104 protein-coding genes, 1 tRNA gene and 3 pseudogenes (2 of these 108 cut by a window edge) are annotated in these 115343 nt (G+C 72.3%); 46 read left to right on the top strand and 62 right to left on the bottom strand.

All coding sequences use genetic code 11. The features are described from left to right. Positions 1–282, bottom strand: partial view of a proteasome ATPase gene (gene arc, locus OG702_RS29345; RefSeq protein ID WP_327291954.1) — the 5' end (the start) only. 1485 nt of this gene lie to the left of the window's left edge; only the first 282 of its 1767 coding nucleotides appear in the window; its start codon is at positions 280–282; its stop codon lies beyond the left edge, outside the window. Positions 283–523: 241 nt separating this feature from the next. Between arc and OG702_RS29340 the strand changes: the two genes are divergently transcribed. Next, positions 524–814 carry a ferredoxin gene (locus tag OG702_RS29340; RefSeq protein WP_327291953.1) on the top strand — a complete coding sequence of 97 codons (291 nt, stop codon included), beginning with the start codon at positions 524–526 and terminating at the stop codon, positions 812–814. Positions 815–829: 15 nt separating this feature from the next. Here the strand turns inward: OG702_RS29340 and OG702_RS29335 are convergent, their stop codons facing one another. From OG702_RS29335 to OG702_RS29325, 3 genes are all read right to left on the bottom strand, one after another. After that, complete coding sequence (locus OG702_RS29335) at positions 830–1411, bottom strand: hypothetical protein (RefSeq protein WP_327291952.1); 582 nt, start codon at positions 1409–1411, stop codon at positions 830–832. Positions 1412–1635: 224 nt separating this feature from the next. Next, on the bottom strand, positions 1636–2547 hold the full coding sequence (locus tag OG702_RS29330) for a tRNA (adenine-N1)-methyltransferase (protein ID WP_327291951.1): 912 nt from the start codon (positions 2545–2547) through the stop codon (positions 1636–1638). A gap of 233 nt (positions 2548–2780) precedes the next feature. Then, positions 2781–4004 (bottom strand): site-2 protease family protein, encoded by a 1224-nt coding sequence (locus tag OG702_RS29325; protein ID WP_327291950.1) that lies wholly within the window; start codon positions 4002–4004, stop codon positions 2781–2783. Positions 4005–4130: 126 nt separating this feature from the next. Here OG702_RS29325 and OG702_RS29320 point away from each other — a divergent pair, with 126 nt between their 5' ends. Continuing rightward, a complete protein-coding gene (locus tag OG702_RS29320) occupies positions 4131–5003 on the top strand; it encodes a RecB family exonuclease (RefSeq protein WP_327291949.1) in 873 nt (290 codons plus the stop codon). A 19-nt stretch (positions 5004–5022) separates the two neighbouring features. After that, positions 5023–5694 (top strand): response regulator transcription factor, encoded by a 672-nt coding sequence (locus tag OG702_RS29315; protein ID WP_327291948.1) that lies wholly within the window; start codon positions 5023–5025, stop codon positions 5692–5694. 41 nt (positions 5695–5735) lie between these two features. On the opposite strand, the gene OG702_RS29310 is transcribed toward OG702_RS29315, so the two are convergent. From OG702_RS29310 to metH, 9 genes are all read right to left on the bottom strand, one after another. After that, positions 5736–7334, bottom strand: coding sequence for an ABC transporter substrate-binding protein (locus OG702_RS29310; protein WP_327291947.1), 1599 nt, complete (start codon positions 7332–7334; stop codon positions 5736–5738). A 58-nt stretch (positions 7335–7392) separates the two neighbouring features. Beyond that, positions 7393–8985: an ABC transporter substrate-binding protein gene (locus OG702_RS29305; protein ID WP_327291946.1), complete on the bottom strand. Its 1593-nt coding sequence runs from the start codon at positions 8983–8985 to the stop codon at positions 7393–7395. Between the two features lie 26 nt (positions 8986–9011). Beyond that, positions 9012–10367 (bottom strand): ABC transporter ATP-binding protein, encoded by a 1356-nt coding sequence (locus OG702_RS29300; protein WP_327291945.1) that lies wholly within the window; start codon positions 10365–10367, stop codon positions 9012–9014. Next, the gene (locus OG702_RS29295) at positions 10351–11412 is read right to left on the bottom strand and encodes an ABC transporter ATP-binding protein (RefSeq protein WP_327291944.1); all 1062 of its coding nucleotides are present in this window, start codon (positions 11410–11412) and stop codon (positions 10351–10353) included. Before OG702_RS29295 ends, OG702_RS29300 begins: the two co-directional genes overlap by 17 nt. Continuing rightward, a complete protein-coding gene (locus OG702_RS29290) occupies positions 11409–12452 on the bottom strand; it encodes an ABC transporter permease (RefSeq protein ID WP_327291943.1) in 1044 nt (347 codons plus the stop codon). The genes OG702_RS29295 and OG702_RS29290 overlap by 4 nt, the downstream gene beginning before the upstream one ends. After that, a complete protein-coding gene (locus OG702_RS29285; protein ID WP_327291942.1) occupies positions 12452–13471 on the bottom strand; it encodes an ABC transporter permease in 1020 nt (339 codons plus the stop codon). The genes OG702_RS29290 and OG702_RS29285 overlap by 1 nt, the downstream gene beginning before the upstream one ends. A 119-nt stretch (positions 13472–13590) precedes the next feature. Next, complete coding sequence (locus OG702_RS29280; RefSeq protein ID WP_327291941.1) at positions 13591–15174, bottom strand: ABC transporter substrate-binding protein; 1584 nt, start codon at positions 15172–15174, stop codon at positions 13591–13593. A 315-nt stretch (positions 15175–15489) separates the two neighbouring features. Continuing rightward, a complete protein-coding gene (locus OG702_RS29275) occupies positions 15490–16206 on the bottom strand; it encodes an HAD family hydrolase (RefSeq protein WP_327291940.1) in 717 nt (238 codons plus the stop codon). Positions 16207–16441: 235 nt separating this feature from the next. Next, on the bottom strand, positions 16442–19960 hold the full coding sequence (metH, locus tag OG702_RS29270; protein WP_327291939.1) for a methionine synthase: 3519 nt from the start codon (positions 19958–19960) through the stop codon (positions 16442–16444). A gap of 224 nt (positions 19961–20184) precedes the next feature. On the opposite strand from metH, the gene OG702_RS29265 reads away from it, so the two are divergent. The 4 genes from OG702_RS29265 to OG702_RS29250 all read left to right on the top strand — a co-directional run bounded on the left by OG702_RS29265 (position 20185) and on the right by OG702_RS29250 (position 25151). Next, a complete protein-coding gene (locus tag OG702_RS29265; RefSeq protein ID WP_327291938.1) occupies positions 20185–20949 on the top strand; it encodes an IclR family transcriptional regulator in 765 nt (254 codons plus the stop codon). A 180-nt stretch (positions 20950–21129) separates the two neighbouring features. Then, entirely contained in the window at positions 21130–21918 is a 789-nt protein-coding gene (locus OG702_RS29260) for an MIP/aquaporin family protein (protein ID WP_327291937.1), read from the top strand. Between the two features lie 62 nt (positions 21919–21980). After that, positions 21981–23534, top strand: coding sequence for a glycerol kinase GlpK (glpK, locus tag OG702_RS29255; protein WP_327291936.1), 1554 nt, complete (start codon positions 21981–21983; stop codon positions 23532–23534). 6 nt (positions 23535–23540) lie between these two features. Further along, positions 23541–25151, top strand: coding sequence for a glycerol-3-phosphate dehydrogenase/oxidase (locus OG702_RS29250; protein ID WP_327291935.1), 1611 nt, complete (start codon positions 23541–23543; stop codon positions 25149–25151). 18 nt (positions 25152–25169) lie between these two features. On the opposite strand, the gene OG702_RS29245 is transcribed toward OG702_RS29250, so the two are convergent. Both OG702_RS29245 and OG702_RS29240 read right to left on the bottom strand, forming a co-directional pair. Next, on the bottom strand, positions 25170–25937 hold the full coding sequence (locus OG702_RS29245) for a nucleotidyltransferase domain-containing protein (RefSeq protein WP_327291934.1): 768 nt from the start codon (positions 25935–25937) through the stop codon (positions 25170–25172). Beyond that, complete coding sequence (locus OG702_RS29240) at positions 25934–26497, bottom strand: TIGR03086 family metal-binding protein (RefSeq protein WP_327291933.1); 564 nt, start codon at positions 26495–26497, stop codon at positions 25934–25936. The genes OG702_RS29245 and OG702_RS29240 overlap by 4 nt, the downstream gene beginning before the upstream one ends. A gap of 64 nt (positions 26498–26561) precedes the next feature. Here OG702_RS29240 and OG702_RS29235 point away from each other — a divergent pair, with 64 nt between their 5' ends. Together OG702_RS29235 and OG702_RS29230 are read left to right on the top strand one after the other, a co-directional pair. Beyond that, complete coding sequence (locus OG702_RS29235; RefSeq protein WP_327291932.1) at positions 26562–27359, top strand: AraC family transcriptional regulator; 798 nt, start codon at positions 26562–26564, stop codon at positions 27357–27359. A gap of 100 nt (positions 27360–27459) precedes the next feature. Then, the gene (locus OG702_RS29230) at positions 27460–28131 is read left to right on the top strand and encodes a FadR/GntR family transcriptional regulator (protein ID WP_327291931.1); all 672 of its coding nucleotides are present in this window, start codon (positions 27460–27462) and stop codon (positions 28129–28131) included. Between the two features lie 190 nt (positions 28132–28321). Here OG702_RS29230 and OG702_RS29225 read toward each other — a convergent pair whose 3' ends face one another. From OG702_RS29225 to OG702_RS29195, 7 genes are all read right to left on the bottom strand, one after another. Then, positions 28322–29152, bottom strand: a complete 831-nt coding sequence (locus tag OG702_RS29225; RefSeq protein WP_327291930.1) for an amidohydrolase family protein — start codon at positions 29150–29152, stop codon at positions 28322–28324. Between the two features lie 2 nt (positions 29153–29154). Beyond that, positions 29155–30156, bottom strand: coding sequence for an aldo/keto reductase (locus OG702_RS29220; RefSeq protein ID WP_327291929.1), 1002 nt, complete (start codon positions 30154–30156; stop codon positions 29155–29157). Between the two features lie 91 nt (positions 30157–30247). Then, positions 30248–31285 (bottom strand): ABC transporter permease, encoded by a 1038-nt coding sequence (locus OG702_RS29215; protein ID WP_327291928.1) that lies wholly within the window; start codon positions 31283–31285, stop codon positions 30248–30250. Next, entirely contained in the window at positions 31282–32892 is a 1611-nt protein-coding gene (locus OG702_RS29210; protein WP_327291927.1) for a sugar ABC transporter ATP-binding protein, read from the bottom strand. The genes OG702_RS29215 and OG702_RS29210 overlap by 4 nt, the downstream gene beginning before the upstream one ends. Positions 32893–32898: 6 nt before the next feature. Further along, positions 32899–33936 (bottom strand): sugar ABC transporter substrate-binding protein, encoded by a 1038-nt coding sequence (locus OG702_RS29205; protein ID WP_327291926.1) that lies wholly within the window; start codon positions 33934–33936, stop codon positions 32899–32901. Positions 33937–34015: 79 nt separating this feature from the next. Beyond that, positions 34016–34822 (bottom strand): SDR family NAD(P)-dependent oxidoreductase, encoded by an 807-nt coding sequence (locus OG702_RS29200; protein WP_327291925.1) that lies wholly within the window; start codon positions 34820–34822, stop codon positions 34016–34018. Beyond that, complete coding sequence (locus OG702_RS29195) at positions 34819–36135, bottom strand: L-fuconate dehydratase (protein ID WP_327291924.1); 1317 nt, start codon at positions 36133–36135, stop codon at positions 34819–34821. Before OG702_RS29195 ends, OG702_RS29200 begins: the two co-directional genes overlap by 4 nt. Positions 36136–36445: 310 nt before the next feature. Between OG702_RS29195 and OG702_RS29190 the strand changes: the two genes are divergently transcribed. Next, positions 36446–37441: a PAC2 family protein gene (locus tag OG702_RS29190; RefSeq protein ID WP_327291923.1), complete on the top strand. Its 996-nt coding sequence runs from the start codon at positions 36446–36448 to the stop codon at positions 37439–37441. Positions 37442–37540: 99 nt separating this feature from the next. Here the strand turns inward: OG702_RS29190 and mshC are convergent, their stop codons facing one another. The 4 genes from mshC to OG702_RS29170 all read right to left on the bottom strand — a co-directional run bounded on the left by mshC (position 37541) and on the right by OG702_RS29170 (position 41115). Next, positions 37541–38770, bottom strand: coding sequence for a cysteine--1-D-myo-inosityl 2-amino-2-deoxy-alpha-D-glucopyranoside ligase (mshC, locus tag OG702_RS29185; RefSeq protein WP_327291922.1), 1230 nt, complete (start codon positions 38768–38770; stop codon positions 37541–37543). Positions 38771–38868: 98 nt separating this feature from the next. Next, complete coding sequence (locus OG702_RS29180; protein WP_327291921.1) at positions 38869–39696, bottom strand: SCO1664 family protein; 828 nt, start codon at positions 39694–39696, stop codon at positions 38869–38871. Further along, complete coding sequence (locus OG702_RS29175) at positions 39660–40250, bottom strand: DUF3090 domain-containing protein (RefSeq protein WP_327291920.1); 591 nt, start codon at positions 40248–40250, stop codon at positions 39660–39662. Before OG702_RS29175 ends, OG702_RS29180 begins: the two co-directional genes overlap by 37 nt. A gap of 163 nt (positions 40251–40413) precedes the next feature. Next, positions 40414–41115 (bottom strand): histidine phosphatase family protein, encoded by a 702-nt coding sequence (locus tag OG702_RS29170; protein ID WP_327291919.1) that lies wholly within the window; start codon positions 41113–41115, stop codon positions 40414–40416. A gap of 224 nt (positions 41116–41339) precedes the next feature. Here OG702_RS29170 and OG702_RS29165 point away from each other — a divergent pair, with 224 nt between their 5' ends. Further along, positions 41340–41951 (top strand): hypothetical protein, encoded by a 612-nt coding sequence (locus OG702_RS29165; protein WP_327293422.1) that lies wholly within the window; start codon positions 41340–41342, stop codon positions 41949–41951. Between the two features lie 65 nt (positions 41952–42016). Here the strand turns inward: OG702_RS29165 and OG702_RS29160 are convergent, their stop codons facing one another. Then, on the bottom strand, positions 42017–43066 hold the full coding sequence (locus tag OG702_RS29160; protein WP_327291918.1) for an LLM class F420-dependent oxidoreductase: 1050 nt from the start codon (positions 43064–43066) through the stop codon (positions 42017–42019). 130 nt (positions 43067–43196) lie between these two features. On the opposite strand from OG702_RS29160, the gene OG702_RS29155 reads away from it, so the two are divergent. Together OG702_RS29155 and OG702_RS29150 are read left to right on the top strand one after the other, a co-directional pair. Beyond that, positions 43197–44177: an aldo/keto reductase gene (locus OG702_RS29155; protein WP_327291917.1), complete on the top strand. Its 981-nt coding sequence runs from the start codon at positions 43197–43199 to the stop codon at positions 44175–44177. Between the two features lie 32 nt (positions 44178–44209). Next, on the top strand, positions 44210–46498 hold the full coding sequence (locus OG702_RS29150; protein WP_327291916.1) for a helix-hairpin-helix domain-containing protein: 2289 nt from the start codon (positions 44210–44212) through the stop codon (positions 46496–46498). Positions 46499–46558: 60 nt separating this feature from the next. Here the strand turns inward: OG702_RS29150 and OG702_RS29145 are convergent, their stop codons facing one another. After that, complete coding sequence (locus OG702_RS29145; RefSeq protein ID WP_327291915.1) at positions 46559–47167, bottom strand: hypothetical protein; 609 nt, start codon at positions 47165–47167, stop codon at positions 46559–46561. Positions 47168–47214: 47 nt separating this feature from the next. On the opposite strand from OG702_RS29145, the gene OG702_RS29140 reads away from it, so the two are divergent. Then, positions 47215–47403, top strand: coding sequence for a DUF5703 family protein (locus tag OG702_RS29140; protein WP_327291914.1), 189 nt, complete (start codon positions 47215–47217; stop codon positions 47401–47403). Positions 47404–47455: 52 nt separating this feature from the next. Here OG702_RS29140 and OG702_RS29135 read toward each other — a convergent pair whose 3' ends face one another. From OG702_RS29135 to OG702_RS29125, 3 genes are all read right to left on the bottom strand, one after another. Continuing rightward, on the bottom strand, positions 47456–48328 hold the full coding sequence (locus tag OG702_RS29135) for a chaplin (protein ID WP_327291913.1): 873 nt from the start codon (positions 48326–48328) through the stop codon (positions 47456–47458). A gap of 124 nt (positions 48329–48452) precedes the next feature. Further along, positions 48453–48686: a chaplin ChpH gene (chpH, locus tag OG702_RS29130; RefSeq protein ID WP_327291912.1), complete on the bottom strand. Its 234-nt coding sequence runs from the start codon at positions 48684–48686 to the stop codon at positions 48453–48455. A gap of 150 nt (positions 48687–48836) precedes the next feature. Further along, positions 48837–50174, bottom strand: coding sequence for a M20/M25/M40 family metallo-hydrolase (locus OG702_RS29125; protein ID WP_327291911.1), 1338 nt, complete (start codon positions 50172–50174; stop codon positions 48837–48839). Positions 50175–50362: 188 nt separating this feature from the next. Between OG702_RS29125 and OG702_RS29120 the strand changes: the two genes are divergently transcribed. The 3 genes from OG702_RS29120 to OG702_RS29110 all read left to right on the top strand — a co-directional run bounded on the left by OG702_RS29120 (position 50363) and on the right by OG702_RS29110 (position 52382). Next, positions 50363–50447, top strand: a tRNA-Leu gene (locus OG702_RS29120). A 304-nt stretch (positions 50448–50751) separates the two neighbouring features. After that, on the top strand, positions 50752–51978 hold the full coding sequence (locus tag OG702_RS29115) for a hypothetical protein (RefSeq protein ID WP_327293421.1): 1227 nt from the start codon (positions 50752–50754) through the stop codon (positions 51976–51978). Beyond that, positions 51975–52382, top strand: coding sequence for a hypothetical protein (locus OG702_RS29110; protein ID WP_327291910.1), 408 nt, complete (start codon positions 51975–51977; stop codon positions 52380–52382). The genes OG702_RS29115 and OG702_RS29110 overlap by 4 nt, the downstream gene beginning before the upstream one ends. Here the strand turns inward: OG702_RS29110 and OG702_RS29105 are convergent. Beyond that, on the bottom strand, positions 52324–54519 hold the full coding sequence (locus OG702_RS29105; RefSeq protein WP_327291909.1) for an ATP-binding protein: 2196 nt from the start codon (positions 54517–54519) through the stop codon (positions 52324–52326). The genes OG702_RS29110 and OG702_RS29105 overlap by 59 nt on opposite strands. A gap of 231 nt (positions 54520–54750) precedes the next feature. Between OG702_RS29105 and OG702_RS29100 the strand changes: the two genes are divergently transcribed. After that, complete coding sequence (locus tag OG702_RS29100; RefSeq protein WP_327291908.1) at positions 54751–57858, top strand: AfsR/SARP family transcriptional regulator; 3108 nt, start codon at positions 54751–54753, stop codon at positions 57856–57858. A gap of 375 nt (positions 57859–58233) precedes the next feature. Here the strand turns inward: OG702_RS29100 and OG702_RS29095 are convergent, their stop codons facing one another. Then, a complete protein-coding gene (locus OG702_RS29095; protein WP_327293420.1) occupies positions 58234–59232 on the bottom strand; it encodes a zinc-dependent alcohol dehydrogenase family protein in 999 nt (332 codons plus the stop codon). 64 nt (positions 59233–59296) lie between these two features. After that, positions 59297–61027 (bottom strand): multicopper oxidase family protein, encoded by a 1731-nt coding sequence (locus OG702_RS29090; protein ID WP_327291907.1) that lies wholly within the window; start codon positions 61025–61027, stop codon positions 59297–59299. A gap of 438 nt (positions 61028–61465) precedes the next feature. Here OG702_RS29090 and OG702_RS29085 point away from each other — a divergent pair, with 438 nt between their 5' ends. Then, positions 61466–62506 (top strand): LacI family DNA-binding transcriptional regulator, encoded by a 1041-nt coding sequence (locus tag OG702_RS29085; RefSeq protein WP_327291906.1) that lies wholly within the window; start codon positions 61466–61468, stop codon positions 62504–62506. Between the two features lies 1 nt (position 62507). Here OG702_RS29085 and OG702_RS29080 read toward each other — a convergent pair whose 3' ends face one another. The 4 genes from OG702_RS29080 to OG702_RS29065 form a co-directional block, all read right to left on the bottom strand. Beyond that, positions 62508–62906, bottom strand: coding sequence for a VOC family protein (locus OG702_RS29080; RefSeq protein WP_327291905.1), 399 nt, complete (start codon positions 62904–62906; stop codon positions 62508–62510). Positions 62907–62995: 89 nt separating this feature from the next. Beyond that, positions 62996–63433 carry an SRPBCC family protein gene (locus OG702_RS29075; RefSeq protein WP_327291904.1) on the bottom strand — a complete coding sequence of 146 codons (438 nt, stop codon included), beginning with the start codon at positions 63431–63433 and terminating at the stop codon, positions 62996–62998. A 62-nt stretch (positions 63434–63495) separates the two neighbouring features. Then, positions 63496–64479 (bottom strand): phosphotransferase family protein, encoded by a 984-nt coding sequence (locus OG702_RS29070; protein ID WP_327291903.1) that lies wholly within the window; start codon positions 64477–64479, stop codon positions 63496–63498. A 404-nt stretch (positions 64480–64883) separates the two neighbouring features. Next, entirely contained in the window at positions 64884–66362 is a 1479-nt protein-coding gene (locus OG702_RS29065; protein WP_327291902.1) for an SDR family NAD(P)-dependent oxidoreductase, read from the bottom strand. Between the two features lie 174 nt (positions 66363–66536). Here OG702_RS29065 and fahA point away from each other — a divergent pair, with 174 nt between their 5' ends. Beyond that, on the top strand, positions 66537–67772 hold the full coding sequence (gene fahA / locus OG702_RS29060; RefSeq protein WP_327291901.1) for a fumarylacetoacetase: 1236 nt from the start codon (positions 66537–66539) through the stop codon (positions 67770–67772). A 52-nt stretch (positions 67773–67824) separates the two neighbouring features. On the opposite strand, the gene OG702_RS29055 is transcribed toward fahA, so the two are convergent. Next, the gene (locus OG702_RS29055; RefSeq protein WP_327291900.1) at positions 67825–68985 is read right to left on the bottom strand and encodes an ROK family transcriptional regulator; all 1161 of its coding nucleotides are present in this window, start codon (positions 68983–68985) and stop codon (positions 67825–67827) included. A 124-nt stretch (positions 68986–69109) separates the two neighbouring features. Here OG702_RS29055 and OG702_RS29050 point away from each other — a divergent pair, with 124 nt between their 5' ends. The 5 genes from OG702_RS29050 (at position 69110) to OG702_RS29030 (ending at position 75268) form a co-directional block, all read left to right on the top strand. Beyond that, complete coding sequence (locus OG702_RS29050) at positions 69110–70447, top strand: glycoside hydrolase family 36 protein (protein ID WP_327291899.1); 1338 nt, start codon at positions 69110–69112, stop codon at positions 70445–70447. Continuing rightward, on the top strand, positions 70444–71319 hold the full coding sequence (locus OG702_RS29045) for a carbohydrate ABC transporter permease (RefSeq protein WP_327291898.1): 876 nt from the start codon (positions 70444–70446) through the stop codon (positions 71317–71319). Before OG702_RS29050 ends, OG702_RS29045 begins: the two co-directional genes overlap by 4 nt. Before the next feature lie 9 nt (positions 71320–71328). Next, positions 71329–72135: a carbohydrate ABC transporter permease gene (locus tag OG702_RS29040; protein WP_327291897.1), complete on the top strand. Its 807-nt coding sequence runs from the start codon at positions 71329–71331 to the stop codon at positions 72133–72135. A gap of 8 nt (positions 72136–72143) precedes the next feature. Next, entirely contained in the window at positions 72144–73472 is a 1329-nt protein-coding gene (locus OG702_RS29035; protein ID WP_327291896.1) for an ABC transporter substrate-binding protein, read from the top strand. Between the two features lie 188 nt (positions 73473–73660). Further along, positions 73661–75268: a beta-N-acetylhexosaminidase gene (locus OG702_RS29030; protein WP_327291895.1), complete on the top strand. Its 1608-nt coding sequence runs from the start codon at positions 73661–73663 to the stop codon at positions 75266–75268. Positions 75269–75330: 62 nt separating this feature from the next. On the opposite strand, the gene OG702_RS29025 is transcribed toward OG702_RS29030, so the two are convergent. Then, positions 75331–75948, bottom strand: coding sequence for a DUF642 domain-containing protein (locus OG702_RS29025; protein WP_327291894.1), 618 nt, complete (start codon positions 75946–75948; stop codon positions 75331–75333). Between the two features lie 118 nt (positions 75949–76066). Beyond that, complete coding sequence (locus tag OG702_RS29020; RefSeq protein WP_327291893.1) at positions 76067–76318, bottom strand: helix-turn-helix domain-containing protein; 252 nt, start codon at positions 76316–76318, stop codon at positions 76067–76069. Between the two features lie 545 nt (positions 76319–76863). On the opposite strand from OG702_RS29020, the gene OG702_RS29015 reads away from it, so the two are divergent. Both OG702_RS29015 and OG702_RS29010 read left to right on the top strand, forming a co-directional pair. Beyond that, positions 76864–77124 carry a DUF397 domain-containing protein gene (locus OG702_RS29015; RefSeq protein ID WP_327291892.1) on the top strand — a complete coding sequence of 87 codons (261 nt, stop codon included), beginning with the start codon at positions 76864–76866 and terminating at the stop codon, positions 77122–77124. Positions 77125–77219: 95 nt separating this feature from the next. Then, on the top strand, positions 77220–78131 hold the full coding sequence (locus OG702_RS29010; protein ID WP_327291891.1) for a helix-turn-helix domain-containing protein: 912 nt from the start codon (positions 77220–77222) through the stop codon (positions 78129–78131). 10 nt (positions 78132–78141) lie between these two features. Here the strand turns inward: OG702_RS29010 and OG702_RS29005 are convergent, their stop codons facing one another. Together OG702_RS29005 and OG702_RS29000 are read right to left on the bottom strand one after the other, a co-directional pair. Further along, positions 78142–78939 (bottom strand): SAM-dependent methyltransferase, encoded by a 798-nt coding sequence (locus OG702_RS29005; RefSeq protein WP_327293419.1) that lies wholly within the window; start codon positions 78937–78939, stop codon positions 78142–78144. Positions 78940–79130: 191 nt separating this feature from the next. Then, positions 79131–82055, bottom strand: a complete 2925-nt coding sequence (locus tag OG702_RS29000) for an ATP-binding protein (protein ID WP_327291890.1) — start codon at positions 82053–82055, stop codon at positions 79131–79133. Positions 82056–82391: 336 nt separating this feature from the next. Here OG702_RS29000 and OG702_RS28995 point away from each other — a divergent pair, with 336 nt between their 5' ends. The 3 genes from OG702_RS28995 to OG702_RS28985 all read left to right on the top strand — a co-directional run bounded on the left by OG702_RS28995 (position 82392) and on the right by OG702_RS28985 (position 86126). Next, positions 82392–83555, top strand: a complete 1164-nt coding sequence (locus OG702_RS28995) for an isoafricanol synthase (protein ID WP_327291889.1) — start codon at positions 82392–82394, stop codon at positions 83553–83555. A gap of 2 nt (positions 83556–83557) precedes the next feature. Beyond that, complete coding sequence (locus tag OG702_RS28990) at positions 83558–83698, top strand: hypothetical protein (RefSeq protein ID WP_327291888.1); 141 nt, start codon at positions 83558–83560, stop codon at positions 83696–83698. A gap of 139 nt (positions 83699–83837) precedes the next feature. Beyond that, positions 83838–86126: an ATP-binding SpoIIE family protein phosphatase gene (locus tag OG702_RS28985; protein WP_327291887.1), complete on the top strand. Its 2289-nt coding sequence runs from the start codon at positions 83838–83840 to the stop codon at positions 86124–86126. A gap of 26 nt (positions 86127–86152) precedes the next feature. Here the strand turns inward: OG702_RS28985 and OG702_RS28980 are convergent, their stop codons facing one another. From OG702_RS28980 to OG702_RS28950, 7 genes are all read right to left on the bottom strand, one after another. Beyond that, positions 86153–86977 (bottom strand): enoyl-CoA hydratase/isomerase family protein, encoded by an 825-nt coding sequence (locus OG702_RS28980; RefSeq protein WP_327291886.1) that lies wholly within the window; start codon positions 86975–86977, stop codon positions 86153–86155. Between the two features lie 125 nt (positions 86978–87102). Further along, positions 87103–87756 carry a cysteine hydrolase family protein gene (locus OG702_RS28975; protein ID WP_327291885.1) on the bottom strand — a complete coding sequence of 218 codons (654 nt, stop codon included), beginning with the start codon at positions 87754–87756 and terminating at the stop codon, positions 87103–87105. A 136-nt stretch (positions 87757–87892) separates the two neighbouring features. Next, the gene (locus tag OG702_RS28970; RefSeq protein ID WP_327291884.1) at positions 87893–89536 is read right to left on the bottom strand and encodes a Na+/H+ antiporter; all 1644 of its coding nucleotides are present in this window, start codon (positions 89534–89536) and stop codon (positions 87893–87895) included. Positions 89537–89642: 106 nt separating this feature from the next. Further along, positions 89643–90122 carry an NUDIX hydrolase gene (locus tag OG702_RS28965; RefSeq protein WP_327291883.1) on the bottom strand — a complete coding sequence of 160 codons (480 nt, stop codon included), beginning with the start codon at positions 90120–90122 and terminating at the stop codon, positions 89643–89645. A gap of 5 nt (positions 90123–90127) precedes the next feature. Next, a complete protein-coding gene (locus OG702_RS35570; protein ID WP_442814574.1) occupies positions 90128–90454 on the bottom strand; it encodes a hypothetical protein in 327 nt (108 codons plus the stop codon). Between the two features lie 107 nt (positions 90455–90561). Then, a complete protein-coding gene (locus OG702_RS28955) occupies positions 90562–91968 on the bottom strand; it encodes an amidase (protein ID WP_327291882.1) in 1407 nt (468 codons plus the stop codon). 102 nt (positions 91969–92070) lie between these two features. Next, complete coding sequence (locus tag OG702_RS28950) at positions 92071–92523, bottom strand: hypothetical protein (protein WP_327291881.1); 453 nt, start codon at positions 92521–92523, stop codon at positions 92071–92073. Between the two features lie 84 nt (positions 92524–92607). On the opposite strand from OG702_RS28950, the gene OG702_RS28945 reads away from it, so the two are divergent. From OG702_RS28945 to OG702_RS28930, 4 genes are all read left to right on the top strand, one after another. Beyond that, positions 92608–92967 carry a hypothetical protein gene (locus OG702_RS28945; protein WP_327291880.1) on the top strand — a complete coding sequence of 120 codons (360 nt, stop codon included), beginning with the start codon at positions 92608–92610 and terminating at the stop codon, positions 92965–92967. A 231-nt stretch (positions 92968–93198) separates the two neighbouring features. Then, on the top strand, positions 93199–93867 hold the full coding sequence (locus OG702_RS28940; protein ID WP_327291879.1) for an alpha/beta fold hydrolase: 669 nt from the start codon (positions 93199–93201) through the stop codon (positions 93865–93867). Between the two features lie 260 nt (positions 93868–94127). Further along, complete coding sequence (locus OG702_RS28935) at positions 94128–94997, top strand: MBL fold metallo-hydrolase (RefSeq protein WP_327291878.1); 870 nt, start codon at positions 94128–94130, stop codon at positions 94995–94997. A gap of 58 nt (positions 94998–95055) precedes the next feature. After that, positions 95056–95748: a hypothetical protein gene (locus OG702_RS28930; protein ID WP_327291877.1), complete on the top strand. Its 693-nt coding sequence runs from the start codon at positions 95056–95058 to the stop codon at positions 95746–95748. Positions 95749–95799: 51 nt separating this feature from the next. Here OG702_RS28930 and OG702_RS28925 read toward each other — a convergent pair whose 3' ends face one another. From OG702_RS28925 to OG702_RS28905, 5 genes and pseudogenes are all read right to left on the bottom strand, one after another. Next, positions 95800–96522: a hypothetical protein gene (locus tag OG702_RS28925; RefSeq protein WP_327291876.1), complete on the bottom strand. Its 723-nt coding sequence runs from the start codon at positions 96520–96522 to the stop codon at positions 95800–95802. A 29-nt stretch (positions 96523–96551) separates the two neighbouring features. Beyond that, on the bottom strand, positions 96552–96803 hold the full coding sequence (locus tag OG702_RS28920) for a hypothetical protein (RefSeq protein WP_327293498.1): 252 nt from the start codon (positions 96801–96803) through the stop codon (positions 96552–96554). Further along, positions 96707–97063: a hypothetical protein gene (locus OG702_RS28915; protein WP_442814744.1), complete on the bottom strand. Its 357-nt coding sequence runs from the start codon at positions 97061–97063 to the stop codon at positions 96707–96709. The genes OG702_RS28920 and OG702_RS28915 overlap by 97 nt, the downstream gene beginning before the upstream one ends. 125 nt (positions 97064–97188) lie before the next feature. Further along, on the bottom strand, positions 97189–97836 hold the full coding sequence (locus OG702_RS28910; RefSeq protein WP_327291875.1) for a Type 1 glutamine amidotransferase-like domain-containing protein: 648 nt from the start codon (positions 97834–97836) through the stop codon (positions 97189–97191). Positions 97837–98071: 235 nt separating this feature from the next. Continuing rightward, positions 98072–98269, bottom strand: a pseudogene (locus OG702_RS28905) (glycoside hydrolase family 11 protein); the annotation flags it as partial. Between OG702_RS28905 and OG702_RS28900 the strand changes: the two are divergent. Further along, positions 98174–98767: an SGNH/GDSL hydrolase family protein gene (locus OG702_RS28900; protein ID WP_327293417.1), complete on the top strand. Its 594-nt coding sequence runs from the start codon at positions 98174–98176 to the stop codon at positions 98765–98767. The pseudogene OG702_RS28905 and the gene OG702_RS28900 sit on opposite strands and share 96 nt — an antisense overlap. Next, a pseudogene (locus OG702_RS28895) lies at positions 98734–99006 on the top strand (glycoside hydrolase family 11 protein); the annotation flags it as partial. The gene OG702_RS28900 and the pseudogene OG702_RS28895, both read left to right, overlap by 34 nt. A 52-nt stretch (positions 99007–99058) precedes the next feature. On the opposite strand, the gene OG702_RS28890 reads toward OG702_RS28895, so the two are convergent. After that, positions 99059–99622, bottom strand: coding sequence for a dihydrofolate reductase family protein (locus OG702_RS28890; protein WP_327291874.1), 564 nt, complete (start codon positions 99620–99622; stop codon positions 99059–99061). 222 nt (positions 99623–99844) lie between these two features. Next, positions 99845–100423, bottom strand: coding sequence for a TetR/AcrR family transcriptional regulator (locus OG702_RS28885; protein ID WP_327291873.1), 579 nt, complete (start codon positions 100421–100423; stop codon positions 99845–99847). A gap of 114 nt (positions 100424–100537) precedes the next feature. On the opposite strand from OG702_RS28885, the gene OG702_RS28880 reads away from it, so the two are divergent. The 6 genes from OG702_RS28880 (at position 100538) to OG702_RS28855 (ending at position 106617) form a co-directional block, all read left to right on the top strand. Further along, a complete protein-coding gene (locus OG702_RS28880; protein WP_327291872.1) occupies positions 100538–101617 on the top strand; it encodes a Gfo/Idh/MocA family protein in 1080 nt (359 codons plus the stop codon). A 201-nt stretch (positions 101618–101818) separates the two neighbouring features. Beyond that, positions 101819–102208, top strand: coding sequence for an SDR family NAD(P)-dependent oxidoreductase (locus OG702_RS28875; protein WP_327291871.1), 390 nt, complete (start codon positions 101819–101821; stop codon positions 102206–102208). Between the two features lie 536 nt (positions 102209–102744). Continuing rightward, positions 102745–103680, top strand: a complete 936-nt coding sequence (locus tag OG702_RS28870; RefSeq protein WP_327291870.1) for an ATP-binding cassette domain-containing protein — start codon at positions 102745–102747, stop codon at positions 103678–103680. Continuing rightward, complete coding sequence (locus OG702_RS28865) at positions 103680–104528, top strand: ABC transporter permease (protein ID WP_327291869.1); 849 nt, start codon at positions 103680–103682, stop codon at positions 104526–104528. Before OG702_RS28870 ends, OG702_RS28865 begins: the two co-directional genes overlap by 1 nt. 83 nt (positions 104529–104611) lie before the next feature. After that, positions 104612–105943 carry a sensor histidine kinase gene (locus tag OG702_RS28860; protein WP_327291868.1) on the top strand — a complete coding sequence of 444 codons (1332 nt, stop codon included), beginning with the start codon at positions 104612–104614 and terminating at the stop codon, positions 105941–105943. Next, positions 105940–106617: a response regulator transcription factor gene (locus tag OG702_RS28855; RefSeq protein WP_327291867.1), complete on the top strand. Its 678-nt coding sequence runs from the start codon at positions 105940–105942 to the stop codon at positions 106615–106617. Before OG702_RS28860 ends, OG702_RS28855 begins: the two co-directional genes overlap by 4 nt. A gap of 263 nt (positions 106618–106880) precedes the next feature. Here the strand turns inward: OG702_RS28855 and OG702_RS28850 are convergent, their stop codons facing one another. Next, positions 106881–107723 (bottom strand): COG4705 family protein, encoded by an 843-nt coding sequence (locus OG702_RS28850; protein WP_442814743.1) that lies wholly within the window; start codon positions 107721–107723, stop codon positions 106881–106883. A gap of 338 nt (positions 107724–108061) precedes the next feature. Here OG702_RS28850 and OG702_RS28845 point away from each other — a divergent pair, with 338 nt between their 5' ends. The 4 genes from OG702_RS28845 (at position 108062) to OG702_RS28830 (ending at position 111583) form a co-directional block, all read left to right on the top strand. Further along, positions 108062–108832, top strand: coding sequence for a hypothetical protein (locus OG702_RS28845; RefSeq protein ID WP_327291865.1), 771 nt, complete (start codon positions 108062–108064; stop codon positions 108830–108832). After that, positions 108829–109038, top strand: a complete 210-nt coding sequence (locus OG702_RS28840) for a hypothetical protein (RefSeq protein WP_327291864.1) — start codon at positions 108829–108831, stop codon at positions 109036–109038. Before OG702_RS28845 ends, OG702_RS28840 begins: the two co-directional genes overlap by 4 nt. Positions 109039–109621: 583 nt before the next feature. Next, positions 109622–110797, top strand: coding sequence for a glutathione-independent formaldehyde dehydrogenase (locus tag OG702_RS28835; RefSeq protein ID WP_327291863.1), 1176 nt, complete (start codon positions 109622–109624; stop codon positions 110795–110797). Between the two features lie 417 nt (positions 110798–111214). Beyond that, entirely contained in the window at positions 111215–111583 is a 369-nt protein-coding gene (locus OG702_RS28830; RefSeq protein ID WP_327293497.1) for a hypothetical protein, read from the top strand. A 6-nt stretch (positions 111584–111589) separates the two neighbouring features. On the opposite strand, the pseudogene OG702_RS28825 reads toward OG702_RS28830, so the two are convergent. From OG702_RS28825 to OG702_RS28810, 4 genes and pseudogenes are all read right to left on the bottom strand, one after another. Beyond that, positions 111590–111733, bottom strand: a pseudogene (locus OG702_RS28825) (FGGY-family carbohydrate kinase); the annotation flags it as partial. Positions 111734–112623: 890 nt separating this feature from the next. Continuing rightward, complete coding sequence (locus OG702_RS28820) at positions 112624–113613, bottom strand: sugar kinase (protein WP_327291862.1); 990 nt, start codon at positions 113611–113613, stop codon at positions 112624–112626. A 163-nt stretch (positions 113614–113776) separates the two neighbouring features. Next, positions 113777–114424, bottom strand: a complete 648-nt coding sequence (locus tag OG702_RS28815; protein WP_327291861.1) for a bifunctional 4-hydroxy-2-oxoglutarate aldolase/2-dehydro-3-deoxy-phosphogluconate aldolase — start codon at positions 114422–114424, stop codon at positions 113777–113779. Positions 114425–114529: 105 nt separating this feature from the next. After that, positions 114530–115343, bottom strand: partial view of a hypothetical protein gene (locus OG702_RS28810; RefSeq protein ID WP_327291860.1) — the 3' portion only. It continues 44 nt past the right edge of the window; the window shows 814 of its 858 coding nt (coding positions 45–858); the start codon falls outside the window, past its right edge; it ends in the stop codon at positions 114530–114532.

Genomic DNA, 115343 nt, shown 5'->3' with positions numbered 1-115343 from the left:
TGGCTGCGCGAGCCGGTCGACCTCCTCCTTGAGGGCCACGATCTGGTCGCGGGCCTCGCGAAGGGTGCTCGCCAGCCGTTCGTTCTGCGCGGACACGCCGGACAGATTGGTCTGCAGCTCGACGATCCGCTCTTCGAGAATCCTCGTGTGACGCGGAGAGTCGGCGAGCTTGCGTCGCAGGACGGCGATCTCCTGCTCAAGAAAGGCGACCTGGCTCATGGGGTCTTCCGAACCACGAGCGGGTCGGCCGCCACGGTTGATGTCGTCGTCGTGGGCCGCCACGGTCCTCACCTCCTCCAAGGGGAGCTGGACGTTTCCAGACCCTACCTGGGCTGGTGGGGGTTGAAACCCCTAGATCACAAAGACGATCGCGGTGTGTCCGATCTTCACCCTTGCGTACGTCCCTCCGCCACTGAGATACCCACCGAGCACGCCCGGAAAGCCGCCGGTTGTATCGTCGATTCGGTCAACAGCCGGACAGGGCGGTTGCTTCCCGAACGACCAACGGCAGGGATGAGTTTCCGTGAGCAACGAGACGGCCGAAGCGCTTGAGGTCTGGATCGATCAGGACCTGTGCACCGGTGACGGGATCTGCGTGCAGTACGCGCCCGAGGTGTTCGAGCTGGACATCGACGGCCTCGCCTATGTCAAGGGTGAGGACGACGAGCTGCGGCAGGCCCCTGGGGCCACCGTACCCGTACCGGTGGCTTTGCTGCGGGATGTCGTGGATTCGGCCAAGGAGTGCCCCGGCGACTGCATCCACGTACGCCGGGCCGCCGACCGTACCGAGGTCTACGGCCCCGACGCGGAGTGAGCGCCGGGCCCCGGGTCAGACCGTGTTGCCGGCCGGCCCGGGCAGGGCCACGTAACGGCCGTCGCGCCACTCCCAGGAGTAGCCGCGGCTCATGTCTGGGCAGCACTGCGGGACGCTGTCCGAGGAGAAGCCAAGCACCGTCGCCTTGACGCTGCGGCCCTCCAGCCGGAAGTCGCTGATCTGCCGGTTGTCGCCGGGCTTGACCAGGGTCACGGCGATCCGCGGGGCGCCGCCGGCGGTCCTGGGCGCGGACAGCACGTAGACGCCGCTGGGCGGGGTGCCGGTGTCGCTGTGGCAGCGCACCACCACGGCGGTCTCCGGGCGGCCGTCGCCGTCCAGGTCGCCGGAGACCTTGCTGACCACGTCGGTGGCCACACCACTGCCGCAGTCCAGCGGGTAGGTTGCGGCTGCCGGGTCGGGCGGCGCGACCGGCGCGGCGGGGGTCCTGCCGGCGGCGGCCGGCTTGCCCGGCGAGGCGTCGGCGGGCTGGACGAGGGCGATCGCGGCCACCACGGCGCCGAGGGCGGCGGCCGTGCTGATCCAGTGGACGCCGCGGGTACGGGTGTGCGGAAGGTGCTGGCCTGCGGAGGGCTGCACTCGCCTGTCTCCTGGGGTCGGTCGGCGGGGCTGGCCAGCATGGTGCCACACGTCACACCCGGCGGGAACAGCGGGGGCGGCGGTGACCCGCGTGAAACGCCGTCCCGGTGTTTTTACGGCATATGAGGTACGCGTCCGGGCCGCGGAAAGCCGCCGCCGCTCTGCCAGGAAGGGACAAACCGGCGACGGCGTGCCGAAGTTGGCCGAAACTGCCCGGTAGGGACCTAGCGCTCGGCGGCGGACCCGCCGCTGCCGCTGCCCGGGCCGGTGTAGTCCTCGCCGTAGGCGCCCTTCGCCGGACGGCGGCGGCGCAGCGGCGGCTCCACCCCGTCGGCGAGCCGGCGGGCGGTCAGCAGGAAGCCGGTGTGGCCGATCATCCGGTGATCGGGCCGGACCGCCAGGCCCTCGACGTGCCAGGTGCGGACCATGGTCTCCCAGGCGGCCGGCTCGTTGAACGAGCCGTGCTCCCTGATCGCCTCGACGGTACGGGCCAGCTGCGTGGTGGTGGCCACGTAGGCGCACAGGATGCCGCCGGGCACCAGGGCCTTGGAGACCGGCTCCAGGCACTCCCAGGGGGCCAGCATGTCCAGGATCACCCGGTCCACGTCGGTGTCGGACAGGTGGTCCTGGAGGTCGCCGACGGTGAGCTGCCAGGCCGGGTGCGGGCCGCCGAAGTAGCGCTCCACGTTCTGGGTGGCGATCTCGGCGAAGTCCGCCCGGCGCTCGTAGCTGTGCAGCATCCCGTGGTCGCCGATCGCCCGCAGCAGGAAGCTGCTCAGCGACCCGGAGCCGACGCCGGCCTCCACCACGCGGGCGCCGGCGAAGATGTCGGCCATCGCCAGGATCTGCCCCGCGTCCTTGGGGTAGACCACGGCGGCCCCGCGGGGCATGGACAGGACGTAGTCGGGGAGCAGCGGGCGCAGCGCGAGATAGGCGACGTTTCCCGTGGTACGGACCACGCTGCCCTCGGGAGCACCGATCAGCTCGTCGTGCGGGAAGGCACCCTTGTGGGTGTGGAACTGCTTCCCGGCTTCGAGCGTGAAGGTGTAGTGGCGTCCCTTGGGGTCGGTGAGCTGGACCTGGTCCCCGACTCTGAAGGGCCCGCGTCGGCGGGCGGCACCGGTCGGTTCGGACATGAGCATCACCTTATCGGCCTTTCCCCCCACCCCCTGACCGCCCCGACCTGCCCCCGCTCGGCCCGTACCCGAGGACGCCGCGGAGGGTGAGCGTTTTCGGCGAGTGAGCCGAAGGGGCGCGGGTGGTGTCGAAAGGGAGAACGCGCGGAGGTTCCGAGGAACGAGGAACCGAGCACGATCGACCGTCGACGCCGCCTTGAGCGCCCCGGAGGCGAACCGAGCCGCAAAAAGAATCAAGCAGGCACCCGGGACATCGCCGCCAGGAAGGCCTTCTCGACGTCGGCGGTCGCCAGGACGCCGAAGATCTCGCCGCTCGGCTCCACCACCAGGTACTCCGTGGACGGGGTGGCCCTCAGGGTGTCGAGCAGGGCCTCGCCGGCGAGTTCCGCGGAGACCCGCATGCCCGGCGTGAGGTCCTGGGCGAGGCCGCTGACCGCGACCCAGGGGCGGCGGTGCTCGGGGATCGTGACGATCGCGGACTCGCGTACCAGCGCCGTCGGGTCGCCGCGGCCGTCGACCACCACCAGGGCCCTGGCGCCGGCCTCGTTGGCCCGGCGCAGCGCCTCGGACAGGGGGGTGTCGGAGGCGACCGGGACCGCTCTGCGGGTCAGGGTGCGGGCCCGCAGATCGGGCAGCCGCTCGCGCAGCCTGGCCATCCGCAGGCTGTTGCCGGCGCCGGTCCAGATGATGGCGGCCAGGATCGCGGCGAGCAGCGCGTCGGTGAGCGAGTCGAAGCCGCTGCTGCCGTCCTCGCCGCTGCGGGCGTAGGACAGCATCGGCAGCCCGACGAGCACCGCGAGCGCCAGCCCGCGGCCCACCCAGGCCGCGGCCACCGTGCCGGTCATCGGCTTGCCGCTGATCTTCCAGACCACCGCCCGCAGCATCCGGCCGCCGTCCAGCGGCAGGCCGGGCAGGAAATTGAAGATCGCAACGATCAAGTTGCTGACCATCAGCCCGGCGAGCAGCACGCCGGGCACCGTGCCGGAGTCGACCAGCTGCATCCCGCCGAAGAAGATCCCGGCCAGCACCAGCGACAGCAGCGGCCCGACGAAGGCCAGCACGAACTCCCTGCCGGGGGTCTCGGACTCCTTCTCGATCTCCGAGACGCCGCCGAAGAACTGCAGCTGGATCCGCCGCACGGGCAGCTTGAACCGCAGCGCGGCCACCGTGTGCGCCAGCTCGTGGATCAGCACGGAGCCGTAGAAGGCCACCGCGAAGAACAGCGAGACCAGGTAGCGGACGCCGCCGAGCCCCGGCAGCACGGTGTCGAGCTGGTCGCCGAAGACCCAGGTGATCAGGGCCGCGACCAGGAACCAGCTGGGCGCGACGTAGATGGGCACGCCGAAGAAACGGCCCATCAGGATTCCGCCGCCGGGCCCCCGCGGGGACTTGCCGGTGTCGCCGTCCTGGCCAGGGGCGTCGCTCTTCCGGGACGGCGGCCCACCGCTCTCGCTCAATGCTTCCCCTCGCTCGGATCCGGACCTCGTACCGATCGCGCGCAGCGAGGCCTCGCAGCCATGCTATTGCGCCGTTACGCCCGGCGGGCACCGGCTTGTCGGTGGCAGGCCGTAGGGTCGTCCCCCATGGGGACCAGCACCGAGAGCATTCCGCCGCGACCGCCGACGTCGCTGTCGCCGTCGCGCGCGGCCGACTTCATGCGCTGCCCGCTGCTGTACCGGCTGCGGGTGATCGACCGGCTGCCGGAGAAGCCGACGCAGGCGGCCACCCGGGGCACCGTGGTGCACGCGGTGCTCGAACGGCTCTTCGACGCCCCCGCGGCCGACCGCACCGCGGACCGGGCCAGGGAGCTGGTGCCCGCCGAGTGGGAGCGGCTGCTGGCCGCCAGGCCCGAGCTGTCGTCGCTGTTCGACGTGGCGGACCCGGCGGCCCTTGCGGCGTGGCTGGACAGCGCCCGCGCCCTGGTGGACCGCTGGTTCACCCTGGAGGACCCGACCCGGCTCGAACCCGCCGAGCGCGAGCTGTACGTCGAGACGGTGCTGGACTCGGGGCTGACGCTGCGCGGCTACGTCGACCGGCTGGACGTCGCGCCGGCCACTGGCGATCTGCGGGTGGTGGACTACAAGACGGGCAAGGCCCCCCGCCCGGAGTACGCCGACGAGCCGATGTTCCAGATGTCGTTCTACGCCCTGGTGCTGTGGCGGCTGCGCGGGGTGGTCCCGCGGCGGCTGCAGCTGGTGTATCTGGGCAGCGGGGACGTGCTGACCTACGACCCGGCGCCGGCGGACCTGCTGCGTACCGAGCGCAAGCTGCTGGCCCTGTGGGAGGCGATCAGGGCGGCGACCGAGAGCGGTGACTGGCGGCCGCGCCGCACCCCGCTGTGCGGCTGGTGCGATCATCAGGCGTTCTGCCCGGAGTTCGGCGGGACTCCGCCGCCCTATCCGCTGGCGGCTGTGACCGTGGGTCCGCCCCGGGTGGGCGAGAATGACCCGGTCTAGCGAAGACGGAGGAGTTCCCGTGGCGATCCGCGTCCTGCTGGTGGACGATCAGCCCCTGCTGCGTACCGGTTTCCGGATGATCCTGGAGGCCGAGACCGACCTGGCGGTGGTCGGTGAGGCCGGGGACGGCCAGCAGGCGCTGGACCAGGTGCGGGCGCTGCAGCCCGACGTGGTGCTGATGGACATCAGGATGCCCCGGATGGACGGAGTGGAGGCGACCCGGCAGATCACCGGCCCCGACCGTTCCGGGCCGGCGAAGGTGCTGGTGCTGACCACCTTCGACCTCGACGAGTATGTGATCGAGGCGCTGCGGGCCGGCGCGAGCGGCTTCCTGCTCAAGGACGCCCCGGCGGCCGAGCTGGTGCAGGCGATCCGGGTGGTGGCCGCGGGCGAGGCGATGCTGGCGCCCAGCATCACCCGCCGGCTGCTCGACAAGTACGCGGGCCGGCTGCCGTCCGGCGACGAGTCGGTGCCGCAGCCGCTGCACACCCTGACCGAGCGGGAGGTCGAGGTGCTCAGGCTGGTGGCCCGCGGCCTGTCGAACGCGGAGATCGCCGCTGAGCTGTTCGTGTCGGAGACCACCGTCAAGACGCACGTCGGGCATGTGCTGACCAAGCTGGGCCTGCGCGACCGGGTGCAGGCGGCGGTCTACGCGTACGAGAGCGGTCTGGTGCGCCCCGGCGCGAACTGACAGGCCCGGCGGCCGCCCGGGACCGCGTGCGCCGCGGGCGGTCAGTCGCTCTGGCCGCGGCCCAGCTCCCAGAACTGCGTGACGGACGAGGCGTTCATCGCCCATTCGGTGCCGCCGATGGCGTCCCGGGCAGCCAGGTACTGCTTGCCCTGCCACAGCGGCAGCACCGTGGCGCCGTCGGCGACGAGCCGCTGCGCCTGCTCCAGGTCGGCGGCCGCGTCCGCCCGCTTGGGCTGCTGCCTGCTGCCGGCGATGAGCTGCTGCAGCGCCGGGGTGGTGGCGGCCGGGCCGAGCGAGCCGCCGGGGCCGAAGAGGGGCGCCAGGTAGTTGTCGGGGTCGGGGAAGTCCGGGTACCAGCCGAGGCCGTAGACCTGGTAGCGGTGCGCCTGGTAGCCGGCCCGGTAGGTGTTCCAGTCGGGTACGCCCTGGAGGGCGACGCGGAAGAGCCCGCCGTTCTCCAGCTGCCGCTTGAGCGCGGCGAACTCCGCCGCGGTGGCCTCGCCGTAGTGGGTGGTGCTGTAGCTGAGGGTCAGCGCTACCGGAGTGGTCAGCCGGGCCGAGGTGAGCAGTTGCCTGGCCCGCTGGAGGTCGGGCAGGGCGGGGTCGTAGAAGGCGTTGGTATGGCCGGTGATGCCCTGCGGCACGATCGAGTACAGCGGGTCCGTGGTGCGCCGGTAGACGTCCCTGGTGAGCGCCTGCCGGTCGACCAGCGCGGCGGCGGCCCGGCGTACGGCCTGCTGTCCCGCGACCGGGTCCGCGGGGTCGAAGACCAGGAAGTTGGTCTGGGTCCCGGCGGCCTCGGTCAGCTTCACCTGCGGGTCGGCGCCCTGGGTGTAGCGGCTGATCTGGTCCGGCGTCATGGTGCGGGACATCACATCGATGGTGCCGGCCTTCAGCGCCTTCTCCATGGCCGCCGACGAGCTGAAGAAGCGCAGTTCCACCCGGCTGTTGTGGAGCGTGGCCGAGCCCTTGTAGCGGGGGTTGCGCACCAGCACCGCCCGGTCGCCGGGCACCAGCGACTTCAGGGTGTACGGCCCCGAGCCGGTCACCCGGTAGCCCGGGTGCAGCTTGCCGGAGGCGTACTCCCTGCTGTCGACGATGGCGGCGGCCGGGGTGGTGAGTTTGAGCGGGAAGGTCGCGTCGGGGTCCTTGAGGTGGAAGACCACCGTGCTGTCGTCGGGGGTCTCGACCTTGTCGATGTCGGAGAGCAGCGCCGCGGGCCCGCCCGGGTCGTGGATCGCCAGCATCCGGTCGACCGAGAACTTCACGTCGTGCGCGGTCAGCGGCCTGCCGTCGGAGAAGGTCAGGCCGCCGCGCAGGGTGCAGCGGTACTGCTCGCCGAGGGTGTCGGTGAAGCCGCACGTGCGGGCCGCGTCGGGCTGCGGCTCGGTGCCGGTGCGGGGCAGCCTGACCAGGGTCTGGTAGGTGTTGCCGATCAGGGTCCAGCTGCCGGTGTCGTAGCCGGCCGCCGGATCCAGCGGCGCCGGGTTGCCCGCCGAGGCCGTGACGGTGTCCGTGGTGCCGACCACCAGGGCCCCGCCGCCGTCCCCGCCGCTGCCGCTGCCGGAGTCGCATCCGGCCAGCAGCAGCGGGGCGGCGAGGCCGATGACGGCCGGTACCGCGAACAGCTTGCGCAACATCCTCGACGTGTTCCCCTCGTCCACCCGCCGGGCCCCGCCGGCCCGGCCGCCGCCGCCGTCAGCCCTTGCCGCGGCCGAGCTCCCAGAACTGCGTGGTGGTGGAGGCGTTCAGCGCCCACTCCACGCCGGTGATGTCGGCGCGGGCGGCGATGTACTGCTTGTGCTGCCACAGCGGGAGCATCGGCACGTCGTTGGCGATCAGGTTCTGTGCCTTGGTGAAGTCCGTGGTGGTGGAGCTGCGGTCGGCCTGCTTGCGGGTGGCCGGCAGCAGCTGGTTCTGGATCGCCTTGTTGTTGTAGGCCAGGTTGAGGAAGTTGGCCTTGTCGAAGAACGGTGCGATGTAGTTGTCCGGGTCCGGGAAGTCGGGCAGCCAGCTCAGCGCGAAGACGTCGTACTCACGCTGGGACGCCTTCTTGAGGAAGGTGTTCCACTGCTCGTCCTTGGTCTTGACGTCGAACAGCCCGCTCGCGTTGAGCTGCCGGGCGATCTCCTGGGCCTCGGCCTGGTTCATCGTGCCGCCGGTGTCGCGGCGGAAGTTGATGGTCAGCGGGACCTTGCCGGTGATGCCGGCCTGCTCCAGGAGCACCTTGGCCGCCGGGAGCGAGGGATCCTTGTACTTGTTGTAGAACGAGTTGGTGTGGGTCGTGATGCCCTGCGGGATCACCGAGTACAGCGGGTCGGCGGTGCGCTTGTAGACGTCGCGGGTGATGGCCTGCCGGTCGATGATCTGGGCCATCGCCTGGCGCACCGCGACGTTCTTGAGCGCCGGCGCGTCGGTGTTGAGGAACAGGAAGCGCGCCTCGCCGCCGGGGGACTCGGTGAGCTTGACGTTGGGGTCGGTGCTGCTGAGCAGGGTGCCGATCTGGTCCGGGCTCAGGGTGCGCGCCATGACGTCGATGGCGCCGGAGCGCAGCGCGGACTCCATCTTGTGGGGGTCCGAGAACAGCTTCAGCTCGATGCCGTTGTTGTTGATCTTCAGAGTGCCGGTGTAGTGCGCGTTCTTGGAGAACTGGCCCTGCTTGGCCTGCGTGAAGGAGTCCAGCGTGTACGGGCCGGAACCCACCAGCCGCCAGCCGGTGTAGGGCTTGTCGGCGTCGTAGACCTTGTGGTCGACGATCGCCGCTGCCGGGGTGGCGAGCTTGGCGGGGAACGTCGCGTCGGGCGCCTTGAGGTGGAAGACCACCGTGCTGTCGTCCGGCGCGTCCACCGACTTGACGCCGGATATCAGCGAGGCGGGACCGGCCGCCCAGTTGATCTTCTGCATCCGGTCGATGGAGAACTTCACGTCCTGGGCGGTCAGCGGGTCGCCGTTGGAGAACTGCTGGTCGGCCCGCATCGTGCACTGGTACGTCAGCACGCTGGTGTCGGTGTAGTGGCAGTCCTTGGCCGCGTCGGGGGTCGGCGTGGTGCTGCCGCGCTGGTAGGTCAGCAGCATCTGGAAGGTGTTGAAGAAGATGTTCCAGGTGGCGCTGTCGTACGAGGTCGCGGGGTCGAGCGGCGCCGGGTTGTCCTTGGTCAGCTCGATACTGTCGGTGGTGCCGACGACGATGGCTTTGCCGCCACCGCTCCCCCCGCCGGAACCGCCGCACCCGGTGAGCAGGGGTGTCATCACGCCCAGGAGGGCGGGCAGCACCAGAAGCTTGCGGTTCATCGTCGTCGTTCTCCTCTTGTTCCTGCTCATGTACCAGTGGTGCTCGTGACAGGCTCACGCAGATGGCAGGCCACCTGCACGCCGGTGGCCGGGATCAGGCTGAGGCGCGGATCGCGTGGCGGCGCGAACTCCACCACGGCCCGGCCGCTTTCGGCGTGCATCGTGACCACGCCGCGCCAGAACGGTTCACGCGGTTCGGCTTCGGATGCCTCCTCGCGCAGATGCCGGAGGTATTCCAACACATCTTCGGGAGAGCGGCCTCGGCCGGGTGCGATTGCGACCGTGCTCTGGCTGTCCGCGCCCAGCGACTCGACGTCCGCGAAGAGCGATTTCTCCCGCGCTGAGGCCTCTGGGGCCAGCGCGAGCCAGCGGTTCTCCAGCAGCGTGCGCAGATCGCGGGCCTCCCAGCCGCACTCGGCGACGGCGACCGGGCAGCGCGGGTGGAAGGCGCAGCCCATCGGCGGCCTTGCGGCGTCCGGGATCTCGCCGCGCGGCAGCTCGCGGGGCAGTGCCCGCTCCGGGTCCGGCTCCGGGATCGCGGCCAGCAGCGCCTCGGTGTACGGGTGTTGCGGGTCGGCGAAGACCTGGGCGGTGGGGCCGTACTCCACGATCCGGCCCAGGTACATGATCGCGATGGTGTCGCAGAAGAACTTCGCGCTCGCCAGGTCGTGGGTGACGTAGACGTAGGTGAGATCGAGATCACGCTTCAGATCCAGCATCAGCTGGAGGATCTTGGCCCGGACGCTCATGTCCAGCATCGAGATCGGCTCGTCGGCGACCAGCAGTTCGGGTTCCGCGATGATCGCCCTGGCCAGCACGGCACGCTGCTTCTGGCCGCCGGACAGGTCCCCGGGGAACTTGCCCAGGTAGCGCTCCGGCGGGGTCAGGCCGACCCGCTCCAGCGCGTCGACGACCTTGGCCTCGTACTCCTGCTCGTCCGCGACCAGGTTGTGGATGCGCAGCGGGTGGCCGACGGCGGTGCGGATGTCCATCGCCGGGTTGAGCGAGGCGTGCGGGTCCTGGAAGACCATCTGGAGCTTGCGGCGCAGCGGCCGCAGCCGGCGCTCGCCGAGTTCGGTGATGTCCTCGCCGTGGAAGCGGACGGTGCCGGCGGTGGCCCGGGTCAGGCCGATCAGGGTGCGGCCCAGCGTGGTCTTGCCGGAGCCGGACTCGCCGACCAGGCCGAGGACTTCGCCCTTGCGCAGGGTCAGGTCGATACCGTCGACGGCACGGACCGCGCCGCCCGCCCGGCCGGAGAAGCGGCCGAGCAGGCCGCCGCGCAGGCCGAAGTGCACTTCGAGGCCGGTGGCCTCGACCAGTGGCTCGCCGACCTGGGCGTCGGCTCCTTCGCCGGACGGTTCGATGTCAGGCTTCGTCAGCAACGCTGATCTCCTTCACAGCGGCGAGCGGTTCGCGCCCGTCGGGTCCCAGCTCGTCCACCAGGGCGGGGTCCGCCTCGATCGCCTGCTGCCAGCAGGCGCTGACCACCCCGCTCGGCAGGGTCACCTCGGGCGGCTCCACCGTGGCGCAGCCGCGCATGGCGACCGGGCACCGCGGGTGGAAGCGGCAGCCCTGCGGGGGTTCCACCAGGTCCGGCGGGCTGCCCGGGATGAAGTGCAGCCCGGTGGTGGCCAGCGAGATGGTCGAGCGGAGCAGCTCCTTGGTGTACGGGTGCTGCGGGTTGGCGAACACCTCGCGGGCGTCGCCCTGTTCCACGATATGACCGGCGTACATCACCGCGACCCGGTCGCACGCCTCGGCGACGATACCGAGGTTGTGGGTGATCAGCACCAGCGAGGTGTCGAAGTTCTTCCGCAGGTCGGCGAGGATCTTGATGATCTGCGCCTCGACCAGCACGTCGAGGGCGGTGGTGGGCTCGTCGGCGACGATGAACGCCGGCCGCAGCACCAGTGCGAGCGCGATCATGATGCGCTGCCGCATACCGCCGGAGAACTCGTGCGGGTAGCTGTCGTAGCGGCTCTCCGGGATGCCCATGCCGCGCAGCGCGGCCAGCGCGCGGGACTTGACCTCCCGCTTGGGCAGGCCCTTGTGGTGGGCGCGCAGCGCCTCCTCGAAGTGCTGTGAAATCCGCATCAGCGGGTTGAGCCGGGTCATCGGCTCCTGGAAGATCAGCCCGAGGTCGGGGCCGCGCAGCCGCTGGATCTCCCGGGGCGGCAGCCCCACCAGGTTGCGCCCGGCGCCGCGGGGGCTGCGCAGCACGACCTCGCCGTCGACGGCCGCCGCCGGCGGGGTCAGGCCGAGCACTCCGCGGCCGAGGGTGGACTTGCCGCAGCCGGACTCGCCGACCAGGCCGAGGGTCTCGCCGGGCCGTACGTCGAAGCTGACGCCGTCCACGGCTCGTACCGGGCCGCGGTCGGTGCCGTACCAGACGCGCAGGTCGCGGACGGACAGGACGGGTTCGGTCACTTGACGGCCTCGCCTTCGGGAACCGCGGGAGCGGTGACGGTACGGCGCCGGGTGTACTCGGGAAGCAGCACCTTGCGGATCCGGCGGCGCCGCATGGTCGGGTTGAGCACGTCGTTGAGTCCCTCGCCGAGCAGCGTGAAGCCGAGGATGGCGATGACCATGGCGACGCCGGGGTAGAGGCAGGTCCACCACATGCCGGCGTTGACGTCGTCGATCGCGCGGTCCAGGTCGTAGCCCCATTCGGCGGCCTGGGTGGGCTGGATGCCCAGGCCGAGGAAGCCCAGGCCGGCCAGGGTGCCGATGGCGTCGGCGGCGTTCATCGTGGTGATCACCGGCACGGACTGGATGACGTTGCCGAAGAGGTACTTGCGGATCACCACCGACGGTTTGGCGCCCATCGCGCGGGCGGCCTCCACGAAGGTGGCCTCCCTGGCGGACAGCGCGGAGGCCCGGACCACCCGGAAGTACTGCGGGATGTAGACCACCGTGATGGACAGCGCCGCGGTGACCACGCCGCCGCCGGAGATGCCGGAGAAGACGAACCCGGCCACGATGGCCAGCAGCAGGTAGGGGAACGCGAACAGCGCGTCCATCACCAGCACCAGGATGCGGTCGAGCCAGCCGCCGAAGTAGCCGGACACCAGGCCGAGCAGCACTCCGAGGATCAGCGAGAAGATCACCGCGAGCACCATCACCTCAAGCGCCGTACGGGCGCCGTAGATGGTGCGGGAGAGCACGTCCAGGCTCTGCACGGTGGTGCCGAACCAGTGGTCGCCGTCCGGCGAGCCCTGCTTGGGGAAGGACTTGCCGCCGGACTTGTAGGTGTCGAAGCTGTAGGGCGCGATGAGCGGTGCGAAGACCGCGGTGATCACGAACAGCAGCGAGATGACGGCGCCGGTCCACAGCATGAACCTCGGTACGCCGCGGGCCTCGCGGATCGCGGCGGTGATCCTGCGCAGGCCGCCGAAGCGGGTGCCCGCGCCGGACGGGGCGGCGTCGGTGGGCTCGATCGGGCCGGTGGGGAGAGTCGTCGTGGCCATCAGTAGCGCACCCTCGGGTCGATCAGCGCGTTGACGAAGTCGATCAGCAGGCTGATCACGACGACGACCAGGGCGAAGACGGTGACGATGCCCTGGACGGCGACGTAGTCGCGCTGGTTGATGTAGTCGATCAACTGGCGTCCGATGCCAGGCCAGTTGAAGATCTTCTCGGTGAGCACCGCGCCGCCGAGCAGCATGGCGACCTGCAGGCCGAGCACCGTGATCACCGGCACCAGGGCGTTGCGGAAGCCGTGCCGGGCGACGACATGGCGTTCCTTGACGCCGCGGGCGCGGGCCGCCTCGATGTAGTCGCCCTGCAGCGACTGGATGAGGTTGATCCGGATCATCCGGATGAAGACCCCGACCACCAGCAGGCCGAGCGCGGTGGACGGCAGCAGCAGGTGCTGGAGGATGTCGGTGACCGCGTCCCAGTCGCCGTCGAGCATCGCGTCCACGATCAGGATGTGGGTCTGGGTCGGCACGTTCAGCTGGATCAGCGGTGAGGCCTGGCCCGAGGTGGAGCCGAAGGCGAGCATGAGCAGCGGTGCGGTGACGAAGACCGGGGCGGCGTAACTGATGGTGCTGGCCAGCCTGCTGACCACGTCGACCGGGCGGTCACGGTAGCGGCCGGCCAGCAGGCCGACCGGGATGCCGATGACCGCGGCGAAGACCAGGGCGCCCGCGGTGAGGGTCAAGGTGGCGCCGCCGTTCTCGATGATGATCTCGCGCACGCTGCGGCGATCCGAGAAGGTGGTGCCGAAGTTCAGCGTGACCACTGACTTCAGGTAGTCCCAGAACTGCTGGTAGAGCGGTGCGTCGAAGCCCGCCGCATGCCGTCTCGCGGCGAGTTCCGTCGCGTTCAGCTTCCCGCCCTGCGACGCCGAGATCGGGTCTCCCGGTGCCACCCGCATCATGACGAAGACCAGGATCAGCAGGATCAGGACCATGGGCACGGCGAGCGCGATCCGGGTGAGGATGTAGCGCCGCAGCGAGCCCGACTGCTTGCTCGTGTTGCTCATGCGGTGACTTTCCGATGGCTGTCCGGTACGGCCCGGACCGTGGACGACGGGATGCGCGGGGAGGTGCCGCGTGCCGCGGCCGGCCCGCGGGGGTCACTCCCCCGCGGGCCGGCCGACGGTCACTTGCTGCCGAGCTCGTAGAACCGGAACATCGTCGGGTCGAGCGCCTTGTCGGCGCCGGTCACACCGTCGCGGATGACGACGGTCTGCTTGCCCTGCCACAGCGGGATGATCGGGACGTCCTCGGCCACGATCTTCTGGATGTCGGCGAAGGCCTGGTCGCGCACGGTCTTGTCATCCGTGCCCTGCTCCTTGCTGAGCAGGGTAAGGATCTGCGGGTTGACGTAGCCGGTGCCCAGGAAGGGCTCCTTGGTCAGGAACGGCGCCACGTCGTTGTCGGGGTCCGGCAGGTCCGGGTACCAGCCGATCATGTACGAGGCGTACGTGTCGGACTTCTCGTCCTTCTGGTACTGCTGCCACTCGGTCGAGCTGAGGGTGACCTTGAACAGGCCGGTGGCCTCCAGCTGCCGCTTGATCGTGGTCGCCTCGTCGGCGGACGCGGCACCGTAGTGGCTCGGCGTCCAGGCGTATGCGATTTGCACCGGGGTGGTGATGCCGGCGGCGGTGAGCAGCGCCTTGGCCTTGGCGGTGTCGGGGGCGCCGTACTTGTCCTTGAAGGCGTCGGTGTGGCCCTCGATGCCGTTGCCGACCATCGAGTAGAGCGGGGCCACGGTGTCGTCGTAGGCCTCCTTGGCGATGCCGGCCCGGTCGATCACCTGGGCGACGGCCTGCCTGACGGCCTTCTGGTCGGACGGCTTCACCTTGGCGTCGAAGACCATGTAGCGCTTCTCGGTGCCGGTGCCTTCGAGAACCTGGATGCCGGAGGTCTTCTTCAGGTCCTGGGTGTCGGTGGGCGACAGGCTGCGGAACGCCGCGGTGACGGTGCCGTCCTTGACGGCCTGCTTCAGGGCGGACGCCTCGGAGAAGTACTGCAGCACGACCTGGCTGTTGTTCAGCTTGTTGGTGCCCTTGTACGACTTGCTCGCCTTGAGCGAGGCCTGCTGCTTGGCCGTGTACTTGTCCAGCGTGTACGGGCCGGAGCCGACGATCTTCGAGCCGTCGAGCAGCTTGTCGGCCGGGAAGACCTTCTCGTCGACGATCGCGCCGGCGTCGGTGGCGAGCACCGAGGGGAAGGTCGAGTCGGGGTTCTTGAGGTGGAAGACCACCTTGTCGGCACCGGTGATCGTGGTGCTGTCCAGGTTGGCCAGCAGGCTCGAAGGGCCGTTGGGGGCGGCGATCTTGAGCATCCGGTCGAAGGTGAACTTCACCGACGTCGCCGTCAGCGCGTCGCCGTTGGAGAACGTCAGACCCGGCTGCAGCTCGCAGGAGTAGGTCTTGGGGTCGGTGAAGTCGCAGCTCTTGGCCGCGTCCGGGACCGCCGTGGTGGCGCCGGTCGGGAAGTGCATCACCTTCTGGTAGACGCTGTCGATGATCTCCCAGGAGCCGTAGTCGTACGCTCCCGCGGGGTCCAGCGAGGACACCGAGTCGGTGGTCCCGACGATCACGGCGCCCTTGCTGCTGCTGCCGCCACCGCTGCTGTCGCCACTGCCGGACGAATTATCCTTTTTGCCACCGCACGCGGAGGCGCCGATGGCCAGGAAGGCCACGGCGGCTGCGGCGACGACACGCTTGTTTCGTGACATCCAGTGAATCCCCTTGCTCACATGCCGGTCGGTTGAGTCGGCATCGACCGTCGAGGACATTAGCGGGGGCGCCTCGACCCACGGGGACACGGAGTGATTGAGGGGACATTACATACCGGTAACAGGACGTTCACCTCCGATATGCGGACGTGTGGGCTATCGACCCTCGGTACGTCAAACCGGACACTTCACCCGGGTAAAGATGCGGTAAGTGAAATCTCATCCAGTTACCGGACCCGCTGTCGATGGGGTGTCGTGTGACAATCATCACACCCAGCGGATTCCACTTGGTGAGAATTTATTCAGAGATCACCCTCAGTGCAGATCCACGTTCACGGAGCGCTGGACCAGGGACCGCAGAAATGGGACATTCACCTGGTCGAGCGATGTGACGACGGTACGCCCCGGGGCCGGCGCGATCGGCACCACCGACGGCACCGCCACCACCTGGCAGCCGGCCGCCTCCGCCGAGGCGACCCCGGTGAGTGTGTCCTCCACCACCACGCAGGCCGCCGGGTCGGCGCCCAGCCGGGCCGCGGCGGTCAGGTACGGGTCCGGGTACGGCTTGGTGCGGGCGATCTCGTCACCCGCGAGGGTGAAGGCGAAGTTCTCGGCGCCCAGCGAGCGCAGCATCACATCGATCGTGCGCCGGTGCGAGGCCGACACCAGCGCCGTGGGCACCCCGTGCGCCGCCAGCTCGGCCAGCAGCCGCTTGGCCCCCGGCATCAGCGGGGCACCGAGGGCGATCAGCTCCTCGAAGCGGGTGTCGATCGCGACCATCAGCTCCGCCAGCGTCGCCGTGGTGCCGGTCACCTCCATGAGGTGGCCGACGCTGCGGGCCATCGGCCCGCCCACCACGACCTCCCGGTGCACCTCGTCCAGCGCGTGCCCGAGGTCGGCGAAGACGCCGGTCTCCGCCGCCCACCAGATGCCCTCGGTGTCCACCAGGGTGCCGTCCATGTCCAGCAGGACCGCCTGCAGGCCGCGGCCCTGCGCCGGACGGGTGTCGACGACGGGGGTGCTGCTGGTCATAGGCTCACTCCTCGGCCGAGGTGCTGACCGGGCGCCGGAGGGGTGCCGACGCGCCCTTTCCTGGGGGACACAAAGGCCGGTCGCCGCGTCCCGCGAACGGGAAGGCGACCGGCCCCTGCCGGACCGACCATTCTACGTGGCCCCGCCGAGGCGCGCCTGACGGGCATGCCACGGGCGCACGAAGCCCCGGTGACGTCCCGGCACCGGACGGGGTGCCGCCGCCTCCCGCGGGCGCTCAGCGGGCGTTGAAGTACTTCGCCTCCGGGTGGTGGATGACGATCGCGTCGGTGGACTGCTCCGGGTGCAGCTGGAACTCCTCGGACAGCTTCACCCCGATCCGCTCGGGTTCGAGCAGCGCCGCGATCTTGGCCCGGTCCTCCAGGTCGGGGCAGGCGCCGTAGCCCAGCGAGAAGCGCGCCCCGCGGTACTTCAGCGCGAACATGTCCTCGACGTCACCGGGGTCCTCGCCGCCGTAGCCCAGCTCGGCGCGCACCCTGGCGTGCCAGTATTCGGCCAGCGCCTCGGCCAGCTGCACCGACAGGCCGTGCAGCTCCAGGTAGTCCCGGTAGGAGTCGGCGGCGAAGAGCTCGGCCGCCGCGTCCGAGACGCGGTTGCCGACGGTGACCACCTGGAAGCCGACCACATCGGTCTCGCCGGACTCCTCGGGCCGGAAGAAGTCGGCCAGGCACAGCCGCCGCCCCCTGCGCTGCCGGGGGAAGGTGAAGCGGGTGCGCTCGGTGCCGTCCTCGTGCAGCACGATCAGGTCGTCGCCCTTGGACACGCACGGGAAGTAGCCGTAGCTGACCGCGGCCTCCAGCAGGCTCTCTGACTGCAGCCGGGTCAGCAGCCCGCGCAGCCGCGGCCGGCCCTCGCTCTCCACCATCTCCTCGTACGTCGGCCCCGAGGCGCGCGACTGCTTCAGGCCCCACTGGCCCTTGAACAGCGCGCCCTCGTCCAGCCACGAGGCGTAGTCGGCGAGCTGGATGCCCTTGACCACCCGGCTGCCCCAGAACGGCGGGGTCGGCACCGGGTTGTCGACCGCGACGTCGGAGCGGATCTGGCCGAGGTTGACCTCGGGCTCCACCGGCTCCTGCGGGCGGGCCGCCACCCGGCGCGCCTTGAGCTCGGGCAGCTTGGCGCCGGGGACCCCGCGCTTGACGCCGATCAGCGCGTCCATCAGCCGCAGGCCCTCGAAGGCGTCGCGGGCGTAGCGCACCTCGCCGAGGTAGATCTCGTGCAGGTCCTGCTCGACGTAGGCCCGGGTCAGCGCGGCGCCGCCGAGGATGACCGGATACTCGGCGGACAGCCCGCGCTGGTTCAGCTCCTCCAGGTTCTCCTTCATGATCACCGTGGACTTCACCAGCAGCCCGGACATCCCGATCACGTCGGCCCGGTGCTCCTCGGCCGCGTCCAGGATCACCGACACCGGCTGCTTGATGCCGAGGTTGACCACGTTGTAGCCGTTGTTGGACAGGATGATGTCGACCAGGTTCTTGCCGATGTCGTGGACGTCGCCGCGGACGGTGGCCAGCACGATGGTGCCCTTGCCGCCGCCGTCCTCGCTCTTCTCCATGTGCGGTTCGAGGTAGGCGACGGCGGCCTTCATGACCTCCGCCGACTGCAGCACGAAGGGCAGCTGCATCTGGCCGGACCCGAACAGCTCGCCGACCACCTTCATCCCGGACAGCAGCGTGTCGTTGACGATGTCCAGTGCGGGCCGCTCGGCCAGCGCCGCGTCCAGGTCGTCGGTGAGGCCGTTCTTCTCGCCGTCGATGATCCGCCGCTGCAGCCGCTCGTCCAGCGGCAGCGCCGCCAGCTCCTCGGCCTTGCCGGCCTTGACCGACGTGGAGTCGACGCCGTCGAAGAGCTCCATCAGCCGCTGCAGCGGGTCGTAGCCCTCCCGCCGGTTGTCGTAGACCAGGTCGTACGCCGTCTGCCGCTGGTCCTCGGGGATGCGGGCGATCGGCACGATCTTGGAGGCGTGCACGATCGCCGAGTCCAGGCCCGCCTTGACGCACTCGTCGAGGAAGACCGAGTTGAGCACCACCCGGGCGGCCGGGTTGAGGCCGAAGGAGATGTTCGACAGGCCGAGGGTGGTCTGCACGTCGGGGTGCAGGCGCTTGAGTTCGCGGATCGCCTCGATGGTGGCGGCGCCGTCGCCGCGGGACTCCTCCTGGCCGGTGCAGATGGTGAAGGTCAGGCAGTCGATGAGGATGTCGGACTCGTGGATGCCCCAGTTCCCGGTCAGGTCCTCGATCAGCCGCTCGGCGATCGCGACCTTCTTCTCGACGGTCCTGGCCTGGCCCTCCTCGTCGATGGTCAGCGCGATCAGGGCCGCGCCGTGCTCGACGGCCAGCGCGGTGACGCGGGCGAAGCGCGACTCGGGGCCGTCGCCGTCCTCGTAGTTCACCGAGTTGAGCACCGCGCGGCCGCCGAGCTTCTCCAGGCCGGCCCGCAGCACGTCGACCTCGGTGGAGTCCAGCACGATCGGCAGCGTGGAGGCGGTCGCGAAGCGGCCGGCGACCTCGGCCATGTCGGCGACGCCGTCCCGGCCGACGTAGTCCACGCACAGGTCGAGCAGGTGGGCGCCCTCCCTGATCTGGTCGCGGGCCATCTCGACGCAGTCCTCCCAGCGGCCCTCCAGCATCGCGTCGCGGAACTTCTTCGAGCCGTTGGCGTTGGTGCGCTCGCCGATCGCCAGATACGAGGTGTCCTGGCGGAACGGGACGGTCTGGTAGAGCGAGGCGGCGCCCGGCTCGGGCCGCGGGTCACGCGGGGTCAGCTCGTGGCCGCCGACCCGCTCGACCAGCTGCCGCAGGTGCTCGGGCGTGGTGCCGCAGCAGCCGCCGACCAGCGACAGGCCGTACTCCCTGGCGAAGGTCTCGTGCGCGTCGGCCAGCTCGGCGGGGCTCAGCGGGTAGTGCGCGCCGTCCTTGGTGAGCACCGGCAGGCCCGCGTTGGGCATACAGGTCAGCGGGATGCGGGAGTGCCGGGCCAGGTAGCGCAGGTGCTCGCTCATCTCGGCGGGGCCGGTCGAGCAGTTCAGGCCGATCAGGTCGATGCCGAGCGGTTCGAGGGCGGTGAGGGCGGCGCCGATCTCGGAGCCGAGCAGCATGGTGCCGGTGGTCTCGACCGCGACCTGGCAGATCAGCGGCAGGTCCACGCCCGCCTCGGCCATCGCCCGCCGCGAGCCGACCAGCGCGGCCTTGACCTGGAGCAGGTCCTGCATCGTCTCGACCACCAGCGCGTCCGCGCCGCCGGCGATCAGCCCGGCGGCGTTGGCGTGGTAGCCGTCCCGCAGGTGCTGGTAACTCGTATGGCCCAACGTGGGCAGTTTCGTTCCGGGGCCGATGGAGCCGAACACCCAGCGCTGGCGGCCGTCGGCGGCGAAGTCGTCGGCGACCTCGCGGGCCAGCCGGGCGCCGGCCTCGGCCAGCTCGTGGATCCGGTCCTCGATGCCGTACTCGCCCAGGGCGGAGGCGTTCGCGCCGAAGGTGTTGGTCTCGACGCTGTCCACCCCGGCCGCGAAGTAGGCCTCGTGCACCGAACGGACGACGTCAGGACGGGTGACGTTCAGGATCTCGTTGCAGCCTTCGAGCTGCTGGAAGTCGTCGAGGGTGGGTTCCTGCGCCTGGAGCATGGTGCCCATGGCGCCGTCGGCGACCACGATGCGGGTGGCGAGTGCCTGGCGCAGCGCGGCGGCGCGGGCGTTACTCGCGGCGGGGGCGGCGGACGAACGGGACGGCGAGGCCATGGAACTGCTCCCTGGGATGCGACGGCTGTCGGCTATGCGCCGCCCGCCCACAGAGGGTGGAACGCGCACCACGTCAGAGTAACCGGCGAGGGTGCCACGACTCGAAGGCATTCCGAGGGGCGGACGGGTGGTGCGACACTCATCTCTGCGATGATGAGGGTCGACAATGCCGACCGACCGTCGTTTCCCCGATTTCCACCGATTTCCGCCCTGGAGTGCACGCGATGCCCGGTTCGATCCAGTCACTGGAGCGCGCGGCCGCAGTTCTCCGACTGCTGGCCGGGGGCGAGCGGCGGCTGGGCCTGTCGGACGTGGCCTCCTCGCTGGGGCTGGCCAAGGGCACCACGCACGGCATCCTGCGCACCCTGCAGCAGGAGGGCTTCGTGGAGCAGGAGCCGGTGTCGGGCAAGTACCAGCTGGGCGCGGAGCTGCTGCGGCTGGGCAACAGCTACCTGGACGTCCACGAGCTGCGGGCCCGGGCGCTGGTGTGGACCGACGACCTGGCCAGGTCCAGCGGCGAGGCGGCGTATCTGGGGGTGCTGCACCAGCACGGGGTGCTAATCGTTCACCACGTCTTCCGGCCCGACGACGGCCGGCAGGTGCTTGAGGTCGGGGCCATGCAGCCGCTGCACAGCACCGCGCTCGGCAAGGTGCTCTCCGCCTTCGACCCGGTGGCGCACAACGAGGTCGCCGAGGGCGAGCTGGCGGCGCTCACCGCCCGTACGGTGACCGGCACCGAGGAGTTCGAGTCGGTGCTCGACCTGACCCGGGCGCGCGGCTGGGGCTCGGACCTGGAGGAGACCTGGGACGGCGTGGCCTCGGTGGCCGCGCCCGTCTACGACCGGCGGCGGATGCCGGTGGGCGCGGTGGGCGTCACCGGCGCGGTGGAGCGGGTCTGCGACGCCGACGGCATCCGGGCCCGCCTGGTGGCGGCGGTACGCGACTGCGCCCGCGCGGTCTCCCGCGATCTGGGCGCCGGGCGCTTCTAGCGGCTGCCGGACCCATCCGGCCGGTCGTCCGGTCCTGCTCGGGCGGGCCGGCCCCGCGTCCGCGCGTGTTCATCGAGTTCTCCGTCACATCCCTCTTGACCTGCACAACCAAGGGGAGAAAACTCTCGTCCTGCGATCGACAATGTCGAACACCGGACGGATTGTGACAAGGGAGTCGCTGTGTCCAACGGTCATATCCTCATCGGCGAGATCTTCGGAACCGCCGTCCTCATCCTGCTGGGCGGCGGCGTCTGCGCCGCCGTGACACTCAGACGGTCCAAGGCCAGGGGCGCCGGTTGGCTGGCGATCACCTTCGGCTGGGGATTCGGCGTCCTGGGCGGCGCCTACATAGCAAACGGCTACTCCGGCGGGCACCTGAACCCCGCGGTCACCCTGGGCATCGCGATCAAGACCGGGGAGTGGTCGAAGGTGCCCTACTACCTGCTCGGTCAGCTGATCGGCGCACTGATCGGCGCTTTTCTGGTCTGGGTGGCCTACCTGGGCCAGTTCCAGGCCCATCTGACCGACCCCGAGGTCACCGAGGGCCTGGAGGGCGATCCCGCGGGGCCCACCACCGGGAACCGGGCCCAGCCCGGCGGCCCGGTGCTCGGCGTCTTCGCCACCGGCCCGGAAATCCGCAACCCACTGCAGAACCTGCTCACCGAGGCGATCGCCACCGCGGTGCTGGTGCTGTTCATCCTTACGCAGGGCATGACCGACGGTCTGGCGGAGAATGGAATGGGCATCCTGCTCACCGCGCTGATCGTGGTCGGACTGGGTCTGTCACTCGGAGGGCCCACCGGCTACGCGATCAATCCGTTCCGGGATCTCGGACCGCGGATCGTGCACAGCCTCCTGCCGCTGCCGAACAAGGGCGGCTCCGACTGGGGCTACGCCTGGATCCCGGTGGTCGGCCCGCTGGCGGGCGCCGCTATAGCGGGCGGACTGTACCGGCTCGCGTTCACATAGAGCCGTACGGGACCACTGTCGTCACCCGGACCACCGAGCGCAGACCCGACGAGGAGCACACCATGACCGACACGCCCACCAGCAGCCACGGCACCGGACCGTTCATCGCGGCGATCGACCAGGGCACCACATCGAGCCGCTGCATCATCTTCGACCGCGACGGCCGGATCGTGGCCGTCGACCAGAAGGAGCACGAGCAGATCTTCCCCAAGCCCGGCTGGGTGGAGCACGACGCGGCCGAGATCTGGACGAACGTCCAGGAGGTGGTCGCCGGCGCCATCAGCAAGGCCGGCCAGGACATCGCCGGCTTCACCCCCGCCGACGTCAAGGCCATCGGCATCACCAACCAGCGCGAGACCACGATGCTGTGGGACAAGAACACCGGCGAGCCGGTGTACCACGCGCTGGTCTGGCAGGACACCCGCACCGACGCGCTGTGCCGGGAGCTGGGCCGCAACGTCGGCCAGGACCGCTTCCGGCGGCAGACCGGCCTGCCGCTCGCGTCGTACTTCGCCGGCCCGAAGATCCGCTGGCTGCTCGACAACGTCGACGGGCTGCAGGCGCGCGCGGAAGCCGGCGACATCCTGTTCGGCACCATGGACTCCTGGGTGATCTGGAACCTCACCGGCGGGGTCAACGGCGGCAAGCACGTCACCGACGTCACCAACGCCTCCCGGACCCTCCTGATGGACCTCAAGAAGCTCCAGTGGGACGCGAAGATCTGCGAGTCGATCGGCGTCCCGATGGCCGTGCTGCCGGAGATCAGGTCGTCCTCCGAGGTCTACGGCACCACCGACGTCGGCGGCCTCAGCGGCGTGCCCGTCGCCTCCGCGCTCGGCGACCAGCAGGCCGCGCTGTTCGGCCAGTGCTGCTTCTCGGTGGGCGAGGCGAAGTCCACGTACGGCACCGGCACGTTCATGCTGATGAACACCGGTGAGACCCCGGTGAACTCCTACGCCGGCCTGATCACCACCGTCGGCTACCGGATCGGCGACGCCAAGCCGGTCTACGCCCTCGAAGGCTCCATCGCCGTCACCGGCTCGCTCGTCCAGTGGATGCGCGACCAGATGGGCCTGATCGGCACCGCGCCGGAGATCGAGACGCTGGCCTCCTCGGTGGAGGACAACGGCGGCGCCTACTTCGTACCGGCCTTCTCCGGCCTGTTCGCACCCCACTGGCGCTCCGACGCGCGCGGGGTGATCGCCGGCCTGACCCGGTACGTGACCAAGGCGCACATCGCCAGGGCCGTGCTGGAGGCGACCGCCTGGCAGACCAGGGAGATCGCCGACGCGATGTTCAAGGACTCCAACACCGAGGTCACCACCCTCAAGGTCGACGGCGGCATGACCTCCAACAACCTGCTCATGCAGACCCTCTCGGACTTCCTGGACGTGCCGGTGGTGCGCCCGATGGTCGCCGAGACCACAGCGCTGGGCGCGGCCTACGCGGCCGGCCTCGCGATCGGCTTCTGGCCGGACACCGAGACGCTGCGGGCGAACTGGAAGCGGGCCGCCGAGTGGACCCCGCAGATGGACGCGGGCGAGCGCGACAAGGAATACAAGCAGTGGCTCAAGGCCGTTCAGGCGTCCATGGGCTGGATCGAAGAGGAGCACTGAGGAACGATGACCACCCCGCAGAGCGCCCCCGCACCGGGGACGCGACCGACTGCCGGCGCGAACCCCGGGCGGGCCGAGGCCCGCGAGCTGCTCGGCCGGACCACATACGACCTGCTGGTCATCGGCGGCGGCATCCTGGGCATCACGACCGCCTGGCACGCCGCGCAGTCGGGTCTGCGGGTCGCGATGGTGGACGCCGGCGACTTCGCCGGCGCCACCTCCTCGGCGTCCTCCAAGCTGCTGCACGGCGGCCTGCGCTACCTGCAGACCGGCGCGGTGCGGCTGGTCGCCGAGAACCACCTGGAACGGCGCGCCGTCTCGCGGGACGTCGCGCCGCACCTGTCCAACCCGCTGACCTTCTACCTGCCGGTCTACAAGGGCGGCCCGCACGGTGCCGCCAAGCTCGGCGCGGGCGTCTTCGCCTACTCGGCGCTGTCCGCCTTCAAGGACGGCGTCGGGCATGTGATCAGCCCGGCCAGGGCCGCACGTGACGTGCCCGAGCTGCGTACCGACAACCTCCGCGCGGTCGCGGTCTACGAGGACGGGCAGATGAACGACGCCCGGATGGCCCTGATGACCGTCAGGGCCGCGGCGGACGCCGGCGCGACCGTGCTCAACCACGCCGAGGTCACCGGGCTGCGGTTCACCCGCGGCCGGGTCACCGGCGCCGACCTGCGCGACCGGATCGACGGCACCGCCTTCGGGGTGGACGCGCGGCTGGTGCTCAACGCCACCGGGCCGTGGGTGGACACCCTGCGGCGGATGGAGGACCCGGCGGCCGACCCGTCGATCCGGCTGTCCAAGGGCGCCCACCTGGTGCTGCGGCGGACGGCGCCCTGGGGGGCGGCACTGGCCACCCCGATCGACAAGTACCGCATCACCTTCGCCCTGCCGTGGGAGGACATGCTGCTGCTCGGCACCACCGACGAGGTCTACGAGGGCGACCCGGCCGACCTGCGGGTCACCGAGGCGGACACCGACCAGATCCTGCACGAGGCCGCCCTGTCGGTCCGCGACCAGCAGCTGTCCCGGGACCTGATCACCTACGCCTTCGCCGGGCTGCGGGTGCTGCCCGGCGGCCCGGGCGACACCGCCAAGGCCAAGCGGGAGACGGTGGTCACCGAGGGCCGCGGCGGGATGCTGTCGGTCGCGGGCGGCAAGTGGACGACCTTCCGGCACATCGGCCGGATGGTGATGGACAAGCTGGCCACCCTGCCGGGGCGGCCGCTGGCCGACGACATGGAGCCGATGTCCTCGCTGCCGCGCCGGGCGCCGCTGCCCGGTTTCGCCAGCCAGGACGCGGTCGCGCACCGCCTCCAGGCCGACGGCGGCGTCCCGGGGCCGCAGATGTCGCCCGACACCGCCAGGCACCTGGCCGGCCACTACGGCTCGCTGTCCTTCGACATCGTCCGGCTCGCCGCGGAGAACCCGGCGCTGGCCCGGCGTATCCACCCGGACGCGCCGGAGATATGGGCCCAGGTCGTCTACGCCAGGGACCACGAGTGGGCGCAGAACGCCGACGACGTGCTGCGGCGGCGTACGACGCTGACGATCCGCGGCCTGGACACCCCCGAGATACGCGCGGAGGTCGAGCGGCTGCTCGCCGAACGCGACTGACGGCGTACGTCCCGGGGGCTAGCTCTCTGGCGCCGCCAGCCGGTCCAGCTCGGCGAACAGGGCGGCCGGCGGCTCGCCGCCGGCCGCCGCCAGCAGGGTCAGCCAGCGGTCCCGCCCCTCACGCCACAGCGCCGCCGGCGTCAGTTCGGCGACCGCCGCGACCGTACGGGCGGGCAGTTCGGCCTCGGCCGCGCGAGACGGCGTGAGCCAGTGGCCGGTGCTGTGCTCGGCGAGTCTGGCCATCCACAGCAGGTGGCGGGCGGCGTGCCCCAGCGCGTCCTGCGCCCGCAGCAGCTCGCCGCGGGCCGACACGTGCAAGGCGAGCACCAGCCAGTTGGCGAACCGGCCGCACAGGTCGGCGACCTCCGCCGGGGTGCCGGGGATCACCGGCCGCTCGGGCAGCGCGGCGAGCACCGGGGTGAGCCGGCCGTCCCGGTCGACGACCACCATCGCGTCCACCGCCGCGCCGCGGGCCGGCCATTCGCCGACCGAGCCGATGTCGTCGGTGGTGGCGAAGTGGAACTCGCCGCGCACCGGGCCGGGGAAGAACGCGACATGGGTGCCGAACTCGTTGCGCACCACCAGGTGCACCGGGGCGACCCGCGCGCACCAGGCGGCCGGGTCGAGCGCGGCACGGGCCGCCGGGTCGAGGAACAGCCAGAACTCGACGTCGCTGTGCTCGTCGCCCTCCCCGGCCGCGAACGAGCCGTACATCGCGGCCGCCCGCACGCCCGGGTCCGCCCGGCACAGCTCCCGTACCCGGGAGATCAGCTCGTGTTGGATCATCCGGCCCAGTATGGGTCGCGGCCCGACAGCGCGACAGCGGTTTCCAGGTCACCGGCGCCCCCGGGCACCTCGACCGGCTCGGCGAAGCCCTTGTACTCGCGGTACATCTCACCGTATTCGCGCACCGCTGCCAGCAGCCGCTCCGCGGTGGCCGCGGCGACCCGGTAGTCCTGCCCGGTGGCCCTGGCCAGGTCCCAGCCGTGCAGGCACAGTTCGAGGAAGAGCATCGCGGCCGTGCCCTCGGCCGGCATCGAGGCGATCTCGCCCTCCCAGACGGCCGGGTCCGCCCAGGCGGCCACCGAGCGGTCCAGCTGCTCCGCGTAGTGCCGCGCCCACTGCGGGTCGGCGGTGAAGTCCCGGGTGGCGAGGTCGTCGGGGTGCGGTTCCCGCCTGGCCCGCAGCTCCATGCCGATGCCGGTGTAGGCGACCAGATGGTTGACCAGGGTGCGGGTGTCGTAGTCGGCGCAGGGGGTGGGGCCGTCGAGCCGGTCCTGCCCGGTTCCGGCGGCGATACGGGCCGCCTCCCGCGCGCTGTCGGCGATCTGTGCGTGGAAGTTCATGCCCGCGACGCTATGCGGGCCCGCACGGGCCCGTCTTGAACAAACGCGACAGTAGGCTGCCGCCATGAGCATGCACGACTTGGGCCGCGGAGTCCTGCGGCCTGACGAGTCGGCCGGCTTCCTCGACGTGCGGCGGCAGGCGGCGGCGCCCGGCCTCGCCGCCCTGGTGGACGGCTACTGGAACCCCCGCTGGGACCTGCGCGGGCGCGACCCGTACGAGCAGAAGGTGCTCGCGCACCCGAACGTGCACCTGGTCTTCGAGCCGCGGGGCGCGCTGGTCTACGGGGTCCAGCGCGGGCTGTTCGTGCGGCGGCTGGCGGGTGCGGGGCAGGTCTTCGGGGTGAAGTTCCGGCCGGGGGCCTTCCGGCCCTTCGCCCTGGGCCCGGTGGCCGACCTCGCCGACCGCGCAGTCCCGGCCGCCGACATCTTCGGAGCCGGGGTGGCCGAGGTGGGCCGGCAGGTGCTGGCGCTGGACGGCCTGGCGGCGATGGCCGCGCACGCCGACGGCTTCCTACTCGGCCTGCTGCCGGCGCTTGACCCCGACCCGCAGGTCGCCGAGGTCGCCGGGCTGGTCGAGGCGATCACCGCCCGCCCGCAGCTCTTCCGGGTGGACGAGCTGGCCCGCGAGCTGGACATGCCGGTACGCCGGCTGCAACGGCTCTTCGCCGAATACGTCGGCGCCTCGCCGAAGTGGGTGCTGCGCAGGGCGCGGCTGCACGAGGCCGCCGCGCGCGCCGACGCGGGGGCCGGCATCGACTGGGCGGCGCTCGCCGCGGATCTCGGCTACGCCGACCAGGCGCATCTGACCCGGGACTTCACCGCCGCGGTCGGCGCGCCGCCCAGCAGATACGCAGGTCGCTGAATTCCCGTTTCGTTAGGTGATCGGGCCTCCCGGGCACATAATGAGGGTATACATCGGAGGTCTGGCGGCGCTGCGGGACCGGAACAAGGGGAGGGCGCAGATGGCGGTCACCGACGAGGCGATCGAGAAGATCAAGGAGATGATCGTCTCCGGGGCGCTGCGGCCCGGTGACCGGCTCCCCAAGGAGAGCGAGCTGGCGGCCGAGCTGGGTCTGTCCCGCAACTCGCTGCGCGAGGCGGTACGGGCGCTGTCGCTGATCCGCATCCTCGACGTCCGGCAGGGCGACGGCACGTACGTCACCAGCCTCGACCCGCAACTGCTGCTCGAAGCGCTGAGCTTCGTGGTGGACTTCCACCGCGACGACACGGTGCTCGAGTTCCTGGCCGTGCGCCGCATCCTGGAGCCGGCCGCCACCGCGATGGCGGCGATCCGCATCCCGGAGGACGAGCTCGACGTCCTGGAGGGCAAGCTCGACGCGCTCGGGCCGGAGCCGTCGGTGGAGGAACTGGTCGCCTCCGACCTGGAGTTCCACCGCGGCATCGTGCAGGGCTCGGGCAATTCGGTGCTGTGCTCCCTGCTGGACGGCCTGTCGGGCCCCACGACCCGCGCGCGCGTCTGGCGCGGCCTCACGCAGGAGGACGCGGTGTCGCGGACGCTGCACGAGCACCGGGCGATCCTGAGCGCGCTCAGGGATCGCGACGCCGAGGCCGCGCGGGCCTGGGCGACGGTCCACGTCGCCAGCGTCGAACAATGGCTCCGCTCCACCCTGTAGCCCGCACCCACCGCCCTGCGGCCGGCTCGGGCTCCTGGGGTGCCACTTGCCGTGGCCTCGCCTGTCTCCCGCCGTCCGCGCTGGGCGCGCAGTTCCCCGCGCCCCTGGGTGGGTGCCACTTGCCGTGGGCTCGCCTGCTTCCCGCCATCCGCGCTGGGCGCGCAGTTCGTCGCGGCCCTGACGGGGTGGGTTAGGGGAGGGCGTAGACGTGGGATGCGGTCGTGCCGAAGACGGATGCGGACTCGGTCGGGGAGAGGCCGGCGGTGGCGGACTCCGCCAGTGCGACCACGTCGGCGTAGGTGGCGGCGAGTGTGCAGACCGGCCAGTCGGAGCCGAACAGCACGCGCTCTGGGCCGAACACGTCGAGGACGTGGTGCGCGTAGGGAAGGATGTCGGCCGGCTTCCAGCCGGACCAACTGGCCTCGGTCACCAGCCCGGACAGCTTGCACGTCACGTTCGGCAGCGTGGCCAGCTCCCTGAGGTCCGCGGCCCACGGCTCCCAACCGCCGGAGGCGATGCGCGGCTTGGCCGCGTGGTCGAGGACGAAGCGCAGTTCGGGCAGCGCCGCCGCCGTCTCCAGCGCCGCGGGCAGCTCGCGCGGGGTGACCAGCAGGTCGTACGCCAGGCCCGCCGCGGCGACCGTGGCCAGGCCGCGGCGGACGCCGGCGCGGGCCAGCCACCACGGGTCGGACTCGTCCTGGACCTGGTGGCGAATCCCGACCAGCGGGCCGGTCAGCGAGACCAGGACGTCGGCGAGCGCGGGGTCGGTGAGGTCGGCCCAGCCGACGACGCCGGCGATCCGCCCCCCGGAGGCGGCGGCGAGCGCCAGCAGTTCGCGGGTCTCGTCCAGCGACGAGCTGGACTGCACGACGACGGTCGCGTCGATGCCGTTCGCCAGCAGCAGCGGTTCGAGGTCCCCCCGTTCGAAGGTGCGGGCGATGGGGCCCAGGGCGGCCCCGTGCAGCCAGGGCTGCGGACGCCTGGTGAGGTCCCACAGGTGGTGGTGCGCGTCGATCCGCATCGCTACTCCCCCGCCGCGGGAGTCGCCGGGAGGCCGGCCGCGAGCGGCAGCGGCACGTCCTTGTCGAGCAGCCCGCGCTCGACCAGCGCGTGCCACATCGCGTCCGGGATGTCGTGCTCGAACAGCGCGGCGTTGTCCCGCACTTCTTCGGGGCTCGCGGCGCCGACGACCGCGGAGACCACGCTGGGGTGCGCGAAGGGGTAGCGCAGCGCGGCGGCCCGCAGCGGGACGCCGAACTCGCCGCAGACCGCGGCGATGTCCAGCGCCCGGTCGATCAACTCCTGCGGTGCGGGCGCGTAGTCGTAGTGCGCACCGGGCCCGGGGTCGGCCAGCAGGCCGGAGTTGTAGACGCCGCCGACGACGACCTTGGTGCCGCGGCGCTCGCACACCGGCAGCAGGTCGTCGTAGGCGGTGCGTTCCAGCAGGGTCCAGCGGCCCGCGCACAGCACCACGTCGACGTCGAGGTCGGCGACCAGCCGGGCCAGGATGTCGCTGTGGTTCATGCCGAACCCGATCGCCTTGACCAGGCCCTGGTCGCGCAGTTCGGCGAGCGCAGGGAAGCCGGTGGCGTAGACCTCGGGCAGGTGGTCCTCGACGTCGTGCAGGTAGACGATGTCGACGGCGTCCACGCCGAGCCGCTCCAGGGAGCCCTCCAGCGTGGCCCGGATGCCGTCGGCGGTGAAGTCCCAGACCCTGACCCGGCCGGGGACGTCGGTGAAGCCCTGGCCGTCGGGCTGCTCCCCCGCCGGGAGGTCGCGCAGCCGGCGCCCCACCTTGGTGGACAGCGAGTAGGACGAGCGGTCCCGGCCGGCCAGCGCCCGGCCGAGCCGCTCCTCGGAGCGGCCCAGCCCGTAGTGCGGGGCGGTGTCGAGGTAGGTGACGGGACGCCCCGCGTCGAAAGCGGCGGCCACGGTGGCCTCCGCCTCCTCGTCGGTGATGGCGCGGTAGAGATTGGCCAGCGGCGCGCAGCCGAGGCCGAGCCGGGGCAGTGCCGGTACGGGCATACGGGATGTCTTTCTGCTGGGCTGGGCCGGCTGCGGTCGGACCGGGTCGGGTCGGGTCGATGACGGGTCGGGGGTCGGGTCAGTCCTGCGGTCAGTCCTGCTTCTCGCCGCTCGCGAAGCGGGAGATGATCAGGGCGACGATGATGATGGCACCGTAGAGGAACTTGTCCCACAGCGGCGGCACGCCGCCAAGGGTCGTGACGTTCACCACCAGTTGCAGGCTGACCACGCCGGTGAGAGCGCCGAAGAGCGTGCCCCGGCCGCCGTTGAGGCTGACCCCGCCGATGACGGTGGCGGCGAAGACCTGGAAGATCCAGCCGTCGCCCTGGGTGGCGGAGATCGCGCCGTAGTGGCCGGCGTAGAGCACACCGGCGAAGGCGGCGATCAGGCCGCCGAGCGCCAGCACGATCCAGGTGATCCGGTCCACCCGGATACCGGCCGCCCTGGCCGCCTCGGTGTTGCCGCCGATCGCGTACAGCGCCCTGCCGTGCCGCAGGTAGCCCAGTGCCAGGCCGCCGATCACGAAGAGGATCAGGCAGATCCACACCGCGGCCGGCGCCCCGAACCAGGACGCCTTGCCCAGGTAGGAGAAGGACGACGGCACCGCCACGATCGACTTGCCCTGCGCGACGCCGTCCTGCAGGCCGCGCAGCATGGTCAGCATGCCGAGGGTGGCGATGAAGCCGTTGACCCGCAGCTTGAGGATCAGGAAGCCGTTGACGGCGCCGATGACCAGGCCCACCACCAGGCAGACCGGGATCGAGGACCAGGTCGGGAAGAGCCCGATGCCGTGGAAGGTGGCGGGGCCGCTGCTGGGCAGCACCAGCCACATCGCGATGACCGGCGCGACACCGATGGTGGACTCCAGCGAGAGGTCCATCCGGCCGCATATCAGGATCAGCGCCTCGGCGAGCACCAGCAGGCTCAGCTCGCTGCTCTGCTGGAGCACGCCGATCAGGTTGTCCGAGGTCAGGAACACCGGCGACACGATGAAGCCGATGACGCCCAGGACCAGGATCACCGGGATCAGCGACAGGTCGCGGTAGCGGCTGAGCTGGAAGCGCGGCGCCGCTGGGCGGGGTTTGCCGGATACGGCCAGGTCGGCGCTCAACTCGGTGGTCTCACTCATTCCTCGGCTCCCTTGTCGCCGCCCGCGCCCGCGGGCAGCCCTTCCATCGCCGAGACCAGGTCCCGGTCGGTCCATCCGCTGCCGAACTCGGCGATCACCCGTCCGTGGAAGAGCGCGATCACCCGGTCGCAGACCCGCAGGTCGTCGAGCTCGTCGGAGACGATGACGGCCGCGTCGCCCCGGTCGGCCACCCCGCGGACCACGCCGAGCAGCGCGTCCTTGGACTTCACGTCGACGCCCGCGGTCGGCCGGATGGCCACCAGCACCCGCGGGTCGCGGGCCAGCGCCCGCGCGATGACGACCTTCTGCTGGTTCCCGCCCGACAGGTCGGAGACCGACTGGGCGGGCCCCGAGGTCTTGATGTCCAGCGAGTCGATCATCCGCTGGGCGAACGTACGGGTCCGCGACGGCAACACGGTGCCGTACGGGCCCAGCTGGTCGGTCACGGTGAGCGTGGCGTTCTCCGCCACGCTGCGGCCCAGCACCAGGCCCTGCCGGTGCCGGTCCTCGGGGACGTAGCCGATGCCGGCGTTCAGCGCGTGCGGCACGCTGCCCGGGCGTACGCCCCTGCCGTCCACCGACGCCCGGCCGCCGGTGGCCTTGCGCAGGCCCACCAGCGTCTCGCCGAGCGCGGTGTTGCCGCTGGCGGTGGCGCCGGCCAGGCCGAGGACCTCGCCGGCGGCCACCGCGAAGTCGATCGGCTGGAAGGCGCCCTCCAGAGCGAGCGCCTCGGCCCGCAGCACCGCGCCGTCCGACGGCTCCGCGGGCCTGTCGGGGGACTCCCCCGCCGCCCCGGACCCGCCGGTGGCCGCGGCGGAACTCGCGGCGGCCGCCGCGGACTTGGCGTGCCAGGTGGAGGCGGCCTGCGCCGCCTCGCCCGTCATGGCCGCCACGAGGTCCGCCTTGTCCAGCTCCGCGACGGGCGCGGTGAGGATGTGGCGGGCGTCGCGGTAGACCGTGACGGTGCTGCAGAGGTCGTAGACCTCCTGGAGGTGGTGCGAGATGAACAGGAACGCCACGCCCTGCTGCTGCAGTTCGCGCAGCTTGCTGAACAGCCGCTCGATACCGGCCGCGTCGAGCTGCGCGGTCGGCTCGTCCAGGATGATGAACCGGGCGCCGAAGGAGAGCGCCCGTGCGATCTCCACGAACTGGCCCTGCTCCACGGTGAGATCGCCGGCCCGGGTGCTGGGGTCGACGTCGACGCCGTACTCGGCGAGCAGGTCGCGGGCGTCGGCCCGCAGTTTGGACCAGCGGATCCGGCCGCGTTCGAACCTGTTGAGGTACAGGTTCTCGGCGACCGTCAGCTCGGGGACCACCATGGACTTCTGGTAGACGCAGGCGACCCTGGCCTGCCAGGCGGCGGTGTCACCCGGAGCGGGCGCGGGTTCGCCGAGGAAGGCGACCCGGCCCGCGTCGGGTGCGTGCAGCCCGGTCAGCACCGACACCAGGGTGGACTTGCCCGCACCGTTGCGGCCGACCAGCGCGTGCGAGTCGCCGACCGCCACGGTGATGCCCACCTGGTCCAGCGCGACGGTGGGCCCGAAGCGCTTGACGACACCCTCGGCGTGCACCGCGGGAGGAGGGGTTGAGGCCTGACCGTTGCTCATGTGCGCTCAGCTCTTTCCGAGCTGGTTGGCCCACAGGCTGGGGTCGTCCACGTTGTCCTTGGTCACCAGCGGCGCGGGCAGCTGGTCCTCAAGGCCGTTGGGGATGCTCACGATGGTGGACTTGTGGTCGGTCGGGCCCGGCTTGAAGGTCTGCCCGGCGAGCGCGGCCTTGGCGTAGTACAGCGCGTACTTGGCGTAGAGGTCGGCCGGCTGGGAGACCGTGGCGTCGATCTGGCCCGCCTTGATCGCCTTGAACTCGTCCGGGATGCCGTCGTTGGAGATGATGGTGATGTGCCCGGGGGTGCCCGGCGGCTTCAGCAGGTGCTTCTGCTCGAGCAGGGCCAGGGTCGGCTGCAGGAAGACACCGCCGGCCTGCATGTAGATGCCGTTGACGTCCGGGTCGGAGGCCAGCGTCGTCTGCAGCTTCGCGGACGCCACGTCGCCCTTCCAGTCGGTGGCCAGCGCGATCACCTTGATGCCGGGGTACTTGTCCTTCATGCAGGACGCGAACGCCTCCGAGCGGTCACGGCCGTTGATCGAGTCGAGGGCGCCCTCGAACTCCACGACCTTGCCCTTGCCGCCGAGCTGCTTGCCCAGGTACTCGCAGGCTTTGATGCCGTACGCCTTGTTGTCGGCGCGCACCACCATGTAGACCTTGCCCTTGTCGGGGCGGGTGTCGACGCTGATCACCGGGATCTTCTTGCCGGCCAGCTTGTCCAGGGTGGACGCGATGGCACCGGTGTCCTGCGGTGCCATCACGATCGCCTTGGCGCCCTGGTCGGTGAAGGTCTGCACGTTGGCGACCAGCTTGCCGATGTCGTTCTGCGAGTTGGTGCGGGGCAGCGCGGAGACGTCGCCGGCCTTGACACCCTTCTCTATGTAGCTGTTGTAGGAGTTCCAGAAGTCGCTGTCGGAACGCGGCAGGTCGATGCCGACCTTGCCCGAGGTGCCGGCCTTGTCGTCGCTGCCTCTGTTGCAGCCCGCGAGCGCGGTGACCGCGAGGAGGGCCGCGATGGCGGCAACGGTCGTCTTACGCAGTCTCATCGTCGAGTTCTGCCCTTCGAGAGTGTGTCGGCTCTGAGTGGTGCGGGTGGAGCGGTGCTGAAGCGGTGGTGCGTGTCGTTCAGTTGGCGGGGCGCAGGCGCAGGCCCTGCATTCCGCCGTCCACGGCGAGCGCGGTGCCGGTGACGCTCGCCGCCGCCGGGCCGGCCAGGTAGACGATGGCCGCGGCGACCTCGTCGGCGGTCACCAGCCGGCCGAGCGGCTGGCGGGCGTTCAGTGCGGCGCGCTCGGCGGCCGGGTCCTCGGCCTGGTCGAGCAGCCGGCCGATCCACGGGGTGTCGGCGGTCCCGGGATTGACGCAGTTGACCCGCACGCCCTCGCGTACGTGGTCGGCGGCCATCGCCAGGGTGAGCGAGAGGACCGCGCCCTTGCTCGCGCTGTACAGGGCACGTTGTGGCAGCCCCGCCGTGGCGGCGATGGAGCAGGTGTGGGTGATCGACGCGCTGCCCGGCCGGTCGGCGGCCGCCTCGCGCAGATGGGGCAGTGCCGCCCGGGCGGTGCGGACCATGCCGAGGACGTTGACGTCGAGCACCCGGGACCACTCCTCGTCGGAGTTGTCCTCGACGGTGCCGATGGAGCCGATACCGGCGTTGCTCACCAGGATGTGCAGGCCGCCGAGTTCGCGCACCGCCGCACCCACCGCGTCGCGCACCTGCGGGTCGGAGGTGACGTCCGCGGCGACCGGGAAGGTGCCCTCGGGGGCGCCCGAGGGGTCCCGGTCCAGGACGGCGACCCGGGCGCCGCGGGCGGCGAGCAGGGCCGCTGTGGCGGCGCCGATCCCGGAGGCGCCGCCGGTGACCAGGGCGGTCAGCCCGGCGAAGTCCTGCGGGAGCGCGGCGGTGTCGGCGGGAGTGGTCGTTCCGGTCATCGGGTCAGCTCCTGTCGTGCCTGCCACACCGGGCCTTCTGGGTAGCAGTAGTCGGCCAATGTCTCCGGCACCATACGGGCGGAGAAGCCGGGCGCGGAGGGTGCCTGGTAGCGCCCGTTCTCCACCACGACGGGGTCGGTGAAGTGCTCGTGCAGGTGCGGCACGTACTCGATGACCCGGTCGTCGAGGCTGCCGGAGACCGCGACGTAGTCGAACATGGCCAGGTGCTGGACCATCTCGCACAGGCCCACGCCGCCGGCGTGCGGGCAGACCGGGACGCCGAACTTCGCGGCCAGCAGCAGGATCGCGATGTTCTCGTTGACCCCGGCGACCCGGGCGGCGTCGATCTGGACGAAGTCCACCGCGTCGGCCTGCAGCAGCTGCTTGAAGACCACCCGGTTGGCGACGTGCTCGCCGGTGGCGACCCTGATCGGCTGCCCGGCGCGGACCGCGGCGTGCGCGAGGACGTCGTCGGGGCTGGTGGGCTCCTCTATCCAGTACGGCTCGTGCGGTGCGAGTGCCCGCATCCATTCCAGGGCCTCGGCGACGTCCCAGCGCTGGTTGGCGTCCACCGCGATCCGGATGTCGGGGCCGACCGCGGCGCGGGCCAGCCGCATCCGGCGCAGGTCGTCCTGGAGGTCGGCGCCGACCTTGAGCTTGATCTGGGTGAAGCCGGCCGCGACCGCCTCCTTGGCCAGCCGGGTCAGCTTCTCGTCGGAGTAGCCGAGCCAGCCGGGCTCGGTGGTGTAGGCGGGGTAGCCGTCCCTGCGCAGCGTCGCGGCGCGGGCGGCCCGGCCCGGTTCGGCGCGGCGCAGGATGTCCAGCGCCTCGTCGCGGGTCAGGGCGTCGCTGAGGTAGCGGAAGTCGACCAGGTCGACGAGCTGGTCCGGGCTCATCGACGCCAGCAGGTCCCAGACGGGCCGGCCGGCCTCCCGGGCGGCGAGGTCCCAGGCGGCGTTGATCACCGCCCCGGCCGCCATGTGCATCACGCCCTTCTCCGGGCCGAGCCAGCGGAGTTGGGAGTCATGGGTGAGCAGCCGGTAGAAGGCGCCGAGGTCGCCGGTGACACTGTCCACCGAGCGTCCGACGACGTAAGGTCGCAGGGTGCTGATCGCCGCTGCGACGACGTCGTTGCCGCGGCCGATCGTGAAGCACAGACCGTGCCCTGCGAGGCCGCCGGGGGAATCCGTACGGAGCACGACATAGGCGGCGGAGTAGTCGGGGTCGGGGTTCATGGCGTCCGAGCCGTCGAGCTGCTCCGAGGTCGGAAAGCGGATGTCGTACACGTCGACCTCGGTAATGGTCGGACTCATGCACACTCCCGTCGCGAGACATCGGATCTTTTCTTGATGATCCGATGTATAGCGGCGGGCGAGGGTGCTCGTCCAGGGGGATGCCGGAAGTTGTTGATAACAGATCGGATGTCTCGATATATCGCTTCGGCGTCGGGCCTGACCTGGCCTGCACGGCTGCGACGTGCCGTGACGAGCGACGCCACCGAGAGCGACCGGACAGCGGTCCGTGACTGTCGGGACACGTAGGCTGGTGACGCACGAAGAAAGAGCAGCACAGCAGAGCCGGTCAGGGGACGGCACGCCCCCGCCGGCCGGAAGGAGGCGCCGGGTGATCGAGCTTGAGGGGGTACCCGAGCTGATCGATCCGGTCATGGTCGCCGCGTTCGAGGGCTGGAACGACGCCGGGGACGCAGCCTCCACCGCGGTCGGGCACATGGACCGGGAGTTCAAGGGCGAGGTCTTCGCCGCGCTGGACGCGGAGGACTACTACGACTTCCAGGTCAACCGGCCCACCGTCTGGATGGAGGACGGCGTCCGCAAGATCACCTGGCCGACGACCCGGCTGTCGGTGGTCAGGATCCAGACGCCCAAACCCCGCGACCTGGTGCTGGTCCGCGGCATCGAGCCCAGCATGCGCTGGCGGTCGTTCTGCAACGAGATCCTGGGCTTCGCGCACGAGCTGGGGGTCGAGATGGTGGTGGTGCTCGGCGCGCTGCTCGGCGACACCCCGCACACCCGCCCGGTCCCGGTCACCGGGGTCACCTCCGACGCGGACCTGGCCACCGCGCTCAACCTGGAGGAGTCCCGCTACGAGGGGCCCACCGGCATCGTCGGCATCCTCCAGGAGGCCTGCACCCACGCCGGCATCCCGGCGGTCAGCCTGTGGGCCGCGGTGCCGCACTACGTGTCGCAGCCGCCCAATCCGAAGGCCACCCTGGCACTGCTCAACCGGCTGGAGGACCTGCTCGACCTGCGCATCCCGCAGGGCGAGCTGCCCGAGGACGCCAGGGCGTGGCAGGTCGGCGTCGACCAGCTGGCCGCCGAGGACAGCGAGGTCGCCGAGTACGTCCAGACGCTGGAGGAGGCCCGGGACACCGCGGAGCTGCCGGAGGCGTCGGGCGAGGCGATCGCCAAGGAGTTCGAACGCTATCTGCGGCGCCGCGACCCGCACCAGGGCGAGTACGCCAGCGAGGGCGGCGACGGCGTGCCGCAGTTCCGCGACCTCGGCAGGCAGCAGCGGCCGGAGGACAAGGACCCCGGCGACGGCGGCGAGAACGGCGAGGACGGCACGGAGCACGGCGGGACCGACGACGGGCCTTCGTGAGCCGGAGGGGCGGCGGCCCCGGCAAGGCCCTGGCGGGCCGGAGGGGCGGTCACCGCGTGTCGGCGGTGACCGCCCCTCCGGCGTGCCGTCGAGCGCCGCTCAGAGCGCCACGCCGAGCAGGGCGTCCACCGCGCGGGAGGCCAGACCGGGCGCCCCGGTGTCGGTGCCGCCGTCCGCCTGCTGGGCCGCCGCCCAGCGGTCCACCGCGGCCAGTGCGCGCGGCGCGTCCAGGTCGTCGGCCAGCGCGGCGCGGATCTCCTCGACCAGCTCCTCGGCCGGCGGTCCGTCCGGCCGGGACACCGCGGCCTGCCAGCGGTCCAGCCGGGCCAGCGCCTCGTCGAGCACCGCGTCGGTCCACTCCCAGTCCGCCCGGTAGTGGTGGGCGAGCAGCCCCAGCCTGATGGCCGCGGGAGGCACGCCGTCGCGGCGCAGCGTGGAGACGAAGACGAGGTTGCCCTTGGACTTCGACATCTTCTCGCCGTGCAGCGCCACCATGCCGGCGTGCACGTACGCCTTGGCGTACGGGAACTCGCCGGTGAGCACCTGGGCGTGCGAGGCGCCCATCTCGTGGTGCGGGAAGACCAGGTCGGAGCCGCCGCCCTGGACGTCGAAGCCCATGCCGAGGTGGTCGAGCGCGATGGCCACGCACTCGATGTGCCAGCCGGGCCGCCCGGCGCCCAGCGAGGCGCCGTCCCATCTCGGCTCGCCGGGCCGGGCGGCCATCCACAGCATCGGGTCGAGCGGGTTCTTCTTGCCCGGGCGGTCCGGGTCGCCGCCGCGCTCGGCGGACAGCGCCCGCATGGCGGCGGTGTCGTAGCGGGAGACGCCGCCGAAGTGCGGGTCGGCCTCGACGGAGAAGTACGTGTCGCCGTCCAGCTCGTAGGCGGCGCCCGCGTCCTTGAGCCGCTCGATGAGCGGCACGATGCCGGGGACGGCCTCGACGGCGCCGATGTAGTGGGTGGGCGGCAGCATCCGCAGCGCGGTCATGTCCTCGCGGAAGAGCGCGGTCTCCCGCTCGGCGAGCGCGGTCCATTCCACGCCGGTGGCGGCGGCCCGCTCCAGCAGCGGATCGTCGACGTCCGTGACGTTCTGCACGTAGTGGACCTGGTGCTTCGTGTCGAGCCACACGCGCTGGACGAGGTCGAACGCGTTGTAGGTGGCCGCGTGCCCCAGATGGGTCGCGTCGTACGGGGTGATCCCGCAGACGTAGAGGCGGGCGACCGGTCCGGGCTCGACGGCCACCAGGCCACCGGTCGCGGAGTCGTGGAGACGGAGTGCGCGTCCAGTGCCCGGGAGGGCAGGGACGTCGGAAGCGGGCCAGGCATGCATGTCATGAGATTAACCGGGCGGCCGCGGGTCAAACGACCGGGAGCAGCACGTTTGCCCCGGGACGTGCCTGACCGGTCACACCGGGTGCCGCGGCGGGGTCAGACCGGCGGCCATGGTATGGAAGGCCAGCCCCCGCCGGGCGCGGGGTGCACACCGGTCTCCAGCAGCCGCCCGACCCGGTCCCTGACCGCGTCGGTCTCGGCCGCGGTGATCAGCGTCCCCAGCTGCTCGCCCAGCTCGCCGTCCAGCGCCGAGCCGAGCGCGGTCAGCACGGTGACGGCCTCGGCGGGCAGCGCTTCGCCGGCCCAGCCCCACAGCAGGGTGCGCAGCTTGTCCTCGGTGTGGAAGGTCACTCCGTGGTCGATGCCGTAGAGCCGCCCGTCCGGCGCCGGCAGCAGATGGCCGCCCTTGCGGTCGGCGTTGTTGATGACCGCGTCAAGCACCGCCAGGCGCCGCAGCCGCTGGTCGTCGGCATGCACGAGCAGGGCGGTACGCCCGTCGGCGACCTCCGCCTCCACCACGGCCTTCCAGCCTTCCGCCGGCTCGTCGTCCTCGGTGAGGGCGAGCAGCGCGGCGTCCTCCGGCGCGGACTCGATCCACAGCTGGACCATGCCCTCGCCGTACGGCCCGTCGCGCAGCACGGTGGGCGGCACCAGGCCCCAGCCGGTGGCCTCGGAGACCAGGTAGGCGGCGACCTCGCGCTGGGCCAGGGTGCCGTCGGGGAAGTCCCACAGCGGGCGCTCCCCCGCGACGGGCTTGTACACGCAGGCCAGGGTCCGGCCCTCGTGCGCGGTCTCGCAGTACAGCACGGCGTTCGACGCGTCGCGCACCTGGCCGCGTACGGTCAGCGTGCCCGCCGACAGCACGTCAAGCGCCGCCGTGGCGGCGCTCAGGCCGACCTCCGGTACCCGTTCTGACGCGGGCATACGTGTCCTTCCGGATCCAGGGGGAGGCTGCACAGCGGGCACGGCGGCCGGCCGGCCGACACCACGTCGAGGGCGCGCTTGGCGAAGGAGCGGGCCTGGGCGCCGGTCAGCAGCACCCGCAGCAGCGGCGGGCCGTTCTCGTCGTCCTGGAGCATCTCCTCCTCGGCCGCCTCCAGGCCCTCCTCGTCCTCACCGGCCAGCTCGACCAGTGCCTGCGCCTCGATGACCATCCGGTCGTGGGCGCCGTCCCAGGCCAGGGCCATGGTGCCGACCCGGAACTCCTCCTCGACGGGCACGTCGAGGGGCGCGGTGTCGTGCAGCTCGGTGGGGGCGACGGCGGGCACCGGGGCGTTGCCGCCGCTGCGCCGCACCACCTCGTCCAGCAGCTCGTCGATCCGCTCGGCCAGTGCGGCCACCTGGGTCTTCTCCAGGGCCACGCTGGTGGTCCGGCCGGAGGCGGTGGCCTGCAGGAAGAACGTACGCTGGCCCGGCTGGCCGACCGTCCCGGCCACGAAACGGTCCGGGTGCTCGTAGAAGAAGACCTGGCGGGGCACGTCCTGCTCCGTTTGCTCGGCTGTGTGTCTGTCGTGCGCGTCTGTCGTGCGCGTACCCGTACTGCGCTGCGAAAGGCTGTGCTGCGCGGCGGTGCGGTGTCGCCTGTGCGGTGTCGCCGTCACCGTCGAAGCGGTGTGGCCACCACCCTACTGCGGAAGCTGATCACGGGGCGCCGGTGGAACCGCCGACGACCGCGTCGTCGGCCGCGCCCTCGGACGGCGCGGGCGGCGGGACGAGGGCGCCCAGGTCACCGGTGTCGCCGAGGCGCAGCAGGAACGGGCGGTGCGGGGTGTAGCGGATGACGGTCACCGAGCACGGATCGGTGCTGATCCGCTGGAAGAGATCCAGGTGCAGGCCGAGCGCGTCGGCGGCCAGCGACTTGATCACGTCGCCGTGCGAGCACAGCACGTACAGCGCGTCGGGGCCGTGCTCGGCCTCGATCCGCGCGTTCCAGTCGCGGACCGCGTCGACCGCGCGGGCCTGCATGGCGCGCAGCGACTCGCCGCCCTCGCCGGGGAAGACCGCCGCCGAGGGGTGCCGCTGCACGGTGGTCCACAGCGGCTCGTCGGCCAGTTCCGCCAGCTTGCGGCCGGTCCAGTCGCCGTAGTGGCACTCGCCGATCCGGTCGTCGGTGTGCAGGGTCAGGCCGGTGCGCGTGTCGAGCAGCGGGCGCACGGTCTCCTGGCAGCGTTGCAGCGGGCTGCTGACGACGGCGGCGAGCGGCAGCGCGGCCAGCCGGGCGGCGAGCGCGGTGGCCTGCGCCCGGCCTGCGTCGTCCAGGGCGACGCCGGGGCTCCAGCCGGCCAGCACTCCCTCGACGTTGGCAGTGGACCGTCCGTGCCGGACAAGGATCGCGGTGGGCATGTCCGCCACCGTAACCCTTCCGCCCCCGCTCCGTTGTGCTGGGTGACGGCCGTGGCGGGGATGATCCCCCCGAGCCCCCACCACGGCCGCTGAATTCCCGTGGCGCCGCCGCGATATTGCTTTGATCCGCTGTCCCCGGCATAGGTCCCGCTGTACCGCCCCCTGGGTAAGGTGCAGCAGAGGTCGAGGGGGCCTCGGGATCCGGTATCGCGAAGCGGGTGGAGATGTTCAGCAAGGCGACGAGGAGCCGCCCGGCTGCGAGCGGGGCGCGCCCCGCCGGCACCGACTGGTCTCCGTACGGTCGGCTGGAGGACGCCGCGGAGGTGTACTTCCTGCACGCGGACGTCGCGCTGGACGCCATCGAAGGAGTGCTGGGCAAGCGCCGGGTGCGCGGCTTCACCCTGGAGCGGGTGGTGGACCTGACGGAGGCGGGCGCCTCGGTCTGGCAGGAGGCCGCGGTGTGCGACGGACGGCGGCTGATCCTGTGGCACAGCGAGGAGCTGGCCGACGCCAAGGCGCCGGGCGGTACGGTCCTGGACTCGTCGGTGCAGGTGCTGCCGCTGGACTCGATCGGCCATGTCGGGATGCGCACCCTGGTCGGCCACGACGAGCTGGGGCAGCGGATCGACCGCGGGGTCTACGTGGTGCTGGCCACCGCGATGCCGCACGAGCTGAGCGCGGTGCAGGCCGACCCCGACTCGCCGCTGCCGGTGGCCTCGGCGAAGTTCCGGCCCGAGGCCTTCCGGTTCAGCAAGTCACTGGACGACGGGGGCGCCGGGCAGATAGCCCGGCTGATCGACTTCGGCCGGCTGCTCGGCCGGCTCGTGCCCAGCTGACAGCCGGCCGCGCTGCCCCGTCCCCGTGATCCCCCCGGCTCTCCAGGGCCGGTCAGGCAAGCGGCTCAGGCCACTCCCGCCAGCTCCAGGGCCTCGACTCCGGCCCGCAGGCCCGCCACCCGCTCCTCCAGCGTGAAACCGGCAGGGGCGAGGGTGAGGGTGGTGACGCCCGCCGCGGCGTAGGCGCGCATCCCGTCGGCGATCCGGGCGACCGGGCCCAGCAGGCAGGTGGAGTCGATGAGTTCCTGCGGTACGGCCGCGGCGGCGCCGTCCTTGTCGCCCGCCAGGTACTTGTCCTGGATCTCGGCGGCCTGCTTCTCGTAGCCCATGCGCTGGGCGAGCTGGTTGTAGAAGTTCTGCTTGCGGCTGCCCATACCGCCGACGTACAGCGCGGTGTACGGGCGGAACAGGTCGGCGAGCGCCGCGACGTCGTCGCCCACGGCGAGCGGCAGCGTCGGGCAGACGTCGAAGCCGTCCAGCGTCAGGCCGGCCTTCTCACGGCCCGCGCGGATGTGCCGCAGCGCGGTGTCCTCCAGGTGGGCGGCGGAGGGGAAGATCAGCAGGGCGCCGTCGGCGATCTCGCCGGTCTGCTCCAGGTTCTTCGGGCCGATCGCGGCGATGTAGAGCGGGATGTGCTCGCGCTGCGGGTGCACGGTCAGCTTGATCGGCTTGCCGGGGCCGCCGGGCAGCGGCAGCGTCCAGTGCTCGCCCTGGTGGCTCAGCCGCTCGCGGGCCATCGCCTTGCGGACGATCTCGACGTACTCGCGGGTGCGGGACAGCGGCTTGTCGAACTTCACGCCGTACCAGCCCTCGGAGACCTGCGGCCCCGACACGCCAAGGCCCAGCCGGAAGCGGCCGCCGGACAGCGAGTCCAGGGTCGCGGCGGTCATCGCGGTCATCGCCGGGGTGCGGGCCGGGATCTGGAAGATGGCGGAGCCGACGTCGATCCGCTCGGTCTGCGCGGCCACCCAGGACAGCACGGTGGCGGCGTCGGAACCGTAGGCCTCGGCGGCCCAGCAGACGGAGTAGCCGAGCCGGTCGGCCTCCTGGGCGACGGCGAGGTTGTCCGCATCCATCCCGGCACCCCAGTAGCCGAGGTTGATCCCGAGCCTCATAGCGCTCCCCTTGTACTGGTGAGTAACGTCGTTGTCCCCCCCGGACTGTAGCGCGCGGCGCCGCCACGGGAACCTGTCGGGTACGTCACTGCGGCCCATTCGGACGGTGCGGGCAGTAATCTCAGCGCCCATGGAGCATAGGCACCTCGGCCGTACCGGGTTGCGCGTGTCCCGGCTCGGGCTCGGCACGCTCACCTGGGGGCGCGACACCGGCGAACGGGACGCCGCCGACCAGCTCAAGACCTTCTGGAACGCCGGGGGTTCGCTGGTCGACACCGCCGACGTCTATGCGGACGGCGGCGCCGAGTACCTGCTCGGGCGGCTGATCGAGGACCTGGTGCCGCGCTCCGACCTGGTGATCGCCACCAAGGCCGGCAGCGTGCCCGACCCCGACCGGCGCTTCGACACCTCCCGCGGCCACCTGCTGTCCGCGCTCGACGCGTCCTTGCAGCGGCTCGGCACGGACTACGTCGACCTGTGGCAGGTGCACGCCTTCGACCCGGGCACGCCGCTGGACGAGACGCTGCAGGCGCTGGACATCGCCGTCAGCTCCGGCCGGGCCCGCTACGTCGGGGTGTCCAACTTCTGCGGCTGGCAACTGGCCAAGGCCGCGACCTGGCAGCTCGCGGGCCCCGGGCGCACGGCGCTGGCCAGCACGCAGATGGAATACTCGCTGCTTCAGCGCGGGGTGGAGCGCGAGGTGCTGCCCGCCGCGACGGACCTCGGGCTCGGGGTGCTGCCCTCCTCGCCGCTGGGCCGCGGCGTCCTCACCGGCAAATACCGCGCCGGCGTCCCGCAGGACTCCCGCGGCGGCTCCGAGGACATGGCGCCCTTCGTCGCCCCCTACCTGGACGACACCGCGGGCCTGATCGTGGACGCGCTGGCCATAGCGGCCGACGGCCTGGCCGTGTCCCCGCTGCAGGTCGCCCTCGCCTGGGTACGCGACCGGCCGGGCGTGACCGCCCCGCTGCTCGGCGCGCGCAACGCGCAGCAGCTCACGGCGGCGCTGTCGGTGGAGGCGCTTACGCTTCCTGAAGAGATCTGCCAGGCGCTGGACGACGTGTCGGCGCCACTGCACCGCTACCCGGACCACGACTGGAGCACGCTCTGAACGCGCGCACCGATCCCTCCACGGAGGCCGCAATGCCCCCCGCCAGCCCGCCCGCCCCGCCCGCGCCCGAGCGCCCCGAAGGGTCCCCCGCCCCGGCGGCCGCCCGGCGCCCACCGGTGGACCTGGCCGGCCTCGCGGCGGCCGTCCGCTCCATCGAACGGGGCGAGAGCCCGGTGGCCCCGGCCCCGCGCGGCGACGCGGCGGAAGCCCGCCGCAAGCGCCGCGAGGCGATGGCGGCGGAGGCAGCCGCCCTCCAGGCGGCCGAGGCGGCTGACGGCAGCACCCCGCCGCCGGGCGGCACGGCGGCGGAGGCTGCCGCCGCGGACGGTGACGGCGCCGGCCTTTCGGCGGTCGGCGCGGAGGGGCAGGGCGCGGCTGCCGGGGACGTGGCGGATGCCGGCGCGGACGCGGCCGCACAGGGCGCGGCCGCCGGGCGTGACGCCGGGTCAGGACCCGGTGGCGAGACGGCGGCTGAGGGCGGAGCCGCCGACGGGCGTACGGCAGGCGGCGCGGCAGGCACCGACCGGCCGAGGGTGGCAGCCGACGATCAGAGCCCGGCCGCGGAACGGCCCGGAGCCGGGGCGGCGAGCCGCGGCGCAGGGGCGGCCGGGCCGCGCGTGGCGCCGGACCCCAGGGCCGTGGAGGCCGCTGCCGGCGTGCTGGCCGATGGCGGGGCCCCGGCCTACCTGGCCGCGGACGCCGTGCGGGTGCTCGGGGAGCGGGCCGCGGCGGAGTTGCGTGCCGATCCGTGGCTGCTGCTCGGGATCGGCACGGTGAGGACCGAGCACGCGGACGCGTTCGCGCGCGGGGTGCTCGGCGGCGCGTGCGGGCCGGACGACGAGCGGCGGGCCCGCGCGCTGGTCGCCCGGGCGCTGGAGGACGCCGCGGTGCGCGGGCACACCGCGCTGCCGCCGGCCGACCTGCACGCCGCGCTGCGCGGGCACGGGCTGTCCGACCCGGAGGCCGCCGTCGCGGCCGCCGTCGCGGACGGCCAGGTGCTGGTCTTCCGGGAGGGCGGCGAGGACGAGGACAGCGAGGAGGAGGTGTCACTGCTGCTCGGCCTCGACCGTTACGCGATGGCCGAGGAGAGCCTTGCGGAAGGCCTCTTCCGCCTGCTGCGGTCCTTCGAGAGCGAAGCGGAGGGCGACGACGGGCCTGACTGGGCGCGGGCGTCCGCACCGACGCCGTCCGCCGCCGAGCTGATCAAGGCCTCGGCGGGCAGCGGCCTCGTCGTGCACTCGGGCGGCGAGGCCGCCCGCGCCGAGCCCGCCGCGCTGGTGGCGGCCGCACGGGCCGTGGGCCTGCGCGCGTACGCCGCCGCCTACACGGAGAACGGCCGCCGCAGGCTCGCCGCGGTGGTGGGCGACGAGGCGGCCGTGACCGTGGACGGGCTGCTCTCGGGCGCCGAGGGGCCGGGACGGGCCGCGGACGGCAGCCTGGACCTCGCTCTGCTCGCGGTGCTGGACGCGCCGCAGCTGTCCGTCGAGGAGGCCACCACGCTGGTGGAGTCGGTCCCCGACGGCGCCCGGCTGGTGCTCAGCGGCGACCCGCACGCCCTGTGGTCGGCGGGCGCCGGCCGGGTCTTCGCCGACCTGCTCGCAGCCCGGGTCTGCCCCCGGGTGGTGTCCCGCACGCCGGACTTCGGGCCGATCGGCGAGCTGGTGTCCTGCGTCGGCGAGGGCGAGCTGACCGCCGTGGAGGCACCGGGCAAGGAGGTCGTGGTGGTGCCGGTGCGCGATCCGCGCGAGGCCGTGCACCGTACGGTCCAGCTGGTCGCCGACTCGGTGCCGCGGGCTTTCGGCGTCGAGGGGGCGCAGGTCCAGGTGGTCACGACCGGCCACGGCGGCCCGGTCGGCACCCGGGCGCTCAACGCGGCGCTCAAGGAGCGCCTCAACCCCGGCCCCGGGCGCTTCGGCGGCTTCGACCCGGGCGACCGGATCGTGCACGTCCCGGTGCCCGGCCGTACGCTGCCCGGCACGGTGACCGGCGCGGAGCCGGACGGCCTGCGGCTGGAGTGCGAGCGGGGATCGGTCCTGGTCCCCCGCGAGGAGGTGGCGGCGACCGTACGCCACGGGTGGGCGGTCACCGGCCATCAGGCGGCCGGCATGCGCTGGCCCGCCGCCGTGGTGGTCGTACCGGGCGACGCGGGGCCGCTGCTGACCAGGTCCTGGGTCTACACCGCCTTCGGCCGCGGCGAGCGCCACCTGTCGGTGGTGCAGGGCGCCGAGCAGCAACTGGCCCAGGCCGTCGCGGGACCGCCGGCGACCGAGCGCACCACCCGGCTGGGGACGGTGCTGCGGGAGCTGACCGCCGGGTGGTGACCCGCCCGAGCCGGGCCGCGAGGTCCCCGGGGGCAGGTCCCCCCGGGGCCGGGCTCGGGCTCAGTCGGGGTCGAGGACGCCGAGCTCGTCGTCGAAGACCGCGCTGACGTCGAAGCGGCACACCACCAGGTGCGGATCGGCCTGGTCGAAGGGCGTCTCCAGCCACTCCCCGGGTTCGGGGGTCTCCACCGCGGAGACCCACAGCGTGGAGTCGCCCTCCTCGAAGCCGAAGTCCTTGTGCCGCTGGGCGATCTCATCGGGTTCGTACTCGCCGAAGATCACCCCGAGCGCCGCGTTGACGCTCGCGGTCGCCGATCCGTCGGTGTCCTCGCTGGCATGCCTGGCCTGCGAGAAGAGCCGGTCGGGTGCCACGATCGTGTAGTCGCGGCGGATCAGCACGCTGATCGCCTCCGGCTCCTCGGGACCCTCGTACTCCGGCAGCGAGCCGCCGGTGGGCACCTCGAGCGGGGTCACCTCGTCGTAGGCGTCGTACAGCAACTCGTCATACGACTCGGCAGCCGAGGCCAGCGCCTCGAACGCCTCGTGAACGGCGGGGTCGTCCTCGCCGCTGCGCTTCTCGATCGCGTCGAGATGCCGGTCGAGCGCGGCCTTGACCGCCTCGACTGCGGCACGGACCTCGGCCGCCGTGGGCTGCACGTCATCAGACATGAGGCAGACGCTATCCGCACCGGGGCGTTGCTTGCACAATAGATGCGATGCCGGAATACGAATTCAGAGAGATCTACGTGCCGCGTGGGGTCTCCCGCAAGGACGCGACACGGTTGCTGACCGACGAGGCGGAGTACGGACACTGGGAGGTCGACCGGCTCCGCCTGTATGCCGACGGGAGCAGACGCGTGCGCCTGCGGCGCCGGATCATCCGCCAGGTGCGGGCCACCTGGTGAGGTGGCCCGCACCGGCCGGCCCGGACGCGGGCCGGCCGGTGGGCGGTACGGCTCAGCGCCGGGCGGACTGGCCGCGGCGGTAGAGCAGGGCGCCGCCGAGCAGCAGCGCACCGGCGGCGAAGGCGGTGAGCGCCATGCCGTCGGCGCCGGTGTGCGCGAGGGTGTCGCTGCCGGCGCGGGGCGCCGACGGGGTGGTGCTGTTCGACCCGGGGGTGCCCGGGGTGACCGGGGTCACGGGCGTGCCCGGGTTACCGGGGGTGCCGGGCGTCCCGGGGGTGCCCGGGGTGCCAGGAGTGCCGGGGTTGCCCGGGGTCCCGGGAGTGCCGGGGTTGCCCGGGGTCCCGGGAGTGCCGGGGTTGCCCGGGGTGCCGGGGTTGCCCGGGGTGCCGGGGGTGCCCGGGGTGCCGGGGGTGCCTGGCGTACCCGGAGTACCGGGCGTGCCGGGGTGACCCGGGTGCCCGGGGTGACCCGGATGGCGGGGCGTGCCCGGATTGACGGGCGGGGTGTTGACGTTCGCGCAGCTGTTCCCGAACGCCGGGTTCAGCGCTCCGATCACCGACACGCTGTTGCCGCACAGGTTGACCGGGACGTCGACCGGCGCCTGGACGGCGTTTCCTGAGCCCACGCCCGGCGAGCCGTGGGCGCCGCCGATCGCGGTGGAGCCGCCGCCGCCCGGGTGGGCGGAGACGTTGGCGCAGTGGTTGCCGAACACCGGGTTCAGCAGACCCACCACGTTGACCGTGTTGCCGCATGCGTTGACCGGCACATGCACCGGGACCTGGACCGCGTTGCCCGAGAGCACACCGGGCGAATCGGCGGCGGCACCGAACGCGCCCGCGTCGGCGTAGGCCAGACCGCCGGTGGCGGCGATCACCCCGCCGGTGGCGACCGCGGTGAGCAGGCCCTTGGTTGCGACCTGTCGCATTGCTTCCCCTAACCTTCCCCTGCGTTCAGGGATACCTGGAAATGTCGAGCGGCCCCGGAACGCAGGTGGGTGCGTCCGGGGCCGGTCCGGCGGCGGCCGCGCCGCCGGCGCGGCCGCGGCGGCGTCAGGCGTTGACGCAGGTGTTGCCGAAGGCAGGGTTGAGCAGCCCGATCACGTTGACCGTGTTTCCGCAGACGTTCACCGGGACGTGCACAGGGACCTGGACGACGTTGCCCGACAGCACGCCCGGGGACTGCACCGCGGCGCCCTGGGCGCCGGAGTCGGCGGCAGCCATACCCGCACCCGCGAGTACGAGACCGCCGGTGGCGACCGCAGCGGCGACGACCTTCTTGATCATTCTCATTCCTCCTCATGGACAAGTGCGGCCCCAGCCCTTGCGGACCACACCGTCGTAACGACCCCCTGAGGAATAGAGCTACGAAAGCATCGGGCCTTTCACCCGTACCGGCGAAGGAAACCACCGGTACGGGTACACACGCCCGACCGGTCAGCTGTGTTCGATGAAGCGGTCGAGCACGCGGACGCCGAAGCGCAGCCCGTCCACCGGCACCCGCTCGTCCACGCCGTGGAACATCCCGGCGAAGTCCAGCTCAGGCGGCAGCCGCAGCGGCGCGAAGCCGAAGCAGCGGATGCCCAGGTCGTCGAAGGACTTGGCGTCGGTGCCGCCGGAGAGCATGTACGGCACCGCCCGCGCGCCCGGGTCCTCCGCGACCAGCGCGGTCTGCATCGCGTCCACCAGGGCGCCGTCGAAGTCGGTCTCGACGGCCTTGTCGGAGTGCAGCGACTCCCGCTTGACGCGCGGACCCAGGACGCGGTCGAGGTCGGCCAGGAACTCCTCCTCGTAGCCGGGCAGGAAGCGGCCGTCGACGTGGGCGGTGGCCTGCCCGGGGATGACGTTGACCTTGTAGCCGGCGCCGAGCATGGTCGGCGCTGCGGAGTTGCGGAGCGTGGCGCCGATCATCTTGGCGATGCCGCCGAGCTTGGCGAGCGTCGACTCCATGTCCTCCGGGTCGAGTTCGGTGCCCAGCGCGTCGGAGAGCTCGTCGAGGAAGCCGCGGACCGACTTGGTGACGCGGACCGGGAACTCGTGCCGGCCGAGCCGGCCGACCGCCTCGCACAGCTCGGTGATCGCGTTGTCCTTGTTGGTCATCGACCCGTGGCCGGCCGTGCCGTCCACGGTGAGCCGCATCCAGTGCATGCCCTTCTCGGCGGTCTCGATCAGGTAGAGCCGCAGATCGTCGTTGACGGTGAAGGAGAAGCCGCCGACCTCGCCGATCGCCTCGGTCACGCCCTCGAAGAGGTCCGGGTGCCCGGTGACCAGGTGCTTGGCGCCGAAGGTGCCGCCCGCCTCCTCGTCGGCGAGGAAGGCGAGCACGAGGTCCCGCGGCGGCTTGCGCCCGCTGCGCAGCCGGTCGCGGATCACCGCCAGCGTCATCGCGTCCATGTCCTTCATGTCGACCGCGCCCCGGCCCCACACGCACCCGTCGACGACCTCGCCGGAGAAGGGGTGCACGGTCCAGTCGTCGGCGTTGGCCGGGACGACGTCGGTGTGGCCGTGGATCAGCAGCCCGGGCCGCGAGCGGTCGGCGCCCTCGACCCTGGCCACCACGGAGGCGCGGCGCGGGTGCGACTCGAAGATCTGCGGCTCCAGACCCACCTCGGCCAGCTTCTGCGCCAGGTATTCGGCCGCCGCCCGCTCGCCAGGTCCCGAGTGGTCCCCGTAGTTGCTGGTGTCGATCCTGATCAGGTCGCTGCACAAGCCGACGACCTCGTCCTCGCCGGTGATCCCGCCGCCGTCCGCACTGCCAGGCCTGGACTCGCTCACGCTGTCTCTCCTCCTCGTCGCCCACCCGCCCGCAGCACGCGCCGGATGCCTCCCCCATCCTGCCCCGCGCCCCCCGCGCCCCCCAAGGCCGGCCTCGTCCGCGCCCCCCGCTCGCGGTGATCGGCGCCCCCCGATCTTTGCTATGGTTTACCCCGTCGCCACGGCCGTGAGGCCGTGTCGTCACACCCGTCCGGGTGGCGGAATGGCAGACGCGCTAGCTTGAGGTGCTAGTGCCCTTTATCGGGCGTGGGGGTTCAAGTCCCCCCTCGGACACGGCGGTGTCGTTCGCAGGAACGGTTCGCACAGAAATCACCAGTGGCCCCCGGCTCCGGCCGGGGGCCACTGGCGTGTGCCGGCTGCCGTCGCGGGCCCGGCGCCGGCCGGATCCGCGCTCCCCGCAGCCCCCGTCCCGCCTGCTGCCTGCCCGCCTGCCGGAAACGGTGCGCTCCCGGTGCGCAAGCTTTCTGCAAGGCCCCGTCAAGGCTTCCGGCGATCCGCCGGGACATCCCGTCCACCAGGAGGTTTCCACCGGCCCCGCGAGGGGCTTCACCGACCAACGGGGGATGTCGTGTCCGTCATGGAAATCGTCGACCATCGGACGACACAAGGAGGGGACGCCGGCCAGTGGCGCACGCTGGCCGGGCGCAAGACGGTCCTGGTGCTGGTGCACACCGAGGTCTACGGGCGCCGGCTGCAGGACCTGCTGGCCCTGCTGGAGTCCGATCTGCGGGTCGAGGTGGTCTTCACCGTCGCGCCGCACGCCTTCAACAACGGCGCCGCCCGCTTCCTGGCGCGGCTCGGGGCCGACGTGCTGCCGTGGGCCGAAGCGGTGCGCACCGACTTCGACCTGGCGATCGCCGCCGGGTCGCAGGGCATGGAGAAGGTCCGTGCCCCGCTGGTGCGGATCTCGCACGGCGGCGGCCACATGTCGCTGGCCCGGGTGCCGTCCGGCCGGCCGTGCCGCGGCGGGCCCGCGGTACGCGAGCCGGGCGGCATCACCGGGCGCGGCCACCTCACCTGGGAGGGCGCCGTCGTGCCGCGGGCGGTCGCCCTGCCGCACCGGGACGATCTGCGGGCGCTGCGGCGCTGGTGCCCGGAGGCGCTGCCGGTCGCGGAGGTCGTCGGCGACCCGACGTACGACCGGATCGCGGCGAGCCTGCCCTTCCGGGCGGAGTACCGCGCGGCGATCGGCGTGGCGCCCGGCCAGCAACTGGTGCTCGCGACCTCGACCTGGGGCCGCCGCTCGCTGTTCAACCACCTGGAGTCGCTGCTGCCGCGGTTGGCGGAGCTGCCCGCGGACCGCTTCCGTAAGGCGCTGCTGGTGCATCCCAACGTGTTGTCGATGCACGGGCGTTACCAGGTCAGGGCCTGGCTCGCGGACTGCCGCAGGGCCGGGGTGACGGTCGTCTCGCCGGACGCCGACTGGCGGGCGCTGCTGGTCGCCGCCGACCATGTCGTCGGCGACTACGGCTCGGTGACGCTGTACGCGACGATGACCGGCGCGCCCATCCTGCTCGCCCGCTACCCCTACCAGGACGCCAACCCGGCCTCGCCCGGGGTCGCCATGGCGCTGACCGCCCCGGCGCTGAGCCCGACCCGCCCGCTGGCCGACCAGCTGGCCTACGCCGCGGCCGAATACCCGCGGCGGGACTTCCAGCGGATCGCCCGGCGGATCTCGTCCGAGCCGGGTCGCTTCAACCGCAACATGCGCGCCCTGATCTACCGGCAGCTCGGCCTGGGCCAGCCCGCCTATCCGCCGGCCACGGAACCGGTGGCGCTGTCCGCAGGCGAGGTGGCGCTGTGAGCGGCCGGCTGCTGCCCGACCACGTACGGGTCGACGTGGACCGCGTCGGCTCCGAGGCCCGGCGCGCCTGCGCCGACGTGCTGTACGGCACGGGCGACGCGCGGGACGCGGCCGCGCTGATGCGGCGCCACCCCGGGTGCCTGCTGGTCTCGCTCCGGGACGGCCGCGGCCGCTGCACGACGCTCGTCCGTCACCCCGCCGCACGTCGCGGCGCCGCGGAGGTCCGCGTCGTGCGGGTCCGTACCAGGGTGCTGGGCCGCCGCACGCACGCGCTGCTGGCGTCGCTGCTGCACGCCCGGCTGGTCGCCGGCCGCCGCGAGCCGGCCCGGCGGCGGGCCCCGGCGGTCAGGACGGTCCGTGATCCCGCAGCCGGCCCGCCAGGCGGCGGGCGTCCCGCGGGCTGACCGGGGTGTAGCGGGCCAGGGAGCGCTCGAACCAGTCCCTGGCCCGCTGCCGCTCTCCCCGGTCGGCCGCCGCCATGCCGAGCATCTCCAGGACGCGGCCCTGCCAGTGGACCGAGCCGCAGGCCGCGAACTCGTCCAGGGCCTGGTGCAGTTCCCGCTCGCCGAGCGCGGCGTCGGCGGCTTCGCCGAGGGCGGCACGGGCCATGCCGAGGAAGGCGAGCGCCCGGGCCGCGTCGTAGGGGTCGGGTACGGCGAGCAGGTCGGCGCGGGCGCGGGTGAGCAGCCCGACGGCCTCCCGCGGCGCGCCCGCGGCCAGCGCGAGGTCGCCCAGGCACAGCCGGGACAGCGCCGCGCCCCGGGTGTGGCCGATGGCCTCGCGCAGGTCGAGCGCCCGCCGGAAGAAGGCGGCGGCGCGGTCCTGGCGGCCGGCGAGCTGGTGCGCCTGGCCGAGGCCGTGCAGCGCCTGGGCCTCGGCCCGCCGGTCGCCGGTGTCCTCGGCCTGTCGCAGCGCGCGGCCGAACCACTCGGCGGCCTCGTCGTAACGTCCCGCCTCGCACAGGCCCGCGGCCCCGGTGGTGAGCATCCGCAGGGCCGCGGTGTCCCGCCCGGCACGGGTGGCGGCGGGCAGGGCGAGCCGGTGCGCCTCCACCCACAGGTCGGCGGGGCGCAGCCGGACCCACAGCGGCTGCATGCTGTCCACGAGCTGCCACGCCAGGTCGTCCCAGCCGCGCTCGGCCGCCTTCCGCACCGCCGCCATCAGGTGCAGTCGCTCGACGTCCAGCCAGGCCAGCGCGGCGGTCGGCCCGTCGAAGGGCGGCGCCTCCTCGGGGCGGCGCAGGTGGTCCCGGCGCAGCCGGCGGTGGAAGGGGGACAGCAGGGTGCGGGCCTCGGTCGCGGTCCACAGATACCAGTCGAGTGCCCCGCGCAGGGCGGCGTCGCAGGCGCCGGGGGTCTCCTCGGCGGCGGCCCGCTGGGCGGCGTGCAGCCCGATCAGGTCGTGGAAGCGGAAGCGGTCGGGGCCGAGTTCTTCGAGCAGGCTGACGTCGACCAGCTCGTCCAGCAGTTCCGCTGCCAGGTCCGCTGGAAGCCCGCAGGCCGCCGCCGCGGCGCCGGCGCCGAATTCGCCGACCGGCAGCAGCCCCAGCAGGCGGTAGCCGCGCGCGACCTCCGGCGGCAGCACGCCGTACGCCCCGTCGAGCGCGGTCTGGACCGCCCGGTCGCCGCCGAGCGCCAGGCCCGCCAGCCGGCCGCTGTCCCGGCTCATCGCGGCGACGAGGGCGGCCAGCGGCTGGCGCGGCCGGGCGGCCATCCGCGCGGCTGCCACGCACACCGCCAGCGGCAGCCCGCCGCACAGCCGGGCGAGACCGTCGGCGGCCTGCCGCTCCCTGGCGACGCGCTCGGCGCCGAGGCGGCGGCTGAGCAGCTCGACGCTGGCGGCGGGGCCGAGCGCGTCGAGGTGGTGGAAGCCCGCGCCGTCCACCCCGAGCCCGGGCAGCCGGCGCCTGCTGGTCACCGCGACCAGGGCGCCGGGCGCCGCCGGCAGCAGCGGGCGGACCTGGGCGGCGCTGAACGCGTTGTCGAGGAAGAGGACGATCCGCAGGTCCGCGGTGACGGTACGCCACAGGGCGGCCAGTTCCGCCGGCTCCGCGGGGGCCCGGTCCACGCCGAGGCCGCGCAGGAACCGCCCGAGCACCGCGGCCGGCGGCACGGGCTCGTCACCGGTGTGCCCGCGCAGGTCGGCGTAGAGCTGGCCGTCGGGGTAGGCGGCGGCCAGCCGGTGCAGCCAGACCGCGACGAGCGCGGTCTTGCCGACCCCGGCGGCGCCGGTGACGACGACCAGCGGGGCGCTCTCCCCGCCCGCGGTCCGCAGCGCGTCGAGGGCGGCGACGTCAGCGGTGCGGTCGGTGAAGTGGGCGGCGGCCGGGATCAGTTGCCGGGGCACCGGCTGCCGGGGAGCCGGGCCGGCGGCTTCGTGGCGGTGCTCGTGCACATGGATGCCGCCGCTGACGTGGCGGGCCTGGACCACCGGCCCGGTGATCCGCGCGTCCCCCGCGACGGTGTTGTCCGTGCGGTCGCCGCCGGCCGGCGCCGCTCCTCCGGGGTCGTCACCGGGGTCCGGGCCCGGCTGCTGGTCCACGTATGTCCTCCCCCGGTGTCCCCGCCGCCGTGCCGGCCCCTGCGCCCATCCAAGGCGACCGGCGGTGCCGGCGGTGGGCCGGACAGGCCTTTCTCGACCATGAAAGACCGGTATTGGCAAAGTAAGAAACGTTTCAGCCAATAATTTCTCACTTTCGGGTGACCCTGTTGCCGGATGTTGACGGCATGTCACCCTGGAGCCGCGGGGTGTGCCGGCGTGAGGAGCGTGCTGGTGGAGGTCGACATCCTGGTCCTGGGCCCGGTGGAGTTATGGGTCGGCGGGCAGCGGGAGATGTACGGCGCCGCCAAGGCGTCGCACCTGCTGGCCGCCCTCGCCGTCGACGCCGGGCGCTCGGTCCCGCTCGACACCCTGGCCGGCCGGCTCTGGGACGACTCGCCGCCCGCCAAACCGGGTGCCTCGCTACACACCTACGCGACCCGGATCCGCCACAAGCTCGGCCATGACCGGGTGGCACAGCAGTCCCACGCCTACCGGCTGGACATCGAGCCGGACGCGGTCGACCAGCACCGCTTCGAGCGGCTCACCGCCCAGGCCCGCTCGCTGGCCGCCAGCGGCGACGACACCGAGGCGCTGGCGCTGCTGCGGCAGGCCGAATCCCTGTGGCGCGGTACGCCGTTGACCGGCTTCACCGGCCTGTGGACCGAACAGGTCAGGCGGCGGCTCACCGAGCTGCGTACCGGCGCGAGGGTGCTGCGCGCCGAGATCGAGGTACGCGCCGGCCGGTTCGCCCGCGCCCTCGACGATCTGACGCCGCTGATCGAGCAGCACCCGCTGGACGAGACGGTCGCGGCGCTGTTCATGACCGCGGCCTACGGCTGCGGCCGGCAGTCGGACGCGCTGCGGGCCTACGACGCGCTGCGCCGGCGGCTGCGCGAGGAGGGCGCGGAGCCGGGCGAGGCGCTGGTCCGCGTCCACCGCGGCATCCTGGACCGCGCGCCCGCCGGTGAGTTGCCGGGCCGCCGCTCCCCCGGCCCCGCCCCGCCGGCGCCGTACAACCTCCCCGCGCACAGCGGGGTGCTGATCGGGCGTGCGGAGGAGTTGCGGGCGCTGCGCGCGGCGGCACCGGGGGTGGTCGCGTTCCAGACCGTCACCGGGATGGTGGGGGTGGGCAAGACCCAGCTCGCCCTGCACACCGCACGCAGGCTGGCCCGGCACTATCCGGCGGGCCAGATCTATCTCAACCTCCAGGCGCACTCCGGACGCACGCCGATGTCCCCGCAGGCGGCGCTGGCCACGCTGCTGCGGCACTTCGGCGTTCCCGCCACCGGCGTACCGCGCCACCAGGACGAGCTCACCACCTTGTGGCGAACCGTGCTCAGCAGCCGGCGGGCCATCGTGGTGCTGGACGACGCGGCGGGACCGGAGCAGATCAGGCCGCTGCTCCCCGGCGACTCCGCCTCGCTCGTCATCGTCACGAGCCGCCGGCGCCTGACCGGGCTGCCAGGCGTCCGCCATGTGGTGCTCGACGTGCTCTCGCCGGCCGACGCCGAGAAGCTGTTCAGCACGCTCGCCGAGGACGGCAGGCGGCACGACCCGGCCGACGTGGCCGAGCTCGCCCGGCTGTGCGGATACCTCCCGCTCGCGGTGGAGTTGATCGCGGCCCGCCTCAGGTCGCGCCCCAGCTGGACCGCCGCGCACCTGGTCGGCCGGCTCTCTGACGGGCCCGGCCCGCTCGCCGAGATCCGCGACGGCCGGCACGAGATCGCCACCGCCTTCGCGATGTCGTACGAGACGCTGCCGCCGACGCACCAGCGGGTCTTCCGCCTGCTCAGCCTGCATTTCGGCCCGACCTTCTGCCCGCAGGCCACCGCCGCCCTGGTCGGGCTGCCGCTGCCGGACACCGAGCGCGTCCTGGAGGACCTGCTCGACGCCCACCTGGTCCGCGAGCCCGCGCCCGAACGGTACGAGCTGCACGATCTGCTGGCCGCGTACGCGCGCTCGCTGGTGGACCGGGAACCGGCCGCGGAACGCGACACCGCGCTCGGCCGGCTGGCCTCCTTCCACCTGCACGCGGTGGCCGCCGCCGACCGCGTGCTCTTCGACCGGCGCCCCCGTCTCGACCTCGGCACCGGCGGCTCCCCCTTCGCGCTGCCGGCCTGGACCGGCAGTTCCGACGCCAGGGCCTGGCTGCGGGAGGAGACCGACGCCCTGGTGGCCGCCGAGCTGCACTTCCGCGGCCGCGGCGACGCCTTGCAGGCCGCGCGCCTGGCCCACGTGGCGGCGGGCCTCCTCGACTCCGAGGGCCTGTGGGCGGAGGCGGAGCGGATGCACACACACGCGGCCGGCTGGTGGCGGTCGGCGGGCGAGCGCGCCCCCGAGGCCCACGCCCTGCTGGCGCTGGCCGCGGCCCAGTCCCAGACGGGCCGCTACGACGCGGCGGGGCGGACGGCCCGCCGCGCGCGGGAGGTGGCCGTCGACGTCGGCGACACGGCGACCGAGGCGGAGTCCCTGCGGGAGCTGGGGCTGCTGGACTGGAACCTCGGCCGGCTGAAGGAGTCCAGGACCCTGCTGAGCGCGGCGCTGCGCCTGCGCGAGCGCTTGGGCGATCCGTGGCATGTCGCCAGGTGCCGCAACAACCTGGGCATCACCCTGCTGCACCTGGGCGAGCACGCTCCGGCGGCGGAGTGCTTCCGCCAGGCGCTGGCCGGCTTCGTCCGCACCAGGGATCCGCGAGGCGAGGCGCAGGCGCTCAACAACCTCGGCGACTTCCATCTGCACCTGGGGGAGACGGAACTGGCGCGTACCGCCTTCCGGCGCTCCCTGGACATCGTCTCGCGGGTGGGCAGCCGCGCGGAAACAGCCGTTGCCCGGCTCAATCTGGCCAACACGATGCCCATTCCCGACGAACTGCCCGCCGCGCTGGAAATGCACCGCGAGGCGTTGGCGGTATTTCGCAATATCGGCGACAAAAGGAACGAGGTCGTCACCCTCAACGCGATAGGCACGGCACTGCTCGGCGCGGGGCAGCACGCCGAGTCGGCCGCCCATCACGCGGCGGCGCTCGCACTGGCGCGGAACATCGGGGCCACCCAGGAGGAGATCCAGGCCCTGCGCGGCGTGGGCCTGGCGGATCTGCGGGCGGGACGCAGCCAGGCATGCGGGGAGCAGCTGTCGGCCGCACTGCTCATCGCGCGCCGGATCGGCGCCGAGGAGGAGGAAGCACGCACACATTCCGCGCTGGCGGAGCTGTACATGGCGGTCGGCGACCGCGCCGAGGCCGCTTCCCATTTGCGGTCGGCATATTCCATTCACGCAAAATCGAACAAGTGGGAATCCGATCGCACACGGGACAGGCTGGCGCAATTGCAGGGCTCATGAATCCGCAGGCCAACCGCACTGCGACGGTACTACTGACGTACTACCGATATTTGCGGTGTTCCTGAGACGCGTGGTGTGATCATCGGGCGGCCGCATTTCATCCACCATCGTCGCGTAAAGGAACATCCGTGCTTCCTGCAGCACCACCCGTGCCGGCACCTGCCGAGGTCTTCACCGCCACCGCTTACCGTCCGGTGGCAGAAAAGCCCGCGCCGCCGGAAATCGCCGGTCCTGGCATATACGCGGAATCCACGCGCTCGGTCGCCGTGGTCTACCGGCCCGATCAGTGCATGCCCTCACGTACGAGGGTCGCCGCACTCTGACGGCGCCGTCGCCCGCCGCCGCGGTGAGGCCGGGGGCACGAACGCCCTGGCCTCACGGCACCAGCACCGCCGCGCCGTTGACGCGGTCCGCGGCGAGGTCGGCGAGGGCGCGGGGGGCCGCGTCGAGGGGGTAGCGCGTCACCGTGGCGCGCAGGCCGATGCGGGCCGCCGTCGCGAGGAAGTCCGCACCGTCGCGGCGGGTGTTCGAGGTGACGCTGCGGAGGTCGCGCTCCTGGAAGAGGTGGCGCTCGTAGTTCAGCGACGGGACGTCTGTGAGGTGGATGCCGGCCACCGCCAGCGTGCCGCCGCGGTCCAGGGCGGAGAGGGCGACCGGGACCAGCGCGCCGACCGGGGCGAAGAGGACGGCCGCGTCGAGAGGCTCAGGCGGTCCCTCCGAGGCGTCGCGGGCGGAGGACGCGCCCAGCGACAGGGCGAGCTCGCGGGCGGCCGACGAGCGGGTCAGGACGTGCACGGTGGCACCGTCGGCCACCGCGACCTGCGCGGTCAGGTGCGCGGAGGCGCCGAAGCCGTAGATGCCGAGCCGGCCGCGCGGCGGGAGTTCGCTGCGGCGCAGGGCCCGATGGCCGATGATGCCCGCGCAGAGCAGCGGTGCCAGCTGCGCCGGGTCGGCGTCGGGCGGCAGCGGGTAGGCGTAGTCGGCGGGCAGCAGGGTGCGGTCGGCGAAGCCGCCGTCCGCGTCCCAGCCGGTGTAGGCGGAGAACGGGCACAGGTTCTCCCGGCCGAGCCGGCAGTAGCGGCAGACCCCGCAGGTGCCGCGCAGCCAGGCGCCGCCGACCCGGTCGCCGGGCGTGAAGCGGGTGGCCTCCTCGCCCGCGGCCACCACCCGGCCGACGATCTCGTGGCCGGGCACGGTGGCCGGGTGGTGCGGGGAGAGGTCGCCCTCGGCCAGGTGCAGGTCGGTGCGGCACACCCCGCACGCCTCCACCTCGACGAGCAGTTCACCGGGGCCGGGGGCGCGGATCTCCCGCTCGACGCGCACCAGCGGCTCCTCGGCGGCCGGCGCCGGCGAACCGACCCCCCAGCCCCGCATCCGCACCGTCTCGTCGAAGGCCATGCCTCCAGCATGCGACCGGGGCGGGGCCCCGGCAATCGGCTCAGCCGGGGATGCGGTAGCGGGCCATCATGCAGTCGTCCTCGTGGTCGAGGATGTGGCAGTGCCAGACGTAGCCCTGCAGCCGCATGCCGCCCATGGCCATGAAGGACGCGTCGGGGTCGAAGCCCAGTTCGGCCGCCGCGGGGAAGCGGACCAGCACCCGGGTCACCATGCCGGGCGGGCAGCCGACCGTGTCCTTGGCGCCCGCCTCCCACGCCGCGGGCACCTGCGCGGTCCCGAGCAGGTAAGGGTCGACGGACGGCGACCAGGCGGTACCGGGCGCCGGGCGCGGATTGGCCTTGGCGTAGGCCGCCACGTCGAAGCGCTGCCGGTCGACGATCCGCATGTGCACCAGGTGCAGGTGCATGGGGTGCGCCTCGGAGGAGGCGTTGACGAACTCCCACACCTCGGCGGTGCCCTGCCGGGGGGTGAGCATCGGCCCGTCGTCGTAGCGCAGGTTGTTCATCATCATCCCGGCGAGCGGCCACCCGGCGGCCATGGCCGGTGTGAGGGTGACGGTCCGGCGCGGGACGGTGCCGGCGGCGGGCGGCGCGGGCAGCAGCGCGGGGCGGCCCACGCCGCCGCGCAGCGTGGCGGGCGGCGGTGTGGCGAAGCCGCGTACGCCGGTGCCCACGAAGCGGATGATCTCGGCGGGCGGCACCACGCCGGTGGCCGCCACCACCACCGGTGACTCCTGCTGGTCGTTGGTCAGGTCCACCTGGTCGCCCGCGGCCAGCGCGCCGAAGTCCACGACGAGGTCGAGGCGTTCGCCGGGCGCGAGGCGTACGGCCGCGGTGCGGGCCGGCGCGTCCAGCAGCCCCGCGTCGTTGCCGACCACCCAGAAGGGCATCTGGTTGCTGAAGAACAGCCGGTAGCCGCGGGCGTTGGATGCGTTGAGCACCCGGAAGCGGTAGAAGCCGCGGGCCACCTGCAGATACGGCGCCACCACCCCGTTGACCGTCATCAGGTCGCCGAAGGTGCCGCCCTCCCAGTGCCCCTGCGGCACCTTGCGGGTGGTGCGGAAGTTCAGCGACCCGTCGGCCTGGAAGCGGCGGTCCGCGAGCGTCAGCGGCACCTCGAACTCACCGCTGGGCAGGCCGAGCGCGTTGCCCGCGGTGCCGGTGTCGTACGCGTCGCGCAGCAGGTACATGCCGGCCAGGCCGGCGACCGCGTTGAGCCGGGTGATGCCCATCGCGTGGTCGTGGTACCAGAGGTGGGCGGCGTCCTGCCCGTTGGGATGGCGGTACGTCATGCTGCCGCCGGGCCGGAAGCTGTGCTCGGGGTGCCCGTCCGCCTCCGGCGGGGTGACCGCGCCGTGCAGGTGCACCGACGTGCGCGGCTGCCCCCGGTCCAGCTCCGAGGCGCCCTCCAGCGTCGGATCGATGTCGGCGGCGAACAGGTGCCCGGCGTCGAAGGTGTTGCGGAACGTCAGCGCCACCGGTTCGTCGCGCTGCGCCTCGACGGTCGGCCCCAGATACGGCTGCCCGCCGTACGACCAGGTCCTCGCGACCCCCAGATCCCGGTGGAACCGGTGGGTGGCCGCGCCCATCGCGATCGTACGGTCGCCCGTCAGCACCGGCGGCACGGGCAGTTCGTCGACGTAGGGCGTCAGGCGGGGCGAGGCGTACGTCAGCGCGACCGCCGCGCGGGCGGAGCCGAACCCCTCCATCCCGGCCAGGACGCCGAGGCCTCCGGCGGCGAGCAGCGAGCGACGGGACGGGCCGTGCGGCATGCGGGCTCCTCTGGGGGTAGGCGCGCTTGACGATAAGCAGTCATATGACTCATCGTCAACCATTTCCGACTGTGTCGGGCCCATGCGCTGCCGCGCCCCGGGGTGAGTGCCACTTGCGGTGGCCCTACGCGTGCAGGCGCGTCCTGCCTTGTCGCGCAGTTCCCCGCGCCCCTGGGGGTGCCCTCTGCGCGGAGGGTGAGCGTTTTTCAGGGGCGCGGGGAACTGCGCGACAAGCCACCGCGCACCGGAACTGCGAACGCCACCGCAAGTGGCAACCTCTCAGGGGCGCGGGGAACTGCGCGCTCAGCCACGGCGGCGGGAAAGGCGCGACACCACCGCAAGTGGCACTCACCGGGGGAACCCCCAGAGGCGCGCTGGGGGCGCGGGGGGATACGTTCGCGGGGCGCCGACGAGGTGGCGGGGAGAGAGGGGGGTGCCGTGGGCGGCACAGGGGAAAGGCCGGGCGGGAAGACGCTGGCGGTGATCGCCGCGGAGGCCGGAGTCTCGGTCTCCACCGTCTCGAAGGTGCTGCACAACCGCTCGGACGTGGCCGCCCGCACCCGGGCGAGGGTCCAGCGGCTGCTGGCCCAGCACGGCTACCCGGCCGCCAGGAGCGGCCCCGCCGCCACCGCCCTGGCTCCCGGCGGCCTGATCGACTTCGTGGTCAACGAGCTGGACGGCTCGTGGGCCGTCGAACTGATCCGCGGCGCCGAGGAAGCGCTGGACGCGGTCGGCATGGGCCTGGTCGTCTCGGCGGCCCACGGCCGCGAGGGCCCGGCCAGGCGCTGGCTGGACTCGCTCGCCGCCCGCCGTACGCTCGGCGCGATCCTGGTGGTCCCGGAGCTGGACCAGGATCAGCACCGGGAGCTGCGCGCCCTCGGCATCCCCTTCGCCGTGATCGCCCCGGCCGACGAACCGCCGCCCGGCGTGCCGTGGGTGGGCGCCACGAACTGGCCGGGCGGCCTCGCCGCCACCCGGCACCTCGTACGGCTCGGCCACCGCAGGATCGCCGTGATCGGCGGCCCGCCGCACCGGCTGGCCTCCCGCGCCCGGGTGGACGGCTACCGTTCCGCGCTGGAGGAGGCGGGCCTGCCGTACGACCCGGCGCTGGTCCGCTACGGCGACTTCACGAACGAGCCCGCCTACCACCACGCCCTCGACCTGCTGCGGCTGCCCGACCGGCCGACCGCGATCTTCGCGGGCAGCGACCAGCAGGCGCTGAGCACCTACCGTGCCGCGGCCACGCTGGGGCTGCGGGTGCCCGCGGACGTGAGCGTCGTCGGCTTCGACGACCTGACCTTCGCCGAGTGGGTGACCCCGCGGCTGACCACCGTACGCACCCCGCTCGCGGAGATGGCCGCGCTGGCCGCCGGGATGGTGCTGCGGCTGCTCGGCGGCGGGCAGCCGGCCAGCACCCGGGTGGAGGTCGCCAGCGAGCTGGTCGTACGCGACAGTTGCGCGCCGCCGCCCGCGCGCTGAGTCAGGCCGCCGCCGGCGGGACGTGGAAGATCTCCCAGAGATGGCCGTCCAGGTCGTGGAAGGCGCGGGTGTGCATCGGCGACGCCTCCTCCGTGGCCTTCGCCGCCATGCCGCCCGCGGCCACCGCGGCGGCGCCCATCCGGTCCACCGCCTCCGCCGTGTCCTGCGACACCGCGATGATCACCCCGGTGGAGGCGGCGGTGTCGGTGAGCGCCCGGCCGGAGAAGGTGGCGAAGTAGGCCTCGTCGAGCAGCATGACGAAGTTGCTCTCGCCGACGACCATGCAGGCCGCCTTGTCGTCGGTGTAGTCCGGGTCGAAGCCGAAGCCGGTCGCCTCGAAGAAGGCCTTGGACGCGGGCAGGTCCTTCACCGGGAGGTTGACGAACATCTTGCTCGGCATGCTTTCCGCCTCTGCTCGTGGTGAGTGTCTCGCCCAGGTAGGACCGGCGGTCGGCGCGGAACTCATCGGTGCCGCCCGCGGCGCGTCGTTCAGCCGGCCAGCAGGGTCTCCACGACCCGGCCGAACACCCGCTGCCCCGCGAGCCGGGTGAGGCCGTCGAAGACCCGGGGCACCAGGCGTACGCGCAGGTCCTCCTCCCAGCGGACGTACGAGCCCGCGCCGTCCGGGCCCACCGCGATCTCGGCCCAGCCGGTGACGATCCGCCCGGTCTTCACCAGGCGGCAGCGGCCGGTGCCGCCGCGCGCGGTCGGCGGCTGCCACGCGGCGACCCGCATCGGGTCGCTGAACGAGACGCGGCCGAGGCCGGTGCGGGCGACGAAGACCGTGCCGGCGCCGGACGGGGGCGGGGTGAGGACATCGATCCGGGTCAGCGGCACGGTGGCACTGTGGGCCTCCCACGTGGTCAGCCGCCGCCAGGCCTCGGCCGGCGGCAGCGCGGTGCGGCGCTCGATCACGAACCTGGGCACGCGGCGAGCGTACCGGCGCCGGGGGCGTGCCCCGGCGCCGACACTCCCCCGCGCCCGCGCGGTCAGCCCCCGGTACGGCTGCGCAGCCACTCCAGGGCGGCCACGCCCTGGGCCGCCTGGAAGGGGCGCAGGGTGGGCAGGCCGGGCGGGGCCGGCAGGCGCGCGCTGCCGAGGAGATAGCCCGCGAAGGCCGCAAGCACCGCCGTCACGGCGTCGGGGTCGGCGCCGGCGGCGACCTCGTGGGCGTCGAAGAGCTGCTGCGGGGGCGGGCCGCCCTGCATGCGGACGCTGGGCAGCATCAGCAGCAGGTCGAACCAGCGCGCGGCCCGGGACGCCCAGGGCCAGTCGACGACGACCACCCGGCCGTCCGGGGTGAGCAGCAGGTTGTCGGCGCGCAGGTCGCCGTGCGCGAGGGTGTCCCCCGCCGCGCCCGCCGCCCAGCCCGCCTCCAGCTCCGCGAGCGCGCCCAGGTGGCCTACCGCCCAGGGGTCGAGCCCCGCCAGATCGTCGGTGCCGGCCGCGTGCGCGGCGGCGATGTCGCGCCAGTTGTGGAAGGAGCCGGCATGGCTCTCGGTGACGGGCGGCACGTCGACCGGGCTTGGGGTGAGGACGGCGGCCAGGTCGCCGACCACGGACATCACGCGGGCGAGCTCGGCGGGCCGCCAGGGCTGCGCCGGGGTGCGGCCCTCGATGTCCTCGAAGAGCAGCACCACCCAGCCGTCCCGGTCGAAGTCGGCGAGCAGGCGTGGCGCCGGCACCTGAGAGGGGAGGGCGCGGGCGACGCGGGCCTCGCTGCGGTGGATGCGGGGGCTGTCGGGGTTCTGGGCCGCGCTGACCGCCTTGACGAAGGCGCGGCGTCCGCCGGCGAGGCGGAGGCGGGCGGCGACGCCCGGGGAGAAGCCGCCGAGCTGCGTCTCGGCGGCGACGATCCTGGCGTCGAGGTGGCCCTCGACGGCCGCCCGTAGCCCGGCGGGCACGGCTTCCCACGGCGCCCGCACGCCCACGGCGCGTGGCGCCTGACCCGGGGTGACCACCTCATCGCTCACCCGGTCATCTTCCCCTGCGGCGAGCTCGTCGGGCCATCGAGTTTTCCCGGCGCCCCGGGGGGTGATTGCCACGTGCGGTGGCGCCGCTGCTTCCCCGCCGTCCCGGCTGGGCGCGCAGTTCCCCGCGCCCCTGGGTGGTTGCCACGTGCGGTGGCGCCGCTGCTCTCCCACCATCGTGGCTCGTCGCGCAGTTCCCCGCGCCCCTGAAAGCGCTCGCCCTCTCGGCAGAGGGCAACACCCCAAGGGCGCGGGGAGCCACGACGCGCGCGCAGGCGAAAGCCCACCGCAAGGGGCACTCACCCAAGGGCGCGGGGAACTGCGCGCTCAGCGCAGACGCACCGCAGCATGCGAACGCCACCGCAAGTGGCAAGCACCCCCAGGACGCGCCCGCGGGCGGTGGCGGGTTACCAGGCGGCGGGGGCGTAGTCCTTCAGGAAGCAGCCGAAGAGGTCCTCGCCCTGTTCGCCGCGCACGATCGGGTCGTAGACCCGTGCCGCCCCGTCGACGAGATCGAGTGGCGCGTGGAAGCCCTCAGCGGCGAGCCGGACCTTGTCGGGGTGGGGGCGCTCGTCGGTGATCCAGCCCGTGTCGACCGCGGTCATCAGGATGCCGTCGGTGTCCAGCATCTCCTGCGCACTGGTGCGGGTCAGCATGTTGAGCGCGGCCTTGGCCATGTTGGTGTGGGGGTGCCCGGCGCCCTTGTAGCCGCGCGAGAACTGGCCCTCCATTGCGGAGACGTTGACCACGTACTTGCGCCGGGCCGCCGCCGCGGCCATCGCCGGCCGCAGCCGGCTGACCAGCACGAAGGGCGCCGTCACATTGCACAGCTGGACTTCGAGCAGCTCCACCGGGTCGACCTCGCCGACCGTCTGCACCCAGGTGTTGGACGGGTCCAGGTCGGGCACCAGCCCGCCCGCGTCGATGGCGGTGCCCGCCTCGATCCTGGCGAGCGAGGCGGACCCGCTGACCAGCGCGAGGCCGGTGACGTCCTGCGCGGTGAGGCTCTCGCCGCGGGGCGCGGGCAGTGCGGCGGCGGTCTGGGCGCCGCTGCCGAAGGCGCCGAAGACCTCGGTGGCGGGCAGCTCGCCGGCCGGCAGCGGCGCGGCCTCGGCGGCGACCAGTTCGCGGTAGGCGCCCGGGGAGCGGCGTACGGTCTGGGCGGCGTTGTTGATCAGGATGTCCAGCGGGCCGTCCGCGGCGACGGAGTCGGCCAGCGCCACCACCTGGGCGGGGTCGCGCAGGTCGATGCCGACGACCTTGAGCCGGTGTATCCACCGGTCGCTGTCCGGCATCGCCTTGAAGCGGCGGACCGCGTCGTTGGGGAAGCGGGTGGTGATGGTGGTGTGCGCGCCGTCCCGCAGCAGCCGCAGCGCGATGTACATGCCGATCTTGGCGCGGCCGCCGGTGAGCAGGGCGCGCCGCCCGGTGAGGTCGGTGCGGGCGTCGCGGCGGGCCCGGTTCTCGCGCGCGCAGTCCTGGCACAGCTGGTGGTAGAAGGCGTCGACCTCGACGTAGCGGGTCTTGCAGACGTAGCAGGACCGGGGGCGTTCCAGGATGCCGGCGATCTCGGTGCTGACCGAGGCGGTGAGCTGGACGCCGAGCGTCTCGTCGTCGATGCGGTCGGCGGCGCCGGTGGCGGTGGCCTCGGTGACGGCCTTGTCGTTGGCGGTCTTGGCGGCCCTGCGTTCCTGGCGGCGGCGCTGCTTGACCATCCGGTAGACGCCGGCCGTCGCGCGGCGCACCGCGATGGCGTCGGGGTGGTCGACGGGCAGCTCGTCGAGCTCGGCGAGCACGGCCAGGCAGACCTCGAGGCGTGCCGGGTCGATGCCGGGCTCGTCCTCCTCGGGTCCGAGGTCGTGAAAGTCCTGCACTGTCGCCGTCATCCCGCCGCTGCTCTCCCTGTCCGCCCGGGTCCGCGCGGGTCCCCGGGGCCGCCCGGGTACGCTCCCGGGCCTCGGGCCGAACTTTACGTTTGACCTGCGGGCAGCTCCAAACCCGGCGGCCGGCGGCCGGCCGGTAGTCTCGGGGCGTTTCCGCCGCCGAGCCCTGGAGGTCCGTTGAGCGCCGAGAGCCCGTTCGCCGTGCCGGACGACGATCCGTTCGGGGTGCACAACCTGCCGTACGGGGTCTTCCGCACCGCCGCGCAGCCGCGGCCGCGTATCGGGGTCCGCTTCGGCGACCGGGTGCTGGACGCGGGGGCGGCAGCGTGGGCGGTCGGGGCGCCCGCGGAGGTCGTGGAGCTGCTGGCCGCGCCGCTGCTCAACCCGCTGCTGGCGGCGGGGCGGCCGGCGTGGACCCGGGTGCGGGCGGCGCTCACCGAATGGATGACCGCGGAGGAGCACCGGGCCGCGGTGGGACCGCTGCTGGTGCCGCTGGCGGAGGTCGCGCTGGAGCTGCCGTTCGAGGTGGCCGACTACGTCGACTTCTACGCCTCCGAGCACCACGCGGCGAACGTCGGCCGGATCTTCCGGCCCGGCGCCGAGCCGCTGACGCCGAACTGGAAGCATCTGCCGATCGGCTACCACGGCCGGGCCGGCACCGTCGTGGTGTCGGGGTCCCCGGTGGTGCGGCCGTGCGGGCAGCGCAAGGCGGCGGGCGAGGCGGCCCCGTCGTACGGGCCTTCGCTGCGGCTGGACGTCGAGGCGGAGCTGGGCTTCGTGGTGGGCGGTGCCTCGGAGCGCGGCTCGCGGGTCGCGATGGCGGCGGCCGACGACCATGTCTTCGGGGTGTGCCTGCTCAACGACTGGTCGGCGCGCGACGTGCAGGCCTGGGAGTACGTGCCGCTGGGGCCCTTCCTCGGCAAGTCCTTCGCGACCTCGGTCTCGCCGTGGGTGGTGCCGCTGGACGCGCTGTCCCACGCGCGGACGGCCCCGCCGGCGCGCGACACCCCGCTGCTGCCGTATCTCGACGACAGCGATGTGCGGCCGCCGTGCGGTCTGGACATCGCCATGGAGCTGCGGCTCAACGGGCACACGCTCTCCCGGCCGCCCTTCGCGGCGATGTACTGGACGTACGCGCAGATGCTGGCGCATCTGACGGTGAACGGGGCGAGCCTGCGCCCCGGTGACCTCTTCGCCTCCGGCACGGTCAGCGGCCCGGAGCCGGACGGTGTCGGCGCCCTGATCGAGCTGACCCGCGGCGGGGAGCGGCCGGTGGAGCTGCCGGACGGAACCCGGCGGGCGTTCCTGGCGGACGGCGACGAGGTGGTCATCGCAGCGACCGCCCCTGGCCCGGCCGGTGTCCGGATCGGCCTCGGCGAGGTCGCGGGCCGGATCGAGCCCGCCCGACCGTAAGCCGTGTCTGACAGATCCCGCCTGGCCCGCGGCGCCTAACCGTGGCCGCAAGTCACCTCGGCGGGGCGATCGAGCCGGGGCCCGTACCGAAGAACTCCTGGTCCAGGTGGGCCACCGCCCGGCCGACCGCCCCCAGCGCCACGCACTCCTCGCCGAGCGTGGAACCACGCAGCTCCGGCATCCGCAGGCACACCTCCTCAAGCCGGGCCCGCAGCAGCGGCAGCAGGACGTCGGCGGCGCGGGAGAAGCCGCCGCCGAGGACGACGAGTTCGGGGTCGAGCGTCAGCACCATCGCCGACGCGCCGAGGGCGAGGTCGTCGGCGTAGCGCTCCACGGCGGCGACGGCGACGGGGTCGCCCTCGCGGGCGGCGTCGAAGGTGTGACGGGCGGCCTCGCCCTTGGAGACGCCGGGCGGCACGACCGGGCAGTCGTGCAGGTAGTCGGCGGCGGTGGCCCAGTGCGTGACCGGGTGCAGGCCGACCTCGCCGGCCGCGCCGCCGAATCCGCGGTGCACGGCGCCGCCGATGATCAGCGCCGCGCCGGTGCGCCGCCCGGCGTGCAGGAAGACGGCGTCGTTGACGCCCTGGGCGGCGCCCCGCTCCCGCTCGGCGAGCGCGGCGAGCCGGGCGTCGTTCTCCACGTGGACGGTGCAGGAGAACAGTTCGGCGAGGCGGGCCGGCAGGTCGACGCCGGCCCAGCCGTGGATGCCGGCCGAGATCTGCACCCGGCCCTCCCGGTCCACCACGCCGGTGGTGCCGGCCGACACGCTCCACAGGTCGCCCTGGCCGAGCCCGGCGGCGGCCAGGCAGCCGGCGACGGCCCTGGACGTCGCGGCGAGCCGGTCGGCGGTGGGTGTCTCGGGGGCGACGGTCTGCCGGGTCTCGGCCAGCACGTTGCCGTCGAGGTCGGCGACGGCCGCCCGGACCGTGTGCACACCGATGTCGACGCCGGCGACGTGCCCGCCGTCGGCGCGGAAGCGGTAGCGGCGGGCCGGGCGGCCGATGCCGCCCGTCGAGGGCGGGACCTCCACCACCCACCCGAGCGCCACCAGTTGGTCGACGACGTCCTTGGTGGAGGGCCGTGACAGGCCGGTCTGTTCGGCGACCGCGGTCAGCGTCAGCGGCTTCGCACCGCGCAACGCCCTGATGACAGCGAGGGAGTTGAGGTGGCGCAACCGGGACAGGTCGCCGCCGAGCGAGGCCAGAGTCGCCATCTTTAAAGAGGTCTCCTTCGTAAAATCCTGCACGTTTCATTGCCCAAGGCGTGCAGTAGGGGCTACTAATGGTCCACTCTTTCATAACTAGCGTCCAGAGCATGCGGCAAAAGGGGAGGCTTCCATGCGGTTCGACGAGGTCGGTGAGATCAGCTGCGACCCGCGCCGGGCACGGGTCTTCGAGCAGGGCTGGCAGTCCTGGAGCCCGACCGGCACCTACCGGATCGGCGACCCCGCGCCACGGCCGGCCACGCCGCTCAACCAGATCCTGTGCTACCGGCCGGACACCCCCGTGCCGGACGGCAGTTACCAGGGCGAGGGCATGCTGGCCGTCGACCCCGGTGACGGCGGACCGGTGCGGCTGTGGTCGGGGACCGGGCCCGGCGGGATCCCGTCGGTGCGGCTGCGGGCCGAGGACGGCCGGCTGGTGGTCTCGGCGAACGGGCCGGTCGCCGAGACGCCGTACGACGGCGGCATCGAGGCGGCGCTGGCCGGCTGGGCCGACGCGGTCGCCGCGGAGCGGGGGCCCCGGCCGATCAGGGCGGCGCCGCCGCTGTGGTGCAGCTGGTACGGCTACTGGGACAAGGTCACCGAATCCGACATCGCCACCGAGATCGCCCTGATCCGGCGGCACGCCCTCGACGTCGACACCATCCTCCTGGACGACGGTTACGAGGCGGGGATCGGCGACTGGCTGGTGGACCGCCCGGGCTTCGGCTCGACGGCCGCCACCGCCGACCGGATCAGGGGCGCGGGCAAGCGGGCGGGGATCTGGGTCGCGCCCTTCCTGGTCGGCGCCGCGAGCACGCTGCACCGCGAGCACCCGGACTGGCTGGTCGGCGGCGCGGACGCGGGCCACATGTGGGACCAGGACCTGCGGGTGCTCGACGTCACCCACCCGGACGCCGCCGAGTATCTGGCCGGTGTCTTCCAGGAGTTGAGCTGGCAGGGCTTCACGCACTTCAAGCTCGACTACGTCTACGCGGGCGCGCTGCCGGGTCGCCGGCACGCCGACATCCACCCCGAGGACGCCTACCAGCTGGGCCTTCGGCTCATCCGGCAGGCGGTGGGCGACGACGCGACGCTGCACGGCTGCGGAGCGCCACTGATCCCGAGCATCGGCCATGTGGACATCATGCGAGTCGGCCCCGACGTCGCGCCGTACGTACAGCCGAAGTCGGGCGACATCAGCCAGCCGGGCCAGCTCAGCGCCCGACTGGCAAGCCAGGCGCGGGAGTTCCTGCACGCGCGCTGGTGGGTCAACGACCCGGACTGCGTCATCGTGCGGCCGGGGGTCGAGGAGCGCGAGCAGTGGGCGGCCTTCGTCGCCGGCAGCGGCGGCCTGCGCGGCGCCAGCGATCCGCTGGGCGCACTGGACGACTGGGGCCTGGCGACGACCAGGGAACTGCTGCGGCCGGCCGCCATGGCGCCGACGCTGATACCTGCGGAGCCGGCCCGGTGAGGAACAGACGCAACCTGACGGCGTACGCCTTCCTGCTGCCGAGCCTGTTCGGGGTCTTCGCCTTCCTGCTGCTGCCGGTCGCCATCGTGGCGGGCGTCAGCCTCTTCCACTGGGAGCTGCTGGACTCCCCGACCTTCACCGGACTCGCCAACTACCGCAGGCTGGTGCACGACGGGGGTGTACGGCACTCGCTGCTGGTGACGGTGTTCTACGTACTGCTCACCATCCCGGTGCAGACCATCCTCGCCGTGGTCCTGGCACTGCTGCTCAACCAGCGCGTCCGCGGGGTGAAGTTCTTCCGGGCGCTGTACGTGGTGCCCTGGATGGCCACCCCGATCGCCATGGGCCTGGTGTGGAGCTGGATCTTCGACCCGGCCAACGGCGCCCTCAACAAGTTCCTTTCCGTGGTCGGCATCGACGGGCCCGCGTGGCTCAACGACACCACCTTCGCGCTGCCGGCGGTCGCCGCGGTGCAGATCTGGCAGTACACGGGCTACAACATGCTGTTCTTCCTGGCCGGCCTCCAGGGCATCCCCGCCGAGCTCTACGACGCGGCGGCCACCGACGGGGCCTCGCCGCTGCGGCAGTTCGTGCACATCACGCTGCCGCTGCTCAACCCCACGATGTTCTTCGTGCTGGTGACCAACGTCATCGGCTCCTTCCAGGTCTTCGACACGCTCTACGTGATGACCGAGGGCGGTCCCGGCGACAGCACCGAGGTGCTGAACTTCCGGATCTTCCAGACCGCCTTCCAGCAGTTCGACTTCGGCTACGCCTCCGCCATGGCGATGCTGCTGTTCGCGCTGATCCTCCTCATCACGCTGCTCCAGGTCCGCTACTTCAACCGGCGCACCACCTACGACATCAGCTGAGGAGGCTCGATGAAGAAGCCCGCGATCTACGGGGTGCTGAGCGTCGGCGCCTTTCTGACCCTCTTCCCCTATCTGCTGGTGGTGCTGACCACCTTCAAGACCCGAAGCGACCTCTACTCCACCAAGCCCTGGCTGCCGGCCGTACCGCCGTCGCTCGACAGCCTGCACCGGCTGGCCGACTCCGGTTTCCTGACCTACGTCGGCCACACCGCGCTGATGACGGCGGTGCTGACGGTGGGGCAGCTGACCTTCACCACCTTCGCCGCCTACGCCTTCGCCCGGATGGAGTTCCGCGGCCGCGAGGTCCTGTTCTGGTGCTACCTGGCGACGATGATGGTGCCGAACGTCGTCACCATGATCCCGCTGTTCCTGATCATGCGTCAGCTGCACCTGGTCAACACCTGGTTCGGGCTGCTGGCCCCGTACATCCTCGGCACGCCGTACGGGATCTTCCTGATGCGGCAGTTCTTCCGCACCATCCCCACCGACCTGGAGGACGCGGCCCGTATCGACGGCGCCGGTCCGCTGACCGTCCTGTGGCGGATCCTGCTGCCGCTGTCCCGGCCGGCACTCGGCACGCTGGCGATCATCACCACCGTCCAGAGCTGGAACAACTTCCTGTGGCCGCTGATCATCTCCAGCGGCGACGACACCAAGGTGGCCACCGTCGCCATCGCCACGCTCCGGCAGAGCATCGGCGGCGACTACAACCTCATGATGGCCGGCAGCCTCGTCGCGCTGTTCCCCATGGTCGTCATCTTCCTGTCCTTCCAGAGATTCATCGTCCGCTCCGTGGTGCTCACGGGTCTCAAGTGAGGTGTGTCATGCAGGGAATCGCCAGAAGAACCCTCGGCAGGCGGCTGGCAGCCGCCGCGACCGGAATAGTCCTGGTGGCGGCCGCCACCGCCTGCGGCGGCGGCTCGTCGGGCGCCGGCGGCAGGACCCACCTGGTCTACCGCACCTGGGACGACCAGCAGAAGATCGGCCTGGAGAAGGTCATGAAGGCCTTCGAGGCGACCCACCCGAACATCGACGTCTCGGTCGAGCTGCTCCCCTACGACCAGTACTGGACCAAGCTCACCGCCGACGTGGTGGCCGGCACCGCACCCGACCTGTTCTGGATGCAGACCACCGAATTCCCGGACTTCGTCACCAAGGGCGTGCTCGCCGACCTGTCCGGCGACATCAAGGACACCTCGATCTACAACAAGACCGTGGTGGACGCCTACACCTACCAGGGCAAGCTCTACGGGGTGCCCAAGGACATGGGTGACGTGGCGATGCTCTACAACAAGGACCTGCTCGCCAAGGCCGGCATCACCATGCCCGACCAGCTCACCTGGGCGCCGGACGGCTCCGGCACCTTCCTGCCGCTGCTGCGCAAGCTCACCGTCGACGACCAGGGCCGGCACCCCGACGACCCGGGCTTCGACGCCAAGAAGGTCAAGACCTGGGGCTTCGCGTCCTGGAACCACTACCAGACGCAGTGGATGAACTGGATGGTCTCCAACGGCGGCCAGCTCATCGACAAGCCGTTCGGGAAGTTCGCCTTCAACAGCCCGCAGGACGTGGCAGCTCTGCAGTGGGGCGTGGACCTGTCCCGCAAGTACCACGTCTCGCCGCCCGCGACGCAGACCAACCCGCCGACCGGCCAGGCCACCGAGATGTTCGAGCGCGGCCAGGTCGCGATCTTCCCGGCGAACAACGCGCTGCTGCCGTACGTGAAGCCCGCGGTGAAGTTCCAGATCGGCGTGGCGTCGATGCCGGCCGGTCCCGCAGGGCGCGCGGTCAACGTCAACGGGCTGTCCGAGGCGGTCTACGCCAAGTCCCGGCACCTGCCGCAGGCCAAGGAGCTGGCCCGCTACCTGGCCACGCCCGACGCCCAGAAGATCATGGGCGACGCCGGCTACGTCTTCCCGGCGATCGACAGCCTCAGCCAGGGATACGTCGACTACTGGAAGGCCCAGGGCATCGACGTCGGCCCCTACGTCGAGGAACGCAAGGGCAAGACCTTCAACCTGCCGATCGTGCCCGGCTTCTCCGGCGCCGAGCAGGGCCTGAACCAGACGTTCAACCAGATCTACCTCGGTGGTCTGAGCCCGCAGAAGGGCGCGGACCAGGCAGTCAAGGACGCCAACGCCCAGCAGAAGTGAGGACCCGTGCACCTCAGCAGACGTTCCCTCCGTGCCGCTGCCGTCGCGGCCGGCGCGCCCGCACCGACCGGCGGCCGCGCCGCCACCGCGGGCGGCCCCCTCTGCGCCCCGCCCCGGGGCCCGGAGTCCGGGTCGGTCGCCGTCGGCGCGGACGATCCCCGGCGGAAACCCCGGCAGGAAGGGGCCTGGTGATCATCCCCGAACCGGCCCGCAGCGCCGCGCGGCCGGGCTCGTACGCCCTCGGGCCCGCCACCACGCTCTCCGCTGAGCCCGCGCTTGCGGCGGTCGCCGCCGTCCTGCGCGAGCAACTGGCCCCGCCGACCGGCTGCTCCTTCCCCGACGGGCCGGGCGGCATCGTGCTCGGCCTGGACGGGGCGCTGGCCGCGGAGGAGTACCGGATGTCCGTCACCCCCGAGGGGGTGCGGATCACCGCGGGGGACGCCGCCGGCGCGTTCTACGGGGTGCAGACCCTGCGCCAACTGCTGCCGCCGCCCGTCTTCCGGCGGGCGGCGGTGGCGCCGGAGTCGGGTTGGGAGGTGCCCTGCGTCGAGATCGAGGACCGGCCGCGGTTCGGCTGGCGCGGCTGCCTGCTGGACGTGGCACGGCACTTCGTGCCGAAGGCGGACGTGCTGCGGCTGATCGACCTGCTGGCGCTGCACAAGCTCAACGTGCTGCACCTGCACCTGACCGACGACCAGGGCTGGCGGCTGGAGATCCGGCGCTATCCGCGGCTGACCGAGGTGGGCGCGTGGCGCCGGGAGAGCTCCCCCGGCTGGAACGAGGCCGGTGACGGGCGCCCGCACGGGGGCTACTTCACCCAGGACGACATCCGGGAGATCGTCGCCTTCGCCGCCGCCCGGCACGTCACCGTGGTGCCCGAGGTCGACATCCCCGGCCACACCCGGGCCGCGATCGCGGCCTATCCCGAACTGGGCCACGCCGAGCGGCCGTTGGAGGTCGGCACCCGGTGGGGTGTCGGCTCCGACATCCTCAATGTCGCGGAGCCCACGCTGAACTTCTTCCACCATGTCTTCGAGGAGGTGATGGAGCTCTTCCCCGGCCCGTACATCAGCGTCGGCGGCGACGAGTGCCCCAAGGACCAGTGGCGGGACAGCCCCGCCGCGCAGGCCCGCATCCGCGAGCTGGGTCTGGGCGGCGAGGACGAGCTGCAGAGCTGGTTCATCGGCCGCTTCGCCGCGCAGCTCACCGGCAGCGGGCGGCGGCTGCTCGGCTGGGACGAGATCCTGGAGGGCGGGCTGCCGCCCGGCGCGACCGTGGTGTCCTGGCGCGACCACCACGGGGCGGTCAGGGCGGCGGAGGCGGGGCATGACGTCGTCACCAGCCCGGCGCGCTCGGTCTACCTCGACTACCGCCAGTCGGGTGACCCGCGCGAGCCGGTCCCGGTGGGCACGGTGCTGTCGCTGGCCGAGGTGCACGCCTTCGAGCCGGTGCCGGCCGAGCTGCGCGGGACTCCCGCGCAGGACCGGGTGATCGGCGCCCAGTGCGCGCTGTGGACCGAGGCGATGGACTCCCCCCGGGTCATCGACTACCACGCCTTCCCGCGGCTGAGCGCCTTCGCGGAGACCGTGTGGTGCACCGGGGCGCGGGACTTCGCCGGCTTCACCGCCCGGCTGCCCGCCCACCTGCGGCGACTTGACGCGATCGGCGTCGAGTACCGCCGCGCGGAGGGCCCGTTGCCCTGGCAGACCCGGCCCGGAGTGCGCGGCCGGCCGGTCGAACTGGCCGACTACCTGGCCGGCGTGGCCGCGGACACCCGCAACATCCGCGAGGCGTAGGCCCTGCCGGCGGCAGGCGCCCGGGAGCCGCCCGGGCGCCTGCCGCCCTGTGGTGCGCGGGATCAGCTGGAAGGCACCCGGCTCGGCTTCGCGGGGCCGCCGGTCACCGTGCCGAAGGCCTCGGGCGGCGGCGCGGGGCGGCCGGCACCCGCGGACAGGGTGAGGCCGGTGATGAGCGCGGCCCTGCCGCCCCGGGGGGAGGCGCTGAACTCGACGGTCACGTTCACGCCCGCCGGGACGAACTCGACCGAGCGGCGGCACCAGCCCGCTCCCGCCGTCTCCGCCGGCGCGAAGACCTCCTTCTTCAGCCCCGGACCCCTGGCGGTGTCGACCGGGCGGACCACGACCGTGTACTCCTGCTCCCCGGCGATCCGCTCGGATCCGCCGGACAGGTCGGGCGACTCCATCCAGCTGATGGTGGTCCTGCGGCCTGGCGTGGTGCGTACGGTCTGGCTGACCGCCCCGGCCTGCCCGGGCTCCTCGCCCTTGAGCCGCAGCGCCTGGCTGCCGGCGGTCCCGGCGGGGCGGGCCCCGGGGGGCAGCGCGACCAGCTGGACGGCGTCCTGGATGACCTCCCAGCCGGGGATGCCGTCGCGGTTCTTGCCGGTGAAGAGCTTCTGCTTCTGCGCGGCCCCGATGCCGGGCTCCGCGAAGTCGGGGTTGGTGATGTCGCGGGCCATGGTCTTCCTTCCCTTGACTACTCCAAGATTCCACCAAGGGTCCCGGCGGCCCGCAACACGACGGCGGCCGCCCGGCGCCCCCGCCGGGCCCGGAGCGGCGACGGGCCGGCGAGCGGTCTCAGTCGAGGTGCCGGTGCGGGGCCGCCCTGAGCCTCGCGTCCTCCCACACCTTGCGCAGCACCAGCGGGTCGGCCCCGCAGACCTGGGCGAACCGCTCGGTGAGGCTCCAGCCGGGGAAGCACTCACCCGACAGGATCGTGGCGGTGTCCGCGGCCGGCAGGCCCAGCCGGGCGGCCAGCGACCGCAGCGGTATCCCGGAGGCGCGGTGCAGCTGGGTGAGGACCGGCGCGAGGTGGGAGCGGGCTGGCAACGGTCCTCCCTCCCCGGAGCGGTGCGGGGTGCGGGCGTACGCGGGAGCCCGGCGCGTCCGGCGGTCCGGCGCCTGCCGGGGAAACGGGTGGGAGCATTCCGCTTCTGCTTCCAGCCTGCCCCACAATGGGCCGGGTACCCAGCCGCCCGCGACCCGGCCGCACCGCCGCCGACCCGCCGGACGGCGGCGCCCCTTCCTTGACCCCGCCGTGCAAGGGGCACCCGCACCGGGGGATGTTGTGGTTCGCCCCCTCCCGGGTAAGCGCAGGTGAGCGGTACGCGCGGTCTCCGTGCGCGTCCCGGCGCGCCGGAGCGCGGCACCGGGAACCGTATGCCACCGGCGCTTTGCGGCACTCCGGCGCGCGGCCGGCAAAAAAAGTTGCCCCAGGCGCGCATTTGCAGAATCGGTGCACCCCGCGGAGCGTTCCCGCGTCGGCCTGGAGCGCATGAAGCCGCCGGTGACCGGTCATCCTTCACATGGGACCGCCTCATCTGCATTTGCAGACAGCGGCCTTGATCGTCCGACCCGACCCGGAAAGAGGACTCGTGAGCAGTCACCAGCATGGTGCGGATCAAGAGAAACACCTGATGGGAGCCGACAGTTCAGGCGGCTTAGCCGTCGCGTGGCAGAAGAGCTCATACAGCAACCACCAGAGCGCGTGCGTGGAAATGGGCAGGATCGGTCGGGAAATGATCGGCTTCCGCGACTCGAAGGACCCCGAAGGGGCGGTTCTGGCCTTCCAATGCACCGCAGTACGGGCATTCGTTGCCGCCGTGGCCGCCGACGAGTTCACTGAGGGACGGTAACCGGCCGCCTGTATTGGCAACTTCCGATCTCATATGACTGAGGCAGGATGAGGGGGCCACGAAACCGCCCGCTCAGCGCGAGGGAGAAACCGCCCGTGTCTGCCCAGCCGTCCCGCACCCCGCGCGGAGTGCGTCACGTCCGCCCGCTGTCCGGCCGGGCGCCGACCGCTCAGCGCATGATCTTCGGTGAGACGCTGCGGAAGCACCGCGACGCGCTCGGCCTGACGGAGAAGGAGGTGGCGCGGGAGATCGGCGGCTGCTCCGCCTCGAAGATCAGCCGGCTGGAGAGCGGCGAGCACGACTTCAAGGAGAAGGACGTCCTGAGCCTGCTCGACATCTACCAGGTCGTGGACTCCGCCGAGCGCGACCGCCTGCTGGCGCTCTCCCAGGAGGCCAACAAGAAGGGCTGGTGGGAGGCCTGGCGGGACGTCGCGCCCAAGGAACTCCAGACCTACGTCAGCCTGGAGGACATCGCGGCGCGGATCCGCTCGTACGAGAGCGGCCAGTTGCTCGGGCTGCTGCAGATCCCGGACTACACCCGGGCGCTGGTCAGGGCCAATTCGCTGGAGCCCAACCCGCGGACGGCCGAACGGATCATGGAGCTGCGGGCCATGCGCGCCCAGCGCTTCCTGCAGGAGTCCCCGGCCCGGCTCATCTGCGTGCTTGACGAGGTGACCCTCTCGCGCGGCTACGGCACCAACCCGGTCATGCGCCGGCAGATCGAGCACCTGATAGAGCTCGCGGCACACGAGCGGATCAGCTTCCGGCTGGCCCCGTCCACCCGGCTCAACCTCCCCGTGCAGATCGGCACGACCACGGTGTTCGACTTCGCGGCCGACCAACTCCCCGCGATCGTCTACGTCGAGCGCTGCAACGGCGGCCTGTACCTGCAGGACCGGCAGGAAGTCGACAGCTACGAGCGGGGCTTCGACCGCCTCATGGTCAACTCCCTCGGGTCGGCCGCCTGCGTGCAGAAGCTCAAGGACTACTGCCAGAAGTACCGCTGAGCCGGGCAGTTCAGCGCTTGCGCGCCACGCCCGCGTACAGCGAGGCGTCCGCGTCCGTGATCAGACTCGGCCCGCTGGCCGGTTCCGGATTCCACCGGTGGGCCACCTCCACGCCCGGGTCGAGCAGTTCCAGGCCGGTGAAGAACTCCGTCACCTCGCTGCGGCTGCGGACCTGCAGCGGCGTGCCGCCCTTGGTGTAGACGTCCTCGATCGCCGCCCACTCCTCCGGCGCGAAGTCCGGGGTGCAGTGCGAGATCGTCAGGTACGAGCCGGACGCGAGCGCCCCGACGAGCGTCTTCACCACGCCGTAGGCGTCCCGGTCGTCCGGGACGAAGTGCAGCAGCGCGTTCAGGCTCAGCCCGACCGGCCGCGTCAGGTCCAGGCAGCCGTCCCGCCGGACGACGTCCAGCAGGTGCACGGGGTCGGTGGCATCGGCCTCGACGTAGCACGTGGCGCCCTCGGGGGAGCTGCGCAGCAGGCTGTCGGCGTAGACCAGCACGATCGGGTCGTTGTCGACGTAGGTGACCCGGGCGTCGGGTGCCTCGCGCTGGACCACCTCGTGCAGGTTGGGCGCGGTCGGTATGCCCGTGCCGATGTCGAGGAACTGCCGGATGCCGTGGTCGCGGGCCAGCAGCCGCGCCGAGCGGTGCACGAAGGCGCGGTTGACCCGGGCGGCCGTCCGCACGGCGGGGAAGGACAGGATGACCTGCTCGGCCGCGTCCCGGTCGACGGCGTAGTTGGTGTTGCCGCCGAGGTAGTAGTCGTACATCCGCGCGCTGTGCGGAAGGTCCTGCCGCAGCCGGTCCACCTCGCCGGGCTCCGCCCCAGCTGCTGCCGTCTGCGGTGCTGTGACCTGCGGTAATTCGTCGCTCACGCCGTTGCCCCCTCGATCGCGGCCCCCGCGCCGCAGCGGGCGCCAGGAGCGGAACTGAGCCGGACCTGCCCATCCGCTGCGATCACCTTATGCAGGCCGGGCGGTTTCCTGAACACCGCCGTCGCTTACGGCACCTCGCCGCCGGCCCCCGCCACCAGCCGGGGCAGCCCGGCGTGGTCGCAGCCGGCCTTGAGGTAGATGTCGGACAGCACCCGCGTGACCACCGCCTCCGAGGCGCCCAGCGCCTCGGCTATCCGGGCGTTGGACCAGCCGCCCGCCGCCCACTGGGCGACCGTGCGCTCCTGGACGGTGAGGGAGTCGGCGTCGGCGGTGCGGGGCTTGAGCGGCCACAGCCCGGTGGCGTCCAGCTCCTCGCGGGCGCGCGCCGCGAGCGTCTCGGCCCCGCACTGCACCGCGCCTTCGAGGCCCCGGCGCAGCTGCTCCGCGGCATGCTGCGGAAGCCCGGTACGGCGCAGCGTGACGCCGTGGTCGACCAGCGCCTGCGCCAGGTCGTAACCGGACGGTGAGCGCTCCAGGTGCGCGACGGCCTCGGCGAGCACGCCGGCGCGGCGGGTCATGGGGGTCACCATGGCCAGCGCGTGCAGCGCCTGACCGACGGCGGACTGCGTACCGAACCTGCGGGCCCTGCGGACGCCTTCCTCGGCGACCTCCTCGGCCCGCTCCGGGTCGGTGACCTCCCTGGCCCTGGCCAGGCGCAGCGGCCAGGGGCACCAGGCGGGGTTGCGCATGCCGCGGGCGTCGAGGCGCTCGCCGACCCGGACGAGCTGCTGTTCGGCGTCACGGTGCCGGCCGAGGGCCAGCAGCAGCTCGCCGTGGACCGTCTGCGCGTCCGGGTAGACCACGGCGCTGGGCTCGATGTCGCCGTAGCGGTAGGTCCTCGCGACCTCCTGCGCCTCCTCGGTGCGGCCCCGGGCGAGCAGGATCTCGATGAGGATGCCGAGCGCGAAATACTGCGCGGGCACCTGGTGCCCGACCCGGTCGGCGATCCGCAGGCCGTCGCGGACCATGGTCTCGGCCGAGCTCAGCCGGCCGCGGCGGAGGCGGATGTACCCCAGCAGCGTGTAGCCGAAGGACAGGTGCGCTCCGCGCCAGCCCCTGTCCTGGCATTCCTCGATGCCCTGGTGGAACAGGTCCTCGGCGCGCCCGGGCTGGTCGCAGTACATGAAGGTGAGCGCCACAAGCACCGGCACCTCGAAGCCCCACAGCTCGTCGGTCCACGACAGGCCGTCGCCGAGTGCCTGCTCCGCCCAGTGCAGCGCGGTGGCCACGGACTCGCCGCGCACCATCGCGTCCCAGGCGCGCAGCCCCAGGATGTAGCGCTCGGCGATGCCCCGCCCGGTCAGATGGTCGGCGAGCCGGGCGAGTTTGCGCGAGCGGGCGGCCGAGTCCTGCTCGTCGGCGCGGAAGGCGTTCCACATGAACTGCTCGGCCTGCAGGTGCAGTCGGGTCTTGGCGTCGGTGGCCCAGCGGCCCGCGTCGGCGACTGTCTGGGCCGCTTCCGCCATCCGGTCGGAGTGGCCGAGCGCCTGCGCCAGCCGGTAGACGATCGCCTCGCGCAGCTCGGGGGTGAGGACGGGTTCGTCCAGTGCGGCCCGCAGGTGGTTGACGGTGATCGCGGGCTCCGTCAGCAGCGCGGAGCAGCCCAGTTCGAAGAGCACCTGGGCGCGGTCCTCCATGGCGGGCGGCTCGCGCAGCGCCCGTGCCAGGCAGCGCCGGGCGGCGTCGGGGGCGCCGGCCCGCTGGTACTCGCGGGCTGCCTCGGAGAGTTGCTGCACCACCCACGGGTCGCTCTCGGGGTGGGTCTCCAGCAGGTGGCGGGCGGCCGCGGTGGCGCCCAGACCCGCCTGGGAGACGACCGCGGCGGCCTGGCCGTGCATGGCGACCCGGAAGGCGGCGGGAATCGCCCGGTAGACCGCCGTGGAGACCAGCGGGTGGAAGAACTCCAGCCGGCTGTCCGCCGCTTCGAGCACGTCGCGGGCCGCCCCGGCGAGGATGCGGGCCTCGCGCAACTGCGCTACGGCGTCGGCGGATTCGGCGTCGCCCAGCCCGCCGACGCCGGCCGCCCGGCCGCAGGAGGCGTCGGCGCCGAGCACGGCGACGCTCCAGGCGAAGCGGACCGCGGAGGTGCCGAGCCGTTCGAGCCGCTCGACCAGACCGCCGCCCTTCACAGCCGAGGCCAGCTCGCGCAGTTCCGGCAGGTGGACGACCTGGGGCTTGAGCCCGCGGTCGGCGACCCGGGCGGCGAGCTCGACGGCCTCGAAGGGGTTGCCGCCGGTGACCGCCCAGGTCTCCCGGCAGAAGGCCTCGTCGGCGTCCTCGCCCAGGGTGTCGCGGACGATACGGCTGACGGCGCCGGGGGTGAGCGGCGCGAGGTCCAGGGTGCGCGACCCGTGCCGTTCCGCCAGCCTGCCGAACGCCATGGCGTCGCGCGGGAGTTCGTCGGGGCGGTAGGCGACGACGAGCAGCATCGGCAGTTCGGTGACGCGCGGCGCGAAGCCGGTGAGCCACGCCAGCGACTCGGCGTCGGCCCAGTGGGCGTCGTCCAGCATCACCACCAGCGGGGCGCGCTGCACGGCGAAACGGGTGACAATCCAGTCCAGGCCGTCCCGTACGCCCTGCGGGTCGGGGGAGCTGTTGCCGGCGCCGGCCACCAGGCCGACCGCGGGCGCGACGATGTCGTACCAGTTCCCCAGCGCCCCGCGGTGCTCCTCCTCGGTACCGGTGGCGAGCAGCGGCTGCACCAGGTGGCGTACGACCTGGAAGGCGACGCCCTGCTCCTGCTCGCCGCCGCGCGCGGACAGCACCGTGCAGCCGCGGGCCATCGCCCGGCGGCGCACCTCGCCCAGCAGGGTGGTCTTGCCGAGCCCGGCCGGCCCGGCGAAGACCAGCAGGCCACCGGTGCCGACCGCGGCCGATCCCTGGGGCGGGCCGCTCAGGTCGGCCAGCAGGGACTCCAGCGCGGCGGTTTCCGTCTCGCGCTCCAGCAACAGTCTTCTGTGCCGCGGCGGTTGGTCTCCGATGAAAGCCATCTCAGTTCCCTCGAAGGTGCGGTGTCCCCGTTCACCCGTCCACCGGGTACGCACAGCGTACGCACGCGCGCACGATATGCAGTCCACTGCGGGCCTTCTTCGCCGCGTCCTGGCCGGCTTCCTCCGCGGCGGGCGCCGGGTCCGCTAACCTCCCGCGGCCCGGGTCGAACAGGGAGCGTGCGCGGCTCGTCGAGTGCGCCGGGCGCGCACCCTGCACCACCCCTCCGGCCCGGTTTCGCCGGCCGCGCTACCCCTACGCTCTCCCCACGGCACTCAGCACACTTCGGGCCCGAACCGCGGCAGGCGGCCGGGCGCTTCACGGCACCTGGAGGGCGAATGTCAGACGAGACCGCTTCCGGCCCCGTACGCTCCGGCCGCTACGACCCCACCCGGCGTGCCGCAGCCGTCAGGATCCCCTTCCCGGCCCGGCTGAACCTGCACGCCGAGCGGGCCAGGCAGCACACCCTGCAGTGGGTGCAGGCCATGGGCCTGCTCACCGGGGACGTCGCGGCAGCCGAATACGACGCCCTGCGGCTGGAGCGGCTGATGGCGTACTTCTACCCCGACGCCACCGCGCCCGACCTGGAGCTGGCCGCCGACTTCAACGCCTGGTTCTTCATCTTCGACGACCAGTTCGACGGGGGCCTCGGCACGCGCCCCGCGGAGATACGGCGGGTGGTGGACGCCCTGGCCGCCACGATGACGCTGGACGGCGCCGGCCCGCTGCCGGGCGCGGAGGAGGAGTTACCGGCGCCCGGAGCCGAGGAGGCGCTGTCGTCGGAGGCGGCCGGCACCCCGCTGGTGCGCGGCTTCCGGGACATCTGGCTACGGTCCACCACCGGCACCCCGGGCAGCTGGCGGCTGCGGTTCCGCGCGCACTGGCGGGCGTATCTGGCCGCGCACGAGGGAGAGGCCCACCACCGCAACGCCGACCGGCTGCCGACGCTCGATCAGTTCCTGGAGATCCGGCGGGAGTCCATCGGGGTGCGGCCGTGTCTGGACTTCACCGAGCGGTGCGGCGGCTACGCGCTGCCCGACGACCTGCACGACTCCCCCGCCCTGCGGGAGATGCGGGAGATCACCGGCGACGTGGTGATCTTCGTCAACGACATCATCTCGCTGGTCAAGGAGCTGGCGGCCGGCGACGTCAACAACAGCGTCGTCGTCCACGGCGCCCACAAGGGCTGCACCGTCGAGGAGTCGGTCGAGCACATCAGCGCGCTCGCCAACGCGCGCACCGCCCGCTTCGCCCGGCTGGCCGCCGCCCTGCCCGGCACGCTCGCCGAGCGCGGCGTCCCCCGGCAGACGCGCGAGCACGTCGACCACTACGTGGACGGGATGCGCCATCTGATGGCGGGCAACCTGACCTGGTCGCTGGCGACCTCCCGCTACGACGAGACCGGCGTCGCGGCGGTGAGCGACGGACGGCGGCGCCCCTGGAGCCGGCTCACGACGGCCCTGGACGCGGCGGCGCCGCCGCACCGGACCGGGGCGGCCTGACCGTGGTCTCCACCGGGACCGCCGACCACCCCGCCCTCGCCCTCTACCGCCGACGTGGCTTCACCCCCACCGGCGAGCACCGGATCGCGCCCGGCGTCACGCTCACCGCGCTGGAACGCAAGGGCGCCCCGACCGCCTCGTGAGCCGTCCGCGGGCGCACCGCCGGCCCCGCGGTGACACCTCACCCGGCTGCCGCCCGCTGGGCCGATCGGTGCAGGTCTGCGGCGGACGGGCCTGGCGCCGGTCGGCGGCGGGCAGGGATGGTGGCGGAGGTGCGTGCGCATGACCGGCGGTGACGTGCTGGTTCTCATCGACGAGGCCGGCCGGGTGATCGAGTGCGGGCGTCCGGCCGAGGAACTGCTCGGGTGTTCCGCCGAGGACGCCGTCGGCCGGCAGGTGACCGCGCTCCTCCCGGAGGTCGCCGCCGACGACGAGGTGCGCAGGGCAGGTTTCCCCGCGGCCACCGCGGCACTGGTCAGGCCGGTGCTCCGGGGCTCCTCCGTGGTCTGGCGGGTGCTCGCGGCCGGGGACGACATGCCGGGGCGGGACGCGGCGATCCTGCGGGCGCTGTTCGCGCCGTCCCCGGTGGGCCTGCACGTCCTCGACGACCAGCTGCGCGTGGTGGGTACGGGCGCCGACCGGCACGTGCCCGGTGACCTGCCGGCCGGGCATCTGGCGGGCCGGCGTTTCACCGAGCTGTTCGAGCGTGAGGGGTCCGAGGAGGAGTCCGCGGTCGCGCACGAGGTGCTGCGCAGCGGGCAGCCGCTGGTGAACCGGCTCGTCCGCGGCCTGCGGGTGCCGGGCAAGCCCGGGCGGCGTACGCACTCGGTGTCGTACTTCCGTCTTGAGGGCCCCGACGGCGAGGTGGCCGGTCTGGTCGCGTCCGAGGCCGACGTCACCGAGCGCGAGAAGGCCCAGGCCCGGCTGACCCTGCTGGACAACGTCCGCGCGCGGGTGGGGCACCGGCGGAACCTGGGGGCGGTCTGCCGGGAGCTGGCGGAAGCGCTGGTGCCGGCGTTCGCGAGCAGCGCCGTCATCGAGGTGATCGAGGACATCGTCCGCGGCGACGAGCCGCCCTCGGTCCCCGTCCAGCCGGACATCCCCCTGCGGCGGGCGGCCTTCGCGGGCCCGGCCCCGGCCCACGCGACCGGGGAGGTGCACCCGATGCCGGCCGGCACGCCCTTCTCCGAGGTGCTCGCGGACCTGCGGCCGCGCCTGCTGGCGATCGGCGACGACACCCCCTGGCTGGCCGCGGATCCGGCCCGCGCCGAGGTCATCAGGCGGTGCGGCGCCCACTCCCTGATCGTGGCGCCGCTGGTCGTGCAGGGCCTGGCTCTGGGGGTGGTCAGCTTCTACCGCGACGCGGGGCGCGAGGCCTTCGAGGAAGCCGACCTCATGGTGGCGACCGGGGTGTGCGCGCACGCCGCGCTGTGCATCGACAACGTCACCCGTTACATGCGCGAGTGGGTCGTCGCCCAGACCGTCCAGCGCCGCCTGCTCTCCCAGGAGCCGGCCGAGCGGACAGGGCTGGAACTCGCGCACGTCCACCTGCCCAGGCCCGAGGGCGGCGGGGCCTGGTTCGACGCGATCCCGCTGCCCGGTGCGCGCACCGCGCTGATCGTCGGTGACGTGGCCGGCGAGGGCATCACCGCGGCGATCACCATGGGCTTGCTGCGCACGGCCGTCCACACCCTCACCGCACTGGACCTGCGGCCCGACGAGCTGCTGGCCCGCCTCAACGACACCGCGACCCGGCTGGCCGCCGGATACGCCCCCTCCGATCTCCCGGACCACGAGCCACTGACCGCCAACTGCACGGTGGCGATCTACGACCCGGTCGACCTCACCTGCACGGTCGCCTGCGCCGGCGTCCCCGAACCGCTGAGCATCCTGCCCGACGGCACCTCAGCCGGCCTGCCCGTCACGGCGGGGCCGCCGCTGGCCGGACCGGGCGAGGCGCCGTTCCCCGCGGCGACCGTCGACCTCCCGGAGGGCAGCGTCCTGGCCATCGGCACGGCCGACATCGCCGACGAGGTGACGGCGCCCACCGGCCCGCTGCGCCCGCTCCTGGACGCAGTCCGTGAGCGGTCGCTGCAGGACGTGTGCGACAGCGTCGCCGCCGCGCTCGGGATCGGCGACGGCCCCGGCGAGCCGCTGCTGCTCCTCGCGCGGACGGCGGCGCTGCCCCACGACCACGTGCTGACCCGCGACCTGCCCGCGGACCCCGGGGCGGCGCCGATCGCCCGGGAGGCGGCCCGCCGCCAGCTGGAGCTGTGGGGGGTGGACGAGGAGACGAGGTACACCACAGAACTCATCGTCAGCGAGCTCGTCGGGAACGCCGTCCGCTACGGCGACGCTCCGCTGCGGCTGCGGCTCATCCTCGGGACGACGCTGACCTGCGAGGTCAGCGACGGGGCGACCAGCGCTCCGCACGTGCAGCACGCCCGGACCATCGACGAGACCGGCAGGGGGCTGTTCATCCTGGCGACCCTCGCGGACCGCTGGGGTGCCCGCTATCACCCGGGGGGAAAGACGGTGTGGGCCGAGCTGCCCGCGGGGAGCCGCGCGTAGCCGGCCCCCCGGGGTCGGCGGCATGCTCAGGACTGCTCGGCGACCTGCCGGCCGAGGTCGAGTTCCGCGCCGTCCGGCCGCTGCAGGCCGCGGTCGAACAGGCGGCGCACCCGGTCGGCGTTCTCCGGGCGGCCGGAGGTGCGGAAGAAGCTCGCCAGGCTGGCCGCCGCCTCCTCGTCGGGAATGGCCGCCCCGGCGTCGACCAGGGCCTTCACGCCGGCCACCGCCACCTTGTCGAAGCCCGCGATCCGGCGGGCGAAGGCGTCCACGAAGCCGTCGAGCTCGCCGGCCCGCAGGACCCGGTTGACGTACCCGTAGGCGGCAGCCAGCTCGGCCGGGAAGTCGTCGGCCCCGAGCAGGATCTCCATGGCGCGCCCGCGGCCCACCAGCCGGGCCAGCCGCCCCATCGGGTTGCCCCCGGGGATGGACCCGGTGGCCACCTCGAACTGCCCGAGCACCGCCCCGGGACCGGCGAACCTGATGTCGGTGGCGAGCACGAACTCGCTGCCCGCGCCCCGGGCGCGCCCGTCGATCGACGCGACCGTCACCGCGGGCACCCGGCTCAGGCGGACCAGGTTGTCGGCGTAAGGGTGCAGTCCGGTGGGACCCGGCTGCATGGCGGCCACCCGGTCCTGGTCGGAGAGCATGTCCCAGTGCGCCATGAAGAAGTCGGGGTTGGCACTCCGGAACACCACCACGGTGAGATCAGGTGCCTGCTCGATCCGCGTCAGCAGGTCGGCCAGCTGCTCCACGCTGTCGACGTCGTAGAGGTTGATCTCCCCGTTGGCGAAGGTCACCTGCCAGTACGACGGTGACACCTCGTGCACCTGGAACTGCGCGTCGTTGCTCATCAGCCGACCGTAGATTCCCCGCGCGGGGCCAGCGGCGGACCCCCTCGCGGCGCCGCCGGAATTCCCCCTGACAGGGGGCACCCATCAGGGGCCCGCAGCAGGCCCGCTGCTCGCCGCCCGCCCCGTCAGGGGGACGCCGGCCCCGGTGGCGGCGCTTCCAGCAGAGTGACGAACTCCTCGGTGGTGAGGACCGCGTGGGCGTACTGCGGCGCGTTGATGTCGAAGGTCGCCGCCATCTCCTCCCAGGTGAAGGCACCGATGGCGTCGCTCAGGAGCGTCACGTGATATCCCAGTTCCTGCCCGAAACGCGCGGTGGTGTCCACGCACGTATTCGCCTTCATCCCGATGAGCACGATTCTGCGGACCCGGTGCTGCTTGAGCATCAGATCCAGGTCGGTGTTGGCGAAGCCGCTCGACGACCAGTGCTGGCGAATGACGATCTCGCCCTCTCGCGGCTGGAAGTCCGGGTGCCATTCTGCTCCCCAACTGCCCTGCGCGAACGTCTGGTCCCTCATGGCGTTCTGCTGCGTCGGGGACAGATACTCCCAGCTCAGATAGTCGCACTGGGCCCACTGGTGGTGCGGCACGATGAAGACGTGGCAGCCCTGGCCACGCGCGGCGGCCAGGGCGGCGCGCATATGGTCGAGCAGGTGGACGCCTTCTGCGACTTCCCTGGCCCGCGGCCACATCTTCCCCCCGTCGGAAAGGAAGTCGTTGTACGGGTCGACGAGCAGCAGGGCCGTCTCCCCGGGAGGGTAGGGCATGGCGTCGGCGGTCATCGGTTCCTCGATCCCGTCCCGGCGGGTAACCCCCGGAACCCCTGCGGTGGACGCGCGCAGCAGACAGAAACTCCCGCCCCTCGTCACCCTCCCACTTCCGTGGAGGTCCCGCATCCGACCCGGCGGCCGGCCCGGCTCACCCCTCCGGATCGGCCGGGTGGGGGGACTCGCCGGTCGCGGGAGCCTCATGGGCCCGCCGGTAGGCGGCGTCGCTGATGTGGGCGGCCCTCTTGGCCAGCTCCAGCCGGGTCTCCTCACCGTCGAGGGTCTCCTGCACCCGGCGCAGCACCTCGTCGTCGATCTCCCGGGCGTTCCGCAGCTCCACCAGGGCGACACGTTTGCTGTCGAGAAGGGCTCGGCGCAGGTGGTACTCCACCCGGTAGGTGGCGAAGAAGCCGCCGCGCCGCAGATTCCGCGAGTGGTCCTTCAGCTCGCCCGCCAACTGCTCGGTGAGCTCCCGGGGGGAGTCGAGCCGCGCCGCGTGGGCGGGGAGGTCGGACAGCGCCCGCTGATCGATACTGCGGCGGGCGAGGACCTCTTCCTCGCCTTCGTCGGCGTCGACGGGAAAGCGGGCGAGGCGGATCGCCCATGGCATGGTCTGGCCCTGCACCACGAGCGTGACGGCGATGACCCCCGCGGTCACGAAGACGATGACGTCCCGGTCAGGGAACCGGGCGCCGCTGTGCGTGTGGAGCGGAACCGCGAGGGCCGCCGCGAGCGAGATGGCGCCACGGACACCTCCCCACGAGCCGGGGATGCGCTGCCGGAAGGTCATGCGCCTTCTTCGTTGCTGAGGGCGCCGGTCCAGCAGCCGGATCGCGTACGGCGACGCGTTGACGTACAGGATCCGCGTGAGGATCACCGTCGCGCTCACCGCCGCCATCAGCGCGACCGCCTCCCCCGCCCGGAAGGACTTCAGCCCTCCGACGGCGTCCGGGAGTTGCACACCGACCAGGACGAAGAGGATCCCGTTGAGCAGGAAGGTGGTCACGCGCCAGAAGGCCATCGTGGGAACGCGGCTCCTGGCACTGATCAGCAGCGGGCTCGCCCAGCTGACCATCAGCCCGGCCACCACGACCGCGAGGACCCCGGACACGTCGGCCGCCTCGGCGGGCAGGTAGGCGGCGAAGGGCGTGAAGACGCTCAGCCCGCGCTCGATCTCGGTGTCGCGGACCCGGCGCCGCAGCAGGATCACCAGCCACCCGACCGCCGCGCCGATGGCGATGCCCCCGGCGTAACTGCCGAAGAAGCGCCCCACGGCGTAGCCCCAGTCGAACTCCCCGGACGAGGCGGCGGTGTCGACGGCGAGGGCGTAGATGACCAGCGCCGTGCCGTCGTTGATCAGGCTCTCGGCCTTCAGGGTCGTCAGCGCCCTGCGGGGCAGTCCACGCGACACGCCGTTCACCGCCGTGGCGTCCGTGGGAGCGAGCACCCCGCCCAGCACGAACGCCACCGGCCAGGCCATCCCGAACGCGTGGGCGACGGCGGCGACCGTGAACGCGGTCACCAGCACGAGACCGACCGACAGGATGACGATGACCCGGAGATTCTGCACGATCTGCCGCAGGGAGATCGACAGCGACTCCACGTAGAGAAGGGGCGGCAGGAAGATCAGCAGCACCAGCTCTGCGGGCAGATGGATCCCCCGGAACTGCGGGATGAGCCCCAGCAGGACGCCCCCCAGGAGCAGGACGACCGGTTCCGTCATCTTCAACGTCCGGGCGAGCCACGTCAGCAGCAGCACGGCGGCCAGCAGGACGACGATGATCTCCAGGCTCATCACGAGCGTAGTGTCGCATCAGGCCGACATATCCTGACATCGAGGACACGACCCACAGGTGGCGGCGCGTCACCCGGTGACTCCTCGCCGCGGGCGTCCGCCCGGCCTAGACCGCCGGCCCCCTGAGGACCTCGGCGATCAGGTCGTGGATCAGGAAATTCCCCGGGGAGCAGTTCTCCTTGAGCCGGCTCAGATCGGCGGGGCCGAACCAGTCGCAGGCGGAGTGCTTCGTCCACTCCAGCGCCGGGTGGTCGAGGTCACCGTCGACGTCGACCAGGTAGTCCGCTTCGTGCCGCAGCCCGCGGCCGTCGTCGCCGGTCCAGGACGTGATGCCCAGCAGCCGGCGCACGCGCCGCAGGCGCCAGCCGGTCTCCTCCAGGACTTCACGGGCCAGGGCCTCCATCAGCGACTCCCCCGGCTCGACGTGTCCGCCGACGATGTCCCACGCGCCGGGGAACAGCCGCCGGTCAGGGCTGCGTTTCTGAGCGAAGGCCGCACCCCGGTGGTTCAGGATCACGGCACCGACGGTCCAGACCTCACCATCCGCGGGCAGGGGTACTTCGATGTGCTGACGGCCCTCGGGCATGGGCGTCACGACAGCGGGACCGGATCCGACGCGAGGTCGGCGACGACCGCCGCATGGTCGGACGGCCACGCCCCGTCGACCGGCTGGTCGCCGGCCCGCCGCACCGCACGGACCCGGCCGAGCCCGCCCGGCCCGGTCGGCCCCCCGTGGATGTAGTCGCACCGCACGTCGGGTTCGAAGGCGCGGGCAGCGAAGGGATTCGCGGTGTCCCAGGTGGGGCCACCGGCTGTGCGCTCCTGCCACGGCCCGAAACGCCACCACACATTCCAGGTCACCACGCGCATCCGCAGTCCGCCCCACTTCCCCGGCCCGCCGAGCCGGACAGCCCCCACGGCCGCACGGTCGTCCCAACGCAACCGTACCGGCCGCCCGCAGCAGTTCCGTCAGCCAGTTCCGTCAGCCCGGAGGGCCCCCGGCGGCGCACTGTCCCTTCGGGGTGTCACATGGCGGGGTGCAGGTGGCAGACCGGGCTCAGCTCCTCCAGCAGGGAGGCGACGTGCAGGATCGTCGACTCGGAGTTCCAGTTGGCCACCACCTGCACGGCGATCGGCATGCCGTCGCTGCTCGTGCCGAACCGCATCGACAGGGCCGGCAGCCCCGTCAGGTTGAACGGGACGGTCGTCGACGACACGTGGAAGGCGCCCACCGTCTGGCCGTCGAGGGTGAACTCCTCGAGCTTGTGCTGGTGCGCGGGGATGGTCGTCACCGGGAGCAGCAGGACGTCGTGCTGCCGGAAATACTCCGCGAACCCGTCCCGGAGCCGCCCGACGCCCTGCTGGGCCCGGACGTAGTCCTCCACCGACGTGTCGGGCAGGCCGGTCACGAACTTGGAGTAGCTGAACATCTGGTCCTCATGACCCGCGGTCACCTCCAGGAAGGCCGGCTTCACCTCCATGAGGCTCAGCTTGTTCCAGAGGTCGAGGGGGTTGTCCTGCTCGAGAGCCGGGATGTTCACCGCGTCGACCCGGGCCCCCACCGTCCGCAGGGCGTCGGCGGCCGCCTTCACGGTGGCCGCGACCTCGGCGTCGGTCGGTCCGAGGCCCGAGTCGACCAGCCAGCCCACCCGCACCGGCCGGTCCGGTGAGGCGCCCAGGCCCAGATCGACGTCGCGCGGGACGGTGGCGTAGCCGTCGCGGCCGTCGGGACCGGCCAGCAGGCCGTACGCGAGAGCGAGGTCGCGGATGCTGCGGGCCATGGGGCCGGCGTGCCAGTCACGGCGCGGCACCCGGGGCCAGATCCCGGTCATCGGGATACGCCCGTGCGTCGGCTTGAACGACACGACACCGGTGTCCGCCGCCGGCCCGCGCACCGAGATGGACAGGTCGGTCGCGAGCCCGAGCGGCGACATCCCGGTGGCGATCGCGGCGGACTCCCCGCCGCTCGAACCGCCGGGCGAGCGGTCGACGTCCCAGGGGTTGTTCGTCCTGCCCGTCAGGAGGTTGTCGGTCTCGATCCAGTACGAGAACTCCGGCAGGTTGGTCTTCGCCAGCAGGATCGCTCCGGCCAGCTTCATGCGCGCCACGGCGGTGGCGTCCGTCTCCGGGACGCGCCCCGCGAAGATCGGCGAACCGCGCTGGGTGAGCACCCCGGCGGTGTCGTACGAGTCCTTGGCCGTGAACGGCACGCCGTGGAGGGGCCCCAGATCCCCGCCCGCCGCGAGCACCTCATCCGCCGCCCGCGCGGCCTCCAACGCGCCGTCCACGAGCGTGACGATGGCGTTGAGCTGCGGATTGACGGCCTCGATGCGGTCGAGGTGTGCCTGCACCACCTCGACGGAGGACGCCTTGCGGGTACGGATCAGCTTGGCGAGTTCGGTCGCATCGGAGTAGAGGAGATCAGTGGGCACAGGTGAGTTCCCTCCTATATGTGCACATATTGGCCCACTATGCCGTTGTGCCCCGCTTCGGACCGGCAGGACGCGCCGCCGGGCAGCAGGGGTGCAGAGGTGTCACACGGCGGGTCGCGGCGGGTCGGCGGAGTGGTCGGGATGGCCGTGCGTACGGCGGGACTCCTTCATCTCCGCCTCGTGGATATGGCGCCGGCCACCCGCCAGGTCCGCCCGGACCTGCTGCTCGAGCTCCCGGAACGGCTGGTAGTAGGTGTCGTCGTAGGCCTCCACCATCTGGAAGGTCCAGTAGCCGGGAAGGACGTTGCGGCCGACGAGCTCCGTTTCGATTCGCTCGGCGTCCGCGTCGTGGCCCGCGGCCCTCAGCAACTCGGCCGCCTCGCCCAGCCGCAGATCCGCTCCACCGGTGAGCTGGTGGAAGTCGTAGAGCCTCCCGCGCGCCCGCTCCACCGCCTCCAGCGCCTCTGAGAGCACGCCGAGCGCTTCCACCAGGGCGTCGCTCATGCCCGCGGGACGCCGGTTCCGCGCCGCCATGCCGTCGTCGTCATCGATCATGTCCAAGGGCTTCCCCGGGTTTGCCGACTCACCGCCAGGAAAGCCCGAACGGCCCAGAGCGAGTGCTCGCGGCACAATGGCCCCATGACACGCATCCCCTCCCGGTCAGCCAGGAGTTCCTCGCTCTCCCTGTGGTCGAAGGACTCCTTCCTGTCCATCGGCTCCGTCGGGTCCGTGCTGTCCATCGGCTCGATCGGCAGCGCGCTGTCCATCGGCTCCGTCGGCTCCTCGCTGTCCGTCGGCTCGATCGGCTCCGCGATGTCCCTGGTGTCGCTCGGGTCCGTCCAGAGCACCGGAAGTGCGCTCTCCATCCAGGCGCGGCGCTCGGTGCTGACCGTCGGCCCCTACCGGATGCTCAGCTCGCGCGGCACCGCGGCACTGCTCGGCTCGGGCGCGCTCGCGCTGGCCGGTGCGCTCGCCCTGCGCACAGCCACCCGACGCTGACCGGCCCGGATCCCGGCAGCGGCACTTCACGTACGCCTTCTGCGAGGTTGGCGGCGAACAGGCATCAGTTGGCATCGTAGCGATACCACGCCACACCATGATCCGGTGAGACTTCCCTTCAGCGCGGTGGTCTTCGGTCGCGCCCAGCGGCCGACCGCACCACATGTCATCGAGGCAGCGTGCCCCGATGCCGCGGCTTGAGCGAGAACTTGAGCAAGAAGGAGAAGAGCCATGACGACGTTCGTCCTTGTGCCCGGCGCTTGGAAGGGTTCCTGGGCGTACGAGGCGGTGGTCCCGCTGCTGGAGAGTGCCGGTCACACCGTTCACGCCCTGACCCTGACCGGCCTGGGACCCGATGACGACGACGCGGCGGTCGCCGCCGCCAACCTCGACACGCACGCCGGCGACGTACTGCGGCACCTCGACACCCACCACATCACCAGCGCGACGCTGGTCGGCCACAGCTACGCCGGCATGGTCGTCGCCGCGGCCGCCGACCGCGCCGGGGGCCGGATCTCACGGCTGGTGCACCTCGACGCCTACGTGCCGCACGACGGTGAGTCGTGCTGGTCCGCGACGAACGACCACTTCCGGAACGTCTTCGCCACCGGCGCCGCCGCCACCGGCTACGCCGTCGAACCGCCCAAGGGCGGCGACCCCCGCCGCCGTCCGCACCCCCTCGCCGCCTTCCTGCAGACGATCCGGCTCACCGGCGCCGCCGCCCAGATCCCCCGCCGGGAGTTCGTCTACTGCGCGGGCTGGGAGGACCGCACCCCCTTCGCCCCGCTCCGCGCCCGGCTCGCGGCCGATCCCGCGTGGCAGGTCTACGACCTCCCCACCGGACACGACGCCATGCACGAGGCCCCCGAAGCGGTCGCCGCGATCCTGCTCAAGGAATGAGCCCGGCGGGTCGCCGCGCACCAGCGAGCGGGCCGGCCTGACCGCGGAGCCGGCCTGCTCCTCGACGGTGCCGCCTCGGCCGGTCGAAGCATCGTCGGGGGTATCATTCCCGCCGGTCGGAGCACGGTCGGACGTGTGGTCACCGCCGGTCGAAGCAGCCACGAAAGTCGTGCCCACCCGTGCTTGACACGGGAGCGGCCGCCACGCCATTATTCATGTGTCGCGACATACATGTCGTAGCACACTTCAAGGAGAGCGCCATGGGCACCATCAACGCCATCTCAGTCCTCAGCACCGGCCAGGTCCAGATCCGCCCGCAGCACGCCGAGAGCAACGGCACCCCCTTCCTGTGGTGGCTGAACACCTCCCGCCAGTGGACGCCCCCCAAGCCGATCAACGTCTACGTCATCGAACACAGCGACGGTCTCGTCCTGTTCGACACCGGCCAGGACCGCAGCTCGGTCACCGACCCCGACTACTTCCCCACCGGTTTCGCCGGCCACATCTACAACCGCCTCGCCCGCTTCGAGATCCCCGCCGACCAGACGCTCACCGCCCAACTCGCCCGCCTCGGCCACGACATCGCCGACGTCAAGGTCGCGATCCTCTCCCACCTCCACCAGGACCACATCGGCGGACTCCGCGAACTCGCGCACGCCCGCATCATCGTCAGCGACCAGGACTGGGCCGAGATCGACAAGCCCCGAGCCGTCCTCGCCGGGTTCCTCAAGCAGCACATCGACATCCCCGGACTGCACTGGGACCGCGTCACCCCCACCCCCGTCGACGACCCGGCGCTGGCGCCCTTCACCGCCGCGCACGACGTCATGGGCGACGGCTCCCTGATGCTGGTTCCCACCCCCGGCCACACCCCCGGCTCGCTCTCGCTGCTGCTGCGCAAGCCCGGCATCGCGCCCCTGCTCTTCGTCGGCGACCTGACCTACGACGTCAACCTCCTTGCCCAAGAGCGCATCCCGGGCGTCGGCGACACGGCGGGCCTCCACACCTCCACCCGCCAGGTCAACGAGTTCGCCACCCGCAACCCGGGCGTCGCCATCCTCGCCGCACACGACGCGGCGGCCCCCACCCTGCTGCGCACCGCGCTCGGGCAGGCGACCCACCACGCATGAAGCGCCGACGTCTCGACCCGCCGGCAGGGCGGCCGGCGGTCCCCCCTAAACTGCTCCGGTGGAGCTGCCCCCGTACTGGATACCCAGACCCGGGCCGAGCCCGGACCCGGTGACGGTCAGGGCCTTCGACGAACTCCTGGCCCAGGCGCTGGGCCACGGCCCTGACCGCCCTGTCGACTACCGGCTCGACGCGCCGAAGCGGCAATTCCTCTGCCACGCCGCCGATCGGGCCGACGTGGTCCTGCACGGTTCTGGTGATCCGGACATCACCCGCTTCGAGCCACGACTGCCCGGAAACACGCTCGACTTCAGCAACCGCCGCGCGGTCTTCGCCGCGACCGACGGGATCTGGCCCCTGCACTACGCCATCCTGGACCGGGTCCGCCACCCGGCGGTCATGACCGTCAACTCCTGTATCCGTCTCGGCTCCACCGACGGACGACTCAGCGAGCCTTCCTACTTCCTCTCCATCAGCCGGCAGGCCCTGGACCGCCGGCCGTGGCGAGCAGGCACGGTCTATCTCCTGCCCGCCGCCGGCTTCGAGCGGCAGCCGCCGGTCGCCGTCGGCGAGAACCGGGTCCACATCGCGCAGGCCGCGAGCCCGACACCGGTGACTCCCCTCGCCAAGATCACCGTGGAACCCGAGGACTTCCCCTTCCTCGACTCCGTCCACGGCCACGACGACGAGGCGGTCCACGCCCGGATCACCGCCGATCCGCAGGGCTTCCCCTGGTTCACCGGCCGCTCCTGACCGGCAGGATGCCCACTCCCAGGCGGGCGACCGTCAGGGAACGCCGGCCCCCTAGAGTTCGGCGTCCCAACGGGCCCGTAGTGACGCTCCACCCGCGAGGGTGTTGTCGAGGAAGTCGGACAGCGTACGGAGAGCCTCGAGCACGCGCCGCAGCTCCTCGCGGCGGTCGCCGTTGGCGATGGCGAGGTGGAAACGGACAAGCGGGTCGGCCCAGGCACGCCGTTCCGGATCGGCGAGGATGGAGCAGAATTCCCGGTAGCTTCTGAGCCGGCCTTCGGGTTCGAGGAGGGCGTCGGTGCCGATGCTGGACTGCGTCGCGTAGAAGACACCGCAGGCGGCGAACGCCACATGGACCTTCATGATGGAGGTGGACAACCTGGTGTCGTCCCTGCCGGACAGGCGGAGGAACGGTAAGTCGCTGCGGGCGCGGGTCATCTGGGCGAACAGGCACGCGGTTATCCACACGCTGGACACCAGCGCGCACCCCGTACCCGCGAACCAGGTCGCGTCCTTGCCGTCGATCTCCTCGGGCGCGCGTATGACCTGCGCGGGACCGTAGAAGCCCTGCCTGTCGACTCTGACGGCGTAAAGGGACAGCCGGTGGTGGGTCTCCGCCGTGTGCCAGCGGAGCGGGTTGAGGTAGGTCATGTTCTGCGTCTCACGCTGCGCCCGGCTGCCGTCACGTCGTTGCTGGCGATTGGCCGCGACGACGAGGCCCAGGGAGACGGCGCCGGAAGTGAGCGCCGAAATGGCGGCCGTGGAGGCGGTGTCCATCCGGACAGTATCCTTCGCGGCGCTCGTGATCACAGGTGTTCAAGCCCCAGGGCACGCGGGACCCCCCGGATCCAGGCAGCACGGTCCGGCTCCGCGGCGGCGACGCGCTCCAGCACCTCGACGAAGCTCCTGCCTTCCGCTGAATCCATCACGCCGAGCTCGGAGGCGATCTCCTCCAGGGTGCTCAACGCCATCTGTGAGCCGGTCCCGACGCCGACGAGGTCCTCCAGCGTCGCCACCGCCGCCAGAAGTGCCCGCACCACTTCGTCCCCCTGAAGCACGACTTCACCCTTCTCCAGCGCCGGCGATCACCAGGCGATGCTGCCATCCCGGCGGCGCCGTCGCCGACGGGCAGCAGCAGGTTCGGTGCGGTGTGACCGAAGTCCACTTGTGCGAGGACCGGGATGTCACGCGCGGCCAGGACATCGAGCACCACGTCGCGTAGCCCTGCGCGCTCACCGCCGCCGTCGTAGGGCGCGACGCCTGTCGGGACGCCGACCACCATGCCCGCGATCCGGTCCACCTCCGAGTCCCGGAGCAGAACATCGAGTTCGTCGGCCCGCTCCGCCGGAGTCCCCGACGGCCACCAGCGATTCCGCGCCTGGTCGACCGTCGGACTGACCCGTACACCGAGACCTGTCCGCTAGTTCATCGGCGAGGTGTCGGTCAGATGATGGCCGACGTGTCACCCTCGATCACCAGGACTTGTCCGTCGCTCAAGGTGCGGTGCGGGGTGCCATTGGCCCGGTAGTGTTCCGCGATCCGCCCGCAGGCCTCGGTCTCGACGTGGCCGGGGGAATCGACATGCGGGACGAAGGCGTGGTCGAGGATGGCCAGGCCGTTCCAGACCGGTTCGTCTCCCCAGGTCCTCGTGACGTCCTGGGCGAAGTCGCAGAGTTCCAGGCCCTGGAGGCTGGGAGCCAGCACGCAGGGGCCGGCGCTGTAGCCCGCGTAGACGATCGTGTCCTCGCGAAGCCGCGAGGACAGGACGCTGTCCGCTCCGCTGCGGGCCATCGCGTAGCGAAGCACGAACACGTTGCCGCCGCGGACCCAGACGGCCGGGAAGGCGTCGAGCGCGGTCTCGACCTCGCCGGCGGGGCGGTGGAAGAACTCCCGCAGATCAAGCTCCTGTGGGTCGAACCCGAGCTCGACCAGAGCGTCGGTCTCGCGTTCGACTCCGGCGCGGCGGACTTCGTCCGGGGCGGCGTCCATGGCATTCGCGACGACAGCGATCCGGCCCGGCTCCGACCCGAGGAGCCCGAGCAACCGGTCGGGGTGATCGCCCATGCGGAAGGACGACAGGTAGAGGCGCATCCACGGACCCTAGCGTGGTATCGGGGTTCTGACCTCGGAATATCGCCTCCTATCAGTCGACCACATCCTGGACCGCAGCGCGGGGCAGCAGTTCCGCCGGGGGGTGCCTGGCCTGTGCGGTGCTCCAGTTCTGGCGGCGCGGTTCTCATGGTCACGCCTCCGGCTGCCCGCTGCTCGGCGTGCGCCCCGGGCGCCGCGCCGGAAGTGGCGGCGCGGCGCCGGGAGGAGCTGTGCTTTAGCCTGTGCCGCACGTGAAGGTCGGCCAGGTGGTCGAGCCGTTCTTCTGGATGGTCAGGCCCCACGTGCTGCCGTTGCCGTTGGGCTTGGCGACCAGTTGCTGGGCGCTCGGGTAACTGGCGGTGATGTTCCAGGTCGACAGCACCTTCTCCGGCGACGGGATGTTCGCCGTCACCGTCCAGTTGCTCGAACCCGAGGCTGGACCATCGCACAGATCGACGCCAACGTCGTCAACTGGCTGAGCACGTTCAACCCGCACACGATCCTGCTGCACATCGGCACCAACGACATCTACGGGTCCAACCCCTCCGGCGCCCCGTCACGGCTGTCCACCCTGCTGGACCACATCACCGCAAAGTCGCCGGACGCCGAGGTGTTCGTGGCCACCATCATCCCGCTGGCCTCCTTCGACGTGCGTACGTACAACGCGGCCATCCCGGGGATCGTGCAGAGCAAGGCCCGTGCCGGCAAGCACGTCCACCTCGTCGAGATGTACAGCGCACTGACCACCGCCGATCTGGCGGACGGCGTGCGCCCCGACGCCGGCGGCTACACCAAGATGGCCACCGTCTGGTGCAACGCGCTGCAGGCCGTCCCGGCAGCCTCGGCAGCGCGACGACGACCACCCCGCCGCCCACCACCGGTTCCAGCACGGGGACGACAGCCGGTGGCGGGAGCTGCACCGCGGCGGTGACCGCGGGCTCGTCGTGGAGCGACCGGTACAACCTCGGCGTCGTCTCCGGTTCGAGCAACTGGACCGTGACGGTGAACGTGCCTGCCCCCGAGAAGGTGATGTCCACCTGGAACATCACCGCCAGCTACCCCAGTTCCCATGTCCTCGTCGCCAAACCGAACGGGACCGGCAACAGTTGGGGCCTGACCGTCCAGAAGAACGGCTCCACCACCTGGCCCACCTTCTCCTGCAGCCCGAGTCAGGCCGGACCGTCGCTGGTCGTCGGCGATGTCCCGCCGCCCGACAGCGCGTTCAGCGCCTCGTCTCGTACCTGGCCAGGACCACGCCGCCGGGAAGCGTCCGTGCCTCCAGCAGGTCCAGGTTCGTCCAGCCGTCCAGCGCGCTGAAGAAGGGTGTGCCACTGCCCACCAGGACCGGGTGGGTGACGATCGCGTACTCGTCGATCAACCCGGCCCGCATCGCCGCCCCGGCGAGCGCTGCGCCACCGACCCTCATCGGCCCGCCGTCCTCGGCCTTGAGCCGAGCGATCTCCGCGACCGCGTCACCGGTGACCAGGCGGGTGTTCCAGTCGACCTTGTCGACCGTCGAGGAGAACACCACCTTCGGCGTGTCCCGCCAGTTCCGCGCGAACTCGATCTGCGCCGGGGTGGCGCCCGGCTGCCGGTCGCCGGTCGGCCAGTAGGCGCTCATGGTCTCCCACAGCCTGCGGCCATAGAGGAACAAGCTGACCGCCCGCTCCTGGTCGAGCCACCACTGGAACAGCTCGTCGCTCGGCGCGCTCCAGCTGAGATCGTCGCCGGGCGCGGCGACATAGCCGTCCAGGGACAGATTCATGCCGTAGAGCAGTCTCCGCACAGCGCCCGCCTTCCGTCAGTCGGTCCCGGAAGTCTAGACGGGCCTCGAACCCGACATCGCAGGGTGAGCCGTGCACCTGGAACCCGGCATCGGGTGACCGCCAAGTCACTGCCCCATGGGATGGGCGCGTTCTTCAAGGAGTGCGAGCACCCCGCCTTGGGCTGGCCGAAGTGCCCCCACAACTACAAGACGGGGCCGGTCGCGGCGGTCGTCGGTGGGATTTCAGTCCAGCAGGGCGCGCAGTGCCAGGTCGGCGACCTGTCGTAGGTCGTCGTGGCTGCGGCCGGCTGCCGCCTGGACGGCGATACCGTCCGTGATCGTGTGCACGAGTGCGGCCAGGGCGGCCGGTTCGTAGCCGGAAGGCAGATCGGTGGCCTTCTCCAGTCGCCCTCGCAGCGCGGCCTCGGCGGTTTCGCGCACCGCGACCGCGTCCTGGCGTACGGCGTGCGCGTCGGGTCCGCGGGCGTGCACGCTGTTGACGCACAAGCAACCGTGGGGCCTGCCCTCGCCCGCGGTCAGGTCCACGGCCCCGTGGATCAGCCGCTCGATGACCTCGCGGCCGGTGGGTGCGTCCAGCGCGTCGGTGGTGTAGCCGCCGGGGCCGTCGAGGTAGCGGGCGAGGACCTTGCCGAACAGTTCTTCCTTGTTGCCGAAGGCGGCATAGAGGCTGGGCCTGTTGATGTCCATCGCGGCGGTCAGGTCGGTCAGCGAGGTGCCTTCGTAGCCGTGCCGCCAGAACACCTCCAGCGCGCGGTCCAGCGCGGTCTCGGCGTCGAACGAGCGCGGGCGTCCGCCGGGCATGCCGTCCTCCGTGGTCTCTCCCAGATTTTGTACCTGCCGGTACGTTACCTCTTGCGCGAGAGCACCGCACGACCCTAATTTAGTACCGACAGGTACAGAACCCAGGGGGCGTACATGATCCGAGTCGGAATCGTCGGAGCCGGCGGCTGGGCCGACAGCTCGCACCTGCCGGCACTCGCCGCGCTTGACGCCTTCGAGGTGACCGCGGTGGCGACCACCCGGCAGGCCAGCGCGGGTCGCGCGGCCGCCGCTCACGGCGTGCGGCACGCCTTCGCCGACGCCGGCGAGCTGGCCGCGCACCCCGACGTCGACCTGGTCGTCGTCTCGGTGAAGGCCTCCGGGCACGCCGCCGCGATCCGAGCCGCGCTCGCCGCCGGCAAGCACGTCGTGTCCGAGTGGCCGCTGGGCGCCGACACCGACGAGGCGAACGAGCTGGCCGAGGCCGCCACCGCCGCGGGCGTGGTCCACGCGGTCGTCCTCCAGGGCCACCACTCCCCGAGCGCCCGCTTCACCGCCGACCTCCTGGCCGAGGGCCGGATCGGCAGCCTCGAATCGGTCGCGCTGGTCGCGGACGGCGCACCCTGGGGCGGCAGTCGAATCCCTCCGAACCTGGTGTTCGGCCTCGACCCCGCACAGGGAAGCAACATCCTGCCGATCATGGCAGGCCACTTCCTGGCCGCACTCGAACGGGTCGCCGGCCCGCTGACGGAAGTCTCCGCACGGCTGCCCCGCACGCACGACCGCGTCCTGGTCACCGGGACGGGAGGCACCGTAGCCAACGCCACACCCGGCCACGTACTGCTGCACGGACTGCTGGCCAACGGCGCCACCGCCTCCGTCGCCGTCCACGGCGGCAACGAGCCCACCCGGAACGGGTTCCATCTCAAGCTCGTAGGCAGCGAAGGAACGTTGACCGCCACACCGACCCAGCTCGGGACCTTCATTCACTGGTGCGACTGGGACATCAAGTTCGGCGACGAGGCCCTGGCCGTGCCCGACACCTATCGCACCGCCCCCGCCGCCGTGCGATCCGGCCCGCCGGCCAATGTCGCGGCCCTTTACCAGGAAGTCGCCCGGGCCATCACCGAAGGCCGGCAGCCCCACCCCAGCTTCGAGACCGGCCTTCGCCACCACCGGCTCCTCACCGCCATCGAACAGTCCGCAGCCGACGGAACGACCCGGGAAATCTCGTAGCCGGCATCCCGGACCCGTATGGCGCGATGGATCCGGGTTGTTGCGGCCACGGCGTTTCCTCGGCGGGCCGAGCCGCCCCGGGGGAGAGATCGTTCAACTTGTGAAGCTATCCCGAACGACGACCCGCCCTCGGCTTCCCGAACGACTCTGCAGCCGGCCCGCGTCGGCTGGGCGGACGGCGGTTATCGCCGAGGGCGGGTCTTGACGCAGCTTGGGCTGCGCCTGATGCGGGACGGTGGCCGCATCGTCAACATCTCCACCAGCTATACCCTTGGTCACTCCGAGCCCGGGCTGATCGCCTACGCGATGACCAAAGCGGCGATCGACGTGTTCACCGCGACGCTCGCCAAGGACCTCGGGCCGCGGGCCATCACGGTCAACGCGGTCAATCCTGGTGCGATCGACACCGACCTCAACGCCTGGTGGCTGCGCTCGGACGAAGCGGCACGGGCTGCCACCGCGGCTCGCTCGCCGCTGGCTCGGGTCGGGATGCCCGATGACGTCGCCGGCGTGGTCGCATTCCTGGTATCAGATGACGCAGGCCGGGCTACCGGCCAGACCCTCGATGCCACTGGCGGCGCCTTGCTCTAGCGGGGTCACAGGGCCGACCGCCCGCTCCAAGGCGTCAAGAGCACGGAACTGACGACTCTGTTCCAGCGGGCCCGCGCCGACGGCGTGAGCTCCGACCGGGCATTCGTCGCCTGGCTGACCAGACACGGCTGCACCCAATGGTCCAGCTACCAACCGGGCAGTCGCTTCTGGCACTTCCAGGCGATCGAGGCGTCGCGTACAGCGTCCTCGCGGTGCTCCTGATGGTCGTGACCGTCTGGTGGCTGCGCCGCAGGGCCGTCTTGGGCCTGCCGTGGACCATTCGGGCGACCCCGGCCCTGCCATCCACCCGGAAGGCCGAGACCCAGCCCCCGGACGAGATTGAGGTGCTGGACGCCGGGCCGAGGCCGGGCCGGCGGGCGAGGTAGCCACGCAGGTGCAGGCCGGGTAGTACCCCGGTATGACCCGCTTCCCGTGATTCCAGCCCGCGGTACCACGGCAAGGACCGTGACGGCCCGTAGCGTTTCTGGTGGAGGACGGGCCAGAACGGGCCGGTCCGCGGCACGACAGGGTGAGCGATGATCGAGGCACGTGAGCTGACGAAGCGGTACGGGGAGAAGACCGCGGTCGACGAGTTGGCCTTCGTCGTCCGGCCCGGCACCGTCACCGGGTTCCTCGGTCCGAACGGCGCCGGCAAGTCCACGACCATGCGCATGATCGTCGGGCTGGACGCACCCACGAGCGGCAACGTCTCGGTCAACGGCAAACGATACGCCGACCACCGCGCGCCCCTCCAAGAGGTCGGCGCGCTCCTGGAGGCCAAGTCGATCCACCCAGGGCGCTCGGCCTACCACCACCTCAACGCCCTGGCGCTCTCGCACGGCATCCCGCGTCGCCGGGTCGAGGAGGTGATCGAGCTGACCGGCCTGCAGCCGGTGGCCAGGAAGCGCGCCGGAGCGTTCTCCCTCGGCATGGGCCAGCGCCTGGGCATCGCCGCCGCGCTGCTGGGTGATCCGGCCACCGTCATGCTCGACGAGCCGGTCAACGGGCTGGACCCCGAGGGTGTGCTGTGGATACGGAACCTGCTCACCGGGCTGGCCGGAGAAGGCCGCACCGTCTTCGTCTCCTCGCACCTGATGAGTGAGATGGCACTGGTCGCCGACCAGCTCATCGTCGTCGGCCGCGGACGGCTCCTGGCCGACACCACCGTCAAGGATCTTGTCCGAGCGGCCGGCGGCGACACCGTGAGCGTGGCGACCGCCGACCCGGCCCGCCTGCGCGAGGTGCTGGCCGGCCCGGGCATCGAGATCACCGGGGAGGCGGGCACGGAGGAACTGCAGGTGATCGGTATGACCGCCCGCGCCATCGGTTACAAGGCAGCCGAGCACGGCATCCCGCTGTTCGAGCTCAGCGACCGCGCTGTTTCCCTGGAACAGGCCTTCATGGACCTGACCCGGGATGCCGTCGAGTACCACGGCACCATCAGCGTCGACACTCCCGGGAGGGCCGCCTGATGACCACCGTCACCACCACTCAGCCCCCCGACCCCACATCCGTCGGGCCCGCGCGTCCTCTCTACAAGGTGACCGGCCCGCGGGTTCTGCGCTCGGAGTGGGCAAAGCTCTGGACCCTGCGCTCCACGTGGATCACCCTCGGGCTGGGCCTGCTGTTCCTGGTCGCCTTCGGGCTGATCGCCTCCGCGCGGTACAAGTCCGCCGTCGACTCCGGCGAGCACATGGACGCGGACTTCGCCAACTCCACAGCGGTCAGCCTTTCCCTCTTCGGTACCAACTTCGCCCAGCTGGCGCTCGGCGTCCTGGGCGTCCTGGTCACCGCAGGTGAGTACTCGACCGGCATGATCCGTTCCACCCTGGCCGCGGTACCGCGCCGCCTGCCGGTGCTGTGGTCCAAGGCCGCGGTCTTCGGCGCGGTCGCTCTGGTCATCAGCACGGTCGGGGCGTTCGTCACCTTTCTGTTCGGCAGCAGCATCGTCTCCGGCACACCGGCGGACCTCAGCATTTCCCACGCCGGAGCCGTACGGGCTCTCTTCGGAGCGGGCCTGTACCTCGGCCTGGTCGCTGTGATCGGCACCGCACTCGGCGCGCTCCTTCGGTCAGTGGCGGGCGGCGTCTCGGTGCTGGTCGCCACGCTGATGCTCATCCCCGGCCTGGTCTCGCTGCTGCCCAATTCCTGGCAGGACAACATCAGCCCCTACCTGCCCAGCAACGCCGGTGAGGCGCTTTTCACCCTGCATCACGACGCCACCACCCTCGCGCCGGCGGCCGGTCTTGCCGTGTTCCTGGGCTGGACCGTGCTCGCGCTGGCCGGTGCCGCGTGGCGCCTGGTGCACAGCGACGCCTGAGGGCACCGTCGAGGCTCCACCACCGTCGCAGCGCCGACCCTCTCCGGCGCTGCGACATGCCAACGACCTGGACTACGGAAGACATGACATCGGCGAACAGCTACGACAGCCCGCTGGACGGCGGACCAGGCAGCCTGCGGCTCGCGCCTGCCGACGCGCTGTCGGGGCATCAGCTGGTCGCCTGGGCAGCCCGGACCGGCGCGTGGATGCGCCAGACGGACCGCAACCGTCCCTGGCTGCTGGACACGGCCGTGGTGAGCTGGGTCTTCCTGATGTTCTGCGTGCCCGACCTGGTGGACCCCGACGGCCCACGCGGCATCCACGACATGATCACCCGCCTGCCGGTGGTGGGAACCCTGGCGGTACAAGCCGGTCTCGTCCTTCCTCTGCTGTGGAGGCGTCGCGCTCCGACGGCGACGCTCGCCATCGCCCTGGCCGTATTCCTCCTCCAATGGTCGCTGGGAGCACTGCTGCGTGCCGATGCCGCGCTGCTCGTGGCGCTGTACAGCTTGGCGCTGCACGGGCGCCTGCGCCATTTGCCCTGGGCGTGCGCGGCGATGGCAGCAGCGCTGAGCCTGGTGGCTGTCCGCTACTCGAGCGCGGTGTCCGCTCCGGATGCCCTGTTCTTCCTCTACAGCGCCGCGACGGCCGCCGTCGCCCTGGGACTGGCGGTACGCATCCGCCGGGCTCAACTGGCCGGCTTGCGCGAGCGCGCCGCGCGTCTGGAGACGGAGCGCGACCAGCGCAGCAAACTGGCCGCTGTCGCCGAACGCACCCGAGTGGCCCGGGAGATGCACGACATCATCGGCCACAACCTGTCGGTGATCATCACACTCGCCGACGGCGGCGCGTACGCTGTCGAGACCACGCCCGAACGAGGCAGGGAAGCCCTGCTGCTCATCGGGGACACCGGGCGAAGGGCCCTGGGGGAACTGCGGCGCATGCTCGGCGTCCTGCGCGAGCAGACGGACGCTCCCCAGCTCAACCCGCAGCCCGTCATCGCGGACCTGGACGCCCTGTACACACGCATCAGGGCCGCCGGACCCCGAGTCATGTACCACTCCAGCGGCGCCCTGGACACGTTGGACCCCGCCATTCAGCTGATGGTCTACCGCATCGTCCAGGAAGCACTCACCAACACCCTGAAGCACGCAGGCCCCGACACCTGGGCACATGTGGCCATCAGCCTCGACGACGCCCGGCTACGGGTACGGGTCCAGGACACGGGAGGGCCGGGCGGTGCCGACCGGTTCGGTCCTCAGCCCGCCGAAGGGCATGGGCTGGGCGGAATCAAAGAACGCGTCGCCCTCTACGGCGGAGACGTCGTAGCGGGACCCGGTCCCGGCGGAGGTTGGACCGTCGAGGCCGTGCTCAACCTCACCCGATGCCCCGAATCGTCAGGCGGTCCGACGTGACCACTGTCCTCATCGTGGACGACCAGCCACTGCAATGTCTGGGTTTCCGCATGCTGCTGGAGACCGCACCGGACACGGAGGTGGTCGGCGAAGCGGCCCACGGCGCGGAGGCCGTCCGCCAAGCGGCCGTCCTGCGACCCGACGTCGTCCTGATGGACGTGCGCATGCCCGGAATGGACGGCATCGAGGCCACCCGCCGCATCGTCGCCGGCGGCGGACGCTCCCGCATCCTCGTCCTCACCACCTTCGACGTCGACGAATACGCCCACGCCGCGCTGCGTGCCGGCGCCAGTGGCTTTCTGCTCAAGGACGCCCGGCCGGAAGAACTGCTGTCCGGGATCCGTGCCGTGGCGAAAGGCGACGCGGTGATCGCACCCGCTCTGACCCGGCGGCTGCTCGACACGTACGCCGGCCGACTGCCGGTCAGCCCGCGTCACGGCGGTGCCGACCGCGACCCGCGGTGGCAGACCCTCACCGATCGCGAACGGGAGATCCTGACGGTGATGGGTGAAGGCTGTACCAATGGCGAGATCGCCGAACGCCTGGTGCTGTCGGAATCCACCGTCAAGACGCACGTCGGCCGGGTTTTGGCGAAGATCGGCGCCAGGGACCGCGTCCAGGCCGTGATTTTCGCCTACGACCTCGGCCTGACCCGCCCCAACCCCTCGGGATGAACAGTAGTAGATCTGCAGGGAATAGCCGCGGCCGATCGTGACCTGGGTGGGGTCGAACAGCCTCCCGGGGGATGTCGGACAGGTGCAGTCCGACGCGGCACGCGCGTTGCGCCAGCCGCTGCAAGAGGGACCTCGGCCCGGTCCGCGCACGGGATATCGCAGGAAGACGACCAGGCTCCTGACCGGCCGTGACGCCGGCCAGAAGCCCCGGTTCCGAACAAGTGCCACACACTGTCGCGGCAGAGTCGGAGCCGGTCGGGGTGTCAGTCGGCGGCGACGGCAGGCCTCCGGTGTCGGCGGTGCTGGGCGGCGAGGCAGGCCACGAGGGCCGCGATCAGGACGGCCAGCACCAGGCTGACCGGGCCGGTGCCCCAGCCGAGTCCGCCCCTGTCCTTGGACACGCCCATCCAGTCCGCGAAGGAGGCGCCCAGCGGCCGGGTCAGTACGTAGGCCCACCAGAAGGCGGCCACCGCGTTGAGTCCGGCGAGCCGGGCCAGTGCCGGCACGGCGATCAGGGCGGCGAAGAGGACGCCGGAGGAGAAGTAGCCGAGACGGAAGGACGTAGCGGTGAGGTCGCCGGCCGCCGTACCGAGGGCGAAGGTGGCCAATACGGTCGCCCAGTAGAACCGTTCGCGGCGCGGGGTGTGGATGCTGTGGATGGAGAGCGTGCCCTCGCTGCGGTACCAAGCGGTCAGAATGCCGGCCAGCGCCAGGACGAACACCACCGTGGAGACGGCGTAAGGGATGCCGACGACGTGCACGATGTCGGCGGCCATGGTGCCGAAGATGCTCACCATCACGATCGCCCCCCAGTAGATCCACGGCGAGTAGCGGGGCGCGCGGAACTGAAGCCACAGGAAACCGGTGAAGCCGATCAGGCCGAGGGCGCCCCCTACCGCTGGGGACTTCGACAGGAAGTCGGAGGTGGTCTCGCCCATCCCAGTGGTGAGGATCTTGGTCGTCCAGAACAGTACGGTGACCTCGGGGACCTTGCTCCACGCCTGCGCCTCCGCTGCCTCGGAAAGCTGCCGGTGTCCGACCGGCCCGGGATCGGTCCCCAGTCCGGCACCGGCTCCCGAGTCGTAACCGTAGCCACTCTGTCCCATGGGCACCGCCGCTCTCCCGGCGCTGCACACGCCGCATCCATCAGTGTCTACAGAAATGTAGACGATGAGGCGGCAGGCGGCACCACCGACCCTCGCACCAGCACGTGCGTTATGGGCGACGCCGTCAGCCCCCCTCGCCGTTCTCCCGGCCGGCACGGTCGCGGCCCGCGTCACCTCCGGTGGCCCCGGGGGAATTGCCGAAGTCCCGTGGCACACTGCGATCAGCGCTGTTTACAAGGCTGTAGACACAGGTGCGGCGGGTGCGTGCGAGCCCGCCTGCCGGTCCCGGCTATCGTCCGGCTCCCCGAGTAGGCGCTCCGGAGAAGGGGAAGTGTGGCATGAGTCCGTTCGCCCTGGTCGTGACGGTTTTCCTCGCCTGTGTGGTGGAAGGGGTGGAGGCGCTGACCGTGGTTCTGGCCGCGGGCACCGGCCGCCACTGGCGGTCCGCACTGCAGGGGGCCGCCGCGGCGCTGCTCGTCCTCGCCGCGGTGGTGGGTGCCCTCGGCCCGACTGTCGCACGGATCCCGCTCAGTGGACTGCGGGTAGTGGTCGGCGCGCTGCTGTTGCTCTTCGGCCTCCAGTGGCTGCGCAAGGCGATCCTGCGGGCATCGGGCTGGAAGGAACAGCGCGACGAGTCGGCCGCCTTCGCCCGGGACGTCGCCGCTGCCGAACAGGCGCCGGCCCTGCGGCGCGGCCGGGTCCAGGACTGGTACGCCTTCACCCTCGCCTTCAAGGGTGTCGCCCTGGAGGGCCTCGAAGTCGCGTTCATCGTCATCACCTTCGGCGGCAGCCAGCACGACGTTCCGCTGGCCGCACTCGGCGCGGCGCTGGCTGTCGTCGTGGTGACCGGAGCGGGCTTCGCAATCCGGGCACCGCTGGCCCGCGTGCCGGAGAACACGCTGAAGTTCATCGTCGGCACCCTGCTGACCTCGTTCGGTCTCTTCTGGTCGGCCGAGGGCGCCCAAGTGACATGGCCGGGGGCGGACGCGGCCTTGTTGGTCCTGGTGCCGGCCGTGGCGCTGCTCGCGCTGGGATACACCCGCGTCCTGCGCGGTGCCGCCGCACGCCATGGAGTCCGCCGGCCTGACGGAAGAGGACTCCCCCGATGAAACGGCTCCGGGCCTTCGGCCTGTTCTGGTACGACTTCGTCGTCGGCGACGACTGGCAGGTCGCCCTCTGGACGCTACTGGCGCTGGGCGCCACCGCCGGGTTGGCCACGAGTGGACTGAACGCGTGGTGGCTGCTGCCGATCGCCGCCGCTGCCGCGCTGGCCGACTCGCTGCGCAGAGCGGTGAAGTCGGCACGCAACCGCTGACCCCGGTGGGATCCCATGCCCATGATCCACCCTTGCCACGCAGGCCGCCGCATGGCGCCCCTTGAGCAGGTCGCGATGCCCACGGAGTATCGCGTCGAGGCGTACCAGCAGCGCGCGCGGAGTGCTGGACGTTGTCCTGGTTCGTCGCTTCGGTCGCCACATTGGGTGGCGCCCCGGGTTCGGGCTTGGGGAGCGACGAGGCGACCAGGCGCGGCCGCCCACTCCGAGCGCGGACAAGAACGTCGCCACGTACTCCAGGACGGGCACGGTGGCCGACCGGTGGCCTGAGCCGGAGATCCGTAGTTGCCAGGGCCCGTCGTGTCCGGAAAACATAACTGGTCGACCGATACATGGTCGTCTAGTGTGGAATGCGGGGGTATCGGGCGGCACGTCGGCGGGGCGCCGGGGCTCCGCGTAGCGGCCCGGCGGCGGATCACACACCGTCCCCTGAGCCCGGTGCGCGGCCCGGAGAGGCATGCGGGAGACACGGACCCGTCGCGCCGGCTACCGAAGTCAGGTCTCCTGAGCCGTGCACGACAGCGCGTGGTGCCGCGCACCTCTGGCGACACCTGAGGGAGCAGACATGAAAGCAGCGGTATACGAAGAGCCGCGAACGGTCACGGTCAAGGACGTGCCGGACGCGAAGATCGAACACCCCTGCGACATCATCGTCAAGATCACCACCACCAACATCTGCGGTTCCGACCTGCACATGTACGAAGGCCGCACCTCGTTCGAGCCCGGCCGCACCCTGGGACACGAGAACCTGGGCCAGGTCGTGGAGGTCGGCTCGGCCGTCAGCAAGGTCCAGGTCGGGGAGTACGTGGTCCTGCCCTTCAACATCGCCTGCGGCTTCTGCAAGCAGTGCGAGCGGGGCCTGACCAACTACTGCCTGACCATGCAGCCGGAACCGGCCCTCGCCGGTGCCGCCTACGGATTCGCCGACATGGGCCCCTACCAGGGCGGCCAGGCGGAACTGCTCCGCGTGCCATACGGCGACTTCAACGCGCTGCGTCTGGGCGAGGACGCCGCCGAGCGGCAAACCGACTACGTGATGCTCGCCGACATCTTCCCCACCGGCTACCACGCCACCGAGATGGCCAACGTCAAGCCGGGCGACCAGACCATCGTCTTCGGGGCCGGCCCCGTCGGGCTCATGGCGGCCTACTCCGCCCTCCTCAAGGGCGCCGGCCGCGTCTGGGTGGCCGACCACCAGCCCGACCGGCTGCGTATGGCGGAGGACATCGGGGCCATCCCGATCAACACCTCCGAGCAGGACCCGGCGGAGGTCGTCAAGGAGGCGACCCTCGGGCTGGGCGCCGACAACGGCTGTGAGTGCGTCGGCTACCAGGCACACGACTCCGCAGGGCACGAGGACGCCAGCGTGACGCTCAACGCACTGATCGACTCGGTCAGGTTCACGGGCGACATCGGCGTGGTGGGCGTGTTCATGCACCAGGACCCCGGCGGCGCGCAGACCCAAGGGAAGCTGGAGGCGCAGGGCAAGATCCCGATCGACTTCGGCCTGATGTGGTTCAAGGGCCAGCGCATGGGCACCGGGCAGGCACCGGTGAAGAAGTACAACCGGGCCCTGCGGGACCTGATCGCCGGCGGGAAGGCATCGCCGAGCTTCGTCGTCTCCCACGAGCTCAGCCTGGACGAGGCCCCCACCGCATACAAGCACTTCGACGCCCGTGACAAGGGCTGGACCAAGGTGGTTATGCATCCCGACGGACACGGGGACGGCCACAGGCGGTAAAGGACCCGAGGACCGCCATCCGCCCCCCGGACCGGTCCGGGGGGCGGATGGCGCGCGCCCACACCGGTGGACCAGTTGCCGACCCAGACGTGCCTCGGTGGAAGCGGTCACCGCCCGTTGAACCGGCGAATCGGCGAGCCGGCATGGGTTCGGAAGGGACGCCGTCATGTACCACAACCACTTTTGCCCACACCGGAACCGGCGTCATGGTGATCGGTGACCTGACGCTCGCCGGCTGGTGGATGGTCGAAGCGGCCCTCGCCCTGTACTGCTCGGGGTGGCCGGCGTGCGACACGGCTTCCGCCGCGGCACCGACCGGTAGTGACCGGCCGCCACGCGCAGGAGACGGGCGCGGCAACTGGGACGATCACCGACGTCAGGCGCCCACGCGCGCTCGTGGTAGCCGGTGCCGCAGCGTTGGGGATCATCGCGGTCACGCTCTCCGCGTACGCCCTGCGGGCGTGGCTGTCAGCCAGCGGGGCGGGCACCGGCCGGGCTCTTTGGGCGTGGACCCCGCTGGCCGCGGTGCTGCTCGTGCAGACCGCGCCGTACATGTGCGAGCGGGCCGAGCAAGGCCTGCGCACCTCCTGGCACCGCACCCCCAACCGCGGCAAGCGCCACGCGCAGGTGCTTGCAGCCCGCCACTGCCCGGACGCCGACATCTTCCTCACCGTCGACTCCGACGTCCAGCTCGCCCCCAAGGCCCCCCACAAGGTCCTGCAGCCCCCCGCCGACCACCGGGTGCAGGCGGTCGCCGGCCTCGTGCTGCCCCGCAACAACCGCTAAGGCCTGAGCCTCCAGGACCGCCCGGGCCAGGTGCGCCTTGGTGACGTACGCGGTAGGACCGGTGATCACACCGCGCGCGTCGAAGCGCCAGTAGGGAGCGAAGAGGCCGGAGAACGCGGGAACGACGTACGCGTCGCCGTTGTCGGGGACTGGCGGCAATACTGCGGGGACCGGTTCGAGCAGCGCGGAGGGGAGGTGGCTGAGGCCGAGTTGGGGCATCCGGCGCTGGGCGCCCACGGGCGAGCAGGCCCCTGGCCGCCAGGTCCTCGTGGACCCCGGGACCCCGAGAAGACCCGTCTACCCCGGCCGAATGATTGATGAGGGGGACTTCCGGGTCGGTGACGTGCTGTCGGTCGCGTGCCCCTTCACGGTTACCAGCGTCGAGCAGGGTGTCACGTGGGACCAAGTGTCGGTGCGATGGCCGTGGTGGGAAATCACCATCCACCCCGGCGCCGGGATCCCCTTCTCCTTCGAACTGCTGATGCGCCCGTACGCGTCTCTCCAGGTGGGCGACGAAGTCGCCGACGCCGTCGGCCGGGCACGGCGGTTCGACGGCCCCCGGGACTGGACCGCCTTCGATGGAGAGCCGGCCGGTGCGGGCCCTGCGTGGCCACTTGTCCCGCTCACCCGAGCAGGGACGCCGTGCTCCGCCGAGGACGCCGAAGCAGTGGCTGCGAGCACGGCGAGCGGTTCGCACCAGGAGACGGTCGGAGACTGGACGGCACTCACCGAGGCCTCGCCACACCCTGACCTATCGGGATCGGCATCTCTGCCATGGCCGAGCGAGGACCTGGCCCCACGGGCCAACTGTCGTGCATGGGACGCCCACAGCTCCCGCCCGGCCTCCCTCCAGGCCAAGGCGCCGCCGCACAGCCAAGCTGCACGCGGACAAGGGCCGTGACCTCGGCCACCTGGAACGATAGCTGCGCCGCCGCCAGATCGTGCCGCGCGTCGCCGCCGCGGAATTGAATCGTCCGCCCGCCTGGGCTGACCGGGAAGTGGTCGTGCCCGACGTACCGGCATCGGGGCGTCGTGCGGATTCAGGCGGTCCCGGGTGCGTCCGGCCGGGCCGTCGGGCCGAGTTGCCGCCACTCCTCCTCCGAGGCGGCCAGCAGCGAGGCGATCCGCTCCGCCGGGGGCAGCGGGCCGTGATCGCCGGGCACCCGCAGGGCGGCGCCCGCGGTCAGATGGGCCAGACGCAGCGCTCTCGGGAGCGGCTCGCTGCGGCGCAGCCCAGTCAGGAAGCCTGCTGCGAAGGCGTCGCCCGCACCGACGGGCTCGACCACCTCGGTGCGCAGGGCCGGCACCGTGTGCGCGACGCCACCGTCGAAGGCGGTCGCCGCGCGGGCGCCGTCCTTGACCACGAGCAGGCGCGGGCCGGGCAGGAGGCTCCGTACGTCGTCCGGCGCGCCGATCCGCTCGCCCCACAGCGCCCGGGCCTCGTCGAGGCCGACGAAGACCAGATCGGCGCGGTCGGCGAGGGCATGCAGCAGATCGGAGGCGGAGCCGTCCGTCCACAGCGCGGGACGGTGGTTGACGTCGAAGCTCACCGGAAGTGGACCGCCCAAGGCCTCCTCCACCAGCCCCCGGCAGGACGGTGACAGGGCGGCGGTGATGCCGGTCAGGTGCAGCAGCCCCGCATCCCGTACGGCGGGGCCGGCCAGCAGGCCGGCCCCGAGCGCCGAGGCGGCCGAGCCCCGGCGGTAGTAGTGGACGCGGGTCCCGGCCGCTCCGGGGTCCTTGACCAGCAGTCCGGTCGGCCGGGTCGGGTCGACGCGCACGCTGCTCACGTCGACCCCGGGCGCCGCCACCTCGGCCAGCACCCGCCGCCCCAAGGGGTCGTCGCCGAGCGCCGACACCCAGCGCACGGGTATGCCGTGGTCGGCGAGGTACATCGCCACGTTCGACTCGGCCCCGGCTACGGCGACCCGCAGTCCCGCTGCCGCCACGAGCGGGCCCACGGGCTCGGGTACGAGCGCGGCCATGGTCTCGCCGACGCAGACGATCGGCCCCTCGGCGAGGGGGATCATCGTGCAGCCCGCCGCGGACCGGAAACGCCGCGGTGTCCGCGGGGGGCGGCCGCGCCGCGAACCGGGCCGGTTCGCACGGCGAGCCCTACGGCGCTCACCGCGGCGCTCATTCCTGCGCTCCGCACGCTGCTCGCCGCCGCGGGCCGCGTCGCGGGCCGGGGCTTCACCGGTCCTCCTGTCCCTGGCCGAAGTCCCGCACCGCCCGCAGGAACTCCCGGGCCCTGATCCGTAGCGCGTCCACGCTGCCGCCGTCGGCCGCGTCCCCGAGGAGCGGGGAGCCGACGCCGACGGCGGTGGCACCGGCGGCGAGGTAGGCCCGGGCGGCGGGGGCGTCCACACCGCCGACCGGGACAAAGGGGAGGTCGGGGAAGGGACCGCGCAGGGCGCGGAGGTAGCCGGGGCCGCCGGCCTGCTCCGCGGGGAAGATCTTCAGCGCTTCGGCGCCCATCCCTCGGGCGGTCACGATGTCAGTGGGCGTTATCACCCCTGCGAGTACGGGCATGCCCAACTCACGGGCGGCGGTGACCCCTTCGCCGAGTGCGGGGGTGACCACGAAGTCGGCTCCGGCGGCCTGGACGGCGCGGGCGTCGTCGGCGGTGAGCACGGTGCCGGCGCCGAGCGGAGCGGCGGGCCCGAGGGAGGCGCGGGTCCGGGCGATGACGTCGAGCGCCCCCGCGCCGCTGAGCGAGACCTCGACCAGGGCGACGCCTTCCTCTGTCAGGGCCATCACCGCCCGGTGGGCGGCGTCGGGGTCGGCGCCGCGGACGACCGCGACGAGCCGGTGGGTACGCAGCGCGGTCAGTAGGTCCACGTGCGGGCTCCTTTCCACTGCTGAGCCGGGCGGTCGGCCCGGCTCGGGACGGGACGGGACGGGACGGGACCTGCTCCCCACGCCGGTAAGCGTGCTGATTACGCGTCACGGGCGCGCGGTGATCGTCAGCCGCCAGCGGACCTCCCCCGTCGCGGGCACCCGCGCCGCGTCCCGCTCCCCCGCTGCGGCCAGGTCGAAGACCCGGCCGAGCATCGGCTCGACGCCGATCGAGCGGTACGGGGCGCTTTCCGGGAAGCCGCGGAGATTGCGCCACACGGCGACGGAGACGGGCTGACCCGGCGCTTCGAGGGCGAACTCCAGCGTGTTCCGGCCGTCGTGGACGGTTGCCCGCGCGGTGTCGACGATCGCTCCCAGCGCAGTGCCGTCGTCCGGGCCGAGCAGGTCGAAGCGGATGTCCGGTGACACGGGAGCCGGGGGCACGGCGGGCGCGTCGGGGCCGCCCGCGGCGGTGGCGGCGTCCCCGACCCCCGCCCGCGGCCAGGCGAACGCCTCCCAGTCGGAGCCGCCGTCGCGGTAGAGCCGACCGGGCGCGCCCTCGATGACGGCGATCCGCCCTTGTTCGGAGACGTCGAGCAGGGCGTGGCCTGCCCACAGGAAGCGGTAGCCGGGTTCGGCCGTCAGGCGGTAGTCGGCAACGACACCGCCGTCCGCGACGCCGAGGGTACGGGTGAGGTGGAAGTCGGGGCACCGCACCGACGCGGTATCGCCGTCCTGCGTCCACGGCCGGGACCAGGCGTCGCCGTGGTCCGGGCCGCCGCGCACCGTGGGGACGCACTCCTCCAGGCCGCCCGCGTCGGCGAAGGCGTCACCCGGCCGTACCCACCGGCGGCGCGGCTCGTCTCGGTGACAGAGCCACTCCCTCCCCCCTGACGACAGCGACGTCCAACGCCCGCCGTGC

Origin of the sequence: Streptomyces sp. NBC_01198 (assembly GCF_036010485.1) — a bacterium.
Lineage (GTDB): Bacteria > Actinomycetota > Actinomycetes > Streptomycetales > Streptomycetaceae > Actinacidiphila.
The sequence above is the reverse complement of the archived record's forward strand: the minus strand, read 5'-3'. Positions and strand labels throughout refer to the sequence as shown.

Coding starts and splice junctions, on each gene's coding strand:
- OG702_RS29330 (WP_327291951.1), bottom strand. CDS start 2,547: ATGTCCGAACCGACCGGTGCCGCCCGCCGACGCGGGCCCTTCAGAGTC.
- OG702_RS29320 (WP_327291949.1), top strand. CDS start 4,131: ATGGGGACCAGCACCGAGAGCATTCCGCCGCGACCGCCGACGTCGCTG.
- OG702_RS29310 (WP_327291947.1), bottom strand. CDS start 7,334: ATGTTGCGCAAGCTGTTCGCGGTACCGGCCGTCATCGGCCTCGCCGCC.
- OG702_RS29305 (WP_327291946.1), bottom strand. CDS start 8,985: ATGAACCGCAAGCTTCTGGTGCTGCCCGCCCTCCTGGGCGTGATGACA.
- OG702_RS29290 (WP_327291943.1), bottom strand. CDS start 12,452: ATGGCCACGACGACTCTCCCCACCGGCCCGATCGAGCCCACCGACGCC.
- OG702_RS29285 (WP_327291942.1), bottom strand. CDS start 13,471: ATGAGCAACACGAGCAAGCAGTCGGGCTCGCTGCGGCGCTACATCCTC.
- OG702_RS29280 (WP_327291941.1), bottom strand. CDS start 15,174: ATGTCACGAAACAAGCGTGTCGTCGCCGCAGCCGCCGTGGCCTTCCTG.
- OG702_RS29275 (WP_327291940.1), bottom strand. CDS start 16,206: ATGACCAGCAGCACCCCCGTCGTCGACACCCGTCCGGCGCAGGGCCGC.
- metH (WP_327291939.1), bottom strand. CDS start 19,960: ATGGCCTCGCCGTCCCGTTCGTCCGCCGCCCCCGCCGCGAGTAACGCC.
- OG702_RS29265 (WP_327291938.1), top strand. CDS start 20,185: ATGCCCGGTTCGATCCAGTCACTGGAGCGCGCGGCCGCAGTTCTCCGA.
- glpK (WP_327291936.1), top strand. CDS start 21,981: ATGACCGACACGCCCACCAGCAGCCACGGCACCGGACCGTTCATCGCG.
- OG702_RS29250 (WP_327291935.1), top strand. CDS start 23,541: ATGACCACCCCGCAGAGCGCCCCCGCACCGGGGACGCGACCGACTGCC.
- OG702_RS29245 (WP_327291934.1), bottom strand. CDS start 25,937: ATGATCCAACACGAGCTGATCTCCCGGGTACGGGAGCTGTGCCGGGCG.
- OG702_RS29240 (WP_327291933.1), bottom strand. CDS start 26,497: ATGAACTTCCACGCACAGATCGCCGACAGCGCGCGGGAGGCGGCCCGT.
- OG702_RS29235 (WP_327291932.1), top strand. CDS start 26,562: ATGAGCATGCACGACTTGGGCCGCGGAGTCCTGCGGCCTGACGAGTCG.
- OG702_RS29230 (WP_327291931.1), top strand. CDS start 27,460: ATGGCGGTCACCGACGAGGCGATCGAGAAGATCAAGGAGATGATCGTC.
- OG702_RS29225 (WP_327291930.1), bottom strand. CDS start 29,152: ATGCGGATCGACGCGCACCACCACCTGTGGGACCTCACCAGGCGTCCG.
- OG702_RS29220 (WP_327291929.1), bottom strand. CDS start 30,156: ATGCCCGTACCGGCACTGCCCCGGCTCGGCCTCGGCTGCGCGCCGCTG.
- OG702_RS29215 (WP_327291928.1), bottom strand. CDS start 31,285: ATGAGTGAGACCACCGAGTTGAGCGCCGACCTGGCCGTATCCGGCAAA.
- OG702_RS29210 (WP_327291927.1), bottom strand. CDS start 32,892: ATGAGCAACGGTCAGGCCTCAACCCCTCCTCCCGCGGTGCACGCCGAG.
- OG702_RS29205 (WP_327291926.1), bottom strand. CDS start 33,936: ATGAGACTGCGTAAGACGACCGTTGCCGCCATCGCGGCCCTCCTCGCG.
- OG702_RS29200 (WP_327291925.1), bottom strand. CDS start 34,822: ATGACCGGAACGACCACTCCCGCCGACACCGCCGCGCTCCCGCAGGAC.
- OG702_RS29195 (WP_327291924.1), bottom strand. CDS start 36,135: ATGAGTCCGACCATTACCGAGGTCGACGTGTACGACATCCGCTTTCCG.
- mshC (WP_327291922.1), bottom strand. CDS start 38,770: ATGCATGCCTGGCCCGCTTCCGACGTCCCTGCCCTCCCGGGCACTGGA.
- OG702_RS29180 (WP_327291921.1), bottom strand. CDS start 39,696: ATGCCCGCGTCAGAACGGGTACCGGAGGTCGGCCTGAGCGCCGCCACG.
- OG702_RS29170 (WP_327291919.1), bottom strand. CDS start 41,115: ATGCCCACCGCGATCCTTGTCCGGCACGGACGGTCCACTGCCAACGTC.
- OG702_RS29165 (WP_327293422.1), top strand. CDS start 41,340: ATGTTCAGCAAGGCGACGAGGAGCCGCCCGGCTGCGAGCGGGGCGCGC.
- OG702_RS29160 (WP_327291918.1), bottom strand. CDS start 43,066: ATGAGGCTCGGGATCAACCTCGGCTACTGGGGTGCCGGGATGGATGCG.
- OG702_RS29155 (WP_327291917.1), top strand. CDS start 43,197: ATGGAGCATAGGCACCTCGGCCGTACCGGGTTGCGCGTGTCCCGGCTC.
- OG702_RS29150 (WP_327291916.1), top strand. CDS start 44,210: ATGCCCCCCGCCAGCCCGCCCGCCCCGCCCGCGCCCGAGCGCCCCGAA.
- OG702_RS29145 (WP_327291915.1), bottom strand. CDS start 47,167: ATGTCTGATGACGTGCAGCCCACGGCGGCCGAGGTCCGTGCCGCAGTC.
- OG702_RS29140 (WP_327291914.1), top strand. CDS start 47,215: ATGCCGGAATACGAATTCAGAGAGATCTACGTGCCGCGTGGGGTCTCC.
- OG702_RS29135 (WP_327291913.1), bottom strand. CDS start 48,328: ATGCGACAGGTCGCAACCAAGGGCCTGCTCACCGCGGTCGCCACCGGC.
- chpH (WP_327291912.1), bottom strand. CDS start 48,686: ATGATCAAGAAGGTCGTCGCCGCTGCGGTCGCCACCGGCGGTCTCGTA.
- OG702_RS29115 (WP_327293421.1), top strand. CDS start 50,752: ATGGAAATCGTCGACCATCGGACGACACAAGGAGGGGACGCCGGCCAG.
- OG702_RS29095 (WP_327293420.1), bottom strand. CDS start 59,232: ATGCGGGGCTGGGGGGTCGGTTCGCCGGCGCCGGCCGCCGAGGAGCCG.
- OG702_RS29090 (WP_327291907.1), bottom strand. CDS start 61,027: ATGCCGCACGGCCCGTCCCGTCGCTCGCTGCTCGCCGCCGGAGGCCTC.
- OG702_RS29080 (WP_327291905.1), bottom strand. CDS start 62,906: ATGCCGAGCAAGATGTTCGTCAACCTCCCGGTGAAGGACCTGCCCGCG.
- OG702_RS29065 (WP_327291902.1), bottom strand. CDS start 66,362: ATGACGGCGACAGTGCAGGACTTTCACGACCTCGGACCCGAGGAGGAC.
- OG702_RS29055 (WP_327291900.1), bottom strand. CDS start 68,985: ATGGCGACTCTGGCCTCGCTCGGCGGCGACCTGTCCCGGTTGCGCCAC.
- OG702_RS29050 (WP_327291899.1), top strand. CDS start 69,110: ATGCGGTTCGACGAGGTCGGTGAGATCAGCTGCGACCCGCGCCGGGCA.
- OG702_RS29040 (WP_327291897.1), top strand. CDS start 71,329: ATGAAGAAGCCCGCGATCTACGGGGTGCTGAGCGTCGGCGCCTTTCTG.
- OG702_RS29035 (WP_327291896.1), top strand. CDS start 72,144: ATGCAGGGAATCGCCAGAAGAACCCTCGGCAGGCGGCTGGCAGCCGCC.
- OG702_RS29025 (WP_327291894.1), bottom strand. CDS start 75,948: ATGGCCCGCGACATCACCAACCCCGACTTCGCGGAGCCCGGCATCGGG.
- OG702_RS29000 (WP_327291890.1), bottom strand. CDS start 82,055: ATGGCTTTCATCGGAGACCAACCGCCGCGGCACAGAAGACTGTTGCTG.
- OG702_RS28995 (WP_327291889.1), top strand. CDS start 82,392: ATGTCAGACGAGACCGCTTCCGGCCCCGTACGCTCCGGCCGCTACGAC.
- OG702_RS28985 (WP_327291887.1), top strand. CDS start 83,838: ATGACCGGCGGTGACGTGCTGGTTCTCATCGACGAGGCCGGCCGGGTG.
- OG702_RS28980 (WP_327291886.1), bottom strand. CDS start 86,977: ATGAGCAACGACGCGCAGTTCCAGGTGCACGAGGTGTCACCGTCGTAC.
- OG702_RS28975 (WP_327291885.1), bottom strand. CDS start 87,756: ATGACCGCCGACGCCATGCCCTACCCTCCCGGGGAGACGGCCCTGCTG.
- OG702_RS28970 (WP_327291884.1), bottom strand. CDS start 89,536: ATGAGCCTGGAGATCATCGTCGTCCTGCTGGCCGCCGTGCTGCTGCTG.
- OG702_RS28965 (WP_327291883.1), bottom strand. CDS start 90,122: ATGCCCGAGGGCCGTCAGCACATCGAAGTACCCCTGCCCGCGGATGGT.
- OG702_RS28950 (WP_327291881.1), bottom strand. CDS start 92,523: ATGATCGATGACGACGACGGCATGGCGGCGCGGAACCGGCGTCCCGCG.
- OG702_RS28945 (WP_327291880.1), top strand. CDS start 92,608: ATGACACGCATCCCCTCCCGGTCAGCCAGGAGTTCCTCGCTCTCCCTG.
- OG702_RS28940 (WP_327291879.1), top strand. CDS start 93,199: ATGACGACGTTCGTCCTTGTGCCCGGCGCTTGGAAGGGTTCCTGGGCG.
- OG702_RS28935 (WP_327291878.1), top strand. CDS start 94,128: ATGGGCACCATCAACGCCATCTCAGTCCTCAGCACCGGCCAGGTCCAG.
- OG702_RS28925 (WP_327291876.1), bottom strand. CDS start 96,522: ATGGACACCGCCTCCACGGCCGCCATTTCGGCGCTCACTTCCGGCGCC.
- OG702_RS28910 (WP_327291875.1), bottom strand. CDS start 97,836: ATGCGCCTCTACCTGTCGTCCTTCCGCATGGGCGATCACCCCGACCGG.
- OG702_RS28885 (WP_327291873.1), bottom strand. CDS start 100,423: ATGCCCGGCGGACGCCCGCGCTCGTTCGACGCCGAGACCGCGCTGGAC.
- OG702_RS28880 (WP_327291872.1), top strand. CDS start 100,538: ATGATCCGAGTCGGAATCGTCGGAGCCGGCGGCTGGGCCGACAGCTCG.
- OG702_RS28870 (WP_327291870.1), top strand. CDS start 102,745: ATGATCGAGGCACGTGAGCTGACGAAGCGGTACGGGGAGAAGACCGCG.
- OG702_RS28865 (WP_327291869.1), top strand. CDS start 103,680: ATGACCACCGTCACCACCACTCAGCCCCCCGACCCCACATCCGTCGGG.
- OG702_RS28860 (WP_327291868.1), top strand. CDS start 104,612: ATGACATCGGCGAACAGCTACGACAGCCCGCTGGACGGCGGACCAGGC.
- OG702_RS28850 (WP_442814743.1), bottom strand. CDS start 107,723: ATGGGACAGAGTGGCTACGGTTACGACTCGGGAGCCGGTGCCGGACTG.
- OG702_RS28845 (WP_327291865.1), top strand. CDS start 108,062: ATGAGTCCGTTCGCCCTGGTCGTGACGGTTTTCCTCGCCTGTGTGGTG.
- OG702_RS28840 (WP_327291864.1), top strand. CDS start 108,829: ATGAAACGGCTCCGGGCCTTCGGCCTGTTCTGGTACGACTTCGTCGTC.
- OG702_RS28835 (WP_327291863.1), top strand. CDS start 109,622: ATGAAAGCAGCGGTATACGAAGAGCCGCGAACGGTCACGGTCAAGGAC.
- OG702_RS28820 (WP_327291862.1), bottom strand. CDS start 113,613: ATGATCCCCCTCGCCGAGGGGCCGATCGTCTGCGTCGGCGAGACCATG.